98 protein-coding genes, 1 tRNA gene and 1 pseudogene (1 of these 100 running past the window's edge) are annotated in these 115,343 nt (G+C 72.7%); 68 read left to right on the top strand and 32 right to left on the bottom strand.

The genetic code is table 11. From position 1 onward, the window contains the following. Positions 1-785, bottom strand: the 5' portion of a protein-coding gene (locus ACIQWR_RS36650; protein WP_404018889.1) for a M6 family metalloprotease domain-containing protein. 493 nt of this gene lie to the left of the window's left edge; 785 of the gene's 1,278 nt are visible here — the first part of the coding sequence; the start codon lies at positions 783-785; the stop codon falls past the left edge of the window. 409 nt (positions 786-1,194) lie between these two features. On the opposite strand from ACIQWR_RS36650, the gene ACIQWR_RS36645 reads away from it, so the two are divergent. The 3 genes from ACIQWR_RS36645 (at position 1,195) to ACIQWR_RS36635 (ending at position 5,039) form a co-directional block, all read left to right on the top strand. Next, positions 1,195-1,899, top strand: a complete 705-nt coding sequence (locus tag ACIQWR_RS36645; RefSeq protein ID WP_404018960.1) for a TetR/AcrR family transcriptional regulator — start codon at positions 1,195-1,197, stop codon at positions 1,897-1,899. A gap of 131 nt (positions 1,900-2,030) precedes the next feature. Beyond that, on the top strand, positions 2,031-3,563 hold the full coding sequence (locus ACIQWR_RS36640; RefSeq protein WP_399264151.1) for an MFS transporter: 1,533 nt from the start codon (positions 2,031-2,033) through the stop codon (positions 3,561-3,563). Between the two features lie 489 nt (positions 3,564-4,052). Then, positions 4,053-5,039, top strand: a complete 987-nt coding sequence (locus tag ACIQWR_RS36635) for an RNA polymerase sigma factor RpoD/SigA (protein WP_404018886.1) — start codon at positions 4,053-4,055, stop codon at positions 5,037-5,039. 859 nt (positions 5,040-5,898) lie between these two features. Here ACIQWR_RS36635 and ACIQWR_RS36630 read toward each other — a convergent pair. Beyond that, positions 5,899-6,846 carry a helix-turn-helix transcriptional regulator gene (locus tag ACIQWR_RS36630; RefSeq protein ID WP_404018884.1) on the bottom strand — a complete coding sequence of 316 codons (948 nt, stop codon included), beginning with the start codon at positions 6,844-6,846 and terminating at the stop codon, positions 5,899-5,901. Positions 6,847-6,909: 63 nt separating this feature from the next. On the opposite strand from ACIQWR_RS36630, the gene ACIQWR_RS36625 reads away from it, so the two are divergent. The 4 genes from ACIQWR_RS36625 (at position 6,910) to ACIQWR_RS36610 (ending at position 12,567) form a co-directional block, all read left to right on the top strand. Continuing rightward, positions 6,910-8,481 carry an MFS transporter gene (locus tag ACIQWR_RS36625; protein ID WP_404018881.1) on the top strand — a complete coding sequence of 524 codons (1,572 nt, stop codon included), beginning with the start codon at positions 6,910-6,912 and terminating at the stop codon, positions 8,479-8,481. A 134-nt stretch (positions 8,482-8,615) separates the two neighbouring features. Then, entirely contained in the window at positions 8,616-9,377 is a 762-nt protein-coding gene (locus ACIQWR_RS36620) for a DeoR/GlpR family DNA-binding transcription regulator (protein WP_404018879.1), read from the top strand. Next, on the top strand, positions 9,374-10,327 hold the full coding sequence (gene pfkB, locus ACIQWR_RS36615; protein ID WP_404018878.1) for a 1-phosphofructokinase: 954 nt from the start codon (positions 9,374-9,376) through the stop codon (positions 10,325-10,327). Before ACIQWR_RS36620 ends, pfkB begins: the two co-directional genes overlap by 4 nt. Further along, a complete protein-coding gene (locus tag ACIQWR_RS36610; protein WP_404018876.1) occupies positions 10,324-12,567 on the top strand; it encodes a fructose-specific PTS transporter subunit EIIC in 2,244 nt (747 codons plus the stop codon). Before pfkB ends, ACIQWR_RS36610 begins: the two co-directional genes overlap by 4 nt. 24 nt (positions 12,568-12,591) lie before the next feature. Here ACIQWR_RS36610 and ACIQWR_RS36605 read toward each other — a convergent pair whose 3' ends face one another. Further along, positions 12,592-13,356 (bottom strand): DUF6227 family protein, encoded by a 765-nt coding sequence (locus ACIQWR_RS36605; protein ID WP_404018874.1) that lies wholly within the window; start codon positions 13,354-13,356, stop codon positions 12,592-12,594. 192 nt (positions 13,357-13,548) lie between these two features. On the opposite strand from ACIQWR_RS36605, the gene ACIQWR_RS36600 reads away from it, so the two are divergent. After that, entirely contained in the window at positions 13,549-14,199 is a 651-nt protein-coding gene (locus tag ACIQWR_RS36600) for a vitamin K epoxide reductase family protein (RefSeq protein ID WP_404018871.1), read from the top strand. 119 nt (positions 14,200-14,318) lie between these two features. On the opposite strand, the gene ACIQWR_RS36595 is transcribed toward ACIQWR_RS36600, so the two are convergent. Continuing rightward, complete coding sequence (locus ACIQWR_RS36595) at positions 14,319-14,726, bottom strand: rodlin (RefSeq protein WP_399264408.1); 408 nt, start codon at positions 14,724-14,726, stop codon at positions 14,319-14,321. Between the two features lie 271 nt (positions 14,727-14,997). On the opposite strand from ACIQWR_RS36595, the gene ACIQWR_RS36590 reads away from it, so the two are divergent. Together ACIQWR_RS36590 and ACIQWR_RS36585 are read left to right on the top strand one after the other, a co-directional pair. Beyond that, complete coding sequence (locus tag ACIQWR_RS36590) at positions 14,998-15,504, top strand: hypothetical protein (protein ID WP_404018868.1); 507 nt, start codon at positions 14,998-15,000, stop codon at positions 15,502-15,504. A gap of 153 nt (positions 15,505-15,657) precedes the next feature. Next, positions 15,658-15,897 (top strand): chaplin, encoded by a 240-nt coding sequence (locus ACIQWR_RS36585; RefSeq protein WP_354380449.1) that lies wholly within the window; start codon positions 15,658-15,660, stop codon positions 15,895-15,897. Positions 15,898-15,981: 84 nt separating this feature from the next. Here the strand turns inward: ACIQWR_RS36585 and ACIQWR_RS36580 are convergent, their stop codons facing one another. The 5 genes from ACIQWR_RS36580 to ACIQWR_RS36560 form a co-directional block, all read right to left on the bottom strand. Beyond that, a complete protein-coding gene (locus ACIQWR_RS36580) occupies positions 15,982-16,326 on the bottom strand; it encodes a hypothetical protein (RefSeq protein ID WP_354380450.1) in 345 nt (114 codons plus the stop codon). A 209-nt stretch (positions 16,327-16,535) separates the two neighbouring features. Beyond that, complete coding sequence (locus tag ACIQWR_RS36575) at positions 16,536-17,771, bottom strand: chaplin (protein WP_404018864.1); 1,236 nt, start codon at positions 17,769-17,771, stop codon at positions 16,536-16,538. A 121-nt stretch (positions 17,772-17,892) separates the two neighbouring features. Beyond that, positions 17,893-18,126 carry a chaplin gene (locus ACIQWR_RS36570; protein WP_385779356.1) on the bottom strand — a complete coding sequence of 78 codons (234 nt, stop codon included), beginning with the start codon at positions 18,124-18,126 and terminating at the stop codon, positions 17,893-17,895. 250 nt (positions 18,127-18,376) lie between these two features. Then, the gene (locus tag ACIQWR_RS36565) at positions 18,377-18,787 is read right to left on the bottom strand and encodes a rodlin (RefSeq protein ID WP_385779358.1); all 411 of its coding nucleotides are present in this window, start codon (positions 18,785-18,787) and stop codon (positions 18,377-18,379) included. A 118-nt stretch (positions 18,788-18,905) separates the two neighbouring features. Then, positions 18,906-19,160, bottom strand: a complete 255-nt coding sequence (locus ACIQWR_RS36560) for a chaplin (RefSeq protein ID WP_404018860.1) — start codon at positions 19,158-19,160, stop codon at positions 18,906-18,908. A 175-nt stretch (positions 19,161-19,335) separates the two neighbouring features. Here ACIQWR_RS36560 and ACIQWR_RS36555 point away from each other — a divergent pair, with 175 nt between their 5' ends. From ACIQWR_RS36555 to ACIQWR_RS36515, 9 genes are all read left to right on the top strand, one after another. After that, on the top strand, positions 19,336-20,451 hold the full coding sequence (locus tag ACIQWR_RS36555; RefSeq protein WP_404018858.1) for a DUF3344 domain-containing protein: 1,116 nt from the start codon (positions 19,336-19,338) through the stop codon (positions 20,449-20,451). Positions 20,452-20,497: 46 nt separating this feature from the next. Further along, positions 20,498-21,685, top strand: a complete 1,188-nt coding sequence (locus ACIQWR_RS36550) for a glycosyltransferase family 4 protein (protein WP_404018855.1) — start codon at positions 20,498-20,500, stop codon at positions 21,683-21,685. Then, positions 21,682-23,190, top strand: coding sequence for an exopolysaccharide biosynthesis polyprenyl glycosylphosphotransferase (locus tag ACIQWR_RS36545; protein WP_404018852.1), 1,509 nt, complete (start codon positions 21,682-21,684; stop codon positions 23,188-23,190). The genes ACIQWR_RS36550 and ACIQWR_RS36545 overlap by 4 nt, the downstream gene beginning before the upstream one ends. Before the next feature lie 2 nt (positions 23,191-23,192). Continuing rightward, positions 23,193-24,551, top strand: a complete 1,359-nt coding sequence (locus ACIQWR_RS36540; protein WP_404018849.1) for an O-antigen ligase family protein — start codon at positions 23,193-23,195, stop codon at positions 24,549-24,551. 329 nt (positions 24,552-24,880) lie between these two features. Continuing rightward, the gene (gene murJ, locus ACIQWR_RS36535; protein WP_404018957.1) at positions 24,881-26,611 is read left to right on the top strand and encodes a murein biosynthesis integral membrane protein MurJ; all 1,731 of its coding nucleotides are present in this window, start codon (positions 24,881-24,883) and stop codon (positions 26,609-26,611) included. Next, the gene (locus ACIQWR_RS36530; RefSeq protein ID WP_404018846.1) at positions 26,601-27,383 is read left to right on the top strand and encodes a polysaccharide deacetylase family protein; all 783 of its coding nucleotides are present in this window, start codon (positions 26,601-26,603) and stop codon (positions 27,381-27,383) included. The genes murJ and ACIQWR_RS36530 overlap by 11 nt, the downstream gene beginning before the upstream one ends. Next, positions 27,380-28,621, top strand: a complete 1,242-nt coding sequence (locus ACIQWR_RS36525) for a glycosyltransferase (protein WP_404018843.1) — start codon at positions 27,380-27,382, stop codon at positions 28,619-28,621. The genes ACIQWR_RS36530 and ACIQWR_RS36525 overlap by 4 nt, the downstream gene beginning before the upstream one ends. A gap of 8 nt (positions 28,622-28,629) precedes the next feature. Further along, complete coding sequence (locus tag ACIQWR_RS36520) at positions 28,630-29,385, top strand: lipopolysaccharide biosynthesis protein (protein WP_404018954.1); 756 nt, start codon at positions 28,630-28,632, stop codon at positions 29,383-29,385. Beyond that, the gene (locus tag ACIQWR_RS36515; RefSeq protein WP_404018841.1) at positions 29,382-30,524 is read left to right on the top strand and encodes a GNAT family N-acetyltransferase; all 1,143 of its coding nucleotides are present in this window, start codon (positions 29,382-29,384) and stop codon (positions 30,522-30,524) included. The genes ACIQWR_RS36520 and ACIQWR_RS36515 overlap by 4 nt, the downstream gene beginning before the upstream one ends. 38 nt (positions 30,525-30,562) lie before the next feature. Here ACIQWR_RS36515 and ACIQWR_RS36510 read toward each other — a convergent pair whose 3' ends face one another. Further along, complete coding sequence (locus tag ACIQWR_RS36510; RefSeq protein WP_404018838.1) at positions 30,563-32,218, bottom strand: glycosyl hydrolase; 1,656 nt, start codon at positions 32,216-32,218, stop codon at positions 30,563-30,565. Positions 32,219-32,512: 294 nt separating this feature from the next. Here ACIQWR_RS36510 and ACIQWR_RS36505 point away from each other — a divergent pair, with 294 nt between their 5' ends. From ACIQWR_RS36505 to ACIQWR_RS36490, 4 genes are all read left to right on the top strand, one after another. Further along, positions 32,513-33,964 (top strand): ATP-grasp domain-containing protein, encoded by a 1,452-nt coding sequence (locus ACIQWR_RS36505; protein WP_404018836.1) that lies wholly within the window; start codon positions 32,513-32,515, stop codon positions 33,962-33,964. 138 nt (positions 33,965-34,102) lie between these two features. Next, positions 34,103-35,380 carry an NAD(P)-binding domain-containing protein gene (locus ACIQWR_RS36500; protein ID WP_404018951.1) on the top strand — a complete coding sequence of 426 codons (1,278 nt, stop codon included), beginning with the start codon at positions 34,103-34,105 and terminating at the stop codon, positions 35,378-35,380. 255 nt (positions 35,381-35,635) lie between these two features. Further along, the gene (locus ACIQWR_RS36495) at positions 35,636-37,702 is read left to right on the top strand and encodes a SpoIIE family protein phosphatase (protein WP_404018833.1); all 2,067 of its coding nucleotides are present in this window, start codon (positions 35,636-35,638) and stop codon (positions 37,700-37,702) included. Between the two features lie 53 nt (positions 37,703-37,755). After that, complete coding sequence (locus ACIQWR_RS36490; RefSeq protein WP_404018830.1) at positions 37,756-37,929, top strand: hypothetical protein; 174 nt, start codon at positions 37,756-37,758, stop codon at positions 37,927-37,929. 68 nt (positions 37,930-37,997) lie between these two features. On the opposite strand, the gene ACIQWR_RS36485 is transcribed toward ACIQWR_RS36490, so the two are convergent. Next, positions 37,998-38,447 carry a DUF6299 family protein gene (locus ACIQWR_RS36485; protein ID WP_404018827.1) on the bottom strand — a complete coding sequence of 150 codons (450 nt, stop codon included), beginning with the start codon at positions 38,445-38,447 and terminating at the stop codon, positions 37,998-38,000. 154 nt (positions 38,448-38,601) lie between these two features. On the opposite strand from ACIQWR_RS36485, the gene ACIQWR_RS36480 reads away from it, so the two are divergent. Both ACIQWR_RS36480 and ACIQWR_RS36475 read left to right on the top strand, forming a co-directional pair. Further along, a complete protein-coding gene (locus tag ACIQWR_RS36480) occupies positions 38,602-39,216 on the top strand; it encodes a DUF4352 domain-containing protein (RefSeq protein ID WP_404018824.1) in 615 nt (204 codons plus the stop codon). 57 nt (positions 39,217-39,273) lie between these two features. After that, positions 39,274-39,780, top strand: a complete 507-nt coding sequence (locus tag ACIQWR_RS36475; protein ID WP_404018822.1) for a DUF5949 family protein — start codon at positions 39,274-39,276, stop codon at positions 39,778-39,780. Between the two features lie 115 nt (positions 39,781-39,895). On the opposite strand, the gene ACIQWR_RS36470 is transcribed toward ACIQWR_RS36475, so the two are convergent. The 3 genes from ACIQWR_RS36470 to ACIQWR_RS36460 all read right to left on the bottom strand — a co-directional run bounded on the left by ACIQWR_RS36470 (position 39,896) and on the right by ACIQWR_RS36460 (position 43,149). Next, positions 39,896-41,158, bottom strand: coding sequence for a cytochrome P450 (locus tag ACIQWR_RS36470; RefSeq protein WP_404018819.1), 1,263 nt, complete (start codon positions 41,156-41,158; stop codon positions 39,896-39,898). Between the two features lie 85 nt (positions 41,159-41,243). Further along, the gene (locus ACIQWR_RS36465) at positions 41,244-42,398 is read right to left on the bottom strand and encodes a low temperature requirement protein A (RefSeq protein ID WP_404018816.1); all 1,155 of its coding nucleotides are present in this window, start codon (positions 42,396-42,398) and stop codon (positions 41,244-41,246) included. A 28-nt stretch (positions 42,399-42,426) separates the two neighbouring features. Beyond that, the gene (locus tag ACIQWR_RS36460; RefSeq protein ID WP_404018813.1) at positions 42,427-43,149 is read right to left on the bottom strand and encodes a sirohydrochlorin chelatase; all 723 of its coding nucleotides are present in this window, start codon (positions 43,147-43,149) and stop codon (positions 42,427-42,429) included. A 267-nt stretch (positions 43,150-43,416) separates the two neighbouring features. On the opposite strand from ACIQWR_RS36460, the gene nirB reads away from it, so the two are divergent. From nirB to ACIQWR_RS36400, 12 genes are all read left to right on the top strand, one after another. Beyond that, positions 43,417-46,248: a nitrite reductase large subunit NirB gene (nirB, locus tag ACIQWR_RS36455; RefSeq protein ID WP_404018811.1), complete on the top strand. Its 2,832-nt coding sequence runs from the start codon at positions 43,417-43,419 to the stop codon at positions 46,246-46,248. Between the two features lie 270 nt (positions 46,249-46,518). Continuing rightward, positions 46,519-47,943 carry an MFS transporter gene (locus ACIQWR_RS36450; RefSeq protein ID WP_404018810.1) on the top strand — a complete coding sequence of 475 codons (1,425 nt, stop codon included), beginning with the start codon at positions 46,519-46,521 and terminating at the stop codon, positions 47,941-47,943. 338 nt (positions 47,944-48,281) lie between these two features. Then, entirely contained in the window at positions 48,282-49,586 is a 1,305-nt protein-coding gene (locus ACIQWR_RS36445) for an anaerobic C4-dicarboxylate transporter family protein (protein WP_404018948.1), read from the top strand. Positions 49,587-49,793: 207 nt separating this feature from the next. Beyond that, on the top strand, positions 49,794-52,064 hold the full coding sequence (gene pflB / locus ACIQWR_RS36440; protein ID WP_404018807.1) for a formate C-acetyltransferase: 2,271 nt from the start codon (positions 49,794-49,796) through the stop codon (positions 52,062-52,064). Positions 52,065-52,253: 189 nt separating this feature from the next. Next, a complete protein-coding gene (pflA, locus tag ACIQWR_RS36435; RefSeq protein ID WP_404018804.1) occupies positions 52,254-53,096 on the top strand; it encodes a pyruvate formate-lyase-activating protein in 843 nt (280 codons plus the stop codon). A 145-nt stretch (positions 53,097-53,241) separates the two neighbouring features. Beyond that, the gene (locus ACIQWR_RS36430) at positions 53,242-54,357 is read left to right on the top strand and encodes an MFS transporter (RefSeq protein ID WP_404018801.1); all 1,116 of its coding nucleotides are present in this window, start codon (positions 53,242-53,244) and stop codon (positions 54,355-54,357) included. Beyond that, positions 54,354-56,654 carry a molybdopterin oxidoreductase family protein gene (locus ACIQWR_RS36425; RefSeq protein ID WP_404018798.1) on the top strand — a complete coding sequence of 767 codons (2,301 nt, stop codon included), beginning with the start codon at positions 54,354-54,356 and terminating at the stop codon, positions 56,652-56,654. The genes ACIQWR_RS36430 and ACIQWR_RS36425 overlap by 4 nt, the downstream gene beginning before the upstream one ends. A 7-nt stretch (positions 56,655-56,661) precedes the next feature. Then, positions 56,662-57,261: a 4Fe-4S dicluster domain-containing protein gene (locus ACIQWR_RS36420; RefSeq protein ID WP_404018795.1), complete on the top strand. Its 600-nt coding sequence runs from the start codon at positions 56,662-56,664 to the stop codon at positions 57,259-57,261. After that, a complete protein-coding gene (locus tag ACIQWR_RS36415; RefSeq protein WP_404018792.1) occupies positions 57,258-57,935 on the top strand; it encodes a Rieske (2Fe-2S) protein in 678 nt (225 codons plus the stop codon). Before ACIQWR_RS36420 ends, ACIQWR_RS36415 begins: the two co-directional genes overlap by 4 nt. Further along, the gene (locus ACIQWR_RS36410; protein WP_404018789.1) at positions 57,932-58,300 is read left to right on the top strand and encodes a hypothetical protein; all 369 of its coding nucleotides are present in this window, start codon (positions 57,932-57,934) and stop codon (positions 58,298-58,300) included. The genes ACIQWR_RS36415 and ACIQWR_RS36410 overlap by 4 nt, the downstream gene beginning before the upstream one ends. A 2-nt stretch (positions 58,301-58,302) precedes the next feature. Continuing rightward, positions 58,303-59,730: a NarK family nitrate/nitrite MFS transporter gene (locus ACIQWR_RS36405; RefSeq protein WP_404018787.1), complete on the top strand. Its 1,428-nt coding sequence runs from the start codon at positions 58,303-58,305 to the stop codon at positions 59,728-59,730. A 31-nt stretch (positions 59,731-59,761) separates the two neighbouring features. Then, positions 59,762-59,968, top strand: a complete 207-nt coding sequence (locus ACIQWR_RS36400) for a hypothetical protein (RefSeq protein WP_404018784.1) — start codon at positions 59,762-59,764, stop codon at positions 59,966-59,968. 1 nt (position 59,969) lies between these two features. Here ACIQWR_RS36400 and mscL read toward each other — a convergent pair whose 3' ends face one another. The 6 genes from mscL to ACIQWR_RS36370 all read right to left on the bottom strand — a co-directional run bounded on the left by mscL (position 59,970) and on the right by ACIQWR_RS36370 (position 66,291). Beyond that, on the bottom strand, positions 59,970-60,470 hold the full coding sequence (gene mscL, locus ACIQWR_RS36395) for a large conductance mechanosensitive channel protein MscL (RefSeq protein ID WP_399264229.1): 501 nt from the start codon (positions 60,468-60,470) through the stop codon (positions 59,970-59,972). A gap of 123 nt (positions 60,471-60,593) precedes the next feature. Beyond that, complete coding sequence (locus ACIQWR_RS36390) at positions 60,594-61,073, bottom strand: hypothetical protein (protein ID WP_404018781.1); 480 nt, start codon at positions 61,071-61,073, stop codon at positions 60,594-60,596. A gap of 367 nt (positions 61,074-61,440) precedes the next feature. Beyond that, entirely contained in the window at positions 61,441-62,304 is an 864-nt protein-coding gene (locus ACIQWR_RS36385; RefSeq protein ID WP_404018778.1) for an S-methyl-5'-thioadenosine phosphorylase, read from the bottom strand. Positions 62,305-62,525: 221 nt separating this feature from the next. Continuing rightward, positions 62,526-62,855: an FmdB family zinc ribbon protein gene (locus ACIQWR_RS36380; protein ID WP_404018775.1), complete on the bottom strand. Its 330-nt coding sequence runs from the start codon at positions 62,853-62,855 to the stop codon at positions 62,526-62,528. Positions 62,856-62,922: 67 nt separating this feature from the next. Beyond that, the gene (locus ACIQWR_RS36375; RefSeq protein ID WP_404018772.1) at positions 62,923-64,275 is read right to left on the bottom strand and encodes an MFS transporter; all 1,353 of its coding nucleotides are present in this window, start codon (positions 64,273-64,275) and stop codon (positions 62,923-62,925) included. 447 nt (positions 64,276-64,722) lie between these two features. Further along, positions 64,723-66,291: a potassium/proton antiporter gene (locus ACIQWR_RS36370; protein ID WP_404018945.1), complete on the bottom strand. Its 1,569-nt coding sequence runs from the start codon at positions 66,289-66,291 to the stop codon at positions 64,723-64,725. A 190-nt stretch (positions 66,292-66,481) separates the two neighbouring features. On the opposite strand from ACIQWR_RS36370, the gene ACIQWR_RS36365 reads away from it, so the two are divergent. Next, complete coding sequence (locus tag ACIQWR_RS36365) at positions 66,482-69,364, top strand: penicillin acylase family protein (RefSeq protein WP_404018769.1); 2,883 nt, start codon at positions 66,482-66,484, stop codon at positions 69,362-69,364. Positions 69,365-69,367: 3 nt separating this feature from the next. Here ACIQWR_RS36365 and ACIQWR_RS36360 read toward each other — a convergent pair whose 3' ends face one another. Further along, positions 69,368-69,979, bottom strand: coding sequence for a 5-formyltetrahydrofolate cyclo-ligase (locus tag ACIQWR_RS36360; protein WP_404018767.1), 612 nt, complete (start codon positions 69,977-69,979; stop codon positions 69,368-69,370). Positions 69,980-70,074: 95 nt separating this feature from the next. On the opposite strand from ACIQWR_RS36360, the gene galU reads away from it, so the two are divergent. From galU to ACIQWR_RS36325, 7 genes are all read left to right on the top strand, one after another. Further along, entirely contained in the window at positions 70,075-70,977 is a 903-nt protein-coding gene (galU, locus tag ACIQWR_RS36355; RefSeq protein WP_399264243.1) for a UTP--glucose-1-phosphate uridylyltransferase GalU, read from the top strand. 4 nt (positions 70,978-70,981) lie between these two features. Further along, on the top strand, positions 70,982-72,352 hold the full coding sequence (gene glp / locus ACIQWR_RS36350) for a gephyrin-like molybdotransferase Glp (protein ID WP_404018764.1): 1,371 nt from the start codon (positions 70,982-70,984) through the stop codon (positions 72,350-72,352). A gap of 73 nt (positions 72,353-72,425) precedes the next feature. Then, on the top strand, positions 72,426-72,905 hold the full coding sequence (moaC, locus tag ACIQWR_RS36345) for a cyclic pyranopterin monophosphate synthase MoaC (protein ID WP_330330888.1): 480 nt from the start codon (positions 72,426-72,428) through the stop codon (positions 72,903-72,905). A gap of 110 nt (positions 72,906-73,015) precedes the next feature. After that, a complete protein-coding gene (locus ACIQWR_RS36340; protein ID WP_404018943.1) occupies positions 73,016-73,504 on the top strand; it encodes a molybdenum cofactor biosynthesis protein B in 489 nt (162 codons plus the stop codon). A gap of 17 nt (positions 73,505-73,521) precedes the next feature. Continuing rightward, entirely contained in the window at positions 73,522-74,133 is a 612-nt protein-coding gene (locus tag ACIQWR_RS36335) for a GNAT family N-acetyltransferase (RefSeq protein WP_404018761.1), read from the top strand. A 195-nt stretch (positions 74,134-74,328) separates the two neighbouring features. Continuing rightward, the gene (locus ACIQWR_RS36330; protein ID WP_404018758.1) at positions 74,329-75,402 is read left to right on the top strand and encodes a hypothetical protein; all 1,074 of its coding nucleotides are present in this window, start codon (positions 74,329-74,331) and stop codon (positions 75,400-75,402) included. Positions 75,403-75,468: 66 nt separating this feature from the next. Beyond that, positions 75,469-75,542: transfer RNA gene (locus ACIQWR_RS36325), tRNA-Ala, on the top strand. Positions 75,543-75,575: 33 nt separating this feature from the next. Here the strand turns inward: ACIQWR_RS36325 and ACIQWR_RS36320 are convergent. From ACIQWR_RS36320 to ACIQWR_RS36305, 4 genes are all read right to left on the bottom strand, one after another. Further along, complete coding sequence (locus ACIQWR_RS36320) at positions 75,576-75,938, bottom strand: hypothetical protein (RefSeq protein ID WP_404018757.1); 363 nt, start codon at positions 75,936-75,938, stop codon at positions 75,576-75,578. Between the two features lie 49 nt (positions 75,939-75,987). Continuing rightward, positions 75,988-77,172, bottom strand: a complete 1,185-nt coding sequence (locus ACIQWR_RS36315) for a cytochrome P450 (RefSeq protein WP_404018754.1) — start codon at positions 77,170-77,172, stop codon at positions 75,988-75,990. Between the two features lie 43 nt (positions 77,173-77,215). Beyond that, a complete protein-coding gene (locus tag ACIQWR_RS36310; protein ID WP_404018751.1) occupies positions 77,216-78,085 on the bottom strand; it encodes a YwqG family protein in 870 nt (289 codons plus the stop codon). Between the two features lie 118 nt (positions 78,086-78,203). Continuing rightward, positions 78,204-78,701 carry a GNAT family N-acetyltransferase gene (locus ACIQWR_RS36305; protein WP_399264263.1) on the bottom strand — a complete coding sequence of 166 codons (498 nt, stop codon included), beginning with the start codon at positions 78,699-78,701 and terminating at the stop codon, positions 78,204-78,206. A gap of 84 nt (positions 78,702-78,785) precedes the next feature. Here ACIQWR_RS36305 and ACIQWR_RS36300 point away from each other — a divergent pair, with 84 nt between their 5' ends. Next, on the top strand, positions 78,786-79,595 hold the full coding sequence (locus tag ACIQWR_RS36300; protein ID WP_404018748.1) for an exodeoxyribonuclease III: 810 nt from the start codon (positions 78,786-78,788) through the stop codon (positions 79,593-79,595). Here the strand turns inward: ACIQWR_RS36300 and ACIQWR_RS36295 are convergent. Further along, positions 79,571-80,236 (bottom strand): MerR family transcriptional regulator, encoded by a 666-nt coding sequence (locus ACIQWR_RS36295; RefSeq protein WP_404018940.1) that lies wholly within the window; start codon positions 80,234-80,236, stop codon positions 79,571-79,573. The genes ACIQWR_RS36300 and ACIQWR_RS36295 overlap by 25 nt on opposite strands. A 306-nt stretch (positions 80,237-80,542) precedes the next feature. Here ACIQWR_RS36295 and ACIQWR_RS36290 point away from each other — a divergent pair, with 306 nt between their 5' ends. From ACIQWR_RS36290 to ACIQWR_RS36280, 3 genes are read left to right on the top strand one after another with little or no spacing between them, the layout of a single operon-like run. Beyond that, a complete protein-coding gene (locus tag ACIQWR_RS36290) occupies positions 80,543-82,168 on the top strand; it encodes a flavin-containing monooxygenase (protein ID WP_404018937.1) in 1,626 nt (541 codons plus the stop codon). Next, complete coding sequence (locus ACIQWR_RS36285; protein ID WP_404018745.1) at positions 82,165-83,169, top strand: alpha/beta fold hydrolase; 1,005 nt, start codon at positions 82,165-82,167, stop codon at positions 83,167-83,169. The genes ACIQWR_RS36290 and ACIQWR_RS36285 overlap by 4 nt, the downstream gene beginning before the upstream one ends. Then, on the top strand, positions 83,166-84,050 hold the full coding sequence (locus ACIQWR_RS36280; protein ID WP_404018742.1) for an SDR family oxidoreductase: 885 nt from the start codon (positions 83,166-83,168) through the stop codon (positions 84,048-84,050). The genes ACIQWR_RS36285 and ACIQWR_RS36280 overlap by 4 nt, the downstream gene beginning before the upstream one ends. A 122-nt stretch (positions 84,051-84,172) precedes the next feature. Here ACIQWR_RS36280 and ACIQWR_RS36275 read toward each other — a convergent pair whose 3' ends face one another. After that, positions 84,173-84,349: a hypothetical protein gene (locus ACIQWR_RS36275; protein WP_404018740.1), complete on the bottom strand. Its 177-nt coding sequence runs from the start codon at positions 84,347-84,349 to the stop codon at positions 84,173-84,175. 40 nt (positions 84,350-84,389) lie between these two features. Beyond that, positions 84,390-87,677 carry a S41 family peptidase gene (locus tag ACIQWR_RS36270; protein WP_404018737.1) on the bottom strand — a complete coding sequence of 1,096 codons (3,288 nt, stop codon included), beginning with the start codon at positions 87,675-87,677 and terminating at the stop codon, positions 84,390-84,392. 199 nt (positions 87,678-87,876) lie between these two features. Between ACIQWR_RS36270 and ACIQWR_RS36265 the strand changes: the two genes are divergently transcribed. Continuing rightward, positions 87,877-88,467 (top strand): TetR/AcrR family transcriptional regulator, encoded by a 591-nt coding sequence (locus tag ACIQWR_RS36265; protein WP_354380507.1) that lies wholly within the window; start codon positions 87,877-87,879, stop codon positions 88,465-88,467. A gap of 147 nt (positions 88,468-88,614) precedes the next feature. Continuing rightward, complete coding sequence (locus ACIQWR_RS36260) at positions 88,615-90,855, top strand: MMPL family transporter (RefSeq protein ID WP_404018734.1); 2,241 nt, start codon at positions 88,615-88,617, stop codon at positions 90,853-90,855. Between the two features lie 167 nt (positions 90,856-91,022). Here ACIQWR_RS36260 and ACIQWR_RS36255 read toward each other — a convergent pair whose 3' ends face one another. After that, positions 91,023-91,421 (bottom strand): SsgA family sporulation/cell division regulator, encoded by a 399-nt coding sequence (locus ACIQWR_RS36255; RefSeq protein ID WP_404018732.1) that lies wholly within the window; start codon positions 91,419-91,421, stop codon positions 91,023-91,025. A gap of 202 nt (positions 91,422-91,623) precedes the next feature. Between ACIQWR_RS36255 and ACIQWR_RS36250 the strand changes: the two genes are divergently transcribed. Genes ACIQWR_RS36250 through ACIQWR_RS36235 form a run of 4 tightly spaced genes read left to right on the top strand, consistent with a single transcriptional unit; the run spans position 91,624 to position 95,431 of the window. Next, positions 91,624-92,700, top strand: coding sequence for an energy-coupling factor ABC transporter permease (locus ACIQWR_RS36250; protein ID WP_404018729.1), 1,077 nt, complete (start codon positions 91,624-91,626; stop codon positions 92,698-92,700). Between the two features lies 1 nt (position 92,701). Beyond that, positions 92,702-93,463 (top strand): cobalt ECF transporter T component CbiQ, encoded by a 762-nt coding sequence (cbiQ, locus tag ACIQWR_RS36245; protein ID WP_404018726.1) that lies wholly within the window; start codon positions 92,702-92,704, stop codon positions 93,461-93,463. Continuing rightward, positions 93,451-94,233, top strand: coding sequence for an energy-coupling factor ABC transporter ATP-binding protein (locus ACIQWR_RS36240; RefSeq protein ID WP_404018724.1), 783 nt, complete (start codon positions 93,451-93,453; stop codon positions 94,231-94,233). Before cbiQ ends, ACIQWR_RS36240 begins: the two co-directional genes overlap by 13 nt. Positions 94,234-94,261: 28 nt before the next feature. Then, the gene (locus ACIQWR_RS36235; protein WP_404018721.1) at positions 94,262-95,431 is read left to right on the top strand and encodes a serine hydrolase domain-containing protein; all 1,170 of its coding nucleotides are present in this window, start codon (positions 94,262-94,264) and stop codon (positions 95,429-95,431) included. Positions 95,432-95,802: 371 nt separating this feature from the next. Here the strand turns inward: ACIQWR_RS36235 and ACIQWR_RS36230 are convergent, their stop codons facing one another. Together ACIQWR_RS36230 and ACIQWR_RS36225 are read right to left on the bottom strand one after the other, a co-directional pair. Further along, entirely contained in the window at positions 95,803-97,431 is a 1,629-nt protein-coding gene (locus ACIQWR_RS36230; RefSeq protein WP_404018718.1) for a penicillin-binding transpeptidase domain-containing protein, read from the bottom strand. 77 nt (positions 97,432-97,508) lie between these two features. Continuing rightward, entirely contained in the window at positions 97,509-99,290 is a 1,782-nt protein-coding gene (locus ACIQWR_RS36225) for a dolichyl-phosphate-mannose--protein mannosyltransferase (RefSeq protein ID WP_404018715.1), read from the bottom strand. Between the two features lie 109 nt (positions 99,291-99,399). Here ACIQWR_RS36225 and rsmI point away from each other — a divergent pair, with 109 nt between their 5' ends. The 10 genes from rsmI (at position 99,400) to ACIQWR_RS36175 (ending at position 112,428) form a co-directional block, all read left to right on the top strand. Beyond that, positions 99,400-100,308 (top strand): 16S rRNA (cytidine(1402)-2'-O)-methyltransferase, encoded by a 909-nt coding sequence (gene rsmI, locus ACIQWR_RS36220; protein WP_404018712.1) that lies wholly within the window; start codon positions 99,400-99,402, stop codon positions 100,306-100,308. Between the two features lie 162 nt (positions 100,309-100,470). Continuing rightward, a complete protein-coding gene (locus ACIQWR_RS36215; RefSeq protein ID WP_404018710.1) occupies positions 100,471-100,965 on the top strand; it encodes a hypothetical protein in 495 nt (164 codons plus the stop codon). A gap of 206 nt (positions 100,966-101,171) precedes the next feature. Next, positions 101,172-102,113: a TatD family hydrolase gene (locus tag ACIQWR_RS36210; RefSeq protein WP_404018708.1), complete on the top strand. Its 942-nt coding sequence runs from the start codon at positions 101,172-101,174 to the stop codon at positions 102,111-102,113. A gap of 701 nt (positions 102,114-102,814) precedes the next feature. After that, entirely contained in the window at positions 102,815-104,038 is a 1,224-nt protein-coding gene (locus ACIQWR_RS36205) for a ubiquitin-like domain-containing protein (protein ID WP_404018934.1), read from the top strand. Between the two features lie 92 nt (positions 104,039-104,130). After that, the gene (gene rsmA, locus ACIQWR_RS36200; RefSeq protein ID WP_404018931.1) at positions 104,131-104,988 is read left to right on the top strand and encodes a 16S rRNA (adenine(1518)-N(6)/adenine(1519)-N(6))-dimethyltransferase RsmA; all 858 of its coding nucleotides are present in this window, start codon (positions 104,131-104,133) and stop codon (positions 104,986-104,988) included. Between the two features lie 53 nt (positions 104,989-105,041). Beyond that, the gene (locus ACIQWR_RS36195; protein WP_404018928.1) at positions 105,042-105,950 is read left to right on the top strand and encodes a 4-(cytidine 5'-diphospho)-2-C-methyl-D-erythritol kinase; all 909 of its coding nucleotides are present in this window, start codon (positions 105,042-105,044) and stop codon (positions 105,948-105,950) included. A 163-nt stretch (positions 105,951-106,113) separates the two neighbouring features. Beyond that, positions 106,114-107,913 (top strand): ABC-F family ATP-binding cassette domain-containing protein, encoded by a 1,800-nt coding sequence (locus ACIQWR_RS36190; RefSeq protein WP_404018705.1) that lies wholly within the window; start codon positions 106,114-106,116, stop codon positions 107,911-107,913. 154 nt (positions 107,914-108,067) lie between these two features. Next, positions 108,068-109,741 carry a PQQ-binding-like beta-propeller repeat protein gene (locus ACIQWR_RS36185; protein ID WP_404018702.1) on the top strand — a complete coding sequence of 558 codons (1,674 nt, stop codon included), beginning with the start codon at positions 108,068-108,070 and terminating at the stop codon, positions 109,739-109,741. Between the two features lie 79 nt (positions 109,742-109,820). Next, positions 109,821-111,536 (top strand): PQQ-binding-like beta-propeller repeat protein, encoded by a 1,716-nt coding sequence (locus ACIQWR_RS36180; RefSeq protein ID WP_404018699.1) that lies wholly within the window; start codon positions 109,821-109,823, stop codon positions 111,534-111,536. Positions 111,537-111,666: 130 nt separating this feature from the next. After that, positions 111,667-112,428, top strand: coding sequence for a class I SAM-dependent methyltransferase (locus tag ACIQWR_RS36175; protein WP_404018925.1), 762 nt, complete (start codon positions 111,667-111,669; stop codon positions 112,426-112,428). Here ACIQWR_RS36175 and ACIQWR_RS36170 read toward each other — a convergent pair. Then, positions 112,412-112,684 (bottom strand): hypothetical protein, encoded by a 273-nt coding sequence (locus ACIQWR_RS36170; RefSeq protein ID WP_404018696.1) that lies wholly within the window; start codon positions 112,682-112,684, stop codon positions 112,412-112,414. The two genes, ACIQWR_RS36175 and ACIQWR_RS36170, sit on opposite strands and share 17 nt — an antisense overlap. On the opposite strand from ACIQWR_RS36170, the pseudogene ACIQWR_RS36165 reads away from it, so the two are divergent. From ACIQWR_RS36165 to galE, 3 genes and pseudogenes are all read left to right on the top strand, one after another. Beyond that, positions 112,676-113,266, top strand: a pseudogene (locus ACIQWR_RS36165) (DUF5753 domain-containing protein). The gene ACIQWR_RS36170 and the pseudogene ACIQWR_RS36165 sit on opposite strands and share 9 nt — an antisense overlap. 136 nt (positions 113,267-113,402) lie before the next feature. Then, positions 113,403-114,071 carry a response regulator transcription factor gene (locus tag ACIQWR_RS36160; RefSeq protein WP_399264433.1) on the top strand — a complete coding sequence of 223 codons (669 nt, stop codon included), beginning with the start codon at positions 113,403-113,405 and terminating at the stop codon, positions 114,069-114,071. 111 nt (positions 114,072-114,182) lie between these two features. Then, positions 114,183-115,133, top strand: a complete 951-nt coding sequence (gene galE, locus ACIQWR_RS36155) for a UDP-glucose 4-epimerase GalE (protein ID WP_354380523.1) — start codon at positions 114,183-114,185, stop codon at positions 115,131-115,133. Positions 115,134-115,343: the final 210 nt, after the last annotated feature.

Genomic DNA, 115,343 nt, shown 5'->3' with positions numbered 1-115,343 from the left:
CTGCCCCCGCCGTCCTGGGTGTAGAGGTCGGGGAGCCCGAAGACGTGGCCGTTCTCGTGCGGGAGCACCCGGTAGCCCGTCTCGCGGTACGAGCCGGAGCCGTCGTCCTGGCGGCTGTAGACGAAGGACGTGTTCGCGAGCGGCACGCCGTCGGCGATCGGGGCCTCCCCGTTGCCGGAGAAGGTCACCGAGAGCACGGTGTCGAGGGCGGACGGTCCGGCGTTCGGCGTGACCAGGATGTTGATCAGGTCGTACCGGCTGAAGTCCACCTGGGCGTCCGCGGCCCGGGCTATGTGCTCGACGAGCTGGCGGTAGCCGGGCTCGTAGGCGGATCCGCGCTCGATGCCGTACGAGGCGAACGGCATCGGCATCCGCAGCCAGGTCCGTATCGGGGCCTCGGGCTTGTAGCTGAGGCGCCCGTACGAGCTGGTGCGGAACCAGTCGGAGGTCTGCGGGAAGAACTCGGACAGCCGGTCGAGGGCCGAGCCCTCGCCCTTGGCGTCCGGGAAGTCGATCATCAGGTTCAGCGCGCGGACCTCGCCGGTCGAGCGGGAGTACCCGGGTGCGGTCGGCAGCCCCTCGGACATCTGCACGCCCATGGCGCCGGAGATCCGGCAGGGCGCGAGCGCCGATTCGTTCGTCGCGGCCGCGGGGCCGGCAGCCGTGTGCGTCCGGCTCGATATACCGACGCCCGCGGTCGCCGTGATGCCGATGGCGAGCGCGGTGAGGCCGACGTAGGCACTGGCGCGGCGGGGTGTGCGTATCCGGTGGCGGATCTGCGGCATGGAGAGCGCCTTCGGGTCCGCGGCAGCCGGCCGGGTCCGGTCTGCGCTCTGTGCGCCCACCCTCTGACGGGTACGGCGCGCCCGCGCGTCGGGAGCGGCCATCCGGGCGGGGCGGGGTCGAAGGGGATGTGACCCAGGTCACATGATGGCGCGAAATAACCGGGGACCGAATCCCCGTTTGCATGTGAGTCGACGTAAGCGGGGACTGGCTCCCCGGTTACCGAGGAGCCCGAGAACCGCAAGAACCAGGAACCAGGAAGCAGGGAGGCCAGGAGTGAAGCGTTCGTCGAGCACCCCGCCCGCGGAGCTCGCGGCCCCGGCCGCCGCGCCGCGCCTTTCGGAGGCCGCCGCCGCACCCGCTCCGTGCGCCGCACCCACCCCGTGCGCCGCGTCGGCCACCGGTGAGCGGGTGCCGCGCCCGCGGGCGGATGCCGTGCGCAACCGCGAGCGGATCCTGCTGGCGGCCCGCGAGATGTTCGTCGAGTTCGGTGCGCACGCGCCGCTGGACGAGATCGCGCGGCGCGCCGGCATCGGCAACGCCACCCTCTACCGGCACTTCCCCGAGCGGGCGGACCTCGTCCACCGGGTCGTCCTCTTCGTCATGGACCGGGTCGCCGCCCACGCCGAGGACGCCTTGGCCGCGACGCTGGCTCCCGCGACGGCGGATCCCGCGACAGGCGCCCCCGCGACAGGCGCCCCCGTGTCAGGGGCTCCCGCGACGGCGGCTCCGGTGGACGCCTTCGAGGCCCTCTGCCGCTTCACGCACGCGGCCGCCGACGAGCGGATCGGCGCCCTGTGCCCCATGCTCGCGGGGGACTTCGACCGCGAGAACCCCGAACTCCTCGCCGCGCGCGACGCGTTGGCCGAGGCCGTGGAGAACCTGCTGGTGGCGGGCCAGCGCGCCGCCCTGGTGCGCACCGACATCGCCGCCGGCGACCTGATGGTCGCGCTGTCGCAGCTCAGCCGCCCGCTGCCGGGCATCGCCTGCCTCGACGCGGACCAGTTCGCGCACCGCCATCTCCAGCTCTTCCTGGACGGGTTGCGGGCTCCGGGCCACTCCGTGCTGCCCGGCTCCGCGGCCACGCTCGAAGACCTCAGGCAGAAAACCATGTGACGCCCGGGGTCGCTCCCACTAGCGTCGAACACTGCCCGGAACGCAGTCATTCGCCTGGTTGGCGCACTTCGCCTCATTCACCTCAGCTGATTCACCTTTACGTCATTCCGCACCGTGAGATAGGTACCCCCATGTCAAAAACAGCCGCGAGCCTGCCTCAGGCTGACCCCAGTCGCTGGCGGGCGCTGGTCTTCATAGCCCTGGCGCAGCTGATGGTCGTCCTCGACGCGACCATCGTGAACATCGCCCTGCCGTCCGCCCAGCTGGACCTCGGGATCTCCGACGGCAACCGCCAGTGGGTCATCACGGCCTACGCCCTCGCCTTCGGTGGACTGCTGCTCTTCGGCGGCCGGATCGCCGACCTGTGGGGTCGCAAGAACGCCTTCATCGTCGGCCTCATCGGCTTCGCCCTGGCCTCCGCGCTGGGCGGCGCCGCGAGCGGCGAGGCGATGATGCTCGGCGCCCGCGCCCTGCAGGGTGCCTTCGGCGCGCTGCTCGCGCCCGCCGCCCTCTCCCTCCTCGCGGTGATGTTCACCGACGCCAAGGAGCGGGCGAAGGCCTTCGGCATCTACGGTGCGATCGCGGGCGGCGGCGGCGCCGTCGGCCTGATCCTCGGCGGGTTCCTCACCGAGTACCTGAACTGGCGCTGGACCTTCTTCGTCAACATCCCGTTCGCGATCATCGCGGCCGTCGGTGCCTGGATGGTCATCCGGGAGCCCGCGGGCACCCGCAACCGCTCCGCGCTCGACATCCCGGGCGTGGTCCTGTCCACCGTCGGTCTCGTCTCCCTCGTCTACGGGTTCACCCGCGCCGAGTCGAACGGCTGGACCGACCCGCTCACCCTGGGCCTCTTCATCGGCTCGGTCGTCCTGCTGGGCGCCTTCGTCCTGATCGAGTCCAAGGTGAAGTCCCCGCTGCTGCCGCTGCGCGTCCTGATGGACCGCAACCGCGGCGGCGTGTACCTCTCGCTGGGCCTGGCCGTCATCGCGATGTTCGGCCTGTTCCTCTTCCTGACGTACTACCTCCAGGTCGTGAAGGGCTTCTCGCCGGTCAAGACCGGCTTCGCCTTCCTGCCGATGATCGTGGGCATGATCACGGGCTCCACCCAGATCGGTGCCCGTCTGATGACCCGCGTCCCGCCGCGGCTGCTCATGGGCCCCGGCTTCCTGGTCGCGGCCTCCGGCATGCTGCTGCTGACCCAGCTCGAAGTGGACTCGTCCTACCCCGCGCTCATCCTCCCGGCGCAGCTGCTGCTGGGCCTGGGCATGGGCTCCGCGTTCATGCCGGCGATGTCGCTGGCGACGTACCGGGTGAACCCGGCCGACGCCGGCGTGGCCTCCGCGATGGTCAACACCTCGCAGCAGGTCGGCGGCGCGATCGGTACCGCACTGCTGAACACGATCGCCGCCTCCGCCACCACGGCGTACCTCACCGCGCACGCCGCCGAGGCGGCCGGTGGCGGCGCCGCCGCGAAGCTGGTGCAGGCCCGCGCGATGGTCGAGGGCTACTCCTCGGCGATCTGGTGGGCGGTCGGCATCCTGGCCGCCAGCTCGCTGATCGCGCTGACCCTGATCAACACGGGCCGTCCCGACACCGGGGCCACGGCCACCGGTGAGGGCGCGGACGCGGAAGCGGAGAACCGGATCCCGGTCATCGCGCACTGACGCCCGCGCGCCCGGGCGCGCACCGCGGGGCGACCGCGGAACGACTGCGGAATGACGACGACCCCACCCCGTTCGCACGCGAACGGGGTGGGGTCGCTCCGTTTCCAGCGGACCGCAGCGGACCCCAGTGGACTCCAGCGGACAATCCGGTCATCTGCGCAGGCAACCAGAACCCGGTACGGGCCGTCTTCAAGGGTGGAAGTGCAGCCGGGGGCGGCGCTGACCGAGCCCTTCGAGCGGCCTCGGTTCCGGGCCTGACCTGCGCCTCCGCAGGATCTGGCGACTCCAGGGCCGCGTCGTGGCGGGGCAGGATACTGCAAGATCTCGAAAAAGGGATGCGGCGCGGGAATTCTGTCCCGATTCCAGTCGTTGTTTCCTTCGGATGCGGGCACTCGGGAGAGTGTTCCGAGGGCCGCAGCCAGCCGTACCGCTACATCGCTACACCAGCAGCAGCCGCACAGCGACCGAACTCATTGCTAGGGAGCACGCATGGCAACCCGCGCCGTCGCCCGTCGTCAGTCCTCCAGCCGCAGCACCGCGCGCGCCGTGGTCAGGGAGATCGCCGATCGCGACCTGGTCGGCATGTACCTGGACGAGATCGCGCGCACCCCGTTGCTCGACGCGGCGAAGGAAGTCGAGCTCTCCCAGATCATCGAGGCGGGCGTGTACGCCCAGCAGATCCTCGACGGCCGGATAGAGCGCGAGGGGAAGGCGCTCCCCACGACGGAGGAGCTGGAAGTGCTCGCCGCCGATGGCGAGCGCGCCAAGGAAGTCTTCATCCGCTCCAACCTGCGCCTCGTGGTCGCCGTGGCCCGCCGCTATCCGCGCAGCGGCCTGCCCCTGCTCGACCTGATCCAGGAGGGCAACGCGGGCCTGGTGCGCGCGGTGGAGAAGTTCGACTACGCCAAGGGCTTCAAGTTCTCCACGTACGCCACGTGGTGGATCCGCCAGGCGGTCACCCGCTCCATCGCCGACCAGTCCCGCACGATCCGCCTCCCCGTCCACCTGGTGGAAGAGCTGGGCCGCATCCGCCGGGTGCAGCGCGAGTTCAACCGGGAGAACGGCCGGGACCCGGAGCACGCGGAGATCGCCGCCGAGCTGGAGACCACCGAGAAGCGCGTCGGTGACGTCCTGGACTGGGCGCGCGACCCGGTCAGCCTGAACATGTCGGTCGACGACGAGGGCGACACGCAGTTCGGTGACCTCCTGGAGGACACCTCCGCCGTCTCGCCGGAGCAGTCGGTCATGTCGCTGCTGCGGAGCGAGGAGCTGGAGGACCTGATCGCCAAGCTCGACCAGCGCACCGCCTCGATCATCAAGATGCGGTACGGGATCGAGGACGGGCGGGAGCGGACGCTGACCGAGGTCGGCAAGCAGCACGGGCTGACGCGCGAGCGGATCCGGCAGATCGAGAAGCACGCGCTGCTGGAGCTGAAGCGGATGGCCCGCGACACGGGCTTCGACGCGGTCGCGTAACCCCCCCCATACGGCCCCGGTACCTATCCCCCCCCAGGTACCGGGGCTTCCCCGCACCCCGACCGCACCACCGGCTGCGCGTGCACCTCGGCCATTGCCCTCAATCGCCGGGCGGGCTGGGTTTGCCTCCGGTGGGCCGGTTGCCCCTGTGCGGGCTGGGTGCGCCTCGGTCATGCCCTCGATCGCCGGGCGGGCCGGGTCGACCTGGGCCGGGTGCGCGCCTGCGGGTGGGGTGTGCCTCGGCCATTGCCCTCAATCGCCGGGCGGGCTGGGATGACCTGGGCCGGGTGCGCGCCTGCGGGTGGGGTGTGCCTCGGCCATTGCCCTCAAACGCCGGGCGGGCTGGGATGACCTCGGCCGTGTGTGCCCCTGCGGGCCGCCGGGCAGGCTGGCTGGGCCTGGGGTGCGTCCGTGCGGGTCGCGTCTGCCTCCGGCGGGCCCTCAAACGCCGGGCGGGCTGACTCTGTGCCTCCGGTGGGCCGCGGGGGATTCGTGGTGGATGTACACCTGCGGGGAGGTCGGGTGGGTGTGCCCTTGTGGGGCTTTCGGGTCACTGATCGGTCGGCTGGACCGGCCAAATCCAGCCTGCCCGGCGTTTGAGGGCCCGCCGGAGGCAGCGCCAGCCGGCGCGCCACCCGCACCCGGCCCACACCCCCGCTGGCAAGCGCCCCGCACCGCGTCCCCCCACCCCGCCGGGACGGCACCCGCCCCCCTGGGTGGGCACCCGCCCCCGCCGGGACGGCACCCGCTCCCGCCAGGACGGCACCCGCCCCCGCCAGGACGGCACCCCCCGCCAGGACGGCCCCCGCCCCGCCCCGCCCCGCCAGGCCCCCCGGGGGAGGCGCCAGGTTCCGCCCCGTTAAGGGGACGCGGCCGTAAGCCGGGTGCCGAGGGTCAGGGCGGTGGCCGCCAGGGACGCCGGGGACAGGACCGTGAACGGCAGCCCCGTCAGGGCGAGCCGCGCCGCGAGCCACTCCGGAGCGTCGCCGCAGGCGAACCGCACCCGGCACCCCCCGGCAGGATCCGGCTCCGCGACCCCCACCCACCCCGGCACCGCCTCCGGCGCCGTCGCGAAGTGGAGCTCCACCTCGTACGTCTCCCCGGGCCCGTGCCGCAGCCCCCGCTCCACGAAGGCCACGGCGTCCATCGGCAGCTCCCGCGGCACGAACCTGGCCCCCGTCGGGAAGGGTTCGCTCACCCGGTCCACCCGGAAGGTCCGCCAGTCGTCCCGGTCCAGGTCGAAGGCGACCAGGTACCACCGCCACCCGGTGCTCACCAGCCGGTTCGGCTCCACCAGCCGCCGCGTCCCGGCGCCGTCCGCCGCCCGGTAGGCGAACCGCAGCCGTTCCCGCCCGGCCGTCGCCGAGGCGATCGTCGTCAGCGTCCGCGGGTCGATGCTGGCCCCGTCCCCCCGGGTCAGCGCGACCGTCGCCGACTGCAGGGAGCTGACCCGGTGCCGCAGCCGCGAGGGCAGCACCTGCTCCAGCTTGGCCAGCGCCCGCACGGACGCCTCCTCGACGCCCTCGATCGCGTGCCCGGCCCCGGCCCGCAGCCCCACCGCGATGGCCACCGCCTCCTCGTCGTCCAGTACCAGCGGCGGCATCGCCGCCCCCGCCACCAGCCGGTACCCGCCTTCCGCGCCCAGCGTGGCCTCCACCGGGTATCCCAGGTCCCGCAAGCGGTCGATGTCGCGGCGGATGGTTCTGGAGCTGACCCCGAGCCGGTCCGCCAGCTCGCTCCCGGGCCATTCGCGGGGTGTCTGGAGCAGGGACAGCAGGGTCAGCAGCCGTGCCGGGGTGTCGGTCATGCAATCCAGATTGCCAGGGAAATAGGACACCAACTGACCTACATGCCGTCTAGGTTTCTCCTCATGAGCACGGAGACATCCAAGACATCGCCCGAGAACGAGACCGGGCCCGAACCAGCAGAACGGAAGTCAGCCGAAGGGTGGGACGCCGCCCCGCTGGACGCCAAGGCCGACCGCCGCCGCTGGCTGGCGCTCGCCATCGTCATGACCGCGGCCTTCATGGACCTGGTCGACGTCACGATCGTCAACATCGCGATACCCAGCATGCGGGGCGACCTGCACGCCTCGACCAGCGCCATCCAGTGGATCACCGCGGGCTACGCGCTCGCCTTCGCCGCCGGCCTGATCACCGGTGGCCGCCTCGGTGACATCTACGGACGCAAGCGCGTCTTCCTCCTCGGCATAGCGGGCTTCACCGCCGCGTCGCTGCTGTGCGGCATCGCCGCCAACCCGGCCATGCTCGTCACGTCCCGCCTGCTCCAGGGCGCGATGGCCGCCATGATGGTCCCGCAGGTGCTGGCCATCATCCACGTCACCTTCCCCCCGCACGAGCGCGGCAAGGTCTTCGGCATGTTCGGCGCGATCGTCGGTCTCGGCGCCGTCTCCGGCCCCATGCTCGGCGCGCTGCTCACCGAGTGGAACATCCTCGGTCTCGAATGGCGCCCGATCTTCCTGATCAACCTGCCGGTCGGCATCGCGGGCGTGATCCTCGGCCGCAAGTTCATCAGCGAGTCCAAGGCCCCCCAGGCCCTGCGCCTGGACCTGGTCGGCGTCCTCATCGCCACCGCGGGCATGGTCATGCTGATCTACCCCCTCACCCAGGGCCGCGAGAACGACTGGCCGCTGTGGGGCTTCCTGTGCATGGGCGCGGTCCCGTTCCTGATCGCCGGGTTCATCGCCTACGAGAAGTACAAGATCCGCAAGGACGGTTCGCCGCTCGTCGAGCTGTCCCTGTTCAAGGTCAAGAGCTTCGCGGCGGGCATCGCCGTCCAGCTCACCTTCGGCATCGCGACCGGCATCTTCTTCCTGGTCTGGACGCTCTACATGCAGATGGGCCTCGGCTGGAGCGCCCTGCGCGCGGGCACCACCGGCATCCCCTTCTCGATCGCCGTCTCGGCCGCCGCGGGCCTCTCCGTGCAGAAGCTGGTGCCGCGCTTCGGCCGCAAGGTGCTCCAGGCGGGCGCCCTGACGATGGCCGCCGGTCTGCTCCTCTACATCTGGGAGTCGAAGCACTACGGCATGGAGATCGCCTCCTGGCAGATGGCCGCGCCGCTCGTGGTGATGGGCCTCGGCATGGGCCTGATCGTGGCCCCGCTGACCGACGCGGTCCTCTCGGAGGTGCCGCGCGAGCACGCCGGCTCCGCCTCCGGCCTGATCAACACCACCAACCAGATGGGCAACGCGCTCGGCCTCGGCCTCACCTCGGTCGTCTACTTCGGCGTGATCGAGAACGACGCGGTCTTCGGGCCGCAGTACGTCGAGGCCTTCCGCAGTGCGCTGTGGTGGGTGGTCGCGGTCCTCGTCGTGATCTTCGCGGTGATGTTCGCACTGCCGCGCAAGCAGGCCGAACCCTCCCACGAGGGCGCGGGCGAGGGTGACGGCGAGGTCGCCCTGGAGAAGGTCCCGGTCTCCTAGGCCGTCCGGCCCCACTTCACGGGCATGTCCGCCTTTGTTGGCGGGCATGCCCGTTTTTGTTTGTTTGACCGTCGATTCGGGCGTACGGTACAGGGGAACCCACCGAGTCGGGCATCGAACGGACGTAAACCCACATGTACGCACCGGAGCGCCAGCAGGAGATCCTCCGCCTCGCCCGCGAGGTGGGACGGGTCGACGTGCTCTCCCTCGCCGAGCAGTTCCAGGTCACCGCCGAGACGGTGCGCCGCGACCTCACCGCACTGGACCGGGCCGGGCTCGTCCGCCGCGTCCACGGCGGGGCCATCCCGGCCGGCCGCCTGGACTTCGAGCCCGACCTCACCGAGCGCGAGTCCACCTCCGCCGACGAGAAGGACCGGATCGCGGCCGCCGCCCTCGCCGAGCTCCCCGACGGCGGCAGCGTGATCCTCGACGCCGGCAGCACCGTCGCCCGCCTCGCGGCCGCCATCCCGGTCGACACCGCGCTCACGGTGGTCACCCACGCGCTGCCCGTCGCCGCCCGGCTCGCCGACCACACCGGCATCGATCTGCACCTGGTCGGCGGCCGGGTCCGCCACCGCACGCGCGCCGCCGTCGACGCCTGGGCGCTGCGCGCGTACGCCGAGATCCGCGCCGACGTCCTCTTCCTCGCGACGAACGGCTTCACCGCGGACGGCGGGCTCACCACCCCCGACCTCGCCGAAGCCGCCGTCAAGCGCGCCGCCGTCGCGGCCGCCCGCCGCGTCGTCGTCCTGGCCGACTCCTCGAAGTCCGGGCAGGAACAGTTCGCCCGCTTCGGCTCCTTCGCCGAGGTGGACCTCCTCATCACGGACCGGGGCCTGGCCCTCGAAGACAAGGCGGCGATCGAGGCCGCCGGTACGGAAGTCGTGCTCGTATGATCCTCACCGTCACCCCCAACCCCTCCCTGGACCGGACGTACGAGGTCCCCGCGCTGGACCGGGGCGAAGTGCTCCGGGCCACCGCCGAACGGGTCGACCCCGGGGGCAAGGGGGTCAACGTCTCCCGGGCCGTCGCGGCCGCGGGCGTCCGTACGACGGCGGTCCTCCCGCTGGGCGGCGCCCCCGGCACGCTCATCGCCGAACTCCTCGGCGCCCAGGGCGTGGACGTCACCGTGGTCGCCGTCACGGGCCAGACCCGCTCCAACATCTCCGTCGCCGAACCCGACGGCACCCTGACGAAGATCAACGCGGCCGGTCCCGAACTCAGCGCGGCCGAATCCGCGCTCCTCCTGGAGACCGTCCGCGGCTGCTCCGTCGGCGCCGACTGGATCGCCTGCTGCGGCAGCCTCCCGCGGGGCCTCGCCCCCGAGTGGTACGCCGAGCTGGTCGACCGGGCGCACGCGGCCGGCGCCCGGATCGCCCTCGACACCTCCGGCCCGGCCCTGACGGCCGCGCTGGCCGCCCGCCCGGACGTCATCAAGCCCAATGCCGAGGAGCTCGCGGCGGCCGTGGGCCGGCCGCTGGCCACCCTGGGCGATGTGGTCGAGGCCGCCGAGGAACTGCGCGCCCGGGGCGCCCGAGCGGTACTGGCCTCCCTCGGCGCGGACGGCCAGCTCCTGGTCGAGGCCGACGGCGCGTACTACGGCACGGCGGCCGTCTCGACGGTACGCAGCGACGTGGGCGCCGGCGACGCCTCCCTGGCCGGGTTCCTGATCGCGGGCGGTACGGGGCCCGAGGCCCTCGCCTCGGCCCTGGCCCACGGCGCGGCCGCGGTCCAACTCCCCGGCAGCGCCATGCCGACCCCCGCGGACCTGCGCCCCGACGCGGTCCGCGTCACCCGGGACGTCCCCCTGGACCTTCCGCTGTCCGAACGGAGCGACGAGCGATGAGCGAGACGACCACGATGATCACCGCGGAGCTGGTCGACCTCGACCTCGCCGCCGACTCCAAGGAAGCGGCGGCCCGGTCCCTGGCCCTGCGCATGGCCGCGCTCGGCCGGGTCACGGACCTGGAGGGCTTCCTCGCGGACGTGGCGGCGCGGGAGGCGCAGATGCCGACCGGGCTGGAGGGCGGGATCGGCATCCCGCACTGCCGCAGTGCGCATGTGGCGGCGGCGACGCTGGCCTTCGGGCGGGCACCCGCGGGCGTGGACTTCGGTGCGTCGGACGGGCCCGCGGACCTGATCTTCCTGATCGCGGCGCCCGCGGGGGCCGATGACGCGCATCTGACGATCCTGTCGTCCCTGGCCCGCCGCCTGATGCGGCCCGACTTCGTGGCCGCCCTGCGCGCCGCCACCGCCCCGGCCGAAGCCGCCACCCTCATAGCCGGCCCCGGGGCCGACCCGGCCTCGTCTGCCTCCGGCGGGCCCTCAATCGCCGGGCCGGCTGAATCCGGCGCTGTTTCAGCCTCGCCGTCCTCCTCGGCCGAGCCCGAAGGTGGAGCCCCCGGGGCAGATCCAGCCCCGCCGGCGTTTGAGGCGCGGGTCCGGGCGGAGCCCGGGGCGGCGGCCGCGCCGCCTTCCCCGGCCGAGCCTGCCTCCGGCGGGCCCTCAATCGCCGGGCAGGCTGGAATTGCCGGGCCCGGGGTCGGAGAGGCCGGAAATGCTGGGCCCGGTGCGTCCTCGGCGGGAGCCGGAAGCACCGGCCCCGCCGGGGCCGCGGGTGGGTTCAAGGTCGTCGCCGTCACGTCCTGTCCCACCGGGATCGCGCACACCTACATGGCCGCCGAATCCCTCCAGCGCGCCGCCGCGGCCGCCGGCATCGAGCTCCTGGTCGAAACCCAGGGCTCGGCCGGCTTCACCGCCCTGGCCCCCGCCGACATCGCGGCCGCCGACGCGGTCGTCTTCGCCCACGACGTGCCCGTCCGCGACCGCGCCCGCTTCGCGGGGAAGCCCACCGTCGACGTCGGGGTGAAGGCCGGGATCAACCGCCCCGCCGAACTCCTCGCGGAGGCCCGCGACAAGGCCGCCCGCGGCGACACCGGCGACACCACCGCGCCGACCCCCGTCGAACGGGTGGACGGACAGGGCGGCGAGGGCTACGGCTCGAAGCTCCGCACCTGGCTCATGTCAGGCGTCAGCTACATGGTCCCCTTCGTCGCCGCCGGCGGCCTCCTGATCGCCCTCGCCTTCGCCATCGGCGGCTACGGCATCAACGAAGCGCCCTCCGTCGCCGAGCACTTCGTATGGACCGAGTCCGCCAGCTGGGCGGCCCTCCTCTTCCAGACCGGCGGCCTCGCCTTCGGCTTCCTCGTCCCGGTCCTCGCCGGCTACATCGCCTACGGCATGGCCGACCGCCCGGGCCTGGTCCCCGGCTTCGTCGGCGGCGCCGTGGCGCTCACGATCAACGCCGGCTTCCTCGGCGGCCTGATCGCCGGTCTGATCGCCGGTGGCACGGTCCTCGCCGTCCAGCGGGTGAAGGTACCGGCCGCGATGCGCGGGATCATGCCCGTGGTGGTCCTGCCGCTGATCGGCTCGGCGGTGACCGCCTTCCTGATGTTCCTCGTCATCGGCAAGCCCGTCGCCTCGCTCCAGCAGGCCCTGACCGACTGGCTGTCCGGCCTCTCCGGCGCCAACGCGATCATCCTCGGCGTGGTCCTCGGCATGATGATGTGCTTCGACCTCGGCGGTCCGCTCAACAAGGTCGCCTACGCCTTCGCCATCGGCGGCCTCGCCACCCCCAACGAGGGCAGCCTGAAGGTCATGGCCGCCGTGATGGCCGCGGGCATGGTGCCGCCCCTCGCCATGGCACTGGCCACCACCGTGCGCGGCAAGCTCTTCTCCACGACGGAGCGCGAGAACGGCAAGGCCGCCTGGTTCCTGGGAGCCTCGTTCATCAGCGAGGGGGCCATCCCCTTCGCCGCGGCCGACCCGCTCCGGGTGATCCCGGCCGCCATGGCCGGCGGCGCGGTCACCGGCGCGCTCTCGATGGCCTTCGAATGCACGCTGCGGGCCCCGCACGGCGGCATCTTCGTCATCCCGCTGATCGGCAACCCGCTGCTCTACCTGATCGCGATCGCCGCCGGTACCTGCGTCGCCGCGGGCCTGGTGGTCCTCCTCAAGGGCATGCGCCGCCCGGCCCCGGCGGCCACCGGTGCCGTCACCGAAGCGGAGGTCCCGGTCGCCGCCTGACCCGACGGGTCGCGGCAACCCGGCTCACCTCACCCGCGCGCGGAGCTCCATGGCTCCGCGCGCGGCCGTTTCCGTCTCGTAGACCTCGCACATGTGCCGCCCGTCCGGCGTGGCCGTGTGCTCGACCTCCCACAGGCTCAGCTCGCTCCCGTCCAGCAGGACGAAGGCGTGTTCGTAGAGGCTGAAGCCGGCGCCCCGACCGTCCGCGAGGCACTGGCGGGTACCGAACGCCTGGGTGATCCGGTGCGCGTACGCCGAGGTCAGCCGCCGCGCGACCGCCTCGCCCGGCCGGTCGGCGTTCTCCGCCCGGCGCAGCACCCGGCGGGCGTGGTCGGCCGACTGCTCCACTGCGTACTCCCGGTGCTGGACCGGGGAGGAGGCGGCGAAGAGGGCGCTGAGCACGCCGTGGTCACCGAGCTCGCCCTCGGCTTCCTCCATCAGTGTGAAGTCCCGGGCCGCGGCCGGGTCCTCGCCGAACAGCCGGACCGCCGCCAGCGCGGCCTCCGCCTTGCTGACGAAGACCTCGTGCCGGGTCGCGCGATCGTGCTCCAGGCGGTACACGAGCTCCCACAGCGTCGCGGGCTCGCCGTCGGCGAGCAGGTAGGCGTGCCGATGGGTCTCCCGCCAGCGGCCCGCCGCCGGGCCGTGCTGCGTGCTGTGGAGCGAGGAGCTGTGGGCGAGCGCCGTGCCGAGGCGCTCGACCAGCCGGTCCGGCAGGTCGAAAGAGTTGAGGGCGCGGCCCAGGAGTCGCTCGAGGTGCGCCTCGGTTGTCTCGTACGGATCGCTCAAGGTGGGTCTCCAGGCCGTCGCAGCTTGTTACGTCACGGACGCTCAACGTAGCCCCTGGTTCTGACATCACGTCCGGGGTTCGGTAAAACGTCCGGGAAGTGACGGGGGTTCCCGGCACTCCATCCGGTCAACTTGCGTACGGATAGCCACGGTTCGCCGTGTTCCATGCCGAAGTGCGGGACTATGGGCCGTATGGCAACGAATACAGTGGGCGTCCCCCGCCAGCAGGGGCAGCCCCGCGCTCCACACGAAGGCGAGCCGGAGGAACGGGTCGCGGCCCCTCGCGGACTCGCCTGGCTGCTGGTTCTCACGGGGGCGGCCGGGCTGCTCGCCTCGTGGGTGATCACCCTCGACAAGTTCCTCCTGCTGGAGGACCCGGACTTCAAGCCCGCGTGCAGCCTCAACCCGGTGGTCTCCTGCGGCAGCGTGATGCAGAGCGAGCAGGCGGCTGCTTTCGGCTTCCCCAACCCGATGCTGGGCCTCGCGTGTTACGCCGTCGTGCTCTGCATCGGCATGGCCCTCCTCGCGGGCGCCCGCCACCGTGGCTGGTTCTGGCTCGGGCTCAACGCCGGGACCTTGTTCGGCGTCGGCTTCTGCACCTGGCTGATGGTGCAGTCGCTGTACGAGATCAACGCGCTGTGCCTGTGGTGCGCTCTGGCCTGGGTGGCGACGCTGGTGATGTTCTGGGCCGTCACCGCGCACAACGTCCGCACCGCGGTCCTGCCCGCGCCGGGCCCGGTCAAGAGCTTCTTCGCCGAGTTCGGTTGGGCTCCGCCCGCCCTGCACGTCGGCGTGATCGGGATGCTGATCCTCACCCGCTGGTGGGACTTCTGGACCGGCTGAACGGTCCGCCCGGTCGGCGGGCGGTGGACGAGTGAGGGCCCCGGCAGCTGGAAGCTGCCGGGGCCCTCGTCACTTCGCTCCACGGGCGCGGGGGCCCGGACCGGAATCGAGTGCGGTGATCAGCTGCCCGCGGACAGGTTGCCCGAGAGGACCGGGATGTTGTCCAGGATGTGCGAGAGGGACTCGTCGCCCTTGGCCTGGGTGGAGTTCTCGGTGCACTGCTGGTTCATCGGGTTGGACAGGACGTTGATGTCCTGGACGCCGACGTTGACCAGGGCCACCAGCGACTGGGCGTTGATCTTGGCCGGCAGGCCGATGCAGGGCTTGTTGGCGGAGCCCTGGACCAGGCTGAGCTGCGGGCTCATGTCGCCCGTGGTCTTCTGGTTGCCGTACACCTGGGAGGCGCCGTTGCCGTTCACGGTGTTGATGCCGTTGTCGTTGCCGATGGCCAGGGCCGGGGCGGCCGTGGCGACACCCGCGGTGAGCACGGACGCGCCGATCAGGGTGGCCTGGACGAGCTTGTTCATCATGTTCCTTTTGTCGCACGAGTGCCCGCTAGTGGAGCGCCCTGATCAACTGCCCGGTCGCGGGGTTGGTTCCGCTGCTTCACTCAAACGGCCCGTTCCGGCCCGGGATTTCCCCAGCCCGGGTGAGAGCGCCCCGGACGCCTGCGCGAAGCCCGTACGCAGCCCGCAGTGGTCCATGATCCGGTTGCGGTCTGTAGAACCTATTAGCACGGTGGGTAAGAGAAGCGGACTGACATGGTCCGATTTGGCCCGACCATCCGAAGGAACCGCCATGCACCCCACCAGGGCGTCCCGTGTCCGCATCCTCGTCCCGTCGGCCGTCATCGCGGCCATACTGTTCGGTGCCGCGGCCCCGGCGAGCGCCCTCGACGGTGAGAGGGGTGCCGCGCTCACCGAGCGGGTCGCCACGGCCCAGCAGCAGATCGACGAGCGCGTGGCGGCGGCCGGCCCCATCGACGACCTGCTCGCGAGCCTGACCAAGACCCTCACGGACCTGCTCGCGTCCCTCGGCGGGCTGATCAAGATCCCCGAGATCAAGCTGCCGGAGATTCCGGGCGTCAAGCTGCCCGCCATCGAGCTGCCGAAGGTCCCGGAGATCAAGCTCCCCGACGTCAAGCTGCCCACCCTCCCCAAGCTCCCGGACATCCCGGCGGTGCCCGCCGTCCCCGCCGTCCCCGCGGTCCCGGCGGTCCCGGCGGTTCCCGCGGTGCCGCCGGTGGAGAAGCTGGTGCCCGCGGTACCGGACATTCCAGAGATCCCGGACGTACCCTTCCGCTAGTCCCATACCGGGGCGGATGTCGCGTCGCGGTTACGACTATTGCTCTGAACAGGTCTGATTCTGTTCGGAGCCGTGTCGTCTGGGGAGTTGGGGCGTTTCGTTCGTTGTGAGCCCCGGTTCGGGGCAGGACATCGAACAGAAGGTGCAATTCCCATGAACTCTGCCAAGAAGGCCGCCCTGGTCATGGCCGCCGCTGGTCTCGCCGCGGCCGGTGCCGCCGGTTCCGCCGCCGCCGACTCCTCGGCCGAGGGCGCGGCCGTGGGTTCCCCCGGTGTCCTGTCGGGCAACCTCGCCCAGGTCCCGGTCCACGTTCCGGTCAACGTCTGCGGTAACTCCGTGAACGTCATCGGCCTGCTGAACCCGGCGTTCGGCTCGGTCTGCGTCAACGACTGACGTTAGCCACCGCATGTGACTGTGGGCGCCACCGGCATCGCCGGTGGCGCCCACAGTCGTTGGTGCGCGGGTGGTGCGACGGCGTCAGTTGTGGCCGTTGTTGAGCTTCACGCCGCCCAGCATCGGCGTCACCTTGGTGAGGCCGTTGGCGGCGCCCAGCGCCTCGGTCGGCCCAGCGTTGCGCAGCTGGTTCACCTTCTGCGCGGTGCCCACCACCTTGCCCACCGTGTCGCCCTGCTCGGCCAGCCCGTTGCCCACCGTCTGGGGGAGCGAGGCGGAGACGGGGGCGGCCGCGTTGAGGACCTCGGTCACCCCGCCCGTGAGGCTCATGGGGGGCATCGCGCCGGCCTCGGCCGCGAAGGCGGGGGTCGCGGCGCCGAGGGCGGCGACGGAGCCGGCGATCACAGCGGCGACCTTCGTGTACTTCATTATCGAAATCCTTTTCCAGTGACGACCGTCGCGTCACTTTCGCCCTGGGTAACGATTCCTTGGGGCTGCGGAAACTCTGTCGCCCGAACTGTCCACAAGTTCCTCGAACGCGGGGCAAACGAAATCGGCCGGAGAATCCGATGAGGGATTCTCCGGCCGATGTCTTTTCGAATCTTTTCCGATTACCGCTCGTCCCGGACCGCTCCGGGTCAAGAGACGCGGGACCTCCGGTAAAGGATCGAACCGCCGAGCAGCAGGGCGGCGGCGAGGGCCGCGGCCGCCGCGGGCTGACCCGCTCCCGTCTCGGCCAGCATCGGCGCTCCCATGGGGGCGCGGGCCGGGGTCTGCGGGGCGGGGGCCGGGAGGGTGACCGCAGGACGCTCGGGGACCGGTGCGGGTGCGGGTGCCGGGAGCAGGTGGATCGGGGCGTCACCCGCGGGAGCGGCCGGGGGCTGGTCCGCCGCTGGGGCGGCCGGTGCCGGTGCGGCCGGTGCGGGCGGGCGTACGGCCTCGGGCACGGGCAGCGGCGCGGGAACCGGTGCGGGCGCCGGTGCGGCGGCGGGGGCCGGGGCCGGAGCGGGTACGGCCGCGGGCGCGGGGGCCGGAGCCGCCTGGGGGGCGGGGGCCGGCTGCGCGGCCGGGGCGGGCGCCGCCGGGTGCTCGCCGAACTGGCTGCCGTGCTGCTGCGGCCGGGGCTCGGGGGCCTCGTGGACGGCGGGCGCGGGCCGCGGGGCCGGCTGGGGTGCCGGGGCCGCGTGGTGGACCGGGGCGGGCTTCGGCCGGGGCGCCGGGGCCGCGTGGTGGACCGGCGCGGGCTTCGGCTTCGGAGCGGGCGCCGCGTGGTGGGCGGGGGCCGGCTTCGGCTTGGCGTGCGCGGGACGGGGCGCGGGGGGTGCGTGGTGGGCCGCCGGGGGCGGGGTGGCCCCGGGGTGCTCGTCGCAGTCCTCGTCGGGTCCGTCGCCGTGGCCGCCCTGGTGGGCGCCCTCGTGTCGGTCCTGCCCGTGCTCCTGGCCGCGCTGGTCCGGCATCCGGTGCCGGCCGCTGCCCGCGCGCTCGTCGTGCCGCTCGGGCTCGCGCCCGGTGTCGTGCTCGCGCTCGTCGAGGTAGCGCTCGAACGCCGCCGCGTGCTCCGGGCTCAGGTAGCGCTCGTACTCGGCGCGGTCGCCGTGGTCGGAGTGGCCGCCGCCGTCGGTGGTCACGCAGGTGCCGCCCATGGCCGGGTTCAGCCCGGCTCCGGCGTCCACGCTGTTGCCGCAGACGTTCGGCGAGAACGTGATCGGTACCGAGACGCTGTTCCCGGCGAGCACGCCCGGCGAGTGGGCGGCCTCGGCGCTCGCTCCGGGGTGTGCGTAGGCCGCACCGGTCGCGATCGACAGCAGGCTCGACGCAGCCGCGGCCGTGAGCACTCCCTTGCCCAGTACCTTTCGGCTCAGTACCTGTCGCATGGGTCCTTCCCTGTCTACCGGCGGGGCCGCCGGTGCTGAATCGGAGGTGGCCTCGGAGTGCACCGCCGTGCACTCCGAGGCCACCCCGAGGAGGTCTGCCCTTGCGGGCTCAAGCGCTTCGTCAGGCGTTGACGCAGGTGGAGCCGAAGGCCGGGTTGAGCAGCGCGATCACGTTGACGGTGTTGCCGCAGACGTTGACCGGGACGTGGACCGGCACCTGGAGCACGTTGCCGGACAGGACGCCGGGGGAACCGACGGCCTTGCCATCGGCGTTCGCGTCGGCCATGGCGGGGGCGGCGGCACCAACGGCCATCAGAACGCCGGCGGCCAGCACGATTGCCTTCTTGTACGTCATGAGAATTTCAATCCTTTCCCGCAGAGGCGTATCCACTGCATGAGTAACAACGAGTGGTCCCGGGAAAAGAAACCGCGAGATCCGGGAAAGTCGGCGCGGGCCGCGGGGTCGGATCGAATTCGCCCCGATGCCGGTGGTGTTCCGCATCGGCGGGAATGCGCGGGATATGTCGTGGCATTCCCGCGGGCCGGATACACGGCAGGGCCGCCGCGACCCGAAGGTGCGGCGGCCCCGACTGCGCGTCCTGCGATCAGCTGCCGCTGGAGGCGTTGCCCGAGAGGACCGGGATGTTGTCCAGGATGTGCGAGAGCGGCTCGTCGCCCTTGGCCTGGGTGGAGTTCTCGGTGCACTGCTGGTTCATCGGGTTGGACAGGACCGGGATGTCCTGGACGCCGACGTTCACCAGGGCCAGCACCGACTGCACGTTGGCCTTGGCCGGCAGGGCGATGCAGGGCTTGTTGAGCGAGCCCTGGACCAGGGCCATCTGCGGGCTCATGTTGCCGTAGGTGGCCTGGTTGCCGTAGATCTGCGCCGAGTTGTTGCCGTTGGTGGTGTTGACGCCGTTGTCGTTCCCGATAGCCATCGCCTGCGGGGCCATGGCCGCACCCATGCCCACCACGGAGGCGGCAACAGCCGCAGTGGCCATCATCTTCTTGATCACAATCGTCCCTTTTCTGCAAGATTGCCCGGTACAGGAGCACCTGGAACAACGGCCCCGCCCCGGTTTGGGTTGCGTGGCTTCACTCGGATGCCGACGTTTCGGGCGGCACGGTTGACGGTCAGGCGTTCACACAGGTGGTGCCGAAAGCCGGGTTGAGCAGCGCGATCACGTTGACGGTGTTGCCGCAGGCGTTGATCGGAACGTCGACCGGGACCTGGAGCAGGTTGCCGCTGAGCACGCCCGGGGAGCCCTCGGTCACGCCGTGGGCGGAGGCACCGTCGCCACCGTGGGCGGAGGCGAGACCCGCGCCGCCCATCAGCATCGCAGCGCCCGCGACCGCCAGCGTGGTGCCGCGCATCAGCCTCTTCTTCATCTCCGTTATCCCTTTCGGTTCGAACAATGGTGCACCCCCATAACGACGTGCCATCCGCGAGGGTGCGTGGTATCGCCCAAAAGGCCGTACGCGCGAGTCCGGCGTGATTTCCAGCTTGATTTCTGACAAAGTTCAGTCCTGTTTTGTCCCCTTGATCGAAAATGGAGACAGGGTCATGGGTTCCTCCCGCAGAATCCTCGGTTCGCTCGCCCTGCTGTCCTGCCTCGCACTTTCGGTGAACGTTTCTGCGGCAGGCGCCGCGGGCTCGCCCCCGAAGGCTTCGGCGCAACGGGAAAAGGCCCGTATCCCCTTCACCCAGCGTTATCAGGCCGAGCTGCACGGCGGCCTCGCACGGGCCTCCAACGCCGGCATCAGCTGCCGCCCGGAGGAGTCCGCGCAGGTCGAGTCGTGCGAGGACGTCAAGCGCGGCGCCGCCGGGGTGAACAGCGACTTCGAGATGTTCTACACCGAGGTCGACAAGGACCCCGACACCTACAACTCCACCCGCGCCGAGCTGAAGATCCCCAAGGGGGCGAAGGTCGCGTACGCCCGCCTGTACTGGGGCGGGAACCTGCGCGTCGGGGAGCAGAAGCCGCCGGAGGACAGCGGCCGGGTGCTCGTCGCCGAACCGGGCGGCGCGTACAAGGAAGTGCTGGCGGACACCGTGATCGGGCACCGTTCCGACGCGGGCAGCGACGCCTACCAGGCGTCCGCCGACGTCACCCCCATGATCCGCAAGGGGGGCGCCGGGATGTGGACGGTGGCCCAGCTGAACATCGCCATGGGGAACTCCCCGGTGGGCGCGTGGGGCGGCTGGACGCTGGTCGCGGCCTACGAGCAGCCGCAGGAGCCGCTGCGCCGGGTCGCGGTGTGGGACGGCTTCGAGGAGCTGCGGGCCGGGGCCGGTGCGCAGGCCGCGGAGACGGTGGAGGTGGCCGGTCTGGACGCGCCCGTCGGGGCGTCGGGCCGGGTCGGGGTGGTGGGCTACGACGGGGACCGCGGGGTCCTCGGTGACTCGCTCACAGTGACCGCGGACAGCGGTCGGCGGTTGAACCTGAGTGACGGAGAAAACCCGTTCAATGACGTGATGAATTCAACCATCACCGATTTCGGGCATTCCGCGTCAGTACGACAGCCGGAAAATATGAATAATCTCGGATATGACGCGGACGTGTTCGACCTGAGTCCCGCCCTGTCCGGTGGTGCCCGCAATCTGACCTTCAGGTTCACGGGCGAAAGCCAGGGTCATTTCCTCGGCGTGCTCTTCGTTCAGACAGACGCGCGCCGCTGATCGCAGGAGACCGCTCCACGTGCCGTCAGAACAAGTGCCGGAGCATGTGTCAGAACATGTGACCGTCTTCCATCTCGTCCAACCCGTGGAGGGCGGTGTCGCGCGGGTCGTCATCGATCTCGTCCGCGCCCAGACCGCCGCGGGCCTGCGCGTCGTCGTCGGCTGCCCCGACGGCGGACAGCTCGCCGACGGCGCCCGGGAAGCCGGGGCCGAGGTGCTCGCCTGGCGGGCCGGTCGGTCCCCCGGCCCCGGGCTCGCCGCCGAGGTCGCCGGCGCGGCCCGGCTGATCCGCCGGACCCGCCCCGACCTGCTGCACGCGCACAGCGCCAAGGCGGGACTGGCCGGGCGGCTCGCCGTGCGCGGCGCGCTGCCCACCGTCTTCCAGCCGCACGCCTGGTCCTTCGACGCGGCCGGCGGAGCCACCGGAGCGCTCGCCCTGCGCTGGGAGCGCCTCGGCGCCCGGTGGGCCGACCGGGTGCTCTGCGTCAGCGAGGCCGAACGGCGCGCGGGCGAGTCGGCGGGCATCACCGCGCGCTGGTCCGTGATCCGCAACGGCGTGGACCTCGACCACTTCCGCCCCGGCGGCCGGGGCGGCGCCGACCGCGCCTCCCAGGACCGGGACAAGAAGGAGGCCCGCGCGGGGCTCCCGCTGCCCGCCGGTTTCGCGGACGAAGGGCCGCTCGCCGTCTGCGTCGGCAGGATCTGCCAGCAGAAGGGCCAGGACGTGCTGTTGCGCGCCTGGCCGGAGCTGCTCGGCACGGTCGCCGGGGCGCGCCTGGTCCTGGTCGGCGACGGCCCCGACACCGAACGCCTGCGCCGGACCGCACCCCCCGGTGTGCACTTCGCCGGAGCCGCCGCGGACATCCGACCGTGGCTTCGGGCCGCCGATCTCGTTGTACTTCCGTCGCGGTGGGAAGGGATGGCGCTCGCCCCGCTCGAAGCCATGGCCTGTGGTCGCCCGGTCCTGGTCTCCGACGTGAGCGGTGCCCGGGAGAGCCTGCCGCCAGGCCAGGGCGGCTCGTGCCTGGTGCCGCCGGAGGACCCGACGGCGCTGGCGAAGGCGCTCGCTCGGTTGCTGGCAGAACCGCGGCTGCTCGCCGAGTTGGGCGAGCGGGCGCAACAGCACGCGCGGACCGAGTTCGACGTGCGGCGGACCACGGACGCGGTCACCGGCCTGTACCACGAACTGCTGGGCAGGCCCCGGCCCTTGAACCAGGAGCGCATCAGCCGATGACGATGGACAGCGCACACGCCCGGCCCACCGGGCAGAGCGGTACGGGGCCCGCGGGCACCACCGCGGTCCGGCGCTCCACGGCCGCCATCCACCCGCCCCGCGGCCCCAAGGCCGAACAGGCCCGGCCCGTCCTGCGGCCGCAGCGGGTCCGCCGCCGCGACGGGATCGGCCCGCTGCTGACCGTCGACGCGCTCGCCGCCGTGCTCACCACGACGACCCTGCCCGGGCTGGGCCTGCCCGGTCAGGCGGCCGCCCCGATCGCCCTCCTCACGGCCGCGCTGCACGCCCAGGCCGGGCTCTACCGGCCCCGGCTGGCCCCCTCGGCCCTGCTCGAACTGCCCACGCTGGCGGGCCGGGCGGTGGTGCTGTGGTGCGGGGTCGCGGCCGTCGTGGCCGCCGTCGCGCCGCACCAGGCCCTCGGCTGGAGCCTCCTGCTCGCCTGTGTCTGCCTGCACTTCCTCCTCGCCTGCGCGGGGCGCGGGCTGGTCAACCAGATCCGCCGGCGCACGGCCGTGCGCGCCCCCCGCTCGGCCCTGGTCGTCGGACCCGGCGCCGGCGCGGGCGCCGTGGCCGCCGCCCTGCAGGGACGCCCCGAGTACGGGCTGCGCCCGGTGGGGCTCGCCGACACCGCCGGCGGCGCCGACGACCTCACCGGAGCCGGCCTTCCCCTGCTGGCCACCCACGAGGACATCCGGCGCGCGGTCATCCAGAACTCCGTGCGCCACGCGGTCTTCACCCGCCCGCCGGAGGCCGACGAGCGCACCGCCTCGCTGGTGCGGCTCTTCCACGACCACGGCTGCCGCCTGTGGCTCGCCGACCCGGCCGGCACCGCCAAGGTCACCGGCATGCGGCTGGCGCAGCCCGCGGACCACCTGTGGGGGTACGCCGTACAGCCGATGCTGCCCCGTCCGGCCCGCACCCTGGAGCGCTGCGGCAAGCGGATCATCGACTCCACCCTCGCCGCCCTCGCGCTCTGCGCCGCGGCGCCCGTCATGGGCGCGTGCGCGCTGGCCGTACGGCTCAGCGACGGACCGGGGGTGATCTTCCGTCAGGAGCGCGTGGGCCTGTACGGGCGCCCCTTCACCCTGCTGAAGTTCCGCACCCTGCGACCGGCGGACGAACACGAGTCCGCCACCCGCTGGACCGTCGCCAACGACAACCGGATGGGGCCCGTCGGCTCCTTCCTGCGCAAGTCCTCGCTCGACGAGCTGCCCCAGCTGTGGAACGTGCTGCTCGGTGACATGAGCCTGGTCGGGCCCCGCCCGGAACGGCCCTTCTTCGTCGCCAAGTTCGCCAGCGTCCACCCCGGCTACGAGGCCCGCCACCGGATGCCCGTCGGCATCACCGGCCTGGCCCAGATCAACGGCCTGCGCGGGGACACCTCCATCGAGGACCGGGCCCGCTTCGACAACCACTACATCGACACCTGGTCGCTCTGGCAGGACCTGTGGATCCTGGCCCGCACCGCGGCCTCCTTCTTCCGCTTCCGGCTGGGAGGCAGCTGAGCATGAGCACCGCCCACGCCTCACCCCCGATCCGCTTCGACCTCCCCGGCGCCCTGCGCCGGCACTGGCCCCTGCTGCCGCTCGCCGCGACCGTCCTGCTGCTGTGCGCCCCGCTGCCCGCGGGGGACGCGACCGCCTCCGGCAAGGTCACCCCGGCCGACGCGGCCTCCCTGCTGCTGGTGTTCTGCTGCGCGGTGCAGGCCTTGCGCGGGCAGACGCGCCGGCTGAGCGCGCTCGGCGCCTTCCTGCTCGGGCTGCCCGCCGCCGGGCTGGCCGTCGCCACCGTGACCGCCGCCGATCCCTACGCGGCGCTGCCCGGCTTCGTGCGCTACCTCCAGGTGTTCGTGCTGGTCCCGGCCGCCGTGGTGCTGCTGCTGCGCGACGCGCGGGAGTTCCGGCTCGCCGGGGGCTGCTTCGTGGCGCTGGCGCTGGTCCAGGGCGCGGTGGGCGTCGTCCAGTTCGCCACCCACACCGGGGCCTCCTACCAGGGCGCGGACATCCGGGCGGTGGGCACCTTCGGCCCCGGCGACGTCATGGGCATGGCCACCGTGGTGGCCTACGGGCTGATCATCGCCACCGCCGCCGCGCTGACCCCCACGCTGCCGCACCGGGTCCGGCGCGCGGCCACCGTCTCGGCGCTGGCCCTGCTCGTCCCGCTCGGGCTGTCCTTCAGTCGCGGCGCGTGGATCGCGACCTTCGGCGCCGCGCTCGTCGTGATGCTGATGGCCGGGTTGCAGCGGGCGCTGAAGGTGCTCGTGGCGCTCGGCGCGGCCGCGGTGGTGCTGGTCGGCGGCCTCGGCTTCGGCTCCGAGATGATCACCGAGCGGCTCAGCTCCATCACCCAGGTCTCCAGCGCCCCCGACCAGTCGGTGACCGACCGCTACACGATGTGGGCCGCCGCCGAATCCATGTGGCGCGAGCGCCCGGCCGCCGGGGTCGGCCTCAAGGGCTTCCCCGCCAACCGCGACAGCCACTCCTCGCTGGGGCTGTCCTCGGGGAGCGACACGGCCGGGGCCGGTCAGGCCTTCATCCGCCAGCCGCTGCTCTCCCCGCACAACATGTACCTGCTGGTCCTCAGCGAGCAGGGGCTGATCGGGCTGACCGCGCTCGCGGGCGGCTGGGCGGCGCTGCTGGTCGCCGGGGTACGGCGGGTGCTCGCCCCGGATCCGGCCGCTCGCCGGATCCGGGACTGCGGGCTGGTCGCGGTCGGACTCTTCGTCTGGCAGCTGACCGACTTCCTGTACGCCGACATCGGCGGCCCCTCCACCGTCCTCACCGGAGTGATCATCGGCCTGGCCGCGTGGTGGGCGCTCCCGTCCCCGACCGCTGACGGCGCCGTGGACCGCGCGGCCGCCGCGTGACCGATACGACGCCCGAAACGGGCGCCCGGAGGCCCGCTCCCGCCCCTGTGGCCGGGGCGGGCCCCGCCCACGTTCCCGCCGGAACCCGCGCCCCGGGGAAGGACCAGGCGCCGGCGGGTCTCCCGCCCGGGGCCCCCGCCCCGGCGCCCCGCCCCGCCGCGGTCCGCGCCCCGGACCCCGGCCCCGCCCCGGGCCGCGGGCACATCCTCGGCACCGGCCCCAACACGGGCCTGCGGCCGCCGCAGCCCGGCCACGCCCCCGCCGCTCTCGCCCCCGCCGGTCTCGTCCGCGCGGGCGGCCCGACCCGGCCCGCGGCGCGCCGTACGGCCGTGCGGGAGGCCGAGCCGCCGGCTGACGGCCCCGCCGCACCGGGCGCGCGCCGCGCGGCGGGCCAGGCCGCCGGGCCCGCCGGGCCCAGCGGACCCGCCGCACGCCCGGGCGGCCCGGACGACGGCGACCCCGGCGCGGGGGCCCCGCTCGGGCGCTTCCTCGCCAAGGCCGCGGCCGTCACCGCCGGACTCACCGCCGCCGGGGCCGTCTTCGGGCTGTTCCGGGACCAGACCATCGCGCACCTCTTCGGCGCCGGGCACGACAGCGACGCCTTCCTGATCGCCTGGACCGTCCCGGAGATGGCCTCGACCCTGTTGATCGAGGACGCCATGGCGCTGCTGATGGTGCCCGCCTTCAGCCACGCCCTGGCCCGGCGGGCGGCCAGCCGGGCCGGGCTGACCCGCAAGCAGGCCCGCGCCCAGGACCCCGTACGGCTGCTGGTCGGGGCGACCCTGCCGCGGCTCGCCGTCCTGCTGGCCGCCGTGGCCTGCGTGCTCGTCGTCGCCGCGCCGCTCGTCGTCGCCGTGCTCGCCCCCGGCCTGCCCGACCCCGAACTCGCCATCCAGTGCACCCGGCTGACCGCGCTCACCGTCCTCTCCTTCGGCATCGCGGGCTACTTCAGCGCCGCGCTGCGCGCCCACCGCTCCTTCGTGCCACCGGCCGCGATCTACGTCGCCTACAACGTCGGGATCATCGGCGGGATGCTGGCCCTGCACGCGGTGTGGGGGGTGCGGGCGGCCGCCGCGGGCGTCGCCGTCGGCGGCCTCCTCATGGTCCTCGTCCAACTGCCCGCCTTCATCCGCCACGTCGGCTTCGGACCGCCCCGCGCCAAGGGCGCCAGCCGCCGCCAACAGGGCCGCGACCGACCCACCCTGATCGCCTTCGGCGTGATCGCCCCGGTCATCTTCTTCGCCGTGTTCCGCCAGTCCCAGGTCCTCGTCGAGCGGTTCCTGGCCGCCTCCCTGCCGCCCGGCGCGATCTCGCACCTGAACTACGCGCAGAAGGTCGCGCAGATGCCGATGGTGCTCTCGCTGATGATCTGCACGGTCACCTTCCCCGTGGTCGCCCAGGCCATGGCCGGCGGCGAGCGCGAAAAGGCCCGCCGCCGCGTCGAGCAGGACCTCGCGCTCGCCTCCCTCGCCGTCCTGATGGGCACCGCGATGGTCATCGGCTACGCGCCCCAGATCATCCAGGTCCTCTTCGAACGCGGCGCCTTCACCCACCAGGACACCCTCGCCACCGCCTCCGTCATGCGGGTCTACGGCCTCGGGCTCCTCGGCCACTGCCTCGTCGGGGCGCTGAGCCGGCCCTTCTTCTCGACCGCCCGGCCCACCTGGTTCCCGGCGCTCGCGATGGGCGCCGGACTCCTCGTCAACATCGTCGCCGGGGCCTTCGCGGTCGGCTGGTGGGGGACCTACGGGATCGCCGCCGCCAACGCCGCGGGCATCTCCACCACCGCGGCCCTGCTGCTCACCGGCCTCGGCTCGCGGATCGTCGCGATCCAGGTCCGCCGGGTCGCCACCAGCATCGGCCGGCTCGCCGCCGCGGCCGCCGCGGCCTGCGCCACCGGCTGGATCGCCGGTCCCCTCATCCCCGACCCCCTGCTCAGCGCCGCGCTCGGCGCGCTGCTGGTCCCGGCCATGTTCGGAGCCTCCGGCATGGCCATACGGGCGCTCGAAATCACCGCCCTGCCCGCCCTGATCACCCAGAGGTTCCGTCATGTCCGCTGACACCGACACGGCGCCCGCCGCCGCGACGGCCCCCGCCCGCAAGCCCGCCCACGGCTCGCCGTGGGTCCTCATGTACCACTCGGTGGCCGAGTTCACCGACCCCGCCGAGGACCCCTACGGCATCACCGTCACCCCCGGCGCCCTGGCGGCCCAGCTCGCCTGGCTGCGCTCGCGCGGCCTGCGCGGGGTCTCGGTCGGCGAACTGCTGCGGGCCCGCGAGCACGGCCGGGCCGCCGGACTGGTCGGCCTGAGCTTCGACGACGGCTACACCGACTTCCTCACGCGGGCCCTGCCGCTGCTCCAGCGGCACGGCTGCACCGCCACCCTGTTCGTGCTGCCCGGACGACTCGGCGTGGACAACGTGTGGGACCCGCTGGGCCCGCGCAAGCCGCTGCTGAGCGCCGAGGGGATCCGCGCGGTCGCCGAGGCGGGCCAGGAGATCGGCTCGCACGGGCTGCTCCACCAGCACCTGACCGACGTACCCGACGACGTCCTCCAGCAGGAGCTGCGCGGTAGCCGCGAACTGCTGCGGGAGCTGACCGGCACGCTGCCCGAAGGATTCTGCTACCCGTACGGATCCCTCGACTCCCGGGTCGTCGAGGCGACCCGGGCGGCCGGCTACCGCTACGCGTGCGCCATCGACCCCGGGGCGCTCGCCGGCCCGCACGCCCTGCCCCGCACCCACGTCAGCCAGGCGGACGGCGCGGGCCGACTGCGGATCAAGCGGCTGCGCCACCAGGTCGCCGAAGTGCGCCGGGCGGTGCGCCGGTGAAGACGCTCAAGGCGCTCCACATCATCACCGGGCTCGGCGTCGGCGGCGCCGAACAGCAACTGCGGCTGCTGCTGCGCCACCTGCCGATGCGGTGCGACGTACTGACCCTCACCAACCCCGGGCCCGTCGCGGAGGGGCTGCGGGCGGACGGGGTCCGCGTGGTCAACCTCGGCATGCGCGGCAACCGCGACCTGGGGGCCCTGCCGCGCCTGGTGAAGTTCATCCGGCGCGGCGAGTACGACCTGGTGCACACCCACCTCTACCGGGCCTGCGTGTACGGCCGGCTCGCCGCCAGGCTCGCCGGCGTCGGTACGACGGTGGCCACCGAACACTCCCTGGGCACCGGGGAGATCGAGGGCCGCCCGCTCTCGGGCGGGGTACGGGCCCTGTACCTGGCGAGCGAGCGGCTCGGCGCGGCGACGGTCGCCGTCTCGGACACGGTGGCGGCGCGGCTGGAGGGCTGGGGGGTCCCCGCGGCCCGCGTGCACGTCGTACCCAATGGGATCGAGGCGCTCCGCTTCCGCTTCGACGAATCCGTGCGCCGCGCCACCCGCGGCCGGACCGGCCTGCCGGAGCGGGCGTTCGTGGTCGGCGGGGTCGGGCGGCTCGTACCGGGCAAGCGCTTCGACGTCCTGGTGCGCGCGGTGGCGGCGCTCCCCGGCGCGCACCTGCTGCTCGCCGGCGACGGGCCCGAACGGCCCGCGCTGCGGCTGCTCGCCGCCGAACTCGGCGCCCAGCACCGGATCCACCTGCTGGGCGAGCGCGACCCGCTCGGCGACAGCGGCGACGGGCGCACCCCCGGGATCCCGGCGCTGCTCGCGGCCATGGACGTCTTCGTCTCGCCCTCGCGGGAGGAGGCCTTCGGGCTGGCGGTGGTCGAGGCGCTGGCCGCCGGGCTGCCGGTGCTGCACGTCACCTGCCCGGCGATCGACGACCTGCCCGCGACACAGGCCCCCGGCGCGCGCCGGATCGGCCCCGGGCAGGAGGAACTGCTCGCGGCCCTGCGCGGCCACATGGAGGCCGGCGCCCGGCGGCTGCCTCCTCCGCCGGTGGTCCGCCGCTACGACATCGCGCGCAGCGCCGAACAGCTCCTGCACGTCTACGCGCAGGCCCTCGGCCCCACCCGGCTGCCGGCCCCCGCCGGGCCGGCCGTACGGGCCGGTGACCCGGTCGACACGAACCACCGGACCCGCACACCGCGGGCACCGGAGACCGAACTCCCCTCCACGAGGAAGTGAGCACGCACATGGCCGAGACCCCCGACCACAAGAAGTCCGACCGCACGCCGGAGAAGGACCCGGCGCCCCGCGGGCGGCGGGGGCACCGCGTGGCAGGACGGCTGCGGCCGCTGCCCGTCTGGTGGCCGCTGCCCGCCTGCGCCGTGCTGGGCCTGGCCGCGGGTGGGGCGTACGGGGTGCTGAAGGCCCCCGAGTACGCCGCCACCAGCTACGTCGTCGCCGTCCCGAACGACACCACCGAACCGGCGACCGCCCTCGGCTTCGCCCAGGCCTACGCCCGCATCGCCACCAGCAGCTCCACCCTCGCCTACGCCCAGCCGCGCGCGGGCCTCGGCGTCGCGCAGCTGCGCACGCAGGTCCGCGCGGAGACCTCCCCCGAGTCCCCGATGATCGCGATCACCGGCACCTCGCGGACCGCCGCCGGCGCCGCCGACATCGCCAACGCGGTCGCCGACGCCCTGTCCCTGAGCAGCAATCAGGCCGCGAAGAACACCGGCGTGCAGCTGCTCCTCTTCAACCAGGCCGTCGCCCCCAGCGACCCCGCCTCGCCGTCGGCCCCGCTCAGCGGAGCCGTCGGGCTCTGCGCGGGCGGGCTGATCGGCGGGCTGTGGCTGCTGGCCAAGCCCGGCCGCAGGCGCCGTACGGACGAGGTCGCGGCGGCCGTCGCCGGACCCGCCGAGTCCGGCTACGTGACCTCGCTGCCCGCCCAGGGCGAGGCCGCCGACGCCACCGCCTCCGCGAAGGAGAAGGAGCCGGTGCGTTGAGCGCGGGCTCCACCGGGGCCCTGTCGGTGACGCTGTGCCGCGACCCCCGGCAGTTCGCCGCGCTGGAGGAGCCGTGGAACCGGCTCGTGCGCAGCTGCCCCACCGCCACCCCGTTCCAGAGCCACGCCTGGCTGCACTCCTGGTGGCTGTCCTACGGCCGGGAGGGGCGGCTGCGCGTCCTCCTGGTCCGGCGCGGGGACGAGCTCGTCGGCGCGGCCGCGCTGATGCTCGTCCACCGGCCGCTGCCGCTGCTCGTGCCGCTCGGCGGGGGCATCACCGACTACTTCGACGTCCTGGCCGACGCCCGGTACGCCGACGAGGTCGTCCCCGCGCTCGCGCGCGGCCTGCACCGGGCCGCCCGCGGCGCGGTGGTCGACCTGCGCGAGGTGCGGCCCGGCGCCGCGGCCGAGCGGCTCTACGCGCACTGGTCCGGCGCCCGTACCCGGCTGGCCGACTCCACCTGCATGGAGCTGCCCGCCATGCCCTTCGACGAGCTGGTCAAGCGGATGCCGAAGGCGGGCGCCCAGCGGGTGCGCGCCAAGCTCCGCAAGACCGACGCGGCGGGCATCGAGGAGCGCGAGGTCACCGAGGAGGAGGTGCCGCGCGCGGTGCGCACCTTGCTGCGGCTGCACGAGAAGCAGTGGCGGGGCCGCGGGGTCACCCCCGAGCACCTGCGGCCCCGCTTCGCCGAACACCTGACCCGGGCCACCCGGCGGATGGTGCGCTGCGGGGAGGGACGGCTGACCGAGTTCCGGCTGGAGGGCAAGGTGGTGGCCGCGAACGTCACGCTGCTGTCGGCGGGGCTGAGCGGGGGCTACCTGTACGGGGCCGACCCCGGGCTGCGGGACAAGAAGGTGGACGTGGCGACCCTGTTGCTGCGCCACGAGGCGGGGCGGGCGCTCGCGGAGGGCCGGCCGGTGGTCAGCTTCCTGCGCGGGTCCGAACCGTACAAGAACCACTGGCGTCCCGAAGTCGTGGTCAACCAGCGGTTCTTGCTGGCCACGACCGCGCTCGCGCCCCTGCTGCGACTGCACGAGTCGCAGCTGACGGGGCGCGAGCGGGCGGTGGAGGCGCTGCGCGAGTCCCTGCCGGCGGCCCGGGACTGGCGGGCGCGGCTGAACGAACTACGCGTCCGGTGAGCCCGGTCCCGTTGCCGTGGCCGCGACCGTGTCCGCGACTAGAACGGCCACCAGTTGCTGTCCTCGCCCAGGTCGATCTTGACGCAGACCGACTGCTTGCCGACCAGCTTGGACAGCCACTCGCCGAAGTTGATCGGGACGCACCACTCCTTCGGGGCGGCCGGCGGCTTGGGGGCCACCGGGGGTGTGACCGGCGCGGGCACGGGAGCGGGCGAGGGCGCCTCGGGCAGCGGCACGGCCGGGGACGGCGACGGGGACGGCGACTGCGGCAGCGGGACCACGACCGGAGCCTCGGGGCTGGGTGCGACCGGGCTGGGTGCGACCGGGCTCGGGGCCTCGGGGCTCGGTGCGATCGGGCTCGGGGCCTCGGGGCTGGGTGCGATCGGGCTCGGGGCCTCGGGGCTGGGTGCGACCGGGCTCGGTGCTTCCGGGCTGGGCGCGATCGGCGAGGGGACCAGGGGCGAAGGCTCCGGGAAGGGGCTGGGCGCCTCGGGCGACGGGACGACGGGCGAGGGAACGACCGGCGACGGGACCACGGGCGACGGGACGACGGGCGGGACCTCGGGCGAGGGCACGGCCGGGCTCGGGACCTGGGGGGTGGGCAGCTGCGGGGTCGGGACGGCCGGCGTGGGCACGACCGGGGTCGGGATGACCGGGGTCGGGATCACGGGCGTCGGGATGACCGGCGTCGGGATCACGGGCGTCGGCAGCGGGTTCGGCTTGGCGGCCAGCGCGTCGCGGAACACCCGCGAGGAGCGCGGGTTCTGCTTGCACTGCCACACGCCGTGCGGGCAGTAGTCCGTGATGGTGTGGTAGATCGGCTTCTGCTGCTCGATCCACTGGAGCATGCGCCGCACGTACTCCGGATTGTCCCCGCGCCGGAAGAGCCCCCACTCCGGGTAGGAGATCCGCTTGCCGTGTGCCTTCGCGAAGTCGACGTGCTGTTGGAGCCCGTACGGCTGGCTCACCTGGTCGTCGAAGGTGGCGCCGGGCCCCTGGTCGTAGGAGTCCATCCCGATGATGTCGACGACGTCGTCACCGGGGTAGCACTTGGTCCAGCCGATGGCGTCCGTGCCGCGGTTCGGCGCGAAGTCGAACCGGAACTCCTGGCCGGGCACCGAGCGCATCGCGGTCACGATGCGCTTCCAGTACGCCTTCCAGCGCTCCGGGTCGGGCCCGCAGCGGTGGGTGTAGGTGGTGCCGTTCATCTCCCAGCCGAGCACGACGACCGTGTCCGGCACACCGAGGGACACCAGCCGCTCGGCGAGCTTCTTGAAGTGCCCGTCGAAGTCGCCGTCCGCGCCCGCGCGGATCAGCCGGGCCACCTGCTGGTCGGGGATCCGGCCCTCGTTGCGCTCCTGCATGGGCACGTTGAGGACGAACATCCGGTCCTTCTCGGCCCGGCGCCAGGTGGCCCAGTCCTCCAGGAAGTCGGTGCCCTCGATGTTGGACCACCGGTCGCCGGGCAGGTAGGTGTGCCCGACCCGGATCTCCTTGCCGCCCAGCCAGTGCGACAGGAACGGGATCCGCGCCACGCCCGACGGGCCGTAGTCGAGATAGGCACCCATCGCGATGTCGGAGCCGGTCCTGCTCTCGTCCTTCTCGGGTGCCGCGAGCGCGGCGCCGGTGGCGAGCAGTCCGGCCGTGACCGTACCGACGCAGGTGCTCACCAATCTGCGGTGTGGTCTGGACATGGCGTCTCCCGAGCTTCCCCGAATCGGTGTGCTTACCAAAGACGTTAGGCATCACATCTGACGAATGGCCTGTCCGGTGGCCGCAGCGTAGGCCATTCGCAGCTGCGCACTCTCTCCGCTTGGTCCGACTAGGTGAAAGACACCGTTTCCATGCACGCGTTCGCCAGCCATGTGCCCGCTGTTCTGCTCAGACTCGACCGGAACCCGTTCCACCACGGAACCCTCGGCGCCGTCAGATCCCTTGGGCGCAGGGGCGTGGAGGTCCATGCCGTCGTCGAGACCGGGGGAGGTCCCATGGGTCGCTCGCGCTACTTGCGCGCGGTGCACCCCGGTCCGTCCGGCGGGCTCGACCCCGAACGCCCCGAGGAACTGCTGGAGTGCCTGACCGGTGTCGCGGAGCGGATCGGCCGTCCCGCGGTGCTCATCGCCATGGACGACCTGAGCGCCATCGCGGTGTCACGGATCGCGCCGATGCTCCAGGACCGGTTCCGGATCCCCCATCAGCCCGACGGCCTGCCCGCCCGGGTGGCCGACAAGGCGGAGCTCTCGCGGCTCTGCGCGCGCTGGGAGATCCCGCACCCGGAGACGGTGATCCCGGCGAGCGGGGCCGAGGCGGCCGAGGCCGCCTGGCGGCTCGGACTGCCGGTGGTCGCCAAGTGGAGCCGGCCCTGGCTGCTGCCCGTGGGCGACGGCCTGCGCAGCACCACACTGGTGCACACCGCCGCCGAGGCGCGCGGGCTGTACGAGCGCTCCGCGCGGGCCGGTAGCCCGCTGCTGCTCCAGCGGTTCCTGCCCGCCGGACCCGACACGGACTGGTTCTTCCACGGCTGCTTCACCCGGGACGGGCACCCGCTGCTCGTCGGCTCCGGGCGCAAGGAGCTGTCGTGGCCGGTGCGTACGGGGCTGACGGCGATGGGCCGTTGGCTGCCCGACCCGGCGGTGGAGGAGGCGGGGCTGCGGCTCGCGCGGCGGCTCGGCTACCAGGGGATCCTCGACCTGGACTTCCGACGGGACGAGCGGGGCTGCTTCCGGCTGGTCGACTTCAACCCCCGGCCCGGCGCGCAGTTCCGGCTCTTCACCGACGGGGCCGGGCTGGACGTCGTACAGGCGCTCTACCTGGATCTGACGGGGCAACGGGTACCGGAGCCGGTGGGCGGTCCAGGGCGGGTCTTCGTCGCGGAGAACTACGCGCTGCTGGCGGGGCTGCGGGGGCCGCTGCCGCAGCGGCGGTCGGCCGCGGCGGCCGCCGCGCCGGTTCCGGCCGTGCCGCCGGCCCCGGTTGCGACCGCCGCGACCGCCGCGGCCGCCACGATCCCGGCGCAGGAGGCGGCGCCCGGGGTGGCGGGCCGGACTGGTGGGGCCAGTGGTTCTGGTGGGTCCGGTGGGTCCGGTGGGGTGGCCCGGCGCGGGCCGGTGCGGGCCGCGCCGCCCGTCGAGCGGGGGCGGGTCGAGCTGGCCTGGTTCGCGGCCGACGACGTACTGCCCTTCCTCGCGATGATCGCGGCCTTCCTGGGGCGCGGCGCCGGCAAGGGGGCGCGCGGGGCGTGGAACACGCTGAGCGGTGTCCCCGCGCGCGGGCGGCGCACGGCGCGCGCCGCGGCCCGCGCGCCCCGCCAGCGCGGCGGGCCCGCACTCGCCGCCCCGCCCGACGCGCAGGGCCCGGGCGCACCCCCGGGCGCCGCGGAGCAGACCGGAACGGCGGAGACGGCCGAAACGGCCGAGCCCGACGGGTTGGTGACGCGGTGACCGGATGATCCGGTGACGACCCGGGGCCCCGCCCCGCCGCCCGCACCCGCCCCCCCGCACCCGGCCCCGGACCCCGGGGCCGGCCGGCCACACGACTCATGACACCGGTAAGAGACTGGAGGGACAGCCGTGACGCGCATGGAGGATCTCGTGGTGGTCGGCGCGGGCCCGTACGGGCTGTCGGTCGCCGCCCACGCGGCCGCGGCCGGGCTCGACGTACGGGTGCTCGGCCGCCCGATGGCCTCCTGGCGGGACCACATGCCCGACGGCATGTACCTCAAGTCGGAGCCCTGGTCCTCGAACCTGTCCGCCCCGGACGGCCGCTACACCCTGGCCGACTACTGCGCCACCCGCGGCACGACGGCGGAGCACGGCACTCCGCTGCCGATCGGGACGTTCAGCGAGTACGGGCTCTGGTTCGCCCGGCAGGCGGCGCCGCCCGTCGAGGAGGTGACGGTCACCGACGTCACCCCGCAGGGCAGCGGATTCCGGATCGCCACGGCGCAGGGCGAGCCGCTGCTGGCCCGGACCGTCGCCCTCGCGGTGGGCGTCATGCCCTTCGTGAACCACCCGGCCGCGCTGCGCGAGCTACCGCCGACCCACTACTCGCACAGCAGCGACCACCGCGACCTGAGCCGGTTCGCCGGCCAGGAGGTCGCGGTCCTCGGCGCGGGCCAGGCCGCGCTGGAGACCGCGGCCCTCCTCGCCGAGGCCGGGGCCCGGCCCTGCCTGGTCGCCCGGCGCGCCCGGCTGAACTGGAACACCCTTCCGCAGCCGCTCCGGCGCCCGCTGCCGCGCGCCCTGCGCGACCCGCACAGCGGCCTCGGCACGGGCTGGCGCAGCTGGGCCTGGTCGGAGCTGCCCTGGGCGGTGCGCCGGCTGCCCGCCCGGGCCCGGGAGCGGATCGCGGCCACCGAGCTGGGCCCGGCCGGGGCCTGGTGGCTGCGGGACCGCTTCGAGCGGCAGGTGCCCGCCCTGATGGGGCACACCCTGCACCGGGCGGTGCCGGTCGGGGCCCGCACCCGGCTGGGGCTGACCACCGCCGCCGGCGAGTCGGTGGTCCTGGACGTCGCCCACGTGATCGCCGCGACCGGCTTCCGCCCGGGCCTGGGGCGGCTGGGACTGCTGGACGCGGGGCTGCGCACGGCGGTGGACACGGTCGGGGAGGCGGGCACGCCCGCGCTCGGCCCCCACTTCGAGTCCTCGTGGCCGGGCCTCTTCTTCGCGGGGCTGCTCACGGCTCCCTCGTTCGGCCCTTCCATGCGATTCGTGCACGGCGCGGGCTTCACGGCGGGGAGACTGGTGACAGGAGTCCACAAGCGCCTGCGCGCCCAGGGCCGGCCGCCGGGCTCCGGCGACGGCGAGGGAGCCCTCCGGGGCCAGGGCGCCGGGCGCCAGAAGACCTATCCGGTGTGAGAGGGGTCCGCGATGAGCCCGGAGAGAGCACAGGGTCGGGGCTGGGTGCGCATTCCCGCGAGCCGAGCGGAACAGTCCGCGGGGCCCCGTCGTGGCGGGCCCCCGCAGGCCCCGCACCCCGACCAGCCGGCGATCTACCTCTCCCTCGTCCAGCGCTGGCGGGAGGCCGGGCGCACCCTTCCGGGGCATCCTGACGAAGAGTGGGAGAGGCTGATCTCCCAGCCGTGCTGGCCCGGCCGATAGGTGGTGTGACGCGTGGCAGCGGCGGAGCACGACGCACCGGAACCGGGCGTGATCAGCGCCTCGGACCGGCTCGCGCTGAACGGCATGGGCAGCTTCGAGTGGGACCTGGGAGCCGGGACCCTCACGCTGGATCCGGCCGGGATGGGCGTCTTCGACCTGGAGCCGGAGGAGTTCGACAACACTCCGGAGGGCCTGGGCGTCCGGATCCCGGCCGATGACAGCGCCCGCCTGGCGGACGCGGTCCTGGCGGCCCTGGACGGCGGCGGGGAGACGTACGGCTCGTACTTCACGGTGCAGCGGCGCGACGGCCGCGACCAGTGGACCCACACGCAGGGCCGGGTGCTGCGCGACCCCGACGGACGCCCCCGGCGGATCGTCGGGATCGTCCGGGACGCGACCGCCGAGCTGGCCCACGCCACGCTGCTGCGCCGGCTGGAGTCGGCGCGGGCCAAACAGGCCACGATCGTCCAGCGCACCACGGAGGCGCTGTCGCGGGCGGTGACGGTCGACGACGTCACCGCCACCCTGACCGGCGCGGGCGCGCTGGAGCGGCTCGGCGCGGACGGCCTGGCGCTCGGGCTGGTCGAGAACGGCGCCATGAAGATCATCGCGCTGAGCGGTGAGTCGCTGGAGATCCTCAGCGAGCGCAAGTTCACCCGGTTGGACGGATCGCTGCCGCTCTCGCAGACGGTCCTCACCCGCAAGGCGCGCTTCGTGACCGACCTGGACGAGCTGGCGGACGAGTTCCCGCTCTTCGCGCCCTACCTCGGCCGGATCCGGTTCAAGGCCGCCGCCTACCTCCCGCTGATCGCGCAGGCCAAGGCGATCGGCGGGCTCGTGCTCTTCTACCGGCGGCGCACCGACTTCAGCCCCGAGGAGCGGAACCTGTCCCTGGGCCTGGCGGGCATCGTCGCCCAGTCGCTCCAGCGCGCGCTCCTGTTCGACCAGGAGCGCGAGTTCGCCACCGGCCTCCAGGCCGCCATGCTGCCCCGGCGGATCCCCGAGATCAGCGGCGGCGAGATCGCGGTCCGCTACCACTCCGCCTGGAGCGGCCGCGAGGTCGGCGGGGACTGGTACGACGTGATCGCGCTGCCCCGGGACCGGGTCGGCATCGTCGTCGGCGACGTACAGGGCCACGACACGCACGCCGCGGCCATCATGGGCCAGCTGCGGATCGCCCTGCGGGCGTACGCGGGGGAGGGCCACCCGCCCTCCACGGTCCTCGCGCGGGCCTCGCGCTTCCTGGCCGAGCTGGACACCGAACGCTTCGCGACCTGCACCTACGCCCAGGTCGACCTGGAGACCGGCGGGGTACGGGCGGTGCGCGCCGGCCACCTGGGCCCGCTGATCCGGCACACCGACGGACGGACCGGCTGGCCGAACCTGCGCGGCGGCCTGCCGCTGGGCCTGGCCTCCGTCTTCGAGCAGGAGGACTTCCCCGAGACCCGCCTCGACCTGGTTCCCGGCGAGACCCTCGTGCTGTGCACCGACGGCCTGGTGGAGGAGCCCGGCGCGACGATCACCACCGGGATGGACGCGCTGGCGCACGCGGTGCGCACCGGCCCCCAGGAGTCGGGGGCGCTCGCCGACCACCTGTTGGACCGGCTGTGGGAGCGCTGGGGCTCCGGCGACGACGTGGCCCTGCTGGTGCTGCGCCGGGCCCCGGACCCGGGGACGCACCGGGCGCCGCGGATCCACCAGTACGTCCACCAGGCGGACCCCGAGGGGCTCTCCGAGGCCCGTTACGCGCTGCGTCAGGCGCTGCGCGACTGGGGGGTGCCGGCCCTCGCCGACGACGTGGAGCTCGCGGCGGGGGAGCTGCTGGTCAACGCCCTGCTGCACACCGACGGGGGTGCGGTGCTGACGATGGAGGTGCTGCCGGAGCCGGTCCGGCGGATCCGGCTGTGGGTCAAGGACCGCTCCAGCGTCTGGCCGCGCAGGCGGACGCCGGGGGAGGCGGCGACCACGGGGCGCGGGCTGTTGCTCGTCGACGCGCTGGCCACGCACTGGGGCGTGGAGTCCCGGGGCGACGGCAAGGCCGTGTGGTGCGAGTTCGACGCTCCTGGTGACCTGGGGTGATCGACTGGTCACGTCGAGTTGTGGCCGGCCGCGGCCGGGGCGATGATCCGGTCATGGAAAGGATGCGGCCGTGGGGGCTCGTACTGCTGGCGACGCTGGTGATCGCGGTGATCGCGGCGGGCGTGCCGAGGCTCCTCGACTGGACGGCGGGCCGCGCGCACGCGGCGCCGGCGTGCCGGTCGGTGGCCTTCATGTCGATGACCGGTGCGGCGCCGGACTGCCGGTAGCGGCGGCTACCGGGCGGATCGGCCCGCGGGTGCGGGGTCGGCGGCGCGGGTCGGCGGGACCGGGCCCGTCAGCGGCGGTCGAGGGTGACGTGCCCGCGGTGCTCGGCGAGGGTGTTCTGCGAGATCGCGCGCGGCACCAGGTACGCGCCGTGGAGGCGGGCGACGGTCAGCGTGGCTTGGGCTTCGGCGTCGCCGGGGTGGAAGCCGGAGTCGACGCCGATCGCGCCGCTGACGGACCAGTCGTGGACCGCGCCGTCGCAGACGGCGTCGCCCGCGTTCATGCCGAGCCGGTTGTGGTCCTGGCTGACGGCGGTCTGGATCTGCACTCCCTCGGGTGACCCGGGTTCACAGCGGTAGGCCCCGGAAAGAGTGACGCGGCCGTCCTGGGAAACCCGCGCGTGGTCCTTCACGAAAATCGCATTGGCGCGCGAATCGGCGTTCGCGGGCACGGCGCAGGCGGCGGTGGCGGCCAGTGCGGACAGTGCCGCCACGGCGATTCGGGATACGGGCAGGCCCATCGTTTCCTCCAGGTGGATGCGGGCGGTGGATTCCGCCGGAACGAATTGTGCAGGTCACCCGGCGGTATCTCGCTCCGTCGAATCGTGTCGGTGTGTGCAATTGCCTCCTCGGGCGCGTGAGACTGACCGAAATACGTCCCCGAAGGGATCCCGCATGCGCCAGTCCGCCCCTGTCCTCGCCCTCGCCCTCCTTCCGCTCCTGCTGTTCGGTTCCACCGCCTGCCAGAGCGCCCACGAGGGGGCCGCCCTCGCGCCGGCCGCCGCCCCGGCCGTCCCGGTCGACGACGGCGCCCCGGGCGGCGCCGACGAGGACGCCCCCGCGCCGGCGCCGGGGGCGGTGGCCGGGGCCGCCGTCAAGGACGCCCGGGTGGGTGACCCCGTACGGGTGCGCGGTCAGCAGGTGGGCCGTCACCTGCAGGCCGTTCTCACCGCCTACGTCGATCCCGCGGTCAGCGTGGACGCGACCTTCGCCCCCGCCGCGGGCAAGCGCTGGGTGGGCGCCGGGATGTCCTTCGTCAACGTGGGCGGTGCGACCTACGGGGCGCTCGGGCGCATGTGGGCGTACGACAGCGCGGGGCAGCGCTATCCGGCGGTCAAGACGGGCGAGCTGACCACCGGAAAGCCCCTCGTCTTCGATTCCCTCTCCGTCGGGCAGCGGGCCGAGGGATGGGTGGTGTTCGAAATCCCGGAAAACGCGCGGATCGTACGCCTCCAGTACCAGGACGCGAACACACAGGCGAATTCCGGAGAGGGATTCTGGACGGTCTGACCCACCCGGGTGAAGGGCCGGGAAATGGTGGGGTGAAAGAGCACTAAGGTGCCGCCCATGACTTCGACTCACACCGAAATCGACCGGTCCCACCTCGGCACCCTTTCGGTGCTCGCGTGGATCGGCGATCCCGAGGACGGGCACAACATTCCCTACCTCATCGCCTACACCTTGGGCGACTGCCCGCACGGCCACGAGGCCGGCGAGGCGTCCGCCCGCGGGCTGCTGGACCACCTGGGGCTGCGGATCGGCGACGAGGTGCTGGACGGCACCGTCCACCCCCACAAGTTCCCGGTGAAGATCCTGGTCGAGGGCGACCAGGTCGCGCTCACCGTGGAGGGCGAGGACATCGGCCTCAACGCCCGCTGCACCGCGCCGCCGGAGTGGGTGGCCGCCGCCGCCGACAGCGATCAGGTCTACTTCCTGTTCGCCACCCGCCCCTGGCCCCAGGCCACGCCCGGGGTGCCCGTCGACGCCGACACCCTGAAGGAGTTCGTCGGCGACGAAGAGGTCCTGACCAGCAGCGTGCACGCCGTGCTGCGCGTGCAGCGGCTCAAGAAGTAACCACCGCTCGCGGGGCGCCGACCGCCGGCCGCCGGGCTCCCAGCCCGCCCGGTGGCCGGCCCGCGCCGCTCAGCTCGGGTCCGCGCCGCTCCGCGCCGGTCCGCGCCGCTGCGGGTCAGACGTCGAACGCGAACCGCAGGGACCGGACCCGGTTGTCGAAGTTCGACCCCACCAGCTCCGGCAGCCCGACCGCCCGCAGCCCGACCGGGCGCGTCAGCAGCTCCCGGAACAGGGCCTTCATCTCCACCCGCGCCAGGTGCGCCCCCAGGCAGAAGTGCGGGCCGCCGCCGCCGTACCCCAGGTGCGGATTGGGCGAGCGGGTGATGTCGAAGGCGTCCGGATCCGGGAACACCGTCTCGTCCCGGTTGGCCGACGCGTAGTACAGCACCACCTTGTCGCCGGGCACGAACAGGTGCCCGCCCAGGCGGTGCTCCGCGACCACCGTCCGACGGAACTGGATGATCGGCGTCGCGTGCCGGACCATCTCGTCCACCGCGCCGTCGGCGTGCGCCTCGAAGTCCCCGAGCAACAGCTCCCGCTGCTCCGGATGTTCGGTGAGCAGCGCCAGCCCGTGCGTGATCGCGTTGCGCGTGGTCTCCACCCCGGCCACCATCAACAGCGAGAAGAACGCGCCCAACTGCCGCACGCCCAGGGCCTGGCCGTCCACGTTCGCGCAGACGAGCGCCGAGATCAGGTCGTCGGTCGGGTTCTTGCGCCGCTCCTCGGCGATCCCCGCCACCATCCGCTGCATCCGCGCCAGCGCCCGCAGCCCCCGCCCCGGCATCCGCAGGCGCGCCGTCAGAGCGCGCTCCACGCCGATGTTCTCCGACGCGTGGTTGACCCGGTCCGCGATCTCCGCCCGGTACTCGGCGGGGATCCCCATCATGTTGCAGATGACGTCCAGCGGCAGCCGTGAGGACACGGCCGAGACGAACTCCTCGGGCCGCTCCGCCAGTACGTCGTCCACGATCCGCGCCGCCACCGCGTGGACGTCCGCCTCCGCGGCCGCCAACAACCGCGGTGTGAAGGCGCGCTGCACGATCTTGCGCAGCTGCGCGTGGTCCGCCCCGTCCAGATTGACCATCGAATCCCCGAACAGCGCCCGCACCCAGCGGGCCGGCTCCGGCGTCGTCACCCCCGGAGCGCTCGCGAACACCTTCGGCAGCCGGCTCGCCTCCTGCACGTCGGCGTGCCGCACCAGCGCCCAGTGCGCGCGCTCCGGCCCCCGCCAGGACGCCGGGCGCTCGACGAACCGGCGCGGGCCGTCGAGCGCCCGCAGCCGGGCGAAGGCCGCCAGCCGCGCCTCGGGGGGAAGCTGCCAGAACGCCGGATCGGCGAGATCGATGTCGGCCGCGTGCCGCTGTGCCGGAACCGTCATGGCCCGCACCTTCTTCCCAATGGTCAGGGTGTCCAGGGCGCCCTGGACCCTTGCGGCCCCCCGCCGCTCCCCACGGCTCCCGCACTCACGCTTCTGAACGCGCCCGGTGCTGCAAGGTCACGCCCGCCGCGACCGCCAGCGCGGCCACCAGCCCCGCCCACAGCACGGCGTGCTCGCCCGTCCACGCGCAGCCCAGCACCAGCAGGGCCGTGACCGGCAGCAACAGCTGCTGCGCCGCGCCCCGCTTGAAGTGCCGCGAGTGCAGGAGCCACACCACCGCGAGGAAGATCGCCGCGGGCACGCACACCGCCAGGTTCGCCGCCGGCGTCGATACGTGCGCCTTGCCCACCGCCTGCTCGACCGCCACCTCGATGCCCGCACCGATCGCCGCCGCCGACCCGAGGATCACGAAGTGCCCGTACCCCCAGGGCAGCGCCGACCGGTTGCCCGTCACCCGCTCGTGGGCCGGCACCGCGAAGTAGATCCACCAGGCCGCGAACACCAGCAGCAGCCCGCCCGCCGCGATCGGCAGCAGTTCGCCCAGCGCCTCGTGCTCGTCCAGCGCCGACTGCACCGCGATCGTGCTCGCCGAGATCGTCTCGCCGAGCACGATCAGTGTGAACAGGCCGTACCGCTCCACGATGTGGTGCGCGTGCCACGGCGTCTGGTGCGAGCGCTCCGCGATCAACGGCACCGACAGCTCCGCCACCACCATCACCAGGAACAGCCAGCGCCGCATCCCCTCCGGGGCCACCAGCAGCGCCACCCAGCCCGCCTGGCAGACCAGCAGCCCCACCGCGTACTTCACCGCCGTGGCCCGCGCCGGTCCCCGCTCCCCGGCCGCCGCCCGCAACCACTGCACGGTCAGCGCCACCCGCATCACCAGGTAGCCGACGACCGCGATCGTCCAGTCGTTCGCGTCGAACGCCCGCGGCACCCCCGCCGCGTAGATCAGCACGCCCGCGATCTGCACCAGCACCGCGACCCGGTACGGCACGTCGTCGGTGTCGTAGGCGGAGGCGAACCACGAGAAGTTGACCCACGCCCAGAACACCCCGAAGAACACGAACAGGTAGCCGCTGATCCCGGCCCCCACGTGCCCCTCCGCCAGCGCGTGCACCAACCGCGCCCCCGCCTGCGCGACCGCGACGACGAAGCACAGGTCGAAGAACAGTTCCAGCGGGGTCGCGGCCCGGTGACCCTCGTCGGGGCTCCGCGCGATCATCGGTACGTATGCCATACCGCCCAGCACACCAGTGCCGCGCCGCCTAACAAGCGAGGCGCGCGGCCCGTAGCACCCGGGTACCCCGGGCGGACTCGTAGCGGTCGACCACCGACCGGGCCAGCAACGGATGATCGGCCAACGGCTCCGACACCGTCCACGCCCCGACCCCCGCCAGCGCGTGCGTGAAGCGGCCCGGAGCCAACAGGTGCGCCCCGACCGCCACCCGCCCGAAGCCCGCACCGCGCAGCGAAGCCAGCGCCTCGGCCACCGTCGGCCCCGCCGACGTCAGGTACGCCGGTACCACCGGGACGGGAACGGGCCCGCCGTCCGCCTCCAGAAGCGCCGCCAGCCGCGCCGCGCAGAGCCGGGTGCCGTCGTTCCCGCCCGGCCGCGAGGAGCCCGCCCCCGCCACGATCACCGCGTCCGCGCGCGCGTACGGGCCGCGGCGCCGCTCCGCCTCCCGCAAGCGCCCGTACAACGCCTGCGCGACCCCGCGCTCCCCGCTCAGCCCGGGCGTGAGCACGCACCCCGTACCGTCCAGGACCGCCGGGACGTCGACCCGGCGGTGGTAGCCGTCGCCCAGCAGCAGCGGGACCACCACGGCGCCCGGATGCGCGCGCACCACCTCCGCGAGCGAGGGGCGCTGCACGTCGAGATGGCCCACGACCGCACGGATCCCGCTCAGCGCCTCCACCGTCGCGGTCAAGCGCGAGATCGTCGCGGCCGCGGCCGGGACGGCACTTCCGTGCACGGCGAGAACGAGCATGACGGCCACCTCCACGACTGCGCGCCGAGCCCTGAGCCGGCGCCTACCCCCCGCCCCCACGCTAGGCCCCGGGCGCCCCCGCCACACGCCCCCCAAAGACCTTCGCCGCAGGTCACAGGTCCTGTGCGGAACGGGACCGGCTACCCCCCCGCCCGGGCCCTTTACGGCCGTCCGGGGCCACCGCGCGGACCTACCGTCAAAGGGTCGAATGTGGTGGCGGCCGACGCGCGACACGCGCGCGGCCCCGGGAACGGACGGAGTGGGACCATGGCGCAGACGCTGGTCGTCATCGGCCACGGCATGGTGGGACACCGCCTGCTGGAGGCCCTCGCCGAGCGCGACGCACTGGCCGGCCCCGGCCGCACCGGCGCCGGCGGCTGGCACGTCGTCGTCCTCGCCGAAGAGGCGCGCCCCGCCTACGACCGCGTCCACCTCTCCGCCGCCTTCACCGGATCCACCGGCGAAGAGCTGGCCCTCGCCGCACCCGGCTTCTTCGAACGGCACGGCATCGACCTGCGCCTCGGCGACCCCGCCGCACACGTCGACACCGCCGCCCGCACGGTCACCAGCGCCTCGGGCGACGTCATCGGCTACGACGCCCTCGTGCTCGCCACCGGGTCCTACCCCTTCGTGCCGCCGATCGACGGCGCCGACGCCGACGGCTGCTTCACCTACCGCACCCTCGACGACGTCGAGGCCCTCACCGCCTACGCCGCCGACCCCGCCGTCTCCACGGGCGTCGTCATCGGCGGCGGACTCCTCGGCCTCGAAGCGGCCGGCGCCCTGCGCACCCTCGGGCTGACCACGCACGTCGTCGAGTTCGCGCCCCGCCTGATGCCCCTCCAGGTCGACGACGGCGGCGCCGCCGCGCTGCGCGCCACCATCGAGTCGATGGGCGTCGCCGTGCACACCGGAGTCGGCGCCGGCGGCGTGCAGATCCACCCCGACGGTCGCGCCCAGGCCCTGCGGTTGACCAACGGCCAGGAGATCGGCGCGGACGTCGTCGTCTTCTCCGCCGGAGTGCGCCCCCGTGACCGCCTCGCCCGCGAGTGCGGACTGGCCGTCGGCGACCGCGGCGGCGTCGTCGTCGACGCCCACTGCCGCACCAGCGACCCCTACGTCTACGCGGTCGGCGAATGCGCGCAGAGCGTCGACGGCAAGGTCTACGGGCTCGTCGCCCCCGGCTACCAGATGGCCGAGACCGTCGCCGAAGCGCTCGCCGGGGCCGGCGAACTCACCTTCACCGGAGCCGACACCTCCACCAAGCTCAAGCTGATGGGCGCCGACGTGGCCTCCTTCGGCGACCCCTTCGCCCCCGAGGGCCGCGACGGCGCCGTCTCCGTGGTCTTCTCCGACGCCCGCGAAGGCGTGTACAAGAAGCTCCTGCTCGGCCCCGACGGCGCACTGCTCGGTGGGATCCTGGTCGGCGACGCGGGCGCGTACGGCTCGCTCAAGCCGCACGCCGGACGGATGCTGCCCGGCCCCGCCGAGGCCTTCATCCTCCCCTCCACGGAGGGCATCGAGCTGCCCGGCGCCGACGCCCTGCCCGACGACGCGGTGGTGTGCAGCTGCCACAACGTCACCAAGGGCCAGGTCCGCACCGCCGTGGCCGAGGAGTCGCTGACCGACCTCGGCGGCATCAAGAAGTGCACGAAGGCGGGCACCGGTTGCGGTGGCTGCCTCGGCACCCTGCAGGCCGTGCTCGACGCCGAGATGGCCGCGGCCGGCATCGAGAAGGCCCGCGGACTGTGCGAGCACTTCACGCTCACCCGCGCCGAGATCTACGAGAAGGTCGCCACCGAGCACATCCGCAGCTTCAGTGAACTGCTGGAGACCCACGGCGCCGGCGGCGAAGGCTGCGCCGTCTGCAAGCCGGTCGTCGCCAACATCCTCGGCACCCTCGCCCCCGACCTCGGGCTCGGGCACATCCTGGAGGGCGAGCAGGCGACGCTCCAGGACTCCAACGACCTCTTCCTCGCCAACCTGCAGAAGGACGGCACCTATTCGGTGGTCCCGCGGGTCGCCGGCGGCGAGATCACCGCCGACCAGGTCATCGCCATCGGCGAGGTCGCCCGGGACTACGGTCTCTACACGAAGATCACCGGGGCCCAGCGGATCGGCCTGTTCGGCGCCCGCGCCGAACAGCTGCCCGACATCTGGCGCCGCCTCGGCGGAGCCGGCTTCGAATCGGGCCAGGCCTACGGAAAGTCCCTGCGCGCGGTCAAGTCCTGCGTCGGCGCCCGCTTCTGCCGCTTCGGGCAGGGCGATTCCATCCAGCTCGCCATCGACCTGGAGCTGCGCTACCGCGGACTGCGCACGCCGCACAAGTTCAAGGGCGGGGTCTCGGGCTGCGTGCGCGAGTGCGCCGAGGCCCGCGGCAAGGACATCGGGATCATCGCCACCAGCAAGGGCTGGAACCTGTACGTCGGCGGCAACGGCGGCGCCGTCCCGCGCCACGCCGACCTGCTGGCCGCGGACCTGGCGACCGGCGAACTCTTCGCCCTGATCGACCGCTTCCTCATGTACTACGTCCGCACCGGCGAACGCCTGGAGCGCACCGCCGCGTGGGTCGAGCGGCTCGGCGGCAGCGGCGCGGGCCTGGACCACCTGAGGGCGGTGCTGATCGAGGACGAGCTCGGGATCTGCGCGGAGCTGGAGGCGCAGATGGAGCGGCACGTATCGGCCTACCAGGACGAATGGCAGGCGGTCCTGGAGGACCCGGCGGCGCTGGAACGCTTCGGGGCCCCGGCGCGCGGCGCCGTCACCACCGACGGCGTGGCCGGGGGCTGCGACGCACCGGGCGTGGACTTCGGCGGGGCCGGGGCCCTGGAGCCGGGGCGCGGGCGCGCGGTGGTGCTGCCCGACGGCAGCCGGGCGGCCGTCTTCAAGGACCGCGCGGGCACGGTGTACGCGGTCGGCGACCGGGACCCCTTCTCCGGGGCCGACGTGATCGCCAACGGCATCATGGGCACCCGGGACGGCGTCCCGGTGGTGACCTCGCCGATGCACAAGCAGGTCTTCGACCTGCGGACCGGGATCTGCCTGGACGACCCGGACGTCGCCCTGCCGGTCCTGCCGGTCCTGCGGACGCAGTCGTGACGCAGCCGTGACGGCGCCGCGCGGCGTGACGCGGCCGCGCGGCGTGACGCGGAACGGCGCGGAGCGGCGCCGGGCGGGCGCAGGGGCGGGCCCAGCGGCCGGCCCCGGATAGCCGTACGGCACGTCGCGGGTGCGACCAACGCACTGTGGGCGGCAGGACCTTGTCCTGTCGCCCACGCGACGTTCTCCCCTGACGCGCGGCGGGTCGGCGAGCGGATCCTGGATACGTCAGGACCCTCAGCACCAGTTCACAACGTTCAGGACACTGCCATGAGTTCCGCCACCCAGGATGCGCCCCCGGCAACGACCGGCCGCGCCCTCGCGCCCGACCCGGCGCAGTACCGGCCCGGCCGCACCATCACCGAATGGACTCCGGAGGATCCGTCCTTCTGGCAGTCCACGGGCAAGAAGGTCGCCGCGCGCAACCTGTGGATCGCGGTTCCGGCGCTCCTGGTCGCCTTCGTCGTCTGGCAGGTCTGGAGCATCACGGCCACCAACCTCAAGGACGTCGGCTTCGGCTTCAGCCAGTCGCAGCTGTTCTGGCTGACGGCCGTCCCCGGCATCACGGGCGGCACCGCCCGCATCTTCTACACCTTCATCGGCCCGATGATCGGCCAGCGCCGCTTCACCGCGCTCTCCACGATCGTCCTGATCGTGCCGCTGATCTGGCTGGGCTTCGCGGTCCAGGACACGTCGACCTCGTACACCACCATGGTCGCGATCGCCGCGCTCTGCGGCATCGGTGGCGCCAACTTCTCCTCCTCGCTGGCCAACATCGGCTTCTTCTACCCGAAGCAGGAGAAGGGCAACGCGACCGGCATCAACGGCGGCCTGGGCAACCTGGGCGTGTCCGTGGTCCAGCTGCTCACCCCGATCCTGATCACCACCTCGGTGCTGGCGATCGGCGCGGGCCAGAAGAAGGCGAACGGCTCGGAGATCTACCTCCAGAACGCGGCCTTCGTCTGGGTGCCGGTGCTGGTGGTCCTGGCAGCCGTGGCCTGGTTCGGCCAGAACGATCTGAAGGTCGCCTCCACCCCCTTCAGCCAGCAGAAGGTCATCTTCAAGCGCAAGCACAACTGGGTGATGACCTGGCTGTACGTCGGCACCTTCGGCTCCTTCATCGGCTTCGCGGCGGCCCTGCCGCTGCTGATCAAGACCACCTTCCCGGCGTACTCGGTCGCCACCTACGCCTGGATGGGCCCCGCCCTGGGCGCCCTCGCCCGCTGGGGCGGCGGCTGGATCGCCGACAAGCTGGGCGGCGCGCGGGTCACGATCCTGTCCTTCGTGGGCATGGGCGCCTCGATCATCGGTGTGATCACCTTCCTCCCCGCGGGCTCCGACACCGGCTCCTTCTACGGCTTCTTCTTCTGCTTCCTGTCGGCGTTCTTCTTCTCCGGCATCGGCAACGGCTCGACCTTCCGGCAGATTCCGGTCATCTTCCGCGGCCAGCACCTGAAGGGTCTGACCGAGGGCACCCCGCAGTACGCGGCCGCGCTCAAGCAGGCGGAGATCGAGTCCGGCGCGGTCACCGGCTTCACCGCCGCGATCGCCGCCTACGGCTTCTTCTTCATCCCGGCGATGTTCGCGAACTTCGCGGTGACCAGCGCGATGTGGGGCTTCGTGGCCTTCTACGCGAGCTGCGTGGTCGTGGCCTGGTACTTCTACGCCCGCAAGGGCGCCGAGGCCCCCAGCTAGTGCTGTGACCGGAAAGGTTCACCGTGTCGCGGCGCCCGGCACGGCACCTCGCGGCGTTGTCGGCCCACGCAAGTACGTCCAGTACGAGCCGTGGCCCTCCGTCTTGCGATGCGCCGCACCGGACACCGCGACCCGGCAAACCTTTCCGGCCACAGCACTAGGCCCCCCAGCCAGGCCTCCAGCAAGGCTCCCGGCGAGGCCGTCCCGTGGCTTGAGCTGGGCCGACGGCCGGGCCGTCTCCTTCGTATCGCGCCCGATCCGCGCGATCCGCAGGAGGGGGCCCGGTCCGTTCGTCCGTCCCCCCACCGCTCGATCGGAAGGTCACCTCCGTGCTCGGCATGTTCGCGCAGCTCGCCGTCATGGTGGCGGCCATCGCCCTCGGGTCCCGCAAGGGCGGTGTGGCCATGGGCCTCTGGGGCGCCGTCGGGGTCTTCGTGCTCGCGACCTTCTTCGGGGTCACGCCCGCCGACACCTCGGGCATCGTCGACGTCATGCTGATCATCCTCGCGGTGATCATGGCCGCTGCGGCGATGGAGGCGGCCGGTGGCATCGACTACCTCGTCGGGCTCGCGGAGAAGGCGATCCGGCGCAAACCCAGCCGGGTGGTCTTCGTGGCCCCCCTGGTCTCCTGGGCCTTCACGCTGGGCGCCGGCACGGCCCACGTCTTCTACCCGCTCCTCCCCGTGATCCACGACGTCGCCCGCGAGGGCGGTGTCCGCCCGGAGCGGCCCATCGCCGTCTCCTCCATCGCCGCCACCTTCGGTATCACCGCGTCCCCCGTGTCCGCCGCCATGGCCGCCATGATCGTGATGTTCGACGGCGACGGCTGGAACCTGCCGCGGATCATGGCCGTCGCCGTGCCGGCCACGCTGCTCGGCGTCGTCGTCGCGGCCACCGTGCAGTCGCGGATCGGCAAGGAGCTGGGGGAGGACCCCGAGTACCTGCGCCGACTGGCCGCCGGGGAGATCGAGCCGCCCGCCGCGGCCGCCGCCGCGCCGGCCCTGCGGCCCCGGGCGCGCTGGTCGGCGTACCTCTTCATGGGCGGGGCCGTCGCGGTCGTCATCAGTGGTCTCTTCCCGGGGCTGCGCCCGGAGACGGCCAAGGGGCCGCTCTCGATGCCCGCCACCATCGAGATCCTGATGATGGCCGTGGCCGCGCTGATCCTGCTGCTGTGCCGGGTCGACGCGCTGCGGATACCCGGCACGGAGGTGGCCCGGTCCGGGCTCGTCGCCGTCATCGGCGTCTTCGGGCTGTCCTGGCTGGGCCTGTCCTTCATCGGTGCCAACGAGGCCCGGATCACCGGTGCGCTCGGCGGGGTCGCGCAGGACCACCCCTGGTTCTTCGCCATCATGCTGCTGCTCCTCTCCGCGTTGCTCTTCAGTCAGGCCACGACCACCAAGGCGCTGATGCCGCTGGGGATCGCCCTCGGCATCCCGGCCCCCCTCCTCATCGCGATGTGGCCGGCCGTGAACGGCTATTTCCTCCTCCCCACCTACGGCACCTTCATCGCGGCGATCAATTTCGATCGGACCGGCACCACCCGGGTCGGCCGCTTCGTGGTGAACCACTCCTTCATGCTGCCGGGGCTGATCACGACGTGCGTCGCGGTATCCACAGGCTTCGCTCTGGTTCAGATTGTCTGACCGCTCCAAAATTCTTGTGAAAGCTTTCACAAGCGCGCGAAGGACTTTCGACCTGCTCAAAGTGCCAGGTCAGCAGGGATGAGGGACCCTTGGGGTCGGGGATGAAGGGACTTTCGGGCTCCAGCTCAGGACCAACGCTGCGCCAAATGATCGATCAAAAGGCGTGGAATGGAGGTAAGCAATGAGGCGACTCGGAAGGTGCGGGCGATGACTGCCACCCCTGCGGAAACCACGAAGAACGACGGAGCCTGGAACGGCTTCAAGGGCGGCCTGTGGCGCGATGCCATCGACGTCCGCGACTTCATCCAGCAGAACTACACGCCGTACGAGGGTGACGATTCCTTCCTCGCCGGCCCCACCGAGCGCACCACCGCCGTGTGGAAGGCGATCACGGACAAGTTCCCCGAGGAGCGCGAGAAGGGCGTCTACGACGTCGCCCACGACATCCCCTCGACGATCACCGCCCACGCCCCGGGCTACATCGACCGCGACAAGGACCTGATCGTCGGCCTCCAGACGGATGCCCCGCTCAAGCGCGCGATCATGCCGAACGGCGGCTGGCGCATGGTCGCCGGCGCCCTGGAGACCTACGGCTACCCGGTCTCCGCGGAGCTGGAGAAGGTCTTCACGGAGTACCGCAAGACCCACAACGCCGGTGTCTTCGACGCCTACACCCCCGACATCCGTGCCGCCCGCAAGGCCGGCATCGTCACCGGCCTGCCCGACGCATACGGTCGCGGCCGCATCATCGGCGACTACCGCCGCGTGGCCCTCTACGGCGTCGACCGCCTCATCGCGGTGAAGAAGGACGAGAAGGAGGAGCTGAACGCCCTCCCCGCGGGCAACCGCTCGCTGGAGGAGACGATCCGGCTCCGCGAGGAACTCTCCGAGCAGATCCGCTCGCTCGCCGAACTGAAGGCGATGGCGGCCTCCTACGGCTACGACATCTCCGGCCCGGCGACCAGCGGCCGCGAGGCGATCCAGTGGCTGTACTTCGCCTACCTCGCCGCCGTGAAGGAGCAGAACGGCGCGGCCATGTCGCTCGGCCGCACCTCCACCTTCATCGACGTCTTCCTCCAGCGCGACATCGAGGCCGGCCTCCTGACGGAGGAGCAGGCCCAGGAGCTGGTCGACGACTTCATCATCAAGCTCCGCATCGTGCGCTTCCTGCGGACCCCCGAGTACGACGAGCTCTTCAGCGGCGACCCCACCTGGGTCACCGAGTCGATCGCGGGCATGGGTGAGGACGGCCGTCCGCTGGTCACCCGGAGCTCCTTCCGTTACCTCCAGACCCTCTACAACCTCGGTCCGGCGCCCGAGCCGAACATGACCGTCTTCTGGTCGCCGCAGCTGCCGCAGGGCTTCAAGGAGTACTGCGCCCGGGTCTCGATCGACACCTCGTCGGTCCAGTACGAGTCGGACGAGCTGATGCGCCCGCGCTTCGGCGACGACACCGCCATCGCGTGCTGCGTCTCGGCGATGCCCGTCGGCAAGCAGATGCAGTTCTTCGGCGCCCGTGTGAACCTCGCCAAGACCCTGCTCTACGCGATCAACGGCGGCCGGGACGAGAAGTCCGGCGCCCAGGTCGGCCCCTCGACCGGCGCGCTCGACACCGAGGTGCTCGACTACGACCAGGTCATGGCCAAGTTCGACGAGCAGATGGAATGGCTCGCCTCGACCTACGTCCACGCGCTGAACGTCATCCACTACATGCACGACCGGTACGCCTACGAGCGCATCGAGATGGCGCTGCACGACCGTGACGTGCGCCGCACGATGGCCTGCGGCATCGCGGGCCTCTCGGTCGCCGCCGACTCGCTGGCCGCGATCAAGTACGCCAAGGTCACCCCGGTGCGCGACGAGACGGGCCTGGCCACCGACTACACCATCGAGGGCGAGTACCCGGCCTTCGGCAACAACGACGACCGGGTCGACGCCATCGCGGTGTGGCTGGTCGAGGAGTTCATGAAGAAGGTGCGCAAGCACCCGACCTACCGGGACGCCGAGCACACCCAGTCCGTGCTGACCATCACCTCGAACGTCGTCTACGGCAAGAAGACCGGCAACACGCCGGACGGACGCCGGGCGGGCGAGCCGTTCTCCCCGGGCGCCAACCCGATGAACGGCCGTGACACCCACGGCTACGTCACCTCCGCGCTGTCGGTCGCGAAGCTGCCGTACGAGGACGCCGAGGACGGCATCTCGCTGACCAACACGGTCACCCCCGACGGTCTGGGCCGCACCCCCGAGGAGCGGATCAAGAACCTGGCGGGCGTGCTCGACGGCTACATGGCCAGCGACGGCTTCCACATGAACGTGAACGTCCTCAACCGCGACACGCTCATGGACGCCATGGAGCACCCGGAGAACTACCCGCAGCTGACCATCCGGGTCAGCGGGTACGCGGTGAACTTCGTCCGGCTGACCCGCGCCCAGCAGATGGACGTGCTGAACCGCACCTTCCACGGCTCGCTCTAGAGCCGGCCCGCCCGGCCGGGTCCCCACGGGATCCGGCCGGGCGCCCACAGACCGCGCGGCCCGGGGTCGGGCTCCCCCGCACCGGCCCCGGGACCGCGCGCATCCAACCGTCGACCGCCCCGCAGCGGGGGCCACACCGGGGTCGACCGCCCCACACCAGATCAGCCCCTCGAATCTGGAGCACCTGCCATGACCGTCCTGCTCGGTACGAACATCCCCGTCGGCGCCGCCAACGCCCTCCCCTTCGGAGCCGCCCCCGTCAGCGCGGGGCAGACCCCCGCCGCCGCCGCGACCCAGCGGCCGAGCGAGGGCTCCGTGCACTCCTGGGACCTGTCGACGGGCGTGGACGGTCCCGGTACCCGCTTCGTCACCTTCCTCGCCGGGTGCCCGCTGGCCTGCCTCTACTGCCACAACCCCGACACCATGCGGATGCGCAGCGGCAAGCGGACCTCGGCCGACGACGTGATCGCCGAGGCGCGCAAGTACACCCGCTTCATCACCGCCTCCGGCGGCGGCGCCACCATCTCCGGCGGCGAGCCGCTGCTCCAGCCCGTCTTCGCGGGCGAGCTGCTGCACCGGATGAAGCACGACCTCGGGCTGCACACCGCCCTGGACACCTCCGGGTTCCTGGGGGCGCGCGCCACCGACGCGCTGCTGCGCGACGTGGACCTGGTCCTGCTGGACATCAAGTCCTGGGACCGGGAGACCTACAAGAAGGTGACCGGCCGCCCGCTGGAGCCCACCCTCGACTTCGCCCGGCGCCTGGCCGACCTCGGCAACGAGGTGCACCTGCGGTTCGTGCTGGTGCCGGGGCTGACCGACGCCCAGGAGAACATCGAGGGCGTCGCGGCCTTCGCCGCGGGCCTCGGCAACGTCTCGCGGGTCGACGTACTGCCCTTCCACAAGCTGGGGGAGAGCAAGTGGGAGGCGCTGGACATGGAGTTCTCCCTGCACGACACGCCCTCGCCCAGCGCCGAGCAGGTCGCGCGGGCCAAGGCGGTCTTCGCGGCGCAGGGCCTGCTGGCCGTCTGATGGCCCGTCCCGCCTGAACGCCCGTCCCGCGTGAACGCCCGTCCCGCGTGAATGCCCGTCCCGCGTGAACGCCCGTCCCTCCAATGGCCCAGCGGGAGAGGGTTCATAGCGGGCTGAATCAGGACATACGGCCTAACGTGGTCCTGTGCCCGAGCCTTCAGAAGTACTCGCCGAAGCGCCACCCCCCGACGAGGCGCCCCCGCCGCAGGTGCGGCCGGGGCCGCGGCCCGCGGTCGGGCGGTCCGTCACCGCCCGGGCCACGCTGGCGGGCGCCACGGTCTCCCTGCTGCTGATCGTGGCGATCGTGCTCGGCAGCCGGCTGCTGCGGGACTTCGACTCCGCGCTGCTGCCGTACGCCGTCGCCACCGTCTTCCTGGCCTTCGGCGTCGCCTACCGCTACACCGTGTGGGTCTCCGCGCCCGGCGCGCGCCGCCTCTTCAAGAAGGGGTTCGGCAGCCTCTTCTCGGCCGCCAACTTCCGCAAGGCCCCCACCGCCCTGCCGAAGATGATCGCCACCTACCTGGGCTTCCAGAAGTTCCTCGGCGCCCGCTCGCACGCCCGCTGGGCCGCCCACCAGATGATCTTCTGGGGCTGCATCCTCGCCGCGGCGATCACCTTCCCGCTGACCTGGGGCTGGTTCACCTTCACCTCCGGCAACGCCACGGGCCCCGGCTACGAGATGCGGATCTGGGGCTTCAAGGTGCTCGGCTACGACGCGCTGAGCGTGGTGGGCTGGCTGATGTTCCACGGCCTGGACATCGCCGCCGTCCTCGTCATCCCGGGCGCCTCCTACTTCCTGTGGCGCCGGATGAAGGACCGCGGAGCCATCACCGGGCAGCGCTTCGCCTACGACCTGCTCCCGTTGATCATGCTCATCGTCATCTCCGTGACCGGGCTGCTGCTGACCTTCTCCTCGATCTTCCTGCACGGCGGCGGCTACGAGTTCCTGGCGATCCTGCACATGGTCTCGGTGGTCTTCACGCTCATCTACATCCCCTTCGGGAAGTTCTTCCACATCGTGCAGCGGCCCGCCGCCGTCGGGATGCAGCTCTTCAAGTACACCGCCCGCCAGGACGAGCAGATCTTCGCCTGCAAGCGGTGCGGGGAGACCGTGGACACCGCCCCGTACGTCGAGAACCTGCGCGGCACGATGAAGGACCTGAACCTGAACTTCGACGCCTGGGCCGAATACTGCCCCCGCTGCAAGCGGGTGCTGCGCGGCGGCGCGTACCTCAACCACGTGAAGAAGGGCTTCAAGTGAGCACGCGGCGCATCCCGCTCGACCCTTCCCTCGCCCCGCCCGGCACCCGCAACTTCCGCGACGCGGGCGGCATCCCGGCCGACCAGTGGCACGCGGACCAGAACGGCGAGACCCTCGTCCCCACGCACTGCTGCTTCTGCGGCGTGCAGTGCGGGATGTACCTGCGCGTCGACAAGGGCGGCAAGGTCTTCGGCGTCGAACCGCGCAACCACGACATCAACCGGATGCGCCTGTGCCCCAAGGGCATCAACGCCTACCAGCAGGTCAACCACCCCGACCGGCTGACCGCTCCGCTGCTGCGCCGCTCCCGGGACGAACCCTTCAAGGAGGTGTCCTGGGACGAAGCGCTGGACCACACCGTCGCCGAGATCCGGCGCATCCAGGACGAACACGGAAACGACGCCTTCGGGCTGCTCGGCGGCGCCAGCCTGTACTCGGAGAAGACCTACCTGGTCGGCAAGTTCGGCCGGGTCGCGCTCAAGACCCGGCACGTCGACTACAACGGGCGGCTGTGCATGGTCAGCGCGGCCGGCGCCAACAAGCTCGCCTTCGGCATCGACCGGGCGGGCAACCCCTTCTCCGACATCCTGCTCACCGACTGCCTGCTGATCGCCGGGTCGAACGTGGGGGAGTGCTTCCCCGTGATGACCCAGTACGTGTGGGGCGCCCGGGACCGCGGGGCCTCGCTCATCGTGGTCGACCCGCGCGAGACGGCGATCGCGCGCACCGCCGACGTCCACGTCGCCCTCAAGCCCGGTACCGACTCGGCCTTCTTCAACGCCGTCCTGGGCGTGGTGGTCGCGGAGGGCCTGACCGACGAGGCCTTCCTCGCCGAGCACACCACCGGCTGGGCGGAGGTCAAGGCCACCGCCGCGCAGTACCCGCCCGAGCGCGCCGCCGAGATCTGCGGGATCCCGGCCTCCCAGGTCGTCCAGGTCGCCCGGATGTTCGCCGGCGCCGGCAGCGCGATGGCCATGCACGCGCGCGGCGTCGAGCACCACTCCCAGGGCGTCGAGAACTGCCTGTCGATCATCAACCTCTGCACGGCCACCGGGAACCTCGGCAAGCCGGGCGCCGGCTACGGCACGATCACCGGCCAGGGCAACGGCCAGGGCGGTCGCGAACACGGCCAGAAGTCCGACCTGCTGCCCGGCGGCCGCTCCATCATGAACGAGGAGCACCGCCGCCAGATCTGCGCGATCTGGGGCATCGAGGAATCGGAGCTCCCGCGCGCCGGCACCTCCATGATGGAGATGGTCTGGCAGATGCAGCGGCGCGAGATCCGCGGTCTGATCGGCATCTGCAACAACCCCTTCGTCTCGCTCCCGAACTACGCGACGGTCAAGGAGGGCTACGACACCCTCGAATTCCACGCGCAGTTCGACTTCTTCCTCTCCGAGACCGCCGACAACGCGCACGTGGTCTTCCCGGTCACCGTCTGGGCCGAGGACGAGGGCGTCATGGCCAACACCGAGGCCCGCGTCGTCAAGCACAACAAGGCCCAGGAGCCGCCCGCCGGGGTCCGCACGGACACCTGGGTGATGTGCGAACTGGCCCGCCGCCTCGGCGTCGGCGACAAGTTCGACTTCCCCGGCTCCCGCGAGGTGTTCGAAGAGCTGCGGATCGCCTCCGCCGGCACGGTCAACGACTACTACGGGATCACCTACGAGCGGCTGGAGGAGACCGGCGGCATCGCCTGGCCCTGCCCCACCACCGACCACCCGGGCACCCCCCGGCTGTTCGAGGGCGGCAAGACCTTCCACCCGGACGGGAGGGTGCACATGCAGGTCGTCGAATGGCATCCGCCGATGGACGCCTACACCGAGGAGTACCCGCTCTCCCTCACCACCGGCCGTACCGTCGCGCACTTCCTCTCCGGCAACCAGACCCGCCGGCTGGGAGCCCTGGTCGAGCAGACCCCGCGCCCGTGGGTGGAGGTCCACCCCTCGCACGGCTTCCGCAACGGCGATCCGGTACGGGTGGTCACCCGCCGGGGCAGCGAGGTCTTCCCGGCCCTGGTCACCGAGGCGATCCGGCCGGACACCGTCTTCATCCCCTACCACTGGCCCGTCCCGACGGCGGCGAACGCCCTGACCATCGACGCCCTGGATCCCCGTTCCAAGATCCCCGAGTACAAGGTCTGCGCCGCCCGGATCGAGTCGGCCGAGCGGGTCGACGAGGTCCCCGCCCCGCCCACGGCCCCCGGTCGCGAGGCCTACCCGGAGACCCAGGTGTCCCGCACCGACCCCCTGCCCCCCACGGCCCCCCAGGGTCGCGGCACGGCGGAGAGGAGCTGATCGCGCCATGATGGGCAGAACGATCTTCATCGACCCCGGACGCTGCATCGGGTGCCAGGCCTGCGTCTCCGCCTGCCGCGAATGCGATTCGCACCGCGGCAAATCGATGATCCACCTGGACTACACCGAGCCCGGCATGTCCGTCGCCTCCCTTCCCACGGTGTGCATGCACTGCGAGGACCCGGTCGCGCCCTGCGCCGAGGTCTGTCCCGCCGACGCGATCCTGGTGACCGCCGACGGCGTGGTGCAACAGGCCGACACCACCCGCTGCATCGGCTGCAGCAACTGCGTCAACGCCTGCCCCTTCGGGGTCCCGAAGATCGACCTCCAGGCGAAGCTCCAGATGAAGTGCAACCTCTGCTACGACCGCACCGCCTACGGCCTGGCCCCCATGTGCGCCACGGTCTGCCCCACCGGCGCCCTGTTCTACGGAACCCTGGAGGAACTCCAGGCCGAGCGCCCCGGCGTCCAGGTGGCCGATTCCTTCGCCTTCGGCGACGTGGTCGTCCAGACCGGCGTGGCGATGGTCGTGCCCGCCGACAAGGTGCAGTGGCCCGTCCCGGGCGGGCTCCCCGTCGTCGAGATCAACGGAGTGGATGTCCGATGAGCGTCACCGAACAGCCCGCTCCCGCTCCGGGCGGCGACCACGGCCCCGACCACGGCCCCGACACGGGGGTGGACGCCGCCGCCGAGCAGCTGCGCGACCGGATCAGCGCCGACTCGCTGACCACCCGGCGCGACTACCTGCGCATCGTCGCCACCGTCTCCGGCGGCCTGGCCATCGGCGGGGTGGGCGTCGCCGCGGGCATCCTGCACCGGCACGGCGACAACGAGACGCTGCCGAAGCCCAAGAAGGTCGCCGACCTGCTCCCGCCGGGGGAGGCCGTGGCCTTCCGCTTCCCCGGCGACGACGACCGGGCGGTGGCCGTGCGCCTCAAGGACGGCAGCCTCGTCGGCTACTCCGCCGTCTGCACCCACCTGGCCTGCGCGGTGCTGTGGCGCGAGGACCGCGGCGCCGAGGGGGAGCTCTACTGCCCCTGCCACGAAGGCGTCTTCGACGCCCGTACCGGTGAGGTCACCGCGGGCCCGCCGCCCCGCCCGCTCCCCAAGGTCTTCCTGAGCGAGGAGGTCGACGGGAGCGTCTGGGCCGTGGCCACCGCCCGGTCCGGAGAGCCGGCCAAGGACGCCCTGTGCCGACAGTTCAGCGACGCCCGCCCCGAGATGGCCGCCCGGTTGGGCTGCCCGGGCGGCGACCGCGCCACCGAGAGCAGGCGGACATGAGCGACCCCCAGCTGCCTCCCCCGCCCGACTACCGGCCGGGCAGTGCCCAGCCCCGGCTCAACCGGCCGGTCCGGGAGCGCTACCCGCAGATCCGCGCCACCAGCGGCTACGGCGACCCCCGGATCCGGCACACGGGCCCAGGCCCGGGAGCCGGGACCGAGCAGGAACCGGAGCGCTCCTCGAAGCTCAACGCCCGTCTCGCCTTGGCCCTCACCGTGGTGATCGGCCAGCTCTGGGCGCTGACCGTGACCGTCAACGAGTGGATGAAGGGAAACACCCACACGGCCTGGTGGGGGGCGGGATTCCTGTTCCTGTCCTTCCTGGTCGTGCTGGGTCTGTGGATCCTCGACCCGAAGGACCGATGACCATGTCCATACCCACGCCCGTCACACCCGCGCCCCGTTCGCACCGGGCCGAGAGCTACAAGCCCGGCGCGACCATCGCGGACTGGCGCCCCGAGGACGACGGCTTCTGGCAGTCCACCGGCCGCAAGGTGGCCCAGCGCAACCTGTGGATCTCGGTCCCCGCGCTGATGCTCGGCTTCGTGGTCTGGCAGGTCTGGTCGGTCACCGTCGTCAAGCTCAACGACGTCGGCTTCGGCTTCTCCAAGTCCCAACTCTTCTGGCTGACCGCCATCCCCGGCATCACCGGCGGCACCTTCCGGATCCTGTACACCTTCATCGGGCCGATCTTCGGCGAGCGGAAGTTCACCGCGATCAGCACGCTGGTCCTGGTCGCCCCGATGCTCTGGCTGGGCTTCGCGCTCCAGGACACGGGCACCCCGTACTGGGAGCTGGCCCTGATCGCGGCGGTCTGCGGCATCGGCGGCGCCAACTTCGCCTCCTCGATGGCCAACATCGGCTTCTTCTTCCCCAAACGGGAGAAGGGCAGCGCCAACGGGCTCAACGGCGGCCTCGGCAACCTCGGCGTCAGCGTGGTCCAGCTGGTCGCACCGCTGGTGGTCACCGCCGCCGTGCTCGGCGCCCCCGCCGGCGGTCCGCAGCACGACGCCAAGAAGAACACCGACATCTGGCTCCAGAACGGCGCGTTCCTCTGGGTGCCGCTGCTGGTCATCATGGCCCTGCTCGCGTGGTTCCTGATGAACGACCTGAAGGTGGCCGCCGCCCCCTTCAGCCAGCAGAAGATCATCTTCAAGCGCAAGCACAACTGGCTGATGACCTGGCTCTACGTCGGCACCTTCGGGTCCTTCATCGGCTTCGCAGCGGGCCTGCCGCTGCTCATCAAGAACAACTTCGAGACCCAGGGCTACCAGGCCACCACCTATGCCTGGATCGGACCCTTCGTCGGCGCGATCATGCGCTGGGCCGGCGGTTGGCTCTCGGACAAGATGGGCGGGGCCAGGGTCACCATGCTCTCCTTCGTCGGCATGGCGGCCGCGCTGGTCGTGGTGATCTTCGCGCTGCCCTCCGGCGGCGACCAGGGAAGCTTCTGGACCTTCTTCGTCGGCTTCCTGGTGGCCTTCTTCTTCTCCGGCCTCGGCAACGGTTCGACCTTCCGGCAGATCCCGGTCATCTTCCGGGACCAGCACGCGAAGGAGGCCGAGGGGAAGGGCCCCGAGGCGCAGGCCGCGGCCCTCAAGCAGTCCGAGATGGAGGCGGGCGCGGTCACCGGCTTCTCCTCCGCGATCGCCGCCTACGGCTTCTTCTTCATCCCGGCGATGTTCGCGAACCTCCAGGTGACGACCGCCCTGTGGATCTTCATCGGGTTCTATGCGACCTGCCTGGTCGTCTGCTGGTGGTTCTACGCCCGCAAGGGTGCCGAGGCGCCCAGCTGAGCCGTCGCGGGGGCGGCCGTACCCTTGAGGCATGAGTACCGCCCCCGCCTCCGGCCCGCAGTCGCCCCAGCCCGCCGGGACCCGGCCGAAGCCGAAGCCGAAGCTGGACTTCGGCGACCCGCTGGACCGGCAGTCCTCGGACGACACGGACCGCGGCTGGGGAGAACGGCCCCCCGCCGCGGACAGCGCGGCCGACCTGGCCCGCTTCCTCGACGAGAAGCCGCCGCACCACGTCTGAGTCAGGCCGAGCCGTCCCTGCCCTGGCCTCCCTGACCGGCCGCGCCCCCGCCCCGCTGGGAGACGAGCGCGTCGCGGATCTCCTTGAGGACCTCCAGCTCGCTGATCTCCATGGTCTCCTGGACGCCTTCCTTGGCCTTGCGCCGCAGCTCCTGCTTGGCGAGGTACTTCGCCATCGGCAGCACCATCAGGAAGTAGACGACGGCCGCGGTGATCAGGAAGCTGAGCGTCGCGTTCAGCACCGAGCCCCACATGATCGGGATGCCGGAGACGACCTCCCCCGTCGCGTTCGTCTCGCAGGGGCTCTTCAGGCAGGACGAGTACTTGTCCAGGTCCTTGGTGCCGATCGCGCCGACCAGCGGGCTGATGATGCCCTTGACCACCGAGTTCACGATGTTCGTGAACGCCGCACCGATGACCACGGCCACCGCGAGGTCGACCACGTTGCCGCGCATCAGGAAGGCTTTGAAGCCTGCCAGGAGGCCGGTGTTCTTCTCGCTCACCACTGCATCTCATTTCGCTCGTACTGCACTCGGAGCCAACGGTTCCGAAAACTACGGCAGTCCGGGCCCGGCGTGTCCAATCGGTGCACACCATCAGGCGACTTGATCGGGTGTGTGTACGAGTCAGCACCGGGTCACGGCCAATCGCGCCACCGTGCCCGTGCCCACGAGGGCCCGCGCGGTGTCCCGGGGCACGGACAGGACCACCAGCGCCCCGGCGTCCCCCACGCCCTTCTCCCCGGGCGGCACTTCGGCGACCCTGGCGGACTCCGCCAGCACCCGCGGCGGACCGTCCCGCTCCGCGGCCACCACGTCCACCCGGTCCCCGACCCGCAGGAGCCTGACCGTCGCAGCGTCCGCGATCCGCACCGGCGCCGACACCAGCGGTACGGGAACGGCCCGCCCGGCGCCGGAGGCCGCCGGGGGCGGTGGTGGAGGTGCGGCCCGCGAGGCCCTGGCCTCGGCTCCGGCGGCAGCGGCCAGCGCAGCCGCCGCCACGGCGAGCCCCGCGCCCACCACCCGGCGCCTGCGCCGCACCGCCCTGCGCAGCCGGTCCCCGCTCCGGCCCACCCGCAGCGGGGCGAAGTCCGGAACGGCGTGCACGGGCCCGCACGGAGCAGCAGAACCGGCGCCGGAGGAGGAGGCGGGGGAGGAAGAGGGGGAGGAAGAAGGGGAGGAAGAGGGGGAAAGGGAGGAAGGGGAGGAAGAGGAAGCGGAGGAGGAAGAGCCGGAGGCGGAGGAGGAACGAGCGTAAGGAGAAGCGGACATGGCCGTCACACCCTTCGTCAGGTGAGCCCGGGCGATCTGCCCGGACCCCCCTCACGATCCGCCCGTCCGCCGGATCCCGCTCCGGCCTGTGGACGGTCCCCAGGTTGTGGACAACCCCGTCACCCACACGAGCGAGCGAGCCCGTCCGCCGTCGTGAGCCCGTGCGCCGCCGCGACCCCGTGCGCCGCCGCGACCCCGTCCGCTACGGCAGTTCGATGCCCAGGTCCCAGCCGTCGTGCGCGTGCGTGCACAGGCAGTCGCGCGACTCCGTCGCCGGCAGGGCGGCCACCGCGTCGAAGAGGACCTCGCGCAGCCGGCCGACGTTCTCGCCGAAGACCCGCAGGACCTCGGTGTGGGACACCCCTTCGCCCGTCTCGGCGCCCGCGTCCAGGTCGGTGACCAGGGCCATCGAGGCGTAGCAGAGACCCAGCTCGCGGGCGAGGACGGCCTCGGGGTGGCCCGTCATGCCGACCACCGACCAGCCCGCCGCCGCGTGCCAGCGGGATTCGGCGCGGGTCGAGAAGCGCGGGCCCTCGATGACGACCATGGTGCCGCCGTCCACCGGCTCCCAGTCCCGTCCCCGCGCCGCGGCCAGGGCGGCCGCGCGGCCCACGGGGCAGTAGGGGTCGGCGAAGGTGGTGTGCACGACGTTCGGGACGGAGCCTCCCCCAGAGCCTCCGGCCTGGGAGGTGCCCCCTGGCAGCGGCTCGCCGTCGAAGAAGGTCTGGGCGCGGGACTTCGTACGGTCGACCAGCTGGTCGGGGACGAGCAGGGTGCCCGGGCCGTACTCCGGGCGCAGGCCGCCCACCGCGCAGGGGCCGAGCACCTGGCGGACGCCCACCGAGCGCAGGGCCCAGAGGTTGGCGCGGTAGTTGATCTTGTGCGGCGGGACCTTGTGGCCACGGCCGTGGCGGGGCAGGAAGGCGACCTGGCGGCCGGCCAGCTCGCCGAGGAAGAGGGAGTCGCTGGGCTTGCCGTACGGGGTGTCCACCTCGATCTCGGTCACGTCCTCCAGGAAGGAGTAGAAGCCCGAGCCACCGATGACACCGATCTCTGCGTTCGCCATGGCCCCACCCTAAAGGCAGCCCGCCGAACCCTCGCGGGGGGTTGTGGATCACCCGTGCGGGGGACCCGGGAACGGACGCACGAAGGGCCCCGCCGCCGGTGGTGACCGGTGGCGGGGCCCTTCGCGAAGCATGGTGCTCCGTGGAACGTGACGCTCCGTGGAACGCGTTGGCGCGCGGCACGTGGCGCCGCGCAGCACGGAGCGCGGTACCGCGCGGAACGTCAGGCGGCGGAGGTGGTGCCGCTGCTGGAGGAACCGCTCGACGACGAGGTCGAGGACGACGACGTCGAGGAGGACGACGAAGCCGAAGCCGCCGGAGCGGACGCGGTCGTCGAGGACGCGGGCTTGGCGGCCGGCGTGCTGCTCGACGAGGAGCCGCGGCTGTCGTTCCGGTAGAAACCGGAACCCTTGAAGACGATGCCGACCGCGGAGAACACCTTCTTCAGGCGTCCGTCACAGCTCGGGCACACGGTCAGTGCGTCATCGGTGAACTTCTGCACGGCCTCAAGGCCCTCACCGCACTCGGTGCACTGGTACTGGTAGGTCGGCACGAATTTCCTCCTGGCACTCTCACTCAATGAGTGCTAACGACGTTCCATGGTGACGTATTCCGGCGGATCAGTCCACCGTCACAGGTATGCGGTGACCCACGACACGCTCATTCACCCGCACGGTAGCCTCCGGCTTCGACGTGCCGGACGGCTTCTGGGCGGTGTTCTGGCCCGGCTTCTGCGACGAGCTGATGACCCGGCTCGGAGCCTTCGGCGCCAGCTTGGATCGCAGTGCCAGCAGGGTCAGCAGCGCCAGCGCGGTGGCCGCCGCCGGGACCAGGAAGCCGTACGAGGACCCGTAGGCGTCGGTCAGCCGGCCCGCGACGGTGACCGCGGCGGCCTGCCCGAAGGCGACCGCACCGGTCAGTGCCGTGAAGGCCTCGGTGCGCGAGGCGGCCGGGACCAGCTGCTCGATCATCGTGTAGCCGGTGATCAGGGCCGGGGCGATGCACAGGCCGACGACGAGGCCGAGCGCGCCGAGCAGGAAGACCGAGTTCACGGTCCACAGCACCGACGCGGCGGCGGTGAGGCCGACGTAGCCGAGGATCAGGCGCCGGCGCGGGCCGATCTTCCAGGCGATCGTGCCGCAGGCGATGCCCGCGATCATGTTGCCGCCCGCGAAGATGCCGTAGAGCAGGCCGTTCGCGCCCGGGTTGCCGATCTCCTCGGAGAAGGCGGCGAGCGAGATCAGCATGCCGCCGAAGACGGCGCCGATGCCGACGAAGGCGACGATCAGGACGCGGAGCCCCGGGAAGGACAGCGCCGAGGCGTGCTTCTCGCCGCCCGCGAGGCGGGGCACCGGCTTGGGCTGGGTGCCGCGCTGCGCGGCGAAGAGCAGGCCGCCGATGAGGGTCAGGCCCGCCTCGGTGAGCAGACCGGCCGAGGGGTGGACGGTGGTGCACAGGAAGGTCGCGAGCACCGGGCCGACGACGAAGGTCAGCTCGTCGGTGACGGACTCCCAGGCGGCGGCCGTCGACAGCAGCGGCGAGCCTTCGAGCTTGGCGGCCCAGCGGGCCCGGACCATCGGGCCGACCTGCGGGACCGAGGCGCCGGCCGGGACGGCCGCGAGCGCGAGGGCCCACAGCGGGGCGTCCAGCAGGGCCAGCGCGGTCAGGCCGACGACGGACGCGGCGTGCACGAAGACGGTGGGGATCAGGACGGCGCTCTGGCCACGCCGGTCGGCGAGCTTGCCGATCTGCGGGGCGAACAGCGCCATCGCGATGCCGGTGACGGTGGCGACGACGCCCGCGTCACCGAAGGAGCCGGTGGTGTGCTGGACGAGCAGGACGATGCCGATGGTGAGCATCGCGAAGGGCTGTCGTGCGGCGAAGCCGGGGATCAGGAAGCTGAGGGCACCGGGCGTGCGCAGGAGCTGGCCGTAGCCGGGGCGGGACTTCTCGGTCGTGACCGCGGATGTCACGGCCTTGCCTTTCCGCTGCCTGGTAGAACTCCCCGACTGCGGACGGTGCGGCGCCTTGTGAGCGAGTCGCACCCGTACATGTGGGAGCCCCGAGAGCTGTCCTCTTGCGCCGAACCGAGTGATACCTGGGCGCCCCACTGCGGGAGGGTGCCACGGCCGCCGAGCGGTCGCGCCAGCTCTGCGTCAGACAGAGTTGGTTCGATATGGTGTGCCTTCATGGTACAGGCATACCGCCCACTGCGCCCTGTGATTGTGGCGACATCGCATCTCTTCACCTGCGATTAACGGGAACTTCGCCTTCCGGTCCCCCCGAAAACAGGGCAGAACCGGCCACTCGGCATCGAACCTGTCTTATTTCGGACTCTATTTAGGGTCCGACTTCAGGCCCTACTTCAGGCCCTACTTCAGGCCCTACTTCAGGCCCTACTTCAGGCCCTAGCTCAGGTCTTACTTCAGGCCCTGCTTCGGACCCCGATGAGTGACCGCTGTCGACCCGCCCGTGCCGAGCCAGCCCGCCAGCTTGCCGCCCCGGGCCACCGCCCGCAGTCGGGCCTCCGTGGCGTCGCGCACCGGATCCGTCGCGACCACCAGCAGCTCGTCCCCGCGCCGCAGCACGGTGGCGGGCAGCGGTACGAAGCTCTTCTCGTCCCGCACCACCAGCGTGACGGCGGCCCCTGCGGGCAGCCGCAGCTCGCTGACCTCGACCCCGTTCATCCGCGAGCCCTCGGGTATGCCGAAGGACAGCAGGTGTCCGCGCAGCCGCTCCAGCGGCGCCGATTCGATCCCGAGGTCGGCCGCCCCGGGCGCCTGGTCGCCGAGCTTGAGCTTGCGGGCCAGCCAGGGGAGCGTCGGCCCCTGCACCAGGGTGTAGACGACGACGAGCACGAAGACGATGTTGAAGACCCGGTCGCTGCCCTCGATCCCGGACACCATCGGGATGGTGGCCAAGATGATGGGGACGGCGCCGCGCAGCCCCGCCCAGGACATCAGGGCCTGCTCCTGCCACGGCAGCCGGAAGGGCAGCAGGCTGAGGAAGACCTCCAGCGGGCGCGCCACCATCGTCAGCACCAGGCCGATGATCACGGCCGGCCAGAAGTCGTGGACCAGGTCGTGCGGGGTGACGAGCAGGCCCAGCAGCACGAACATGCCGATCTGGGCGATCCAGCCGAGGCCGTCCGCGAACCCCCGGGTCGCGGGCCAGTGCGGGAGCTTCGCGTTCCCCAGCACCATCGCCGCCAGGTAGACCGCCAGGAAGCCGGAGCCGTGGGCCATCGCCCCGGCCGCGTACGCCGTCACGGCGATCGCCATCACGGCGATCGGGTAGAGGCCGGAGGCGGGGAGCGCCACGTGCCGCAGGCCGTAGGCCCCGAGGAAGCCCACGGTCAGGCCGATCGCGACGCCGATGGCGAGTTCGAGGGCGATCTTGCCGAGCAGTACGTACCAGTCGTCCACCGGGCCGACCGTGGCGAAGGCCACGACGAGGATCACCACGGGGGCGTCGTTGAAGCCGGACTCGGCTTCCAGCACGCCGGTGATCCGCGCGGGCAGCGGCACCTTGCGCAGGACGGAGAAGACGGCGGCGGCGTCCGTCGAGGAGACGACGGCTCCGATCAGCAGCGCCTGGCGCCACTCCAGCCCCACCAGGTAGTGCGCTCCGGCGGCCGTGACGCCCACGCTGACCGCGACGCCGACCAGCGAGAGCACGATCGCGGCGGGCAGGGCGGGCTTGATCTCTTTCCACTTCGTGCCCAGACCACCCTCGGCGAGGATCACCACGAGGGCCGCGTAGCCGATGACCTGCGTCAGCTCCGCATTGTCGAAGACGACGTTGCCGATGCCGTCCTGGCCTATCGCGATGCCTATGCCGAGGTAGATGAGCAGACTGGGGAGCCCGCTGCGCGAGGAGATGCGCACCGCTGCGACGGCTATGAGCAGCACGAGCGAGCAGACCAGCAGAAGCTCATTGAGCTGGTGGACAGTCAGCGGGCGATCCTTCCCTCGGAGCGCCTGCCGGATCGTTGCTCCGGCGGCAAGTACTTCGTTACCTTACCTAATATTTGACGATTTCTTGACGCTCTACTCACATTGTGAAACGGCCATCGCCCCTGCTGCCAGCCGCCGGGACCCCTCGCGGATCACTCCCGGGCGCCCTGCGCCTATGGTTGCTCCAGCACTCCAGGACCACCCTGCCCCGCGAAGGACAGCGATGCCCGCCAAAGAATCCGCCCCTTCCGTCAAGAAGAAGGGACGACGCGCCCGTCTGATCGTGCTCACGCTGGTGCTGGCGCTCGTCGCGGGCCTTGGCTACGGGGCGTACTGGAGCGCGGACACGCTGCGCGCTTCCTACCCGCAGACGACCGGCACGCTCAAGCTCGCCGGACTCACCGCGCCCGTAGAGGTGAAGCGCGATGCCAAGGGCATCCCCCAGCTCTACGCCGACACCGACCAGGACCTCTTCCGTGCGCAGGGCTTCGTGCACGCGCAGGACCGGTTCTGGGAGATGGACGTACGCCGTCACATGACCTCCGGCCGTCTTTCCGAGATGTTCGGGGCCGGCCAGGTCGAGACCGACGCCTTCCTGCGCACGCTGGGCTGGCGGCAGGTCGCGCAGACCGAGTACGACACCAAGCTCTCACCCGAGACGAAGAAGTACCTCCAGGCCTACGCCGACGGGGTCAACGAGTACCTCAAGGGCAAGTCCGGCAAGGACCTCTCCGTCGAGCACGCCGCCCTCAAGCTCAGCGACGACTACAAGCCCGAGCAGTGGACCCCGGTCGACTCCGTGGCCTGGCTCAAGGCGATGGCCTGGGACCTGCGCGGGAACATGCAGGAAGAGATCGACCGCTCGCTGATGACCGGCAAGCTCACGCAGGCCCAGATCGACGAGCTGTACCCGCCGTACCCCTTCGACCGGAACAAGTCGATCGTCGACGGCGGCAAGGTCGAGGGCGGCAAGTTCGTCACCCAGGGCGCCCCGGGCTCCACCTCGGGCACGGGCTCGACGGGTACCGGAACGGGTACGGGTACCGGTACGGGTACGGGTACCGGAACGGGCACGGGCACCGGCACCGGCACGGGTACCGGCTCCTCCGCCGGCCCCGCCACCAACGGATCGAACGCCTCCGCCAACACCAGCGCCGTGGACAACACCACCGTCCAGGGCGCCAGCGCGGGCCTGCGCACCCAGCTCACCGCGCTGGCCTCGACCCTGGACCAGATCCCCGCCCTGCTCGGTCCCAACGGCAGCGGCATCGGATCGAACTCCTGGGTCATCGGGGGCAAGTACACGACCACCGGCAAGCCGCTGCTCGCGAACGACCCGCACCTGGCCCCGCAGCTCCCCTCGGTCTGGTACCAGATGGGCCTGCACTGCCGGACGGCCTCGGCGTCCTGCCAGTACGACGTGGCCGGGTTCTCCTTCTCCGGCATGCCCGGCGTGGTCATCGGCCACAACGCGGACATCGCCTGGGGCATGACGAACCTCGGCGCCGACGTGACCGACCTCTACCTGGAGCAGGTCAAGCCCGAGGGCTACGTCTACGACGGCAAGGTGCTCCCCTTCACCACCCGCGAAGAGGTCATCAAGATCGCGGGCGGCACCTCGAAGAAGATCACCGTGCGGACCACGAACAACGGCCCGCTGGTCTCCGACCGCAGCGACGAGCTGGGCACCGTCGGCGCCCGCGCCCCGGTCGGCGGCACGGCCCCCGACCGCGGCAACGGCTACGCCGTGGCCCTGCGCTGGACCGCCCTGGACGCGGGCAAATCGATGGACGCCGTCTTCAAGATGAACCGGGCGAAGGACTGGCCGAGCTTCCGGGCCGCCGCCGCCGACTTCGAGGTCCCGTCGCAGAACCTGATCTACGCCGACAACAAGGGCGCGACGGGCAACATCGGCTACCAGGCCCCGGGCAAGATCCCGCTGCGCACCACGGGCGACGGCCGGATGCCGGCGCCGGGCTGGGACTCGAAGTACGCCTGGAAGGGGTTCATCCCCCAGAACGAGCTGCCCTCCGAGTTCAACCCGCAGCGCGGCTACGTCGTCACCGCCAACCAGGCGGTCATCGAGAGCGGCACCGGAGCGGGCAAGTACCCGTACACGCTGACCACCGACTGGGGCTACGGCGCCCGCAGCCAGCGGATCAACGACCTCATCGAGGCGAAGATCAAGGACAGCGGCAAGATCTCCACCGACGACATGCGCACCATGCAGATGGACAACAGCAGCGAGATCGCCACGCTGCTCGCGCCCATGCTGACCAAGATCCGCGTCTCGGACCCGGACGTGCGTTCCGCCCAGAAGCTGCTGGAGGGCTGGAACTACACGCAGGAGCCCGACTCGGCGGCGGCCGCCTACTTCAACGCGGTCTGGCGCAACATCCTCAAGCTGTCCTTCGGCGACAAGATGCCGAAGGAGCTGCGGGTCAAGGGCAGCTGCATGAACGTCAAGGGCAACGGCACCGGCCCGGCGGACGACCTCGCCACGGTGGTCCGCGAGTGCGGCGAGCGCGACTCGGACTCGGCGCAGCCCGACGGCGGCGACCGTTGGTTCGAGGTGGTCCGCAAGCTGGTCAAGGACGAGAAGTCCGCCTGGTGGCAGTCGCCCGCCCTGTACTCGGACAAGGCGACCACCACCCGCGACGAGCTCTTCGCCCGGGCCATGAAGGACGCCCGCTGGGAGCTGACGGCCAAGCTCGGCAAGGACCAGTCCAGCTGGAGCTGGGGCCGGCTGCACCAGCTGACGCTGAAGAACCAGACGATCGGCACCGAGGGCCCCGGCTTCATGAAGTGGCTGCTCAACCGCGGTCCCTGGAACCTGGGCGGCGGCGAGGCCACGGTCAACGCCACCGGCTGGAACGCCTCCAGCGGCTACGACGTCACCTGGGTCCCCTCGATGCGCATGGTCGTGAACCTCAACGACCTCGACAAGTCGAAGTGGATCAACCTCACCGGCGCCTCGGGCCACGCGTACGCCGACCACTACACCGACCAGACGGACATGTGGGCCAAGGGCGAGCTGCTGGACTGGGCGTTCGGCAAGGAGGCGGTCGCCAAGGCGACGGTCGAGACGCTCACGCTCAAGCCGTAGGCGTCACGCCAGCGGCTCGAAGCGGCGCACCCCCGACGGGGTGACCACGGCGTGCACGGGGTGGTCGTGCGGTTCCTCCGGGACCCGCGCGACCACCTCTTCGTCGTAGAGGAGCACCACCAGCGCCGGATGGGCGTCCGCGCGCTCCAGCCGGGCGAGCACCCGGTCGTACGAACCCCCGCCGCGCCCCAGCCGCATCCCGCGCCCGTCCACCGCGAGCCCGGGCAGCAGCACCGCGTCCGCGTCGGTGACCGCGTCGGGACCCAGCCGCGGGCCGGCCGGCTCCAGTAGGGTCATCTTCCCGGCGCGGGCGGCCGCGGCCAGGCTCGCGGGACCTTCGTACGCGGCCCAGTCGAGGTCGTTGTCCGGGAGCAGGACGGGCAGCAGGACGCGGACTCCGCGCCCGCGCAGCGCGTCGAGCAGGTCCCGGGTGCCGGGTTCGGAGCCGATGGAGACGTACGCGGCCACGGAGCCGGCGTCGGCCAGCTCGGGCAGGTCGAGCGCGCGCTCGGCCAGTGCGCGGGCCGACCTGCGCAGGGTCTCGTCGGGCAGGGCGCGGCGGGCGGCCAGAAGTGAGCGGCGCAACTCCGCTTTATTGGAACGGTTCTGTACCACAGCTGGTTCTCAGACCCTTCTATTTCAGGACAAATGCGGAACAATTCACCCGGGTGTTCGCAAGGCGTTCAGAGCCACCGACTATCGTTCTGCCCATGACTCAGTTGCACCCCGTGATCAAGAAGGCCGTCATCCCGGCCGCGGGCCTCGGCACTCGCTTCCTCCCGGCGACGAAGGCCACCCCGAAGGAAATGCTCCCGGTCGTGGACAAGCCGGCCATCCAGTACGTGGTCGAAGAGGCAGTCGCTGCCGGTCTCGACGACGTCCTCATGATCACAGGGCGTAACAAGCGGCCCCTGGAGGACCACTTCGACCGCAACTACGAGCTGGAGTCGGCCCTGATCGCCAAGGGCGACGACGACCGGCTGAAGAAGGTCCAGGAGTCCAGTGACCTGGCCACCATGCACTACGTCCGGCAGGGCGACCCGCGCGGACTCGGTCACGCCGTGCTGTGCGCCGCCCCGCACGTGGGCGACGAGCCCTTCGCCGTCCTCCTCGGCGACGACCTGATCGACCCGCGCGACCCGCTCCTCCAGCAGATGGTCGAACTCCAGCAGCGCACCGGCGGCACCGTCATCGCGCTGATGGAGGTGGACCCCCGGTCCATCCACCTCTACGGCTGCGCCGCCGTGGAGAAGACCGGCGACGACGACATCGTCAAGATCACCGGTCTCGTCGAGAAGCCGGACGCGGACGAAGCGCCCAGCAACTACGCGATCATCGGCCGGTACGTCCTCAGCCCCGCGATCTTCGACATACTGCGGGAGACCGAGCCGGGCCGCGGCGGGGAGATCCAGCTCACCGACGCCCTGCAGAAGCTGGCCGCCGACGAGTCCATCGGCGGCCCGGTGCACGGCGTGGTCTTCCGGGGCCGCCGCTACGACACCGGGGACCGCGGGGACTACCTGCGGGCCATCGTTCGCCTCGCGTGCGAGCGCGAGGACCTGGGCCCGGAGTTCCGCACCTGGCTTCACAGTTACGTCACGGAGGAGATGTAGCACCTTGACCAGTTCAGCACCGCAGGATCCTCGACCGGCGGACGACCAGCAGCGTCTGTGGTCGGTCGACGAGCACCTCGCGGACGTCCTCGCCGCCATCCGGCCGCTGGAGCCGATCGAGCTCCAGCTGCTGGACGCCCAGGGCTGTGTCCTGGTCGAGGACGTCACCGTGCCCGTCGCCCTCCCGCCCTTCGACAACAGCTCCATGGACGGGTACGCCGTCCGGGTGGCCGACGTCCAGGGTGCGGGCGAGGAGTTCCCCGCGGTGCTGACGGTCATCGGGGACGTCGCGGCGGGCAGCGGGAAGCTGCCGACCGTCGGCCCCGGCGAGGCCGCCCGCATCATGACCGGCGCCCCGCTGCCCCCGGGCGCGGAGGCCGTCGTACCGGTCGAGTGGACCGACGGCGGTACGGGTGGCGGCGCGGCCGCGGGGATGACCCCGGCCAGCGAGGCCCCCGAGGGCGGGCGCGGCGAGGTCCGGGTGTACCGGGCCGCCGAGGCGCGCGCCCACGTCCGCGCGCGCGGCAGCGACGTACAGGCGGGCGACCTCGCACTGCGTGCCGGGACGGTGCTCGGCCCGCCGCAGATCGCCCTGCTGGCCGCCATCGGACGCGGCACCGTCCGGGTGCGCCCGCGCACCCGGGTCGTCGTCATGTCCACCGGCAGCGAGCTGGTCCAGCCCGGCGAACCGCTGACCGAGGGCCGGATCTACGACTCCAACAGCTTCGCGCTGGCCGCCGCGGCCCGTGACGCCGGAGCCATCGCCTACCGGGTCGGCGCGGTCGCCGACGACGCCGACACCCTGCGCTCGACCATCGAGGACCAGCTCATCCGGGCGGACCTGATCGTCACGACGGGCGGCGTCAGCGTCGGCGCGTACGACGTGGTGAAGGAAGCCCTGACGCCGGTGGCGAGCGCCGCGTCGGGCGCCACCGACGAGGAGGACGTCGACACCACCCGGGTCGACTTCCGCAAGCTGGCCATGCAGCCCGGCAAGCCGCAGGGCTTCGGCACGGTCGGCCCCGACGCGACCCCGCTGCTCGCGCTGCCCGGCAACCCGGTGTCCTCGTACGTCTCCTTCGAACTCTTCGTCCGGCCGGCCATCCGGGCCCTGATGGGCCTGCCCGCGGCGGACCTGCACCGCCCGGTGGTCCGCGCGGTGCTCGAAGCCGACAAGGCGCTGCGCTCGCCGGCCGGGCGCCGCCAGTTCCTGCGCGGCAAGCACGACCCGGAGCGGGGGACGGTGAGCCCGGTCGGCGGATCGGGATCGCACCTGATCGCGGCGCTCGCGCACGCGGACTCGCTGATGGTGGTGCCGGAGGACGTGACCTCGGTGGAGCCCGGCAGCGAGCTGGAAGTGGTCCTGCTCGGCTGAACCCCGCCCGGTGCGGGTAGCGTGTTGCACCACACAGGCCCTTGCGGGGCCCGGACGGGAGCAGCACGCACTTATGAGCACGCAGAGCAGGCTGACGCACATCGACGAGGCCGGCGCGGCCCGGATGGTCGACGTGTCGGAGAAGGACGTCACGACGCGGACGGCCCGTGCGAGCGGCCGGGTGCTCGTCTCGCCCCGGGTGATCGAACTGCTGCGGGGCGAGGGCGTGCCCAAGGGCGACGCCCTCGCCACCGCGCGGATCGCCGGGATCATGGGTGCCAAGCGCACCCCGGACCTGATCCCGTTGTGCCACCCCCTCGCCGTCTCGGGCGTCAAGGTCGACCTGTCGGTCACGGACGACGCCGTGGAGATCCTGGCCACCGTCAAGACCACCGACCGCACGGGCGTCGAGATGGAGGCGCTGACCGCCGTCGCGGTCGCCGGACTCACCGTGATCGACATGGTCAAGGCCGTCGACAAGGGCGCGGTCATCACCGACGTCCGGGTGGAGGAGAAGACCGGCGGCAAGTCCGGCGACTGGAACCGCGCGTGAACCCCCCGCGCGGCGACGAGGTCCACGGTCACGGTCACGCTCACGGCGACGACCACGGCCACGGCGACGGGTCCGGCGGATCCGCCGCGTCGCGGAGCACGTCCGCGGCGCTGCGCGCGCTGGTCGTCACCGCCTCCAACCGCGCCTCGCGGGGCGTCTACGCAGACAAGGGCGGCCCGCTGCTCGCGGACGCCCTCGCCCGGCTCGGCTTCGCGGTGGACGGCCCGCGCGTGGTGCCCGACGGCGACCCCGTCGAACAGGCCCTGCGCGAGGGCGTGGTCGCCGGGTACGACGTCATCCTCACCACCGGCGGGACCGGGATCTCGCCCACCGACCGGACCCCGGACGCCACCGCGCGGGTCCTGGACTACGAGATCCCCGGCATCCCGCAGGCGATCCGCGCCGAGGGCCTGGCGAAGGTGCCGACCGCGGCCCTGTCCCGGGGCCTGGCGGGCGTCGCCGGACACACGCTGATCGTCAACCTGCCGGGTTCGACCGGCGGCGTACGGGACGGCCTGAGCGTCCTGGACCGCATCCTGCTCCACGCCGTCGACCAGATCCGGGGCGGCGACCATCCCAGACCCGGGAGCCCGAGCTGAACGGACCCACCTGGCCGGTGGTGCTGGCGGACGGCGATGTCACGCTCCGGCCGATAAAAGTCCGTGACCAGCGTGCCTGGCGCGAGGTGAACCGGCGCAACCGCGACTGGCTGCGGCCGTGGGAGGCGACCATTCCGCCGGCCGCGCCCTGGGGCCCGGCCGTGCAGCGGCCGACGTACCGCCAGATGGTCCGCCACCTGCGGGCCGAGGCGAACGGGGGCCGGATGCTGCCCTTCGTCATCGAGTACCAGGGCCGCCTCGTCGGGCAGCTGACGGTCGCCGGCATCACCTGGGGCTCCATGTGCGCGGGCCACGTCGGCTACTGGGTGGACCGCGACGTGGCCGGACGGGGCGTGATGCCGACGGCGGTGGCGCTGGCGGTGGACCACTGCTTCCGCCAGGTCGGGCTGCACCGCATCGAGGTGTGCATCCGGCCCGAGAACGGGCCGAGCCGGCGGGTCGTGGAGAAGCTGGGCTTCCGCGAGGAGGGCATGCGGCCGCGCTACCTGCACATCGACGGCGCGTGGCGGGACCACCTCGTCTTCGCGCTGACGGCGGAGGAGGTGCGGGACGGATTGCTGAACCGCTGGCACCGCGAACGCCACGGGCACGCTCCGCCGCAGAAATAGCTTCGGCGCAGGGCGGTCAATGGTCGCCATTGGCAACCAGGATCCGATTGTTCGAATAAAGGTTCGAATATTCGCCGGAGTATCCATAACCTGATCCGAAGAATCACAAAAAAAGTCCGTGATATCAGCCGGATCGTGCGACACACCGGTCCAATTGGCGGATGCCTCCGGCCGTACCCCTCTACGGTGTGGGGTGTGAGCAGCAGCGGCCTCATCTACGCAGTCATCGTGGGGGCCTGGGCCGCCTACTTGGTGCCCATGTGGCTCCGGAGGCAGGACGAGCTGAACGAAGCCCGTCCGACGGAACGCTTCTCCACCGCCATCCGGCTGCTTTCCGGCCGGGCGGGAATGGAGCGCCGTTACGCCAAGGGGCTGCGTGAGCGCGGTGACGAGGAGGCGGAAGCCCAGCACCACGCGGACCCGGACGCCGCGACGGAGAAAGTGAATTCCGTCGACGCCGACGCCCGGGTCAATGCCGTGCCCAGAACCAGGGCGGAACCGCGGGGTGCGAGCGCCGAACGGGCGGACCGCGCCGAGCGCGCCCGGCGCGAACAGCGCCTCCAGGTCCTCGCCCGGCGCCGGCGCACCACCGCGATGCTCTTCCTCGTCTTCACCCTCGGCGCGGTCGTCGCCGCCGTCGGCGGGCTGCGCTACCTCTGGGCCCCGGCGGTCCCCGCGATCCTGCTGAGCGCCTACATCGTGCACCTGCGGGTGCAGGAGCGGCGGCGGTTCGTCTTCACCATGGACCGGCGCCGTGCCGAGACCGCCGCCCGGCGGCTGCGCGAGAACCGCCCCCGGCGCCGCGAACCCGAGGCCGCCGCGGGCTCCGAACCGGACCCCGCGCCACCGGTCTCCCCGCAGGAGGCCGGCCGGCGCGCCCTGGTCGAGCAGACCGACCACGCGGAGTGGGTGGACCAGCAGCGCGAGCGTGAGCGGGGCCCGGCGCGCGGCGACAGTTGGGAGCCGGTCCCGGTCCCGCTGCCGACGTACGTGACGGCCCCCGTGGCCCCCCGGGCCACCGGCCCGGCGTCCCCGGACGCCTGGAGCTCCTCGCGCTCCAGCGCGGCGGAGCCGACGGAACCCCGGCTGCGCGCCCAGCAGCCGCACCAGCAGACGGCGCCCCACGCGGCCGTCCCGGACCCGCGCGCGGACCAGAGGGCGGAGCAGAGGGCGACCCCGCCGACCCCGCGCCGCAGCCGCGACCGCGGCCGCACTCCGCTCTTCGACCAGTACGAGGGCGACGACCGCCCGCGCGCCGCGAACGAGTGACGTGACCTGCGGGACAACGGATTTCCGTGCACCCCGGATGGGGTGCTAATGTTTCACACGTCGCAAGGGCCTGTGGCGCAGTCTGGTAGCGCACCTCGTTCGCATCGAGGGGGTCTGGGGTTCAAATCCCCACAGGTCCACAAACGACAGTTCGCGGGTTGCTCCCGAGAACGTCATGAGATCCCGTCCGGTCGAAAGACCGGGCGGGATCTCGGCGTTTGCGGGGCGGGGGCGTCGCGCCTCCCGTCGACGACCCCGCCATCGACGTCGCCCTCGCCCACCGCCCCGTTCCAGCCGCAGGCCCACCGGCCGTACCGGCTCGCCATGAGCTCGGTGACGGGGTCCATCGCGCGGAACCAGCGCTCGGCGATGACTTCGGGGCCGGGCACCAAGGGCGCGACGAGACGGGCCCATTCCTCCGCCGCGTCGTCGAGGTCCGACGACTTCCAGACGCGGCCCATGCCGCCCGAGGCGATGGGCGCGACCAGTTGGTAGCGACCGCCGCCGACGTCCCCGGCCCGTGTCTCCCGTGTCACTCTGCCTGCCCCCGCTCGGCGTTCGTGTGCCGGGAGCACAGGTGGAGGGCTACGTCGTGCGGTATGAGACCGGGAGTTCGACCAGGCCGCGGGCGCGGGTGGACGGGCGCCACCGGGGGTGCGGGGCGGCCAGGTGCAGCTCGGGGAAGCGGTCGAGGAGGGCGGCCAGGGCGATCTCGGTCTCGGCGCGCGCGAGGGGGGCGCCGAGGCAGTAGTGGATGCCGTGCCCCAGGGCCAGGTGGCCGGAGGCGTCCCGGTCGATGTCGAGCAGGTCGGGGCGGTCGAAGCGGGCGGGGTCGCGGTTGGCGGCGGCCAGGGACAGCAGGACCGTCTCGCCCGCGGGGACGGTGGTGCCTCCGATGGACACGTCGGTCGTCGGGAAGCGGCGGATCGCGACGAGCGCCGGCCCCTCGTGGCGCGCGAGTTCCTCCACGGCCGCCGGGAGCTTCGAGGGGTCCCGGCGCAGCCGTGCCAGCTGCTCGGGGTGGCTCAGGAGGGAGTGGACCGCATTGCCGATGAGCTGGACGGTGTTCTCGTAGCCGGCGATGAGGATGAGGAAGGCGAGCGAGACCAACTCGTCCTCGCTCAGCCGGTCCCCGTCGGTGTCCCGGACGGCGATCAGGTCGGACAGCAGGTCGTCGGCGGGGTGGCGGCGCTTGTGCGCGACGAGTTCGACGAAGAAGGCCAGCATCGCCCCCACCGCCTCCTTGGCGGCCCCGGGGCGGGCGGGGTCCGGGGCGACGAGCGCGTCGGTCCAGGCGCGGAAGTCCGTGCGCCGCTCCTCGGGCACGCCGAGCAGTTCGCAGATGACGGTGATCGGCAGCGGCGCCGCGTAGGCCGGGATCAGGTCCGCGGTGCCGTCCGGGCCGAGGGCGTCGAGGAGGCGGTCGGCGGTCCGGCGGACGGGGGCCCGTAGCTCCGCGACCCGGCGGGGGCCGAAGGCCCGGCCCACGAGCCCCCGCAGGCGGGTGTGGTCGGGCGGATCCATGTTCAGCAGGTTGGCGTCGAGGGCGGGCGGCAGCGAGAAGCCCTGGTAACCGCCGCCCGTGGAGCTCTTCTTGTCGAGGGAGAGCCGCGGATCCGCGAGCGCCGCGCGCACGTCGTCGTAGCGCGTGACCAGCCAGACGGGTCTGCCGCCGGGGCCGGGACCGGGAACGCGGTGCACCGGGGCCGCGTCGCGCAGCTGCCGGTTGGTGGCGTGCGGATCGTCGACGGACTCGCCCTGAAGGTTCATGCGACCCACCCTAGGCGGGCCCCGATCGCCGCCGGGCGGGAGGTCAGCCGCACTGCCAGGTGAAGGCGGCGCGGTCGAAGCGGCGGGCGGCCAGGTCCTCGGGGCGGATCATCCAGTACAGGGCGCCGCAGTCGCCCCACATCATGTCGGCGGCGTCCTCGCTGTCGAACTGGGCCAGCAGCACCCAGCGTTCGACCTCGGCGGGCATCCGCTCGTCGTCCCAGGCGGCTCCGTCGCCCAGGGCGGCGTGGGCGATCTCCATCTCCACCGGGTTCTGCACGGCGTGCGCGTGGCCGCCGATCTGGTGGCCGACGTCGCCGTCGAAGTCCCAGATCGCGTCCAGGAAGGGCTCCTTGCACACCGGGTGGTCGTACGCCTTGCCGAAGGCGGCCCGCGGGGCGAACGCCCGCTGGGTCCTGGGGTGCCAGGGTTCGGTGGCGGTCATCGTCGGCCGGGCCGTCAGGCGCACGACGGGGTACGCGCTCAGCCCGGGCGGGGCCGGGCGCTCCACGGCATCGGCGTCGGCGGGGACGTGGAGCACGCGGGCGCCGGCCTGGCTGTCCGGGTCGTCGGCCAGGACCAGGGCGTCGCCGTCGTCCAGCTGGCCGTCGAAGTAGAAGAACAGCAGGGTCCCGTCGGCGGGGAGCGCGATGTCGAGGTCGTCGGCGGGCAGGGCCGCGCAGTCGACGGAGGCGACGAAGGACAGCGGTCCGTGGCCCTCCCAGGTCGGCCACTCGACGCCGGCCGGGAGCGGCGGCAGTCCGCCGAGCCGGCCGATGACGGCGTCGCCCGTGCCGACCGCCACTTCGAGCCGCACCCCGGGGCGCAACAGCTCCATCCACCGCTCGGCCGCGTCGGCGGGGAGGTGCTGCTGGGCGAGGTCGCGGAAGGCCGCGGTGGTTCCGTGCGTCATGGTTCGATCATGCCGGAGGTCACTGACAGCGGGGCGGGGGCCGTCCCGGTGGCCCCTCGGGGCTCCGCCCCGGACCCCGCGCCTCAAACGCCGGCGGGGCTGGATCGGCTCGGCGGGGTCAGGGGGTCAGTGGCTTGGTCATGCAGCGGCTCGAGTCGTAGGTGCGGTAGTGGCCGAACTTGGTGGGGGCCGGGGTGTAGCCCTCCGAGGCGTAGAGGGCGATGGCTTCCGGCTGCTGGTCGCCCGTTTCCAGGACCATGCGGACGCGGCCCGCGGTGCGGGCGTCCGATTCGAGCCTGGCCAGGATGCGGCGGGCCAGGCCGAGGCCGCGGGCTTCGGGTATGACGTACATCCGCTTCAGCTCGGCGTCGCCGTCCGCGTAGCCCTCCTCGTTCTCGTCCATGGCGCGCCAGCCGCCGCTCGCGACGGGGGCGCCCTGGGCGTCGTAGGCGAGGAGGTAGAGGCCGTTCGGCGGGGCGAACATGGCCGGGTCGAGGGGCGTGACGTCGCCGTCGCCCTCGTAGCGCGCCTGGTATTCGAGCTGGACCTGGTCGTTGAGCTTGACCGCGTCCGGGTGGTCGTACGGCACGGCGCGGAGCTGGATCCCGTGAGGCATTCGAACATCGTACGGCCGTCGCCCGCGGGGGTACGCTGGGGACCGTTTTGTTGTCGTGGGGGCGCGATGTTGTGGAGCTGAGTCTTGATCACTGTGACGTCCGTGAACGTGAACGGCATCCGCGCCGCCGCCAAGAAGGGGTTCGGGGCGTGGCTCGCCGGATCCGGCGCCGACGTGGTCTGCCTCCAGGAGGTCAGGGCCGAGGAGGGCCAGATTCCGGAGGAGGTGCGCCGGCCCGAGGGATGGCACACCGTCTTCGCGCCGGCCGCCGCGAAGGGGCGGGCGGGGGTCGCGCTGTACACGCGGCGCGCGCCCGAGCGCGTACAGGTCGGCTTCGGGAGCGATGAGTTCGACGCCGCCGGGCGGTACCTGGAGATCGACCTCCCCGGGGTGACCGTCGCCAGCCTCTACCTGCCGTCGGGCGAGGCCGGGACCGAGAAGCAGGACGAGAAGTACCGCTTCATGGCGGAGTTCCACACCTACCTCGTCGCGCTCAAGGAGCGCGCCGCCGCCGAGGGGCGCGAGGTGCTGGTCTGCGGGGACTGGAACATCTGCCACCGCGAGGCCGACCTGAAGAACTGGAAGACCAACCGGAAGAACGCGGGCTTCCTCCCCGAGGAGCGCGAGTGGCTCGGGCAGGTCTACGACGGGGCCGGATACGTGGACGTGGTGCGCGCGCTGCAGCCCGAGGGCGAGGGGCCGTACTCCTGGTGGTCCTACCGCGGGCGGGCCTTCGACAACGACGCGGGCTGGCGGATCGACCTGCACGTGGCCACGCCGGGACTGGCCGAGCGGGCCGTCAAGGCGTTCGTCGAGCGCGCCGAGACCCACCCCGAGCGGTGGTCGGACCACGCCCCCGTGACCGTCGTCTACGAGCTGGGCGCGCTGGGCTGAGCCGCGGGGGCCCGCGCCCCCAGGCGCTCCCGGGCCGCCATCAGGCGGTCCATGGCCATCGTCAGCTCCGCCTCGACCACGCTCTTGGCGAGCGGGCGCAGGCGCTCCGTGGCCCCCTCGGGCAGGTGGGTCTCCATCAGCTCGGTGAACAGCGCGGCCAGGTCGTCCGCGTGGGCGCGCACCCGGCGGCCCGTCTCCAGCACGGCGGCCAGCGGGATGCCCTCGCGGACCAGGGCCGAGGACACGTCGAGCAGGTTGCGGCTGACGTGGACGATCTCGTCCCCGTCGGTGGCGAGGTAGCCGAGGTCGAGGGAGGCCGCCAGGTTCTCCGGGGTGACCTCGCCCTCGAAGTAGTCGGCCAGCGCCTGCGGGGTGAGGCGGACCGGGGTCTCCTGGGACCAGCCCATGCCGAGCAGTTCGCCGAGCTGGCCGACGTCGCGGCCGTTCTCGAAGGCCGCCGTCAGCTCGGCGATGCCGCCGAGGGTGTGGCCGCGCTCCAGCAGGGCGGCGATGGTGCGCAGCCGGGCCAGGTGGTGGTCGTCGTACCAGGCGATGCGGCCCTCGCGGCGCGGCGGCGGGAGGAGCTTGCGCTCGCGGTAGAAGCGCAGGGTGCGCACGGTGATGCCGGCCGCCTCGGCCAGTTCCTCCGTGCGGTACTCGCGCGCCGGCTCCGTACGCTCCGCCGGGTCGCCGGAGTCCGGCCCGCCCGTCGCCCCGCCCGTCGGGTCGGCCGTCGGGTCTGCCGCCGGGTCGGTCGTCGGGTCTGCCTCTCGCGCCTCTTTGTCCGCCACAGGCGCACCCTAAGGCGTACCGACGGTAACTTTCCCTTCGCGCCCCCTACCCATGAGTACGGAGCTGCTCTACGCTCCAACCGTGCCAGTGATTGCTGGCGCGATCGTGGGGTGCAGGCTGTGAGTGAAGCGGAAGCGGAAGCGGAGGCGGCGGGCATGGGCGGACACGCGGATGAGCGTGAGCACGTACGGGTGGCGGTGGTCGGGTCCGGTTTCGGCGGGCTCGGAGCGGCCGTGCGACTGCGGCGCGAGGGGGTCACGGACTTCGTGGTCCTGGAGCGCGCGGACTCGGTGGGCGGGACCTGGCGCGACAACGAGTACCCGGGGTGCGCCTGCGACGTGCCCTCGCACCTCTACTCCTTCTCCTTCGCCCCCAACCCCGACTGGCCGCGCACCTTCTCCGGCCAGCCGCACATCCGGGCCTACCTGGAGCACGTCGCCGACACCTTCGGCCTGCGCCCGCACCTCCGGCTGAACACCGAGGTCGAGATGATGCGCTGGGACGCCGAGGCGCTGCGGTGGGAGATCGAGACCTCGAAGGGCGGCTTCACCGCCGACGTGGTGGTCTCCGCGACCGGACCGCTCTCCGACCCCAAGACGCCGGAGGTGCCGGGGCTCGCCGGCTTCCCCGGCAAGGTCTTCCACTCCGCGCGCTGGGACCACGACTACGACCTGCGCGGCAAGCGCGTCGCGATGATCGGGACCGGGGCCTCGGCCATCCAGATCGTGCCCGCCATCGCGCCCGACGTCGAGCGCCTCACCCTCTTCCAGCGCACCCCGCCGTGGGTGATGCCGCGCACCGACCGCGCCATCAGCGCCGGGGAGCGCTGGCTGCACCGCCAGCTGCCCTTCACCCGCGCCGCGCGCCGCAGCCTGCTGTGGGGCATCCGGGAGCTCCAGGTCGGCGCCTTCACCAAGCACCCGAACCGGCTCGGCCTGATCGAATCCCTGGCCAAGGCCAATATGGCCCGTTCCATCAAGGACCCGGCGCTGCGCGCCAAGCTGACGCCGTCGTACCGCATCGGCTGCAAGCGGATCCTGCTGTCGAGCGAGTACTACCCGGCGCTGGCCCGGCCGAACGTGGACCTCGTGGCCTCGGGGCTCAAGGAGATCCGCGGCTCGGTGCTGGTCGCGGCCGACGGCACGGAGACCGAGGTCGACGCGATCGTCTTCGGTACGGGCTTCCACGTCACGGACATGCCGATCGCGGACCGCGTGGTCGGCGTCGAGGGCAGGACGCTGGCGGAGGAGTGGAAGGACGGGATGCAGTCGCTGCGCGGGGCGACCGCGGCGGGCTTCCCGAACTGGATGACGATCATCGGGCCGAACACCGGGCTCGGCAACAGCTCGATGATCCTGATGATCGAGTCGCAGCTGAACTACCTCGCCGACTACGTCCGTCAGCTCGGCCTCCTCACACCGGGCGGCCGCGGCGGCGCGGACGGGCGCACCGCGCTCGCCGCGCGCCCCTCCGCCGTGCACGCCTGGAACCGGCGCGTGCAGGAGCGGATGAAGCGGACCGTGTGGAACACCGGCGGCTGCACCAGCTGGTACCTCGACGCGAACGGGCGCAACACCACCGTGTGGCCGGGGACGACGGGCGAGTTCCGGCGCGAGACGCGGCGGGTGGACCTCGCCGAGTACGAGGTGCTGCGCGGCCGGGGCGTGGGGGTCGGGTCCGCCGCCGCGGAAGTCCCCGCGGAAGTCCCCGTGGAAGCCGTGATCGTGGAAGCCGTGACCGCGGGAACCCTGACCGTGGGCGCCGAAGAGGGCGCCGCGTGAGCGCCCGGCGCACGCCCCACGTCACCACCGGGCCGTACGCGCCCCCGGCGGCGCGGCGCTCCCTGGAGGTCGTCTCCGCCGACGGCTCCCGGCTGCACGTCGAGGTGCACGGCGAGGAGGGCGCCCCCGCCGTGGTGCTGGCCCACGGCTGGACCTGCTCCACCGCCTTCTGGGCCGCGCAGGTCCGCGACCTGGCCGCGACCCACCGGGTGATCGCCTACGACCAGCGGGGCCACGGCCGCAGCCCGGCCGCGCGGGCCTACGGCACGGGGGCGCTCGCCGACGACCTGGTCGCCGTCCTGGCGGCCACCTTGGCCCCCGGGGAGCGCGCGGTGGTCGCCGGGCATTCGATGGGCGGGATGACGGTCATGGCCGCCGCCGGCCGGCCGGAGTTCGACGAGCGGGTCGCCGCGGCGCTGCTGTGCAGCACGGGCAGCTCCCGGCTGGTCGAGGAGGCATTGGTGGTGCCGCTGCGCGCCGGGCGCACCCGGACCCGGATGACCGGCGCGGTCCTCGGCTCGCGCGCCCCCCTGGGGCCGGTCACGCCGGTGGCCCGGAAGGTGCTCAAGTACGCCACGATGGGCCCCGGTTCGGCGCCGGACCGGGTCGAGGCGTGCGCCCGCATCGTGCACGGCTGTCCCACCGGGGTGCGGCACGGGTGGTCGCAGGTGCTCCACGGGCTGGACCTGGACGACCGGCTCGCGCACCTCACCGTGCCGACCGCGGTCATCGGTGGCACGGCCGACCGGCTCACCCCGGTGGTGCACGCCCGCGGGCTGGCCGCCGCGCTGCCGCACTGCGTCGGGCTCACCGAGCTGACGGGCATGGGCCACATGACCCCGATCGAAGCCCCCGAGGCCGTCACGCGCGTCATCCGGGAGCTGGCCGAGCGCTACCTCGCCGGGCCGACCCCGGCCGCGACACCGTCCGCGACCCCGGCCGCGAGTGCGACATCGAGCACGACCCCGCGCACGAAGGACACGAAGGAGAAGACGCCGTGAGCGAGTCCAGGAGTCTGGAAGGCCAGGTCGCCGTCGTCACCGGCGCCGCCCGCGGTGTCGGCGAGCTGCTGGCCCGCAAGCTGTCCGCGCGCGGGGCCCGGGTCGCGCTGGTGGGCCTGGAGCCGGACGCCCTCAAGGAGGTCGCCGACCGGCTGCACACCGACAGCGACCACTGGTACGCCGATGTCACCGACCACGAGGCGATGGCCCGGGTGGCCCAGGAGGTCAAGCAGCGCTTCGGCAAGGTGGACATCGTCGTCGCCAACGCCGGGGTCGCGGCGGGCGGTCCGTTCGCCGACTCCGACCCGGACGCCTGGCGCCGGGTGATCGAGGTCAACCTGATCGGCGGGGCCGTCACGGCCCGCGCGTTCCTGCCCGTGCTGATGGAGAGTCGGGGGTACTTCCTCCAGATCGCCTCGCTCGCCGCGATCACCCCCGCCCCGATGATGACGGCGTACTGCGCCTCCAAGTCCGGGGTGGAGGCCTTCGCGCACTGCCTGCGCGCCGAGGTCGGCTACAAGGGCGTCAAGGTGGGCGTCGGCTACCTGTCCTGGACCGACACCGACATGGTGCGCGGGGCCGATCAGGACGAGGTCATGCGGGAGCTGCGCCAGCGGCTGCCGTGGCCCTCGAACCGCACGTACCCGCTCGGGCCCGCCGTGGACCGGATCGTCGCCGGCATCGAGCGGCGCTCGGCGCACGTGTACGCGCAGTGGTGGCTGCGGGGGATGCAGGGCGTGCGCGGCTACCTGCCGGGTCTGATCGCCTCGGTCGGACAGCGCGAGATGAAGCGGTTCGAGCCGCGGCTGGCCAGTGTGTCGCGGGGGCTGGTGGGCGCGGGCGGAGCCGCGGACGAACAGGAACGCACCAAGCACGCCTGACGCGGATGCGGGAGGGGCGCGACCCGTGGACGGTCGGGTCGCGCCCCTCAGCCGGTGGGTGCCGTGCTCAGCTCGCCGTGCGCGTGATCAGTGCTCGGTGCGCCGCGCTCAGCCCGCCCCGCTCATCGCTCGGAGGCCTCTTCGTAAGGCTGGTCGAAGGCGGCGCGCGCCCGTTCCTTCGCCCGCTCGGAGACCTGGGCCGCTCGCTGGGAGCCTTCGTCCTGCTGCTCCTGCGCGGCTGCCCCGGCCCGCTCGGCCAGCTCCTTCGCCTTGTCCTGGAACTGCTCTCGTATTCCCATGCGAACAGACTTCCACGACCGGATATACCGCGCATTTCGATCAATCGTCCGACCGGGGCGGCAGCTGCGGACGGCGTCGGTCCGGTACGTCCGCGTAGCCGGGCGGCACGGCCGCCGGGTCCTGTTCCAGCAGCTCCAGCGCCAGGTGCACCGCGTCGTCGAGCTGCGCGTAGCGCCCTTCCGCCCAGTCGAGCGGGGTGCGCAGGATCGCCAGGTCCGGTTCCACGCCGTGGTTCTCCACCGACCAGCCGTACTCCGGGAACCAGGCCGCGTTCATCGGGACCGTGATCACCGTGCCGTCCCCGAGGGTGTGACGGCCGGTCATGCCGACCACCCCGCCCCAGGTGCGCTGGCCGACCACCGGTCCCAGGCCCAGGAGTTTGAAGGCCGCGGTGATCATGTCCCCGTCGGACGAGGTCGCCTCGTCGGCGAGCGCGACGATGGGACCGCGCGGCGCGTTGGAGGCGTACGAGACGGGCTGGGCGTTGCGGGTCAGGTCCCAGCCCAGGATCGAGCGGGTCAGCTTCTCCACCACCAGCTCGCTGATGTGCCCGCCCGCATTGCCGCGGACGTCCACGAGGAGCGCGGGCCGGGACACCTCCAGGCGCAGGTCCCGGTTGAACTGGGCCCACCCGGAGCCGCCCATGTCGGGGATGTGCAGGTAACCGCACTTGCCGCCGCTCAGCTCGCGGACCACCGCGCGGCGCTTGGCCACCCAGTCCTGGTAGCGCAGCGGGCGTTCGTCGATGAGCGGGACGATCGCGACCCGGCGGGCACGCCCCTCGCCCTCGGCGGGTTGGAAGGTCAGCTCGACCGTGGTCCCGCCCGCCGCCGACAGCAGCGGGTAGGGGCCGGCCAGCGGGTCCACCGGCCGGCCGTCCACGTGGGTGAGCACCGCGCCCTCGCGGATCCCGGTGCCCGCCAGGGGCGAGCGGGCCTTGGAGTCGGAGGAGTCGCCGGGCAGGATCCGGGCGACCACCCAGGCGCCGTCCCGGGGCACCAGGTCGGCGCCCAGCAGCCCGATGGCGCGCTGGTAGTGCGGCGGGCCCTCGTTGCGGCGGGCGGGGGCGACGTAGGCGTGTGAGGTGCCCAGCTCGCCGAGGACCTCGCGCAGGAGGTCGGCGAACTCGTCCGGGGACGCGACGCTTTCGACCAGGGACCGGTACTGGCGCAGGATGCCGTCCCAGTCGATCCCGCACATCTTCGGTTCCCAGAAGTAGGCGCGGATGATCCGCCCGGCCTCCTCGAAGGCCTGGCGCCACTCGGCGGCAGGGTCCACCTCATGCAGGATCCGGCGCAGGTCGAGGTAGACCGTCGAGTCGCTGTCCCCCGACTCCGTCGCGGGGACGGCGCGCAGGTCCCCGTCGTCATTGACGACGAGGCGGGTCCCGTCGCCGCTGACCGCGAACCAGTCCAGCCCGGAGGCCAATTCGGTCTTGCGCGCCTTGGTGATGTCGAAGTGCTCCAGCGTCGGTTTCCCGCTGGTGTCGGCGGGGTTGGCGAAGGTCTCGCCGAGCGCGCCGGAGATGGGCCAGCGCAACCACACCAGCCCGCCACCGCTCACCGGGTACAGGGCGGAGTACTTGGAGGCGGTCACCGGGAAGGGCGTGACCCGGCTCTCCAAGCCTTCCACCTCCACCGTCACCGCCCCGTCACCCGCATCGGCGTCCCCCTCGACCGGATCGAGTCCGCCCGCCGCCGGGCGCCCGTCCGGCGACAGCGCGAAGGGCGAGGGGGTCGCCGAGGACAGCGGCACCAGGTACGGGCGACAGCCCAGCGGGAAGGACAGGTCCCCGGTGTGCACGTCGTAGACCGGGTCGAAGCCGCGCCACGACAGGAACGCCAGGTAGCGCCCGTCCCGGGTGAAGACCGGGTTCTCGTCCTCGAAGCGGCCGTTGGTGACGTCGACGATGGTCCGCCCGCCGGGACCGGCGATCCGGGCCATCTTGATCTGCCGCAGCGAGCGCCCGATGCCCGGGTGCGACCAGGTCAGCCAGCACCCGTCGGGGGAGAAGGCGAGGTCGGTCACCGGCCCGTTGATCGACCGGATCAGCTCGGTGACCTCCCCGTTGGACTCCTCCGTCGCATCTATGAGCAGGACCCGACCGTCGTTGGAGGCGATCGCGAGCCGCTCCCCGTCCGGGTCCGACACCATCTCCAGCACGCGCCCGAGCGCACCCGAGGCGAGCCGGCGCGGCTCCCGCTCGCCGCTGGCCCGGGGCAGGTAGGCGATCTCGACCGTGTCCTCGCCCTCCGCGTCCGTGACGTAGGCGACCTGCCCGCCGCTGCCCAGCATCTCCGGCATCCGCACCCGCACGCCGGGGGTGTCGGCGATGGTCCGCGCGGGCCCGTCGCGGTGGGTGAGCCAGTACAGGCTGCCGCGCACCACGACCGCGCTGGCCCGCCCGGTGGCGTCCACGGAGAGGGAGTCGACGTGGCTGGCCGCCGGGACCTGGTAGGTGCGCCGCCCCGCGCGCGGGCCGCCGAGGCGCACCTCCAGCTTGCGCGGTACGGAGCCGGGCGCGAGGGAGTCGACGAGCCAGAGGTCGCCCGCGCACTGGTAGACGACGCGGGTCCCGTCGCTGGAGGCGTGGCGCGCGTAGAACCGCGCGTGGTCGGTGTGGCGGCGCAGCCCGGTGCCGTCGGGCAGGCAGGAGTACAGGTTGCCGATGCCCTCGTGGTCGGAGAGGAAGGCGATCCGGCCGTCCACGAACATCGGGGAGTCGAGGTGGCCCTCGATGCCCTCCAGCAGCCGCTCGCCGTGCAGCCACAGCCGTCCGGTGGCGCCGCCGCGGTAGCGCTTCCAGGCGGCGGGTTCGTGCGGGGGTTTGCCGGTCAGCAGCAGGGTCCGGCGCTCGCCGCCGTCCGCCTCCTGGACGGCGATGTCGGACACCGGGCCCCAGGGCAGGCGGCCGCCGGGGCTGCCGTCGGTCGGCAGGCTGTAGGCCCAGGCGAAGTACGAGAAGGGCTGGCCGTGGGAGGAGACGGCCAGGATGTCGCTGCGGCCGTCCTTGTCGGGCGGGGTCCAGCCGCAGACCCGGGTGTCGGTGGAGCCCCAGTGGGTCAGGCGGCGCGCGGGGCCGCCGTCGACGGGGGCGAGATGGATCTCGGGGTCGAGGCTGCGCCAGGTGGTGAAGGCGATGTGGCGGCCGTCCGGGGAGAAGCGGGGGTGGCCGACCCGGGTCCGGTCGACGGTGATCCGCCAGGCCCGGCCGACCGGTTCTCCAGGAGGAACCAAGGGCGCCACCCAAAGATCGTCCTCAGCGGCGAAACACAGCATGTCGTCGTGCAGGTGCGGGAACCGGAGGTACGCGACGTCGTGACTCACCCCCCAATGCTTTCCGCGCCGAGGGGGCCCGGCAACTCGGGCCCGGTAACTCGTACAGGTGATCCCCACGTGCCACGCCGCGTGACGCACACCACTGACTAAGCGAAACGGAACGGTTTCGTTTCGCTAGCGGCCCGGGTATCGTCTGTGGAGTACGAAGTGTGTCCGTTCGGGAAGCGACCGGTGGAAGGACGTGGAAATGACCGAAGAGGTCTTGTCACGACGCAGCCGGATCACCCCCGAGCGGGAGGCCGAGCTGCACGGAGCGGTCCTGGACCTGCTGCGCGAGGTCGGTTACGAAGCGCTCACGATGGACGCCGTCGCGGCGCGCACCAAATCCAGCAAGGCCACCCTCTACCGCCAGTGGGGGAGCAAGCCGGAGCTGGTCGCCAAGGCCCTGCGGTGCACCCAGCCGGTCTCGCTGCGGGACATCGACACGGGCAGCCTGCGCGGCGACTTCGCCGTCATGATCGAGAACTCCGACGACGCCCAGATGGCGAAGGACACCGCGCTGATGCGCGGGCTGGCGCACGCGGTCCACGAGAGTCCCGAACTCCACAAGGCACTGCGCGAACTGCTCGTCGACCCGGAGATCAGTGGTCTCCAGTCGATGTTGCAGCGGTCGGTGGACCGGGGCGAGATCGCTCCCGACTGTCCGGCGCTCGACTTCGTACCCCACATGCTCATCGGGGCGTTCATCGCGCTCCCGCTGATCGAGGACCGCTCGGTGGACCGGGTCTTCCTCGCCGACTTCATCGATGCCGTGGTGTTCCCCGCCCTCGGCGTCTGAGCCAACCCTCTCGACCTTCTCGGCCCTCTCGACCCTTCTTGGCCCTTTCCCGCTGCTCCTGACACGCCGCTCTCGTCGTCGGGCCGGCTCATCACGCCCTGATCCATCACGGATCCATCCCACGACCCGAACGGGAGAACCGCCGACGTGGCCACCTTCCTCTACCGGCTCGGCCGGGGCGCCTTCCGGCGCCGCCGCTTCGTCGCCCTCGCCTGGGTGGCATTGCTCTTCGTCGCCATCTTCGGCGCGGCCAGCGCGGCCGCACCGACCTCCGGATCCTTCTCGATACCCGGAACGGAGGCCCAGAAGGCCTTCGACCTGCTCGACCAGCGCTTCCCCGGCATGTCCGCCGACGGTGCCACCGCCCGCGTGGTGATCAAGGCCCCGGCGGGCCAGAAGGTCGGCGACCCCGCGCACAAGGCCGAGGTCGAGAAGATCGTCTCGGGGCTGAAGTCCGGGCCGGGCGCCGACCAGATCGCCTCGGTCACCGACCCCTTCCAGGCGCAGGCCGTCAGCCAGGACGGTTCCACCGCCTACATCAGCACGAAGTACAAGGTCAGCGGCATGGAGCTGACCGACAAGACCCGTGACGCGCTGAAGGAGTCCGGCAAGGACGCCCAGGCCCACGGGCTGACCGTCGAGATCGGCGGCGACGCGCTGATGACGGCGCCCGAGACCGGTCCCGGCGAGATCGTCGGCGTCGTCATCGCGGCGATCGTCCTGGTCATCACCTTCGGCTCGCTGATCGCGGCCGGACTGCCGCTGCTGACCGCGCTGATCGGCGTGGGCATCGGCGTCTCCTCGATCACCGCGCTCGCCAACGTGCTGGACCTCGGCTCCACCACCTCCACGCTCGCGATGATGATCGGCCTCGCGGTCGGCATCGACTACGCGCTCTTCATCGTCTCCCGCTACCGCGTGGAGCTGGCCGAGGGCCACGAGCGCGACGAGGCCGCCGGCCGGGCCGCCGGAACCGCGGGCTCCGCGGTCGTCTTCGCCGGTCTGACCGTGGTCATCGCCCTCGTGGGGCTGGCCGTCGTCAACATCCCGATGCTCACCAAGATGGGCTTCGCGGCCGCCGGTACCGTGGTGATCGCGGTCCTCGTGGCGCTCACGCTGGTCCCGGCCATCCTCGGCTTCGCGGGTCGCAAGGTGCTGCCCGCCGGTACGAAGAGCAAGCTCTTCGGCAAGGGCAAGGGCAAGGGCAAGGGCAAGGGCAAGCCGGCCCGTACCGCCGCGGACGGCAGCGCCGAGGAGCGGCCGAACGGCGGCACCCGCTGGGCCCGCTTCGTCCTGCGCCGCCCGATCATGGTGCTGCTGGTCGGCGTGATCGGCCTCGGCGCGATCGCGATCCCGGCGACCAGCCTGGAGATGGGCCTGCCCGACGACGGCGCGCAGCCGGTCTCCACCACCCAGCGCAAGGCCTACGACCTGCTCTCCGACGGCTTCGGCCCGGGCTTCAACGGCCCGCTGATGGTCGTCGTCAACGGCGGCCAGAGCCTCGCCGACAGCACGGTCGAGCGGATCAAGAAGCTCGACGGGGTCGTCGCGGTCACCAAGCCCGTCCTGAACGAGGCCGGCGACGCCGCGATCATCACGGTCATCCCGCAGGACCGCCCGTCCTCCGCGAAGACCGAGGACCTGGTCCACGAGATCCGCGCGGGCAGCGACGAGAACGTCTACGTCACCGGCGCGACCGCGATGAACATCGACTTCTCGCAGAAGATGAACGACGCGCTGCTGCCGTACCTGGCGCTGGTCGTCGGCCTCGCCTTCCTGCTGCTGATGCTCGTCTTCCGCTCGATCCTGGTCCCGCTCAAGGCGGCCCTCGGCTTCCTGCTGTCGGTCGTCGCGGCCCTCGGCGCGGTCGTCGCGGTCTTCCAGTGGGGCTGGCTCGGCTCGCTCTTCGGGGTGGAGCAGACCGGTCCGATCATGTCGATGATGCCGATCTTCATGGTGGGCGTCGTCTTCGGTCTGGCCATGGACTACGAGGTCTTCCTGGTCACCCGGATGCGCGAGGCGTACGTCCACGGCGAGCGTCCCGGTCAGGCCATCGTGACCGGCTTCCAGTACAGCGCGCGGGTCGTCGTGGCCGCGGCCGTCATCATGATCGCGGTGTTCTCCGGCTTCATCGGGGCCAGCGAGCAGATGATCAAGATGATCGGCTTCGGCCTCGCGATCGCGGTGTTCTTCGACGCGTTCGTGGTCCGCATGGCCATCGTGCCGGCCGTACTGGCCCTGCTGGGCCACAAGGCCTGGTGGCTGCCGGCCTGGCTGGACCGGATCATGCCCAACGTGGACGTGGAGGGCGAGAGCCTGCGCAAGCACCTCGCCGGTTCCGCCGCCGCCGAGGGCCCGGACGCGGACCGCGAGCTGGTCAAGGTCTGAGTCCCGTCAAGGCCTGGGTCCCGTCGACGCCTGGGTCCCGCCAAGGTCCGAGTCCCGTCAACGTCTCGGTCCCGTCCAGGCCTGGGTCCCGCGCCACGAAGGGCCCGGCCCGCACTCCCGATCAGGGGTGCGGGCCGGGCCCTTCGGCGTATCCGGTGCGCGGGGGCCTAACGGGTGAGGGGTGCGTACGTACGGCGCAGGAAGCGGCGCAGTGCCGCGATGTCGAACTGGACCACCGCGACCCCTTCGGGCGAGTGGAACTCGACGACCGCCTGCACCCGCCCGCACGGCCAGACGCGGACGTCACCGCTGCCGGTCGGGGCCTGGAGGCCGGCCTCCAGCAGGGCGCGGGGGAAGACCCACTCGTTGTCGGTGCCCTCGGGGGAGAGGTCCGCGGGGAAGACGATCCGGACGGCCAGGGGTTCGTCGGGGGTGAAGCGCAGGGCGACGGGGATCTTGCGGTAGAGGGGATCGTCGGTGATCACGCGTGCGGTGACCCGTACCTCGACGGGCTCGACGGGCGTGGCGACGGCGGTCGCGCGGGGATTCTCGGCGGTGGCAGACATCGACCGGTCTCCTCAAAAGCGGAACATATGCGTCCGTATTCACCCCAGAATCGCATATTCCGACGAACATGCGAGACGCCTTTTGTGGTGCGTACGCTCTTGCCAACCCTTTGCAACTGGGCACTACTCTTGAAAGGTTCTCGAACGGCCGGGGAATCCGGCCGTTCACCGCAAGATCACCGCAGGAAGCGGAGCAGCGCCCATGCATGTGCCCGACGGCTTCATCAACGCCCCCGTCTCGATAGCCGCCGGAGTCGCCGCCGCGGGCGCCGTCGCCGTCAGCCTCCGCGGAGCCCGCCGGGAGCTGGACGAGCGCACCGCGCCGCTCGCCGGGCTCGTCGCCGCCTTCATCTTCTCCGTCCAGATGCTCAACTTCCCGGTCGCCGCCGGTACCAGCGGCCACCTCCTGGGCGGTGCGCTCGCCGCGGTCCTCGTCGGCCCCTACACCGGGGTGCTCTGCGTCTCGGTGGTGCTGCTGATGCAGGGCCTCCTCTTCGCCGACGGCGGCCTGACCGCGCTCGGCGTGAACGTCATGAACATGGCCGTGGTCACGGTGATCGTCGCCTACGCCGTCTTCCGCGGCCTGGTCAAGATCCTCCCCGACACCCGCCGCTCGGTGACCGCGGCCGCCTTCACCGGCGCGCTCCTCTCGGTCCCGGCCGCCGCCGGCATGTTCACCCTGCTCTACGCCCTCGGCGGGACCACCGACGTGCCCGTCGGCAAGGTCTTCACCGCGATGGTCGGCGTCCACGTCCTGATCGGCATCGGCGAGGCGGCGATCACCGCGCTCACCGTCGGCGCCGTGCTCGCCGTCCGCCCCGACCTGGTCCACGGCGCGAGCTCCCTGGTCACCCCGCTCAAGCTGCGCGTGGACGGTCGACTCGTCGACGCGCCGGCCGCCGCCCCGGTCCGGACCCCGGCCCCGGCCGCGGCCGCGGCCCGCTCGACCACGAAGGTCTGGGCGACCGGCCTGGTCACCGCCCTGCTGCTGGCCGGGTTCGTCTCCTTCTACGCCTCCGCCAGCCCCGACGGCCTGGAGAAGGTCGCCGCCGACCAGGGCATCGACCAGAAGGTCACGGCGCACGCCGCCTCGGACTCCCCGCTCGCCGACTACGGCGTCAAGGACATCAGCGACGCCCGCCTCTCCGGCGGCCTCGCCGGGGTCATCGGCGTCGGCGCGACCGTCGCGGTCGGCTCCGGCATCTTCTGGGCCGTCCGCCGCCGCCGCGCCGGCGACCACGGCGCCGACGACCGCACCGCCGCGTCCGCGGCGCTCTGACATGGGCGCGGGCCACGCCCACAAGCTCTTCCGGCACGGACACACCGCCGTCCACGCGCTGCCACCGCACTGCAAGCTCGCCGCCGCGTTCTGCTTCGTCGTGGTCGTCGTGTCCACCCCGCGCGAGGCGGTGTGGGCCTTCGGCCTCTACGCCGTCCTGCTCGCCGGGGTGGCCGCGGCGGCCAGGATCCCCGCCGCCTTCCTCCTCAAGCGGATGCTGATCGAGGTCCCCTTCGTCGCCTTCGCCGTCCTGATGCCCTTCGTGGCCCAGGGCGAGCGGGTCGAGGTGCTCGGCATGTCGCTGAGCGTCTCGGGCCTGTGGGGCGCGTGGAACGTACTGGCCAAGGGCACCCTCGGCGTCGCCGCGTCCGTACTGCTCGCCTCCACCACCGAGCTGCGGGCGCTGCTGCTGGGCCTCCAGCGGCTCAAGCTGCCGCCGCTGCTCGTCCAGATCGCGTCGTTCATGATCCGCTACGGCGACGTGATCAGCGACGAACTGCGCCGGATGACGATCGCCCGCCGCTCCCGCGGCTTCGAGGCGAGCGGCGTACGGCACTGGGGCGTGCTCGCCAAGACCGCGGGCGCGCTCTTCATCCGCTCCTACGAGCGCGGCGAGCGCGTCTACCTGGCGATGGTCAGCCGCGGCTACGCCGGTTCCATGCCGGTGATCGACGAGGTGAGCGCCACCCGCGCCCAGTGGGCGTACGCGGCCGTGCTCCCGGTGACGGCCCTGGCCGTCTGTCTGATGGGATGGACCCTGTGACCCCAGCCGTTCCCGCCTCCGCCGCCGTTCCCTCCCTTGAGGTGTCCGGCCTCGCCTACGCCTATCCCGACGGGCACCAGGCCCTCTTCGGGGTCGACCTCACCGTCGGGCGCGGGGAGCGCGTCGCGCTGCTCGGGCCCAACGGCGCGGGCAAGACCACGCTCGTCCTGCACCTCAACGGCATCCTGACCGGCGGGGTCGGTTCCGTCACCGTCGCGGGGCTGCCCGTGCAGAAGCGGAACTTCGCCGAGATCCGGCGCCGGGTCGGGATCGTCTTCCAGGACCCCGACGACCAGCTCTTCATGCCGACCGTCCGCGAGGACGTCGCCTTCGGCCCGGCCGCCGCCGGACTGCGCGGCGCGGCGCTGGAGAGCCGGGTGCGGGGCGCCCTGGAACAGGTCGGCATGGCCGACTTCGCCGACCGCCCGCCGCACCACCTCTCCTTCGGGCAGCGCCGCCGGGTCGCCGTCGCGACCGTGCTGGCCATGGAGCCGGAGATCCTGGTCCTGGACGAGCCCTCGTCCAACCTGGACCCGGCCTCGCGGCGCGAGCTGGCCGACGTCCTGCGCTCGCTGGACGTCACCGTGCTGATGGTCACCCACGACCTGCCGTACGCCCTCGAACTGTGCTCCCGCGCCGTGATCCTCAGCGAGGGGGTCATCGCGGCCGACGGGCGCACCCAGGACCTCCTGTGCGACGAGGAGCTGATGCGGGCGCACCGGCTGGAGCTGCCCTTCGGCTTCGACCCGCGCTCGGTGTCCGTGGCATAAGCACGGATGCTCGGGCGTTGCACCGCTCGTGAACATTCAGGGTGAGGTGGCGGACGGCTTCGAGCCGGTCCGGGACGCTTTCGTGCGCAACTTCGAGGCGCTCGGGGACCGGGGTGCGGCCGTCGCCGTCTACCGCGACGGGCGCAAGGTCGTCGACCTGTGGGGCGGCGTCCGGGACGCCGACGCCACCGGCGCGGACGCGGCCCCCTGGGAGCGGGACACCGCGCAGATCGTCCGCTCCGCCACCAAGGGCGTCGCCGCCGCCGTACCGCTGCTCCTGCACCAGCGGGGGCTGCTCGACCTGGACGCGCCGGTGGCGGAGTACTGGCCCGAGTTCAAGGCGGGCGGCAAGGAGCGGGCCCTGGTCCGCGACCTGCTCTCGCACCGTACGGGCATACCGGCGCTGGACCGCCCGCTGAGCCCCGCCGAGGCCACCGACGGGAGCTCGGGGCCGCGCGCCGTCGCCGAGCAGAGCGCCTTCTGGGCGCCCGGTACGGAGCACGGCTACCACCCCCACACCTTCAGCTGGCTGCTCGGCGAGCTGGTGCTGCGGGTCACCGGGGCCTCGCTGGGCAAGTGGCTGGCCGAGGAGGTAACCGGGCCGCTCGGGCTGGACTTCTGGATCGGGCTGCCGGAGGCGGCGGCGCACCGGGTCGGGCGGAGCGCGGCGCTGGAGGCGCCGCGGACCACGGGCGGGCTGCGGACCCGACCCAAGCGGAACGTCTCCGAGGCCTACGCCGACCCCGACTCCCTCACGCGGCGCGCCTTCGCCGCGATCAGCCCGCTGCCGGACGAGAACGACCCCGGCTACCGGGCGGCCGAGCTGCCCGGGTCCACGGGGATCGGCACGGCCCGTGCGCTGGCCGGGTTCTACGCCGCCACGCTCGGCGAGGTCGACGGCCGGCCCCGGCTCTTCACCCCGGAGACGGTGGCGCTGGCGGGGCGGGAGCTGTCCGCGGGGCCGGACCGGGTGCTGGTGGTCAACACGCGCTTCGGGCCGGGGTACATGCTGCACGGGCCGGCTTCGCCGCTGCTGTCCCCGGCGTCCTTCGGGCACCCCGGGCGGGGCGGCTCCCTGGGCTTCGCCGACCCCGAGTCGGGGGTCGCCTTCGGCTACGTCACGAACGCCCTGGCCGCCTCTGTGACGGCCGACCCCCGAGCGCAGGCCCTGGTCCGCGCGGTCCGTTCGACCCTGTAACCGCGCCTCAACCGCCGGCGGGCCGGCTTCGTGGTGCCCCGGGGTCGCGCCTCAATCGCCGGCGGGGCTGGAGTGGGCCAGATCAAGCCCGCCCGGGCCGCATCAAGTCCGCCCGGCGTTTGAGGGCACCTGCCCGGAGGGCACACGGTCCGCACTCGGCGGCTTCGCCCGGGGTCGCGCCTCAAACGCCGGCGGGGCTGGAGTGGGCCGGAGTGGGCCTTATCAAGCCCGCCCGGCGTTTGAGGGCACCTGCCCGGAGGGCACACGGTCCGCACCCGGCGGCTTCGCCCGAGGTCGCGCCTCAAACGCCGGCGGGGCTGGATGCGGGCCTTATCAAGCCGGCCCGGCGTTTGAGGGCACCGCCGGGCGGGCTAGCCGGCGTTCAGGACGCGGGCCACCAAGGGGCCCGCCGCGTCGACGCCATGGCCCCCGGACTGGACCATGGCCGCGGCCGCCACGTCGTCGCTGAAGCCGGTGAACCAGCTGTCCGGGCTGCCCGCACCGTCGACCTCCGCCGAGCCGGTCTTGGCCCCCTTGTCCCCGCCGACCGAGGACATCACCTTGGCCGCCGTACCGCTGGCCGCGGTCTGCCGCATCATCTGGACCAGCTGGCGCGAGGTCCCGGACCGCATCTGCCGCTCGGCCCGGGCCAGTACGCGCTCCCCGACGCCCTCCTCGACGATCACCGGCTGGTGGAAGGCCCCCGTCTTCGCCGTCGCCGTGACGGAGGCGACGTTCAGCGGGCTCATCCGCACCCGGCCCTGGCCGATGTACGCGGCGGCCGCCTCGGGCCCCGAGGCCGCCGGCACGTCACCGTCGAAGACCGGGACGCCCGCCTTCCACTCCAGCCCGAGCCCGAAGACCTGGCGCGCCTCGTCCGCCAGCGCGGACTCGTCGCCGACGGCCTTCATCTGGCCGATGAAGGCCGTGTTGCACGACACGGCGAAGTCGGTCGCGAAGCTCGCGCCCTTGAGCTCCATGTTCTCCAGGTTGTGGAAGGACCGGCCGCCCCCGGAAACGGTCTTGGGACACTCCACCGGCTTGTCCGCGCTCACCACGCCCCGGTCGATCAGCATCGCGGCCGTCAGGACCTTCAGCGTGGAACCGGGTGCCCGGGTGCCGAGGAGGGCCGCGTCGAAGCCGTCCGCCCGGTTGTTGGCGACCGCCAGGACGTGCCCCGTGCTCGGCTGGACCGCGACCACCGAGGACTCCGGGTAGGCCGCGACCGCCTTCTCGGCGGCCGCCTGCACGTCCGCGTCGAGCACGGTCTTCAGCAGGCCGGGCTCACCCTCCGCCAGCGTGAGCAGGACCCGCTTGGGCGCGTCCCGCGCGGCCGGTTCGATCCAGGTCTCGACGCCGGGCCTGCCGCCCACCGTCTGCCCGTACGTCTTGCGCAGCTGTTCCAGCACCGGCTTCAGCGAGGGGTACTTCTGCGCCGTCAGCTCCTGGCCGTCCCGGTCCACGGCCTTGACCGGCGGGACGGCGGGAGCGCCCGTGCGCAGCTTCTCGTCCCGCTGGAGCTGCGGGTGGAGCACCGAGGGCTGCCAGTCGACGAGCGCCTTCCCGGTGGTCAGCCCGCGGACCACGGTCAGCTTGGACTCGTACGCGAGGGGCTTGGTGACCCCCTCGAAGGTGATCTCGGCCGCGACCGTGAAGGGGACGGTGGTCCCCGTCGGAGTGCCGGGGGTGATGACGGCCTTCGACACGTACGCCTTGGTCCTGAACTCGCCCACCGCGGGCTGCGCGAGCGCCGGATTGTTCGTCAGGTCCGCCGCGGCCCGCTCGTCCCCGGCCGCCCACGCCGTCAGGAACGCCTTGGCCGCCCGGGCGGTCTCCTCGGCGTCGGGCGGCCCGGTCCGGCGCTCCGCCCGGGTCGCCGTTCCCCCGTCCGCCGAGCCGCCTTCCTCCCCGCCGACCAGCGCGTACACCCCGTACCCGGCCGCCCCGACCATGGTCAGGAACACCCCGCCGACGATGGCACCCTTCGCCGCCCCGTTCATACAGCCCCCTCCCCAGGAGTAACTTCTGTCTGAACATGCTCAATGGGCGAGACCCGACTGTCCAGCCGCCGCCGGCGCTACACCCAGGTGTCCAGCCACATGCGGCCGCGCCAGGAGTCCATCGGGATGGACTGGCCGGTGTAGATGGGCCAGAAGTAGATGAAGTTCCACACGATCAGCAGGACCAGGACGCCCGCGCCGATCGCGCCCACCGCCCGGCGGCGTTCCGAGGAGCCCGCCGGGCCCAGTAGGGCGCCGATCATCATCGCCACCGCCAGGCACAGGTACGGGACGAAGACGACCGCGTAGAAGTAGAAGATGGTCCGCTCCTGGTAGTTGAACCAGGGCAGCAGACCCGCGGCCAGCGCGCAGGCGATCGCGCCGGCCCGCCAGTCGCGGCGGAAGAGCCAGCGCCACAGCACGTACAGCAGGGCGAAGCAGCCCGCCCACCACAGCAGCGGGGTGCCCATCGCCAGGACCTCGCGGGCGCACTTGCCCACCGCGGTCGTCGGGCAGCCGTCGGTGCCGGGGGCGGGGGACTCGTAGTAGTACGAGACCGGGCGGCCCAGGACCAGCCAGCTCCAGGGGTTGGACTGGTAGGTGTGGCCCGAGGTCAGGCCCACGTGGAAGTCGTAGACGGCCGTCTCGTAGTGCCACAGGCTGCGCAGCCACTCCGGCAGGAAGGACATCGAACTGCCCTGGTCCTGGGTGCGCGCCCAGTCGCGGAAGTAGCCGCCCTTGCCGTTGTCCGGGCTCAGGATCCAGCCCGTCCAGGAGGCCAGGTACACCGCGACCGCCACCGGCACCGTGGAGAGGAAGCCGGGCAGCGCGTCCCGGCGCAGCATCGAGGCGTACGGGGTGCCCGCGCCCGCGACGCGGCGCGCGGAGGCGTCCCACAGCACGGTCAGCACGCCGAAGAAGGCGAGGACGATCAGGCCGTTCCACTTGGTGCCGAAGGCCAGGCCGAGGCAGACCCCGGCGAGGATCCGGTACGGGCGCCAGCCCAGCTTCAGCGTCTCGGCGATCCGTGGATCGGGCCGGGTACGGCCCTCGTCGTCGACCGGTAGCGCGGCCGCGAGTCTGGCCCGGGCCTTGTCACGGTCGATCAGCAGCGCCCCGAAGGCGGCGAGCACGAAGAACATCAGCACCAGGTCGAGCAGCGCGGTCCGGCTCATCACCAGGTGCAGGCCGTCCACCGCCAGCAGGGCGCCCGCCAGGCAGCCCAGGAAGGTGGAGCGGAACAGCCGCCGCCCGATCCGGCACAGCATCAGCACCGACAGGGTGCCGAGCAGCGCGGTCATGAAGCGCCAGCCGAAGGGGTCGAAGCCGAACATCCACTCGCCGAGCCCGATCACCCACTTGCCGACGGGCGGGTGCACGACGTACCCCGGGTCGCTCGGCAGCACGACCCCGTCCGGGTTCGCCAGGATCGCCTTGTCGATGTCCTTGGGCCAGCTGGCCTCGTAGCCCTGCTGGATCGTGGCCCAGGCGTCCTTCGCGTAGTACGTCTCGTCGAATATCACCGCCTTCGGGGTGCCCAGGTGCACGAACCGCAGCACCCCGGCCACCAGCGCCACCAGCAGCGGACCGGCCCACGCCAGTACCCGCAGCCAGGTCACGGTCGCGGCGGCGGGCACGCCGAGCGCCGTCCACAGCGCCACCGAGGGCTTCGCGTACGGCGGCACCAGGCGGCTGCGGACATCGGCGCGCGGTCCCGCACCGCCGCCCGGCCCGCCCGGCGGCGCGTAGCCGAAGCCGCGCAGGCGGCGCAGCCAGGTCGGCGGCTCGTTCTCGCCGCCACCGGGCGGCGCGGGCGGGGCCCCGGCGGGGCTGGGTTGCGGCGTCGCGGTACTGGTCACCGGGTCATCGTAGGGAACAGCGCTGTGCGAACCCCAGTAGCGGGGGCGACCGGGTCGATCAAGGGGGGAGTGGCCGGGGCACGGGGCCCCGGGCTGAGAGGATGTGCGGGTGACCACTGCGCAGCCCCGAGGTACCGAAGCCACCCACCCGACCACCGACGCGGCGGGCGTGCTCGTCCTCGCCGGCACCCCGATCGGGGACCTCGCGGACGCGCCGCCCCGGCTCGCCACCGAGCTGGAGCGGGCCGACGTGATCGCCGCCGAGGACACCCGGCGGCTGCGCCGGCTGACCCAGGGCCTGGGCGTGCACACCACCGGTCGCGTCCTCTCCTACTTCGAGGGCAACGAGTCCGCGCGCACCCCCGAACTGGTCGAGGCGCTCCTCGCCGGCTCCCGGGTCCTCCTCGTGACGGACGCGGGCATGCCGTCGGTGTCCGACCCGGGCTACCGGCTGGTCGCCGCCGCCGTGGAGAAGGACATCAAGGTGACGGCCGTGCCCGGCCCGTCCGCCGTCCTGACCGCGCTGGCCATGTCCGGGCTGCCGGTGGACCGCTTCTGCTTCGAGGGCTTCCTGCCGCGCAAGGCCGGCGAGCGGCTGAGCCGGCTGCGCGAGGTCGAGGGGGAGCGCCGCACCCTCGTCTACTTCGAGGCCCCGCACCGCCTCGACGACACCCTGGCCGCGATGGCGGAGGTCTTCGGACCCGACCGGCGGGCCGCCGTCTGCCGCGAGCTGACCAAGACCTACGAAGAGGTCAAGCGGGGCGGCCTGGCCGCGCTCGCCGAGTGGGCGGCCGAGGGCGTCCGTGGCGAGATCACGGTGGTCGTCGAGGGCGCGCCCGCCGCGGCGCCCGGTGACGTCGACGCCGACGAGCTGGTGCGCAGGGTGCGGGTGAGGGAGGAGGCGGGGGAGCGGCGCAAGGAGGCCATCGCGGCCGTCGCCGCCGAGGCCGGCGTACCCAAGCGCGAGGTGTTCGACGCGGTGGTCGCGGCAAAGAATGCGGCACAAAAGGTGCCGTAAGTCGGTAAAGAGCTAGGCTGAAAAGCAAAGCTCAGACCGGGCACAGGGCGTTTTGGGCATGCCTTGCCCAAAGGCCGTCCAACACTGGACAGGGCCTGATGCGCTCCCGCCGGAACAGGCGTCCACTGGTGAGTGAACTACCAGCGGACAAGAGGAGCTGGCATGAGTGAGATCGCAGACACCCCGGTTCCCGCGGCCCCGCCGGTCGCGACCGCACCGACCGTCGCCGCCGTCAGGACCACCCCGCCGCCCGTACGCACCGCTCGCGAGGCGTACTCCTTCGCCTGCATGAAGTGCGGGTACGGCTGGGAGCAGGCGTACGAGATCGAGCACCACGTGGACGGCAGGGGTCAGCCGTTCATCGTCTACACGGTCAAGGGCGGCGAACGGGTCCCGTCCCCGCTGTCCAACCCCACCTGCATGAACTGCGGTGGGCACGTGGTGCGGATCATGCGGGAGGGGCAGGTGTCCTCGGTCCTCGGCATGCTCGACCAGCTCCACCACCACCATCACCGGGCCGCTCCGGCGCGGATGCCGAAGCCGCGCAAGGTCTCCCGGCTGCACGATGCTCCCGGGCCGGTCGCGATCGACCCCGATGCGGGGGGCGGGGGCGGGGGCCTGCTGGGCCGCCTGTGGCGGCGGATCCGCGGGGCCTGAGCCCTCCCGGGCGGGCTTGGGTGGGGGCTGCCGCGGCCGCTGGGTGCGGGTCGTGTGCCCTCCGGGCGGGTGCCCTCAATCGCCGGGCGGGCTTGATTGGGTCCGCCCCGGCCCGGGCGGGCTTGATGGGCCTCCGGCCCCGCCGGGGCATGGGGGGGCTACCCGGCCCCGCCGGGGCATGGGGCGCGGCCCATAGGATCGGCCGTATGAGTGCCAGCCCCGCCATCTCGTCCAGTTCCCGTCGCAAAGACGATGACCGGGACACGCCGCCGCCGCTCCCGGAGCCCCTCCGGGTCGCGGTGGCGGACTCCCACACCCACCTCGACATGCAGCGCGGCACCGTCGAGGAGGCGTTGCGCAAGGCCGCCTCGGTGGGCGTCACCACGGTCGTCCAGGTCGGCTGCGACGTGAAGGGCTCCCGCTGGGCGGCCGAGACCGCCGCCGCGTACGAGAACATCCACGCGGCGGTCGCCCTTCACCCGAACGAAGCCCCCCGCATCGTCCACGGGGACCCAGGGGGCACCTCCCAGCCCCCTGGGGCTGGGGGAGGCTGGTCCCGCCAGGGCGCCCGGCCCGGCGGCGGTGAGGCGGCCCTGGACGAGGCCCTCGCCGAGATCGAGGCGCTGGCCGCCCTCGACCACGTCAAGGCGGTCGGCGAGACCGGGCTCGACTACTTCCGCACCGGACCCGAGGGCATGGCCGCGCAGGAGCGTTCCTTCCGCGCGCACATCGAGATCGCCAAGCGCCGCGGCAAGGCGCTCGTGATCCACGACCGCGAGGCCCACGCCGACGTCCTGCGCGTGCTGCGGGAAGAGGGCGCGCCCGAGCGGACCGTCTTCCACTGCTACTCCGGCGACGCCGAGATGGCCCGCGAGTGCGCGGCCGCCGGCTACTACATGTCCTTCGCCGGGACGGTCACCTTCAAGAACGCGGCGGCGCTGCGGGAAGCGGTCGCGGTCGCCCCGGCCGAGCTGCTGCTGGTCGAGACGGACGCGCCGTACCTGACCCCCGCGCCGTACCGCGGACGGCCCAACGCGCCGTACCTGATTCCGCTCACGGTCCGTGCGATGGCCGCGGCCCGCGGCATCGACGAGGACGCGATGGCCACCGCACTGGCGGCGAACACGGCCCGCGCCTTCGCCTACTGACCCCCGATCGACCCGCACCCGGCGACACGCTGGGTAGCGGGTCGACTTTGTTGCGTGACGAACGCTCCGCTAGGGTGCCGTGCCCGAACCAACGGGACCGGACCAGTGGAGCGAGCGTCGTGAGCGATACCCAGGGCGGCCACCGCCGTGGCGGCCGGGACGAGCCGGACGCAGCGGCACCCGCGGGCTGGCTGGACTCGGCGCTGTCCGCCGACCCGCCTCCCGCCCCGGACGAGCGGGACGCGGCCGTCCCGGCCCCCCGCGCCGGTGAGCGGCGGGCCGCGCGCCGGCGCAAGGCCGACGGCCCCACGGGGCGCCGGGCCCGCGGCCGGTCCCCCCTCCCGGCGGCGCCGCCGGGTGGAGCGGCCGTCGGCACGGCCTGGCCGGACGCGGACGTCGGTGCCGGCGCCGACGTCGGTGCCGGAGCCGACGGCGACGGCTCCTTCGGCCCGGACCTCGCCCTGGAACTGGGCCTGGAGCTGGACCTCGTAGAGCTCGAACGCGACCTGGACCGGGACTTCGCACGCGACCTCGACCTCGACTACGGCGGGGACCCCGACTACGGCCCCGGCCCCGGCCCCGGCCCCGGCTACGACCCCGACCACGACGGCGCCCCCGACTTCGGTCGCGGCCCCGGCCTGGACCTCGGCCCCGGCTTCGACCCGGCCCCCGCCCCCGCCCCCGGGGGCTGGCCCGAGCCGTTGCTCCCCGCCCCCGCCCGGCCGGAGGGCACGGGCACCCCGCCCCGCCCCGAGCCCGGCGGATCCCGGCGGGCCGGACGCGGCGGGGCCACCGCCACCCGGGCGCGCCGGGGCACCAGAGCCGGGCGCGGCACCGCCAGCTGGCGCCGGATCGTCCCGCAGGCCCTGGTCGTCGCCTTCCTCGCCGGCGGCACCTCCGCCTTCGTCGCCGCCGACAAGGCGGTCCGCCTCACCGTGGACGGCGTGCCCCGCACCCTGCACACCTTCGCCGACGACGTCGACGAGCTGCTCGACGCGGAGGGCCTGGGCGTCGGCGCCCACGACCTGGTCGCCCCGGCCCGCACCACCGCCCTCGACGACGGCGACGAGATCGTCGTCCGCTACGGCCGTCCCCTCCAGCTCACCCTCGACGGCCAGCGGCGCCAGGTGTGGACCACCGCCGCCACCGTGGACGGCGCGCTGCGCCAGCTCGGCGTCCGCGCGGAGGGCGCGTACCTCTCCGCACCCCGCACCGCCCCCGTACCGCGCCGCGGCCTCACCCTGAACGTGCGCACCGAACGCAGCGTCACCTTCATGGCCGACGGCCGCGAACGCACCATCCGCACCAACGCCGCCACCGTCCAGGAGGCCCTGGACCAGGCCGGGATCACCCTGCACGCCCAGGACACCACCTCCGTGCCGGCCGCCTCCTTCCCCCGCGACGGCCAGACCGTCACCGTGCTGCGCATCACCGGTACCCGCGAGGTCCGCGAGGAGCGCATCCCGTTCGAGATCGAGAAGGTGAAGGATCCGGAGCAGTTCGCCGGGACCGAGGTCGTCGAGCGCGTCGGGCGGCCCGGTGCCCGCCGGGTCACCTACAGCCTGCGCACCGTCAACGGGGTCCGGCAGAAGCCGCGCCGGATCGCCGAGGAGACCCTGCGCGAGCCGGTGACCCAGCTGGTCAAGGTCGGCACCAGGCCGCTGCCGAACTCGGTCGCCGGGGCCGACGGCCTGGACTGGGGCGCGTTGGCCCAGTGCGAGTCCGGCGGGCGGGCCGCGGCCACCGACGCGTCCGGCACCTACGGCGGGCTCTACCAGTTCGACGTCCAGACCTGGCAGAGCCTCGGCGGCACCGGCAGCGCCCAGCAGGCGCCCGGTGCGGAGCAGACCTACCGGGCCAAGAAGCTCTACGTGCAGCGGGGGGCGAGTCCGTGGCCGCACTGCGGCCGTAGGCTTTACCGGTGAGCACCGCAGAGCACGACACCGCAGAGCACGGCAACGAGAAGCACGACGGCGAGCAGTCGCCGGAGGTCACCCCGGCGCAGGGGGGCGACGCGCTGTTCGGCGCGGCCGACATCCGGGAGCTGGCGAGCGTACTCGGGGTCCGGCCGACGAAGCAGAAGGGGCAGAACTTCGTCATCGACGCCAACACCGTGCGCCGGATCGTGCGCACGGCCGAGGTGCGGCCCGACGACGTCGTCGTCGAGGTCGGTCCCGGCCTCGGCTCGCTGACGCTGGCGCTGCTGGAGGCCGCGGACCGGGTCACCGCCGTCGAGATCGACGACGTGCTGGCGGCCGCGCTGCCCGCGACCATCGAGGCCCGGATGCCCGCGCGCGCGGACCGCTTCGCGCTGGTGCACTCCGACGCGATGCTCGTGAAGGAACTGCCCGGCCCGGCGCCGACCGCGCTGGTCGCCAACCTGCCGTACAACGTGGCCGTGCCGGTGCTGCTGACGATGCTCGACCGCTTCCCGACCATCGAGCGGACGCTGGTCATGGTGCAGGCGGAGGTCGCCGACCGGCTGGCCGCCAAGCCCGGCAACAAGGTCTACGGCGTGCCTTCGGTCAAGGCCGCCTGGTACTGCGACGTCAAGCGCGCCGGGTCCATCGGGCGCAACGTCTTCTGGCCCGCGCCGAACGTCGACTCCGGCCTGGTCTCCCTGGTCCGGCGGGCCGAGCCGGTCAAGACCACCGCCACCAAGCGCGAGGTCTTCGCCGTGGTCGACGCCGCCTTCGCGCAGCGCCGCAAGACGCTGCGGGCCGCGCTGGCCGGCTGGGCCGGCTCCGCCGCGGGCGCCGAGAGCGCCCTGGTCGCGGCCGGGATCTCGCCGCAGGCCCGTGGCGAGGGCCTCACGGTCGAGGAGTTCGCGCGGATCGCGGAGAACAAGCCGGTGCACGAGCAGGCGGCGTTGTGACCGGCGCCGGGACCGGTGCTGCGACCGGTGCCGCGACCGGTGCCGCGACCGGTCTGCCGGAGGCCGCCGGCGTCACGGTCCGCGTGCCCGCGAAGGTCAACGTGCAGCTGGCGGTGGGCGCGGCCCGCCCCGACGGCTTCCACGACCTGGCCAACGTCTTCCTGGCCGTCTCCCTCTACGACGAGGTCACGGTCACCCCGGCCGACGCCCTCACCGTCAGCTGCTCCGGTCCCGACGCCGACCAGGTCCCCCTGGACCGGACGAACCTGGCGGCGCGGGCCGCCGAGCTGCTCGCCGCCCGGCACGGCCTGGACCCGGCCGTCCACATCCACATCGCGAAGAACATCCCCGTCGCGGGCGGCATGGCGGGCGGCAGCGCGGACGGCGCGGGCGCGCTCCTCGCCTGCGACCTGCTGTGGGGCCTGCGGAGCACGCCGGCCGAGCTGCTGGGGATCTGCGCCGAGCTCGGCAGCGACGTCCCCTTCAGCCTGGTCGGCGGCGCCGCGCTCGGCACCGGACGCGGCGAGCAGCTCGCCCCGCTGGAGTCCGGGATCTTCCACTGGGTCTTCGCCGTGGCGGACGGCGGCCTGTCGACCCCGGCGGTGTTCCGCGAGTTCGACCGGCTGGCGGCCGAGGCCGGTACGGACATCCCCGTGCCCGAGGCTTCGCCGCGGCTGCTGGCCGCGCTGGCCGCCGGGGACCCGGACGCGCTGGCCGCCACCGTGGTCAACGACCTCCAGCCGGCGGCGCTCTCGCTGCGCCCGCAGCTGGGGCGGACGCTGGACGCGGGTCTGGGGGCCGGGGCGCTGGCCGCCCTCGTCTCGGGCTCCGGGCCGACGACCGCCTTCCTGGTGCGGGACCCCGAGTCCGCGGCGAAGGTCGCCGGGGCGCTGGCCGCCTCCGGCACCTGCCGGACCACCCGCGTGGCCACCTCCCCGGCCCCGGGCGCCACCCGGCACTGAGCCCGACCGGGCGCGCGGGGGCCCGTACGACCGGCCGCGCGGGGGCCCGTACGGACTCCCGCGCGGCCCCCGCGCACCCGCGCGGGCGCTCGCGCAGCGGTCGGGTCCGGCCGGGAAGGTTAGGGTGGGGGGCTGATCCACCCCTTTCCCTGGAGCGCGTCTGATGGCCGTCAATCTGGTCAATGTCGAGGCAGTCAGCAAGGTGTACGGAACCCGTGCCCTGCTCGACGGCATCTCCCTCGGCGTGTCCGAGGGGGACCGGATCGGCGTCGTCGGACGCAACGGCGACGGCAAGACCACCCTCATCCGGATGCTCGCGAAGCTGGAGGAGCCCGACACCGGTCGGGTCACCCAGAACGGCGGACTGCGGATGGGCGTGCTCACGCAGCACGACTCCCTGGACCCCGCCGCCACCATCCGCCACGAGATCATCGGCGACATGGCCGACCACGAGTGGGCGGGCAACGCGAAGATCCGCGACGTGCTGACCGGCCTCTTCGGCGGCCTGGGCCTGCCCGGCTTCGAGCACGGCCTGGACACCGTCATCGGCCCGCTCTCCGGTGGCGAGCGCCGCCGGATCGCGCTCGCGCAGCTCCTGATCGCCGACCAGGACCTGCTCGTCCTCGACGAGCCCACCAACCACCTCGACGTCGAGGGCATCTCCTGGCTGGCCCAGCACCTCCAGGCCCGCCGCTCCGCGCTCGTCTGCGTGACCCACGACCGGTGGTTCCTCGACCAGGTCTGCACCCGCATGTGGGACGTGCAGCGCGGTGACGTGCACGAGTACGAGGGCGGCTACAGCGACTACGTCTTCGCCCGCGCCGAGCGCGACCGGATCGCCGCCACCGAGGAGTCCAAGCGGCAGAACCTGATGCGCAAGGAGCTGGCCTGGCTGCGCCGCGGCGCCCCCGCCCGCACCTCCAAGCCGCGCTACCGCATCGAGGCGGCCAACGAACTGATCGCCGACGTGCCGCCGCCGCGCGACACCAGCGCGCTGATGAAGTTCGCCAACGCGCGCCTGGGCAAGACGGTCTTCGACCTGGAGGGCGTCACCGTCCAGGCCGGCCCCAAGACCCTGCTCCAGCACCTGACCTGGCACCTCGGCCCCGGCGACCGGGTCGGCCTGGTCGGCGTCAACGGCGCGGGCAAGACCTCGCTGCTGCGCGCGCTCGCCACGGCCGCCCGCACCCAGGGCGACGAGCAGCCCGCGGCCGGCAAGGTGACCGTCGGCAAGACGGTCCGCCTCGCGTACCTCTCGCAGGAGGTCGGCGAACTCGACCCGTCCCTGCGCGTCCTGGAGGCCGTACAGCGCGTGCGCGACCGGGTCGACCTCGGCCAGGGCCGCGAGATGACCGCGGGCCAGCTGTGCGAGCAGTTCGGCTTCACCAAGGAGAAGCAGTGGACGCCGGTCGGCGACCTCTCCGGTGGCGAGCGCCGCCGGCTGCAGATCCTGCGCCTGCTGATGGACGAGCCCAACGTCCTCTTCCTCGACGAGCCCACCAACGACCTCGACATCGAGACCCTGACCCAGCTGGAGGACCTCCTCGACGGCTGGCCCGGGTCGATGATCGTGATCTCCCACGACCGGTTCTTCATCGAGCGCACCACCGACACCGTGATGGCGCTGCTCGGCGACCAGAGCCTGCGGATGCTGCCGCGCGGCCTGGACGAGTACCTGGAGCGCCGGAAGCGGATGATCGCCGAGGCGGGGCCCGCGCCCGCCCCGGTCGCGGTCAAGGAGAAGACCTCCTCGGGCGACGCGCGCGCCGCGAAGAAGGAGCTCCAGAAGATCGAGCGTCAGCTCAACAAGATGTCGGACCGCGAGACGAACCTGCACGCGCAGATCGCGGAGAACGCCACCGACTTCGACAAGGTCGCCACGCTCGACGCGGAGCTGCGCGAACTCATCACAGACCGGGACGAGTTGGAAATGCGCTGGCTGGAGCTGGCCGAGGACGCGTAGGTTCCGCCTCAGCCGGGCACCAACTGGCCGGATAACGACCACGTCACGGGCCGGTCCTCCCTTGGGCACAGGGGCTGGACCGGCCCGTCCGGCGTGCGCCCGCAGTGATAGAAAGGGCATCCCCCACGCCCGACCGACCCCGAAGGTACCGCTGATGACCGAGCCGCCGAGTCCGCCGACGCCGCCGAACCAGCCAGCTGTACCTCCCGGTTACGGACACCTGCCCGGCCCGCCGCCGCCCTCCGCGTACGGCTTCCCGCCGCAGGGCGACAACCCGTACGCGCAGGCGCCGCCGCAGCAGCCCGGCCAGCAGCCGCCGGCCCCGCAGGGCCCGTTCGGCCAGCAGCCGCAGCCCGGATACGGATATCCGCAGCCCCCGACCACGCCGATCGGGATGCCGCCCACCGGGCCGACCCGGCCCCGCGGCCGGACGCACCTCCTGGTCACCGCCTCCGTGGTGGTCACGCTGGTGCTCGGCACCGGCGCGTACTTCGCCTTCGCCGGCGATGACGGCGACGACAAGAAGCCGGCCGCGGCCGGCAGCTCCGCGCCCGTGACCCAGCCCTCCGGCTCGCCCTCCGTCGACCAGGGAGACGGCAAGGGCGGCAACGGCATGAGCGACGTCGACCTCAACTCCGGCCGCAAGCCCGGCGAGGGCAAGGTGCTGTGGCTGAAGACCAACGCCACCGAACTGCCCGGCGGCGGCGGGGATGCCACGGGTCAGTGGATCGTGGGCGACACCGTCGTCAAGTCCCTCTTCAAGTCGCTCATCGGCTACGGAGTGGCGGACGGCAAGCAGAAGTGGAAGCTCGACTTCCCCGCCAAGGTCTGCAGCACCCCCTACCAGACCACCACCGACGGCAAGGTCGTCGTGGCTTTCATGAACGGCGAGTCCGAGCAGGCGAGCTGCAACCAGCTCAAGATGGTCGACCTCAAGACGGGCAAGGAGGGTTGGACCAAGGAGATCCCCAAGGAGGGGATGTTCGACATCATGGTCACCCCCAGCCTCGCCATCACCGGTGACACCGTCACCGCCGGCCGCGTCGGCGCCGCCAGCGCCTTCAAGGTGAGCACCGGGGACCGGCTGTTCGGCTCCAACGTCCCCGAGGGCTGCACGCCCGGCTCCTACGCGGCCGGTCAGGGCAAGGTCGTCGCCGTCGCCACCTGCGCCGACGGCATCGAGGAGCTCCAGGGCACCGACCCGGTCAGCGGCCAGAAGAGCTGGACGTACCGCTTCCCGGAGGGCTGGCGGGTCAGCAAGGTCTACTCGGTCAACCCGCTCGTCGTCGACGTCAAGCAGCGCGACAAGAGCCTGCGCTCCATCATGGTCATCGGCCCCGACGGCAAGCAGCGCTCGCAGCTCAGCGGCGACGGCCAGTTCACGCCCCGCTGCGACGACCCGATCCTCGACCGGCCGCTCCAGGACTGCTGGGGCATCGTCGTCGACGCGGGCTCCGACACGATCGTCCTGCCGACCGAGGGCGCCTCCAACGAGCTGGTCGCCTTCGACATGGGCACCGGCAAGCCCAAGTGGCGCACCCCGGCCGGCGACAAGCGCGTCCTGGTCCCGCTGAAGGCCGAGGGCGGCAAGCTCTACGCCTACAACAGCGCGGCGGACAAGGCCACCGGCGGCGAGGTCATCTCGCTCCCGCTCGGCGGCGGCAAGCCCACCACGGTGCTGCACAACCCGTCCGGGCCCGCCGCGCCGCTGGAGAACTCCTTCTACACCCCGCAGATCGCCTTCGCGGACGGGCGGCTCTTCATGTCCTCCACGCACATCACCGGCGAGGGCAAGGACGAGAAGTTCCTGATGGTCTTCGGCAAGTGACCGTGTCCGTGTCCGTGACCCTGTGCGCGTTCGCAGCTCCGTCGTCCACCCGGCCGCCCACGAGAGGCAGTAGCACCCGATGAGTACCCCGCCGCCCCCGCCGAACCAGCCCCCGTCGGGCGGCTTCGGCGCGCCCCAGGACCCGCCGCCGGGCGGCTTCGCGCCGCCGCCGGCCGCGCCGCCCGCCCCGCCGGCGCCCCCGCAGCAGCCGCCGGGCCCGGCGTACGGCTACCCGCAGCAGCAGCCGCAGCCCGGTTACGGCTACCCGCAGGCGCCGCCGGCCGCGCCCGCCGCACCCGCCTACGCCCCGCCCGCGAGCGGCGGCAGCGGTGGCGGCGGCAGCAACGACCTGCGCAACCAGCTCCTCATCGTGGTCGCCGCGCTCGTCGCCATCGCCCTGATCGTGGGCGGCGGCTTCTGGTACGTCTCCGGCGACGAGGACGGCGCCAAGAAGGACGTCGCCAACGGCCCGACCGACGGCAAGAGCCCCGGCGCGGGCGGCGAGGGCGACAAGCCCGGTGGCGGGGTCGCCAGCGAGAAGCCCCCGGCGAACACCAAGGCCAAGACCCTGGTCAACCTCCCGCAGCCGCAGGTCGCCGACCTCGCGCACGTCGAGGGCTCCTGGGTCACCGACACGCTCTACGCGAAGTCCGACGTCGCCAAGGTCGTCGGCTACGACCTGAACACCGGCGCCCAGAAGTGGTCCATCGCGCTCCCGGCCGAGCTGTGCGGGGCCACCGCGCACATCAGCGGCGGCAAGAGCGCGATCCTCTTCAAGGAAGCGCTGGCCAGCGACGCCAACAAGTACCCCCGCTGCAACCAGATCGGCGTCATCGACCTGAACGCGGGCAAGCTGGTCTGGTCGACCACCATCAAGGCCGCCACCAGCGGTGACAAGCCGGTGGAGTTCAAGGAGATCACCCTCAGCGGCGACACCGTCGCCGCGGGCGGCCTCCAGGGCGGCGCGGGCTGGAACCTCGCCGACGGCAAGAACCTGTGGCCCGCCAAGGTCGACGGCGAAGGCTGCTACGACCTCGGCTACGCCGGCGGCCCCGCCCTCGCGGTCATCCGCAAGTGCGGCCCGTACGGCAGCCAGTACCTGCTCGCGCAGAACCTCGACCCGAAGACCGGGGCGCCCAAGTCCTCGTACAAGCTCTCCCAGGGCATCGACTACGCGAGCATCGTCTCCACGAAGCCGCTGGTCGTCGCCGCCGACGTCGGTGACGCGGCCAAGGGCGGCAGCGGGGTCAGCGACCTCTTCGTCGTCGACGACGCGGGCGCGCTGAAGACCCGTATCCCGGTCTCCTCCGGAAACTACTCGGTGCGCTGCGACGGGCTGCTGGTCGAGGGCTGCAAGAAGATGGCCGTCGGCAACGGCAAGGTCTACCTGCCGTCCGTCGAGCACCAGGGCAAGGACCAGTACGGCCGGACCAACGAGCTGCTGTCCTTCGACCTGACCACCGGCAAGCAGACCACCGACCGGGCCGACGCGGGCGAGCAGTACACGATCATGCCGCTGCGCATGGACGGCCCGAACGTCATCGCCTACAAGCTGCCCCCCTACAACAAGGGCGGCCAGGTCGTCAGCATCGACACCGCGACGATGAAGGAAACGCTGCTCATGGAGATGCCGGAGGACAAGAACATCCGGCGTCCCGAGACCAGCATGTCCGCGAACGGAGCCGAGTTCCGCTACCACAACGGGCGGTTCTTCATCTCCCAGACGCTGATCAGCAAGCCCTACTCGGCGACCGCCGACCCGTCGTACCTGTTCGTGTCCTTCACGACGGGCTGACCCGGCACCACCGCCGAAGCCCCCCGGACGTCGTGCTCCTCCGGGGGGCTTCGGCATGCCGGTGTCCCGGGGCCGGGCTACCGTGGCGAGGGTGACGGGAATCGACGCCGACCGGCTGTGGTCCAGCTCCATGCCGGAGGCATACGAGCGGTACCTCGTGCCGGTCCTCTTCCGGCCCTTCGCCGAGGACCTCACCGCCCGGGCGGCGGCGCTGCGACCCGGACGGATCCTCGAACTGGCCGCGGGCACCGGCGTGCTGACATCGGAGCTGCTCGCCGCGGCGCCGTCGGCCGAGGTGACGGCCACCGACCTGAACGAGGCCATGGTCGGCTTCGGCTCGTCCCGGGCGCCGGGGGCGCTGTGGCGACAGGCCGACGCGCAGCGGCTGCCGTTCCCGGACGGGGGCTTCGACCTGGTGGTCTGCCAGTTCGGCGTGATGTTCTTCCCCGACCGGGTCGCGGCCTTCAGCGAGGTCCGCCGGGTGCTGGCCGCGGGCGGCCGGTTCCTGTTCAACACCTGGGGCCCGATCGCCGCGCACGCCTTCGACGACGCGGTGCAGGCCGGGCTGGAGCGGGCCTTCCCGGACGACCCGCCGCGGTTCCTCCCCACGGTCCCGCACGGCTACGCCGACCCCGCCCTCGTGGCGGCCGACCTCGTGGCCGCCGGGTTCGTCGTCGAGGAGGAGCGGGAGCTGACGCTGGAGGGCCGGGCCGCGTCGGCCGCCGACGTCGCCACCGGCTTCCTCACCGGGACACCGGTGCGCGGTGCCTTCGAGGAGCGCGGCGGCGGCCCGGCCGCCCGGGCGATCATCATCGAGGAGGCCACGGCCCGACTGGGCCCGGGCCCGGTCGTCGCCCCGATGACGGCGTACGTCTTCACCGGCGCGGCCTGACCGCCCACCGCTCGTGGGCGGGGTCGCCGAGCTGCCAGGTGTGCCCGCCGGGATGGTGGCGGAACTCGGCGCACCCGGCGCCGGTGCCGCCCGTTGCGCTGTCGCCGACCGGGCAGTCGGGGCGGACGAAGACCGCCTGGCACGACCTGCCCTCCGGCCAGCGGGCCCATAGGGCGGTCGCGTCCTGGTTGTCGGCGATGAGGGCCCAGTGCGGGCCGGTGGCGTGTTCGAGCGTGCGTGGCGCGAGATGCGGCACGGTGCGCTGCTGGAGGGATTCCCGGAGTAGGTCGGCTATGAGCGCCGGGCGATGGAGATCCGGATGTACGGGATCGGGATCGTCCCCGGGCTGTTACAGACGCCGGAGTACGCGCGGGTGCTGGCGGAGAGAACGATGCGGCGAGGCGCCATTACCGCCGAACGTGCGGCCGCGCGGGTCGCGTTCATTGCGGAGCGGCAGGCGGCGCTGGAGCGGGCCCGGCCGCCGATGGTGGTCATCGTGATGGACGAGAGTCGCATCCGCCGGTTCATCGGCGGCGCCGAGGTCATGGCCGCCCAGCTCGACCGGTTGGGGGAGTTCGCCGCCCGCCCTGACACGGTGCTTCAAGTGGCCCCGTTCGATATGGGAGAGCTCCGACCCTTCGACCTGCCGGTGGTCTTGCTGACCATGCCCGACCGGTCCGTGGTCGGCTATGCCGAGTCCCACTTCCGGGGGTGGGTGGACCGGGAGAGCACCTCGGTGCTGTCCGTACTGGCTGCCTTCCACTACCTCCAGGCCGAAGCTCTCTCGCAGGCGCAGTCCGTGGCCTTGATCGACGAAGTGCGCCGGGGCGTCGCCTGAGGACCGGACCCCCTGGTCGATGTCAAGGCCCACAGGGCCAGCACCCACTGACGGGGGCTTCTGTTCCGTATCCACCTCGCGGCGTCGAACAAGCGTGTAGCTTGCCGGGTCAGAAGGGTCGGGGGTGAGCGCCGCAATGGGCGTACGGGTCATGGTCGTTGACGATCACCGGCTGTTGGCCGAGGCGCTCGCCTCGGCGTTGAAGCTGCGCGGGCACCGGGTGCTGGCCGCGGCCGCGCCGGCCGCCGGGGCGGCCGAGTTGGTGATCAGCCGCGCCCCGGAGGTCTGTCTGCTGGGCACCGCCACCCCCGCCGAGCCGGGGATCTTCGAGCCCATCGTGCGGATCCGGCGCGAGAGACCGCAGATCGCCGTGGTCGTGCTGGGCCCGGTGCCCAGTCCGCGCGGGATCGCCGCCGCCTTCGCCGCCGGTGCCTGCGGGTACGTGCGCCAGGACGAGCGGATCGAGGGCGTCGAGCGGGCCCTGGCCAAGGCGCGGGCCGGGGAGGCGGCGGTGTCGCCGCAGCTGCTCCAGAGCGCCTTCGCGGAACTCCTCAACCCCACCGCCCAGCCGGACGACGAGGGCAGCAGGCTGCTCGGGCTGCTCACCCCGCGCGAGGTGGAGGTCCTGGTCCGGGTCGCCGAGGGCGAGGACACCCGGCTGATCGCGGCCGGCATGGCGATCGCGCCGAGCACCGCGCGCACGCACGTCCAGCGGGTGCTGATGAAGCTCGGCGTGGGCTCCCGGCTGGAGGCGGCCGCACTGGCCGCCCGTACGGGCCTCTTGGACCGGGCGGCCCGCCTGTAGACGTCGTCGTCGCGGGCGCGCGATTTCCCCGTGGGTGCGGACATGCGGTAAGCCAGGGGGGAACGGGTCGCGCGCGCGTGCGGCCGTGCGACTTCGAGAGGTAGTAGGCGAGTGAGCAAGTACCTGGTCACCGGTGGCGCCGGATACGTGGGCAGCGTGGTCGCGGCCCATCTGCTGGAGGCCGGACACGAGGTCACCATCCTCGACGACCTCTCGACCGGCTTCGAGGCGGGCGTGCCGCAGGGCGCCACCCTCGTCCACGGTCGGATCCAGGACGCCGCCCGCCACCTCGACGCCTCCTTCGACGCGGTGCTGCACTTCGCGGCCTTCTCGCAGGTCGGCGAGTCCGTGGTCAACCCCGGCAAGTACTGGGACAACAACGTCGGCGGCACGCTCGCGCTGCTCACCGCGATGCGCGAGGCCGGGGTGAAGAAGCTCGTCTTCTCCTCCACCGCCGCGACCTACGGCGAGCCCACCGAGGGGCTGCTGACGGAGGAGTCGGTGACCAAGCCGACCAACCCCTACGGCGCCTCCAAGCTGGCCGTCGACCACATGATCAGCGGCGAGTGCGCGGCGCACGGGCTGACCGCGGTCTCGCTGCGCTACTTCAACGTGGCCGGTGCCTACAAGGAGTTCGGCGAGCGGCACGACCCCGAGACCCACCTGATCCCGCTGGTGCTCCAGGTCGCCCTCGGGCAGCGCGAGTCGATCTCGGTGTTCGGCGAGGACTACCCGACGCCGGACGGCACCTGCGTGCGCGACTACATCCACGTCGCCGACCTCGCCGAGGCGCACCTGGCCGCGGTGGCCGTGCCCGCCTCGGGCGAGCACCTGATCTGCAACCTGGGCAACGGCAGCGGCTTCTCGGTGCGCGAGGTCATCGACACCGTCCGCAAGGTGACCGGGCACCCGATCCCGGAGGTCGTGGCCCCGCGTCGGGCCGGTGACCCGGCGGTCCTGGTGGCCTCCGCGGCCAATGCCAAGGAGCGGCTCGGCTGGACCCCCTCCCGTGCGGACCTCGCGGGCATCGTCGCGGACGCCTGGGCCTTCGCCCAGCGCTGACCGGCCGCCCCGCCGCGGGGCCATCCCAGCCTCGCCCGGAGCCCATCCAGCCTCGCTCGGAGCCATTCCAGCCTCGTCCGGACCCGAACCCAGCCTCGTCCGGAGCCCATCCAGCCTCGCCGGCGTTTGAGGCGCGGGTCCGGGCGGAGCCCGGGGCGGCCCGCCAGGGCCGTTGTCCCCTGCGGGGCTCCTGGGGCTCCGCCCCAGACA

Origin of the sequence: Streptomyces sp. NPDC098789 (genome assembly GCF_044759975.1) — a bacterium.
Classification (GTDB): Bacteria; Actinomycetota; Actinomycetes; order Streptomycetales; family Streptomycetaceae; genus Streptomyces.
This window is presented reverse-complemented; position numbering and strand designations above follow the sequence as displayed.

Coding starts and splice junctions, on each gene's coding strand:
- ACIQWR_RS36640 (WP_399264151.1), top strand. CDS start 2,031: ATGTCAAAAACAGCCGCGAGCCTGCCTCAGGCTGACCCCAGTCGCTGG.
- ACIQWR_RS36635 (WP_404018886.1), top strand. CDS start 4,053: ATGGCAACCCGCGCCGTCGCCCGTCGTCAGTCCTCCAGCCGCAGCACC.
- ACIQWR_RS36630 (WP_404018884.1), bottom strand. CDS start 6,846: ATGACCGACACCCCGGCACGGCTGCTGACCCTGCTGTCCCTGCTCCAG.
- ACIQWR_RS36625 (WP_404018881.1), top strand. CDS start 6,910: ATGAGCACGGAGACATCCAAGACATCGCCCGAGAACGAGACCGGGCCC.
- ACIQWR_RS36620 (WP_404018879.1), top strand. CDS start 8,616: ATGTACGCACCGGAGCGCCAGCAGGAGATCCTCCGCCTCGCCCGCGAG.
- pfkB (WP_404018878.1), top strand. CDS start 9,374: ATGATCCTCACCGTCACCCCCAACCCCTCCCTGGACCGGACGTACGAG.
- ACIQWR_RS36610 (WP_404018876.1), top strand. CDS start 10,324: ATGAGCGAGACGACCACGATGATCACCGCGGAGCTGGTCGACCTCGAC.
- ACIQWR_RS36600 (WP_404018871.1), top strand. CDS start 13,549: ATGGCAACGAATACAGTGGGCGTCCCCCGCCAGCAGGGGCAGCCCCGC.
- ACIQWR_RS36595 (WP_399264408.1), bottom strand. CDS start 14,726: ATGAACAAGCTCGTCCAGGCCACCCTGATCGGCGCGTCCGTGCTCACC.
- ACIQWR_RS36590 (WP_404018868.1), top strand. CDS start 14,998: ATGCACCCCACCAGGGCGTCCCGTGTCCGCATCCTCGTCCCGTCGGCC.
- ACIQWR_RS36585 (WP_354380449.1), top strand. CDS start 15,658: ATGAACTCTGCCAAGAAGGCCGCCCTGGTCATGGCCGCCGCTGGTCTC.
- ACIQWR_RS36580 (WP_354380450.1), bottom strand. CDS start 16,326: ATGAAGTACACGAAGGTCGCCGCTGTGATCGCCGGCTCCGTCGCCGCC.
- ACIQWR_RS36575 (WP_404018864.1), bottom strand. CDS start 17,771: ATGCGACAGGTACTGAGCCGAAAGGTACTGGGCAAGGGAGTGCTCACG.
- ACIQWR_RS36570 (WP_385779356.1), bottom strand. CDS start 18,126: ATGACGTACAAGAAGGCAATCGTGCTGGCCGCCGGCGTTCTGATGGCC.
- ACIQWR_RS36560 (WP_404018860.1), bottom strand. CDS start 19,160: ATGAAGAAGAGGCTGATGCGCGGCACCACGCTGGCGGTCGCGGGCGCT.
- ACIQWR_RS36555 (WP_404018858.1), top strand. CDS start 19,336: ATGGGTTCCTCCCGCAGAATCCTCGGTTCGCTCGCCCTGCTGTCCTGC.
- ACIQWR_RS36545 (WP_404018852.1), top strand. CDS start 21,682: ATGACGATGGACAGCGCACACGCCCGGCCCACCGGGCAGAGCGGTACG.
- ACIQWR_RS36540 (WP_404018849.1), top strand. CDS start 23,193: ATGAGCACCGCCCACGCCTCACCCCCGATCCGCTTCGACCTCCCCGGC.
- ACIQWR_RS36530 (WP_404018846.1), top strand. CDS start 26,601: ATGTCCGCTGACACCGACACGGCGCCCGCCGCCGCGACGGCCCCCGCC.
- ACIQWR_RS36520 (WP_404018954.1), top strand. CDS start 28,630: ATGGCCGAGACCCCCGACCACAAGAAGTCCGACCGCACGCCGGAGAAG.
- ACIQWR_RS36510 (WP_404018838.1), bottom strand. CDS start 32,218: ATGTCCAGACCACACCGCAGATTGGTGAGCACCTGCGTCGGTACGGTC.
- ACIQWR_RS36505 (WP_404018836.1), top strand. CDS start 32,513: ATGGGTCGCTCGCGCTACTTGCGCGCGGTGCACCCCGGTCCGTCCGGC.
- ACIQWR_RS36500 (WP_404018951.1), top strand. CDS start 34,103: ATGGAGGATCTCGTGGTGGTCGGCGCGGGCCCGTACGGGCTGTCGGTC.
- ACIQWR_RS36490 (WP_404018830.1), top strand. CDS start 37,756: ATGGAAAGGATGCGGCCGTGGGGGCTCGTACTGCTGGCGACGCTGGTG.
- ACIQWR_RS36485 (WP_404018827.1), bottom strand. CDS start 38,447: ATGGGCCTGCCCGTATCCCGAATCGCCGTGGCGGCACTGTCCGCACTG.
- ACIQWR_RS36480 (WP_404018824.1), top strand. CDS start 38,602: ATGCGCCAGTCCGCCCCTGTCCTCGCCCTCGCCCTCCTTCCGCTCCTG.
- ACIQWR_RS36475 (WP_404018822.1), top strand. CDS start 39,274: ATGACTTCGACTCACACCGAAATCGACCGGTCCCACCTCGGCACCCTT.
- ACIQWR_RS36470 (WP_404018819.1), bottom strand. CDS start 41,158: ATGACGGTTCCGGCACAGCGGCACGCGGCCGACATCGATCTCGCCGAT.
- ACIQWR_RS36465 (WP_404018816.1), bottom strand. CDS start 42,398: ATGGCATACGTACCGATGATCGCGCGGAGCCCCGACGAGGGTCACCGG.
- ACIQWR_RS36460 (WP_404018813.1), bottom strand. CDS start 43,149: ATGCTCGTTCTCGCCGTGCACGGAAGTGCCGTCCCGGCCGCGGCCGCG.
- nirB (WP_404018811.1), top strand. CDS start 43,417: ATGGCGCAGACGCTGGTCGTCATCGGCCACGGCATGGTGGGACACCGC.
- ACIQWR_RS36450 (WP_404018810.1), top strand. CDS start 46,519: ATGAGTTCCGCCACCCAGGATGCGCCCCCGGCAACGACCGGCCGCGCC.
- ACIQWR_RS36445 (WP_404018948.1), top strand. CDS start 48,282: ATGTTCGCGCAGCTCGCCGTCATGGTGGCGGCCATCGCCCTCGGGTCC.
- pflB (WP_404018807.1), top strand. CDS start 49,794: ATGACTGCCACCCCTGCGGAAACCACGAAGAACGACGGAGCCTGGAAC.
- pflA (WP_404018804.1), top strand. CDS start 52,254: ATGACCGTCCTGCTCGGTACGAACATCCCCGTCGGCGCCGCCAACGCC.
- ACIQWR_RS36420 (WP_404018795.1), top strand. CDS start 56,662: ATGATGGGCAGAACGATCTTCATCGACCCCGGACGCTGCATCGGGTGC.
- ACIQWR_RS36415 (WP_404018792.1), top strand. CDS start 57,258: ATGAGCGTCACCGAACAGCCCGCTCCCGCTCCGGGCGGCGACCACGGC.
- ACIQWR_RS36410 (WP_404018789.1), top strand. CDS start 57,932: ATGAGCGACCCCCAGCTGCCTCCCCCGCCCGACTACCGGCCGGGCAGT.
- ACIQWR_RS36405 (WP_404018787.1), top strand. CDS start 58,303: ATGTCCATACCCACGCCCGTCACACCCGCGCCCCGTTCGCACCGGGCC.
- ACIQWR_RS36400 (WP_404018784.1), top strand. CDS start 59,762: ATGAGTACCGCCCCCGCCTCCGGCCCGCAGTCGCCCCAGCCCGCCGGG.
- ACIQWR_RS36385 (WP_404018778.1), bottom strand. CDS start 62,304: ATGGCGAACGCAGAGATCGGTGTCATCGGTGGCTCGGGCTTCTACTCC.
- ACIQWR_RS36365 (WP_404018769.1), top strand. CDS start 66,482: ATGCCCGCCAAAGAATCCGCCCCTTCCGTCAAGAAGAAGGGACGACGC.
- galU (WP_399264243.1), top strand. CDS start 70,075: ATGACTCAGTTGCACCCCGTGATCAAGAAGGCCGTCATCCCGGCCGCG.
- moaC (WP_330330888.1), top strand. CDS start 72,426: ATGAGCACGCAGAGCAGGCTGACGCACATCGACGAGGCCGGCGCGGCC.
- ACIQWR_RS36315 (WP_404018754.1), bottom strand. CDS start 77,172: ATGAACCTTCAGGGCGAGTCCGTCGACGATCCGCACGCCACCAACCGG.
- ACIQWR_RS36310 (WP_404018751.1), bottom strand. CDS start 78,085: ATGACGCACGGAACCACCGCGGCCTTCCGCGACCTCGCCCAGCAGCAC.
- ACIQWR_RS36305 (WP_399264263.1), bottom strand. CDS start 78,701: ATGCCTCACGGGATCCAGCTCCGCGCCGTGCCGTACGACCACCCGGAC.
- ACIQWR_RS36290 (WP_404018937.1), top strand. CDS start 80,543: ATGGGCGGACACGCGGATGAGCGTGAGCACGTACGGGTGGCGGTGGTC.
- ACIQWR_RS36275 (WP_404018740.1), bottom strand. CDS start 84,349: ATGGGAATACGAGAGCAGTTCCAGGACAAGGCGAAGGAGCTGGCCGAG.
- ACIQWR_RS36265 (WP_354380507.1), top strand. CDS start 87,877: ATGACCGAAGAGGTCTTGTCACGACGCAGCCGGATCACCCCCGAGCGG.
- ACIQWR_RS36255 (WP_404018732.1), bottom strand. CDS start 91,421: ATGTCTGCCACCGCCGAGAATCCCCGCGCGACCGCCGTCGCCACGCCC.
- ACIQWR_RS36250 (WP_404018729.1), top strand. CDS start 91,624: ATGCATGTGCCCGACGGCTTCATCAACGCCCCCGTCTCGATAGCCGCC.
- cbiQ (WP_404018726.1), top strand. CDS start 92,702: ATGGGCGCGGGCCACGCCCACAAGCTCTTCCGGCACGGACACACCGCC.
- ACIQWR_RS36240 (WP_404018724.1), top strand. CDS start 93,451: ATGGACCCTGTGACCCCAGCCGTTCCCGCCTCCGCCGCCGTTCCCTCC.
- ACIQWR_RS36230 (WP_404018718.1), bottom strand. CDS start 97,431: ATGAACGGGGCGGCGAAGGGTGCCATCGTCGGCGGGGTGTTCCTGACC.
- ACIQWR_RS36215 (WP_404018710.1), top strand. CDS start 100,471: ATGAGTGAGATCGCAGACACCCCGGTTCCCGCGGCCCCGCCGGTCGCG.
- ACIQWR_RS36210 (WP_404018708.1), top strand. CDS start 101,172: ATGAGTGCCAGCCCCGCCATCTCGTCCAGTTCCCGTCGCAAAGACGAT.
- ACIQWR_RS36190 (WP_404018705.1), top strand. CDS start 106,114: ATGGCCGTCAATCTGGTCAATGTCGAGGCAGTCAGCAAGGTGTACGGA.
- ACIQWR_RS36185 (WP_404018702.1), top strand. CDS start 108,068: ATGACCGAGCCGCCGAGTCCGCCGACGCCGCCGAACCAGCCAGCTGTA.
- ACIQWR_RS36180 (WP_404018699.1), top strand. CDS start 109,821: ATGAGTACCCCGCCGCCCCCGCCGAACCAGCCCCCGTCGGGCGGCTTC.
- ACIQWR_RS36175 (WP_404018925.1), top strand. CDS start 111,667: ATGCCGGAGGCATACGAGCGGTACCTCGTGCCGGTCCTCTTCCGGCCC.
- ACIQWR_RS36160 (WP_399264433.1), top strand. CDS start 113,403: ATGGGCGTACGGGTCATGGTCGTTGACGATCACCGGCTGTTGGCCGAG.